Raw genomic sequence first — 112682 nt, forward strand, 5'->3', positions numbered from 1 at the left:
TCTATCCTTGTCAGCAGTTCTGCAGCTTCCATTGTTGGACCCCTCTGTTGGTCACTTAGTCGTTGGCCTCCTTACCTTCCCGGAGGCTCTTCGGTTCACGCGGCACGGGGGCCGTCGCAAGCGCCCAGCTCTAAAATTAGGCAATTGTTAAGGTTGCAGAAAAATCAGGCAGCGTAAACAGTTTGTTCGCTGGTGCGAAACAAAATTGTGTGTGGGTGAAGATCGCCGTTTTCGTGCAGTCGCGCTTCGAGGTCACGGAAATCGTGGGCCAACGACCGCTTTCGCGTCGCGCGGATGGAGGCGGCATGCTATCCCGCGATCGATGTCGTCCACTCCCGATCCTGTTGATCTCGATGAGCACGCGCCGAGTTTTCCGGAGCGGCGCAAGTGGTTCCTGATCGGCGCGTCAAAGGCGGTTTCGGTCCCGGGCATCATCCTGTGCACCGCGCATGTCGGTTTTGCCGGCCTCGCTCAGGAAGCCGGTATAAGCATGGGCTTGGCGGTGTTTATGGTCCTCGCCATATGGGCATTGCCCGGCATGGTGGTGCTGCTGGGTGCTGTCCTGTCAGGGGCTGGGCTGCTGGCCGCTGCCTTCGCCGTGGCGCTCTCGTCGGTCCGTCTGACACCGATGGTCGTCGCCTTGGTGCCCGAAATGCGCGGCCCGCGCACGCGCAGGCTGACCCTGTACCTTCTGGCTCACTTCGTGGCGGTCACATCATGGGTGATCGCGATGGAAACCTTGCGAAAGGTGCCGCGTGAACTCCGGACCAGCTACTATTTCGGCCTTGGGTCGATCTTGGTTCTCATCAACATGGTGGTGGTAGCGCTTGTCTATGCCGTCGCGCCTGCGCTGCCTCCGGCAGTAGTTGCCGGTCTTTTTCTGCTGACGCCGATGTATTTCCTGACGTCGCTCTGGGGTTCCGCCCGCGAGACAGCGACCTATGTAGCGATGCTGTTCGGCCTTGTGCTGGGGCCGCTGTTGCATTTCGTCGCTCCGGGTTTCGATCTGCTGGGAGCCGGTCTCCTGGGTGGCGGTATAGCCTATGCGGTGCATCTGATGCAGGCCCGCCGGGCATGACGATTGGGTCCATCGACGCGTGGTGGTGGCCTTACGCCTTTGTCCTGATCGCAGGCTGGGCGATGACCTATCCCTGGCGTGCCTTCGGAGTCTTTCTCGGCGGCAGGCTTCGAGACGACGCAGAAATCCTCGTGCTGGTGCGGTCGATCGCTACAGCTCTGGTGGCCGCGGTGGTAGGTAACCTGATCTGCTTTCCCGCAGGCCCGGCTGCCGACACGACGCTCGCGCTGCGGCTGGCTGCGGCACTGGCAGGTTTCGCGGCTTACTTCTTCATCGGGCGCAAGATTCTGATCGGGATCATCGTCGCCGAAGCCGTGTTCGGACTTGGCTTTTATCTGGGGTACTAAAAGCATGTCCCGGAAAGCGGGAATCGGTTTCGGAACAAAGGCGAGCGCAAAGAGATCAAAGCGCTGCGCGAATCTTTTCCGCATTGGCGGCCAGGATTTCAGGCTTTTCCATCCCGCCGGTGTGCGGCTTCAGCGCCACCCCCTCGACACGAGGAATGACATGGAAATGCAGATGGAAGACGCTCTGGCCCGCCGGCGCCTCGTTGAACTGCATGATGGTGACGCCGTCGGCCGCAAAGGCCTTTTTGGTTGCCAGCGCAACCTTCTGCACCACGCCGATGGCTTTGGAGAGGACCGCTGGGTCGGCATCGAGAATGTTGCGTGAGGCGGCTTTCGGCACAACCAGGGTGTGCCCGTTGGCCTGCGGCATCACATCCATGAAGGCGACGACGTCGGCATCTTCGTAAACGCGGTGCGAGGGAATCTCGCCGCGAAGGATTTTCGCGAAGATATTGTTGTCGTCGTAGGTCATGACGTGCTTTCCGTTTCCTGGCCGGCCACCATAATGGCTTGGCGAATCGTGTCGTTCAATGGCGGGTACCATGGTCCAGAATTACTTCTATCTCGTCATCGCGGTGATCTTCGAGGTGATCGCGACGACGGCGCTCAAGCAGACCGACGGATTTACGCGCCTCGCACCCTCTCTGGTATCCATCGGCGGTTATGCGCTGGCCTTCTATTTCCTGTCGCTTCCGCTGCGCACGATGCCGGTCGGCGTCGTCTACGCGTTGTGGTGCGGCGCCGGCATCATCCTGATCACGGCAATCGGCTGGATCTGGTTTAAACAGGCGCTCGACCTGCCTGCGTTGGTTGGCATGGGCCTCATCATGGCAGGCGTCATGGTCATCAATCTTTATTCGAAGACGGTTGTTCACTGACTTCGGGCGATTGCTGCAACACGCCTCTGCGGAAGGGGCCATGCTCGTCCAGATATTCGCCCATCCGCTCCACCTCGCGCCGTTCGCGCTTCAGGTAGTCTGCGACAGCGTTCCGTAACCCCGCATGGGCGATGAAGTGCGCCGATTGCGTCGTGACGGGACGATAGCCGCGCGCCAGCTTGTGTTCGCCCTGCGCCCCGGCTTCGACGACCTTCAGCTTTCGATCGATCGCGAAGTCGATCGCCTGGTGGTAGCAGACCTCGAAATGCAGGAAGGGGTGGTCTTCGATGCAGCCCCAGTTGCGGCCGTAAAGCGTGTCCGAGCCGATGAAATTGATGGCTCCGGCGACGTAGCGGCCGTTGCGCTTGGCCATGACGAGCAACACGTCATCCGCCATCCGCTCGCCCAGCAGGGAAAAGAACTTGCGATTGAGATAGGGGCTGCCCCACTTACGACCGCCCGTATCCATGTAGAAAGCGAAGAAGTCGTCCCACACGCTTTCGGTCAGGTCGCTGCCGGTCAGCCAGTCGATCGAGATGCCGCTTCCGAGCGCTTGGCGCCGCTCCTTCTTCAGTGCCTTTCGCTTGCGCGAGGCCAGCGTGGCGAGGAAGTCGTCATAGCCAAGGTAGCCTTCGTTGATGAAGTGGAATTGCTGGTCGGTGCGGCGCAGATATCCTGCGGCTTCCAGCGCTGCCATGTCGTCATCCTCGGCGAAGGTGACGTGCGCTGACGAAACGCCGATGTGGCGCGTCACCTGCTTAAGCCCTTCGGCCAGGGCAGCCTTGGCCGTCGCCGAACCGGCGTTCCGGCTCACCAGCAGGCGCGGGCCAGTAGCCGGGGTGAAAGGGACGCTCGCCTGAAGCTTCGGGTAGTAGTCGCCGCCGGCGCGTTCAAGGGCGTCGGCCCAGCCGTGGTCGAACACATATTCCCCCTGGCTGTGAGATTTCAGATAGCAGGGAACAGCGCCGACGAGCTTGCCCGAAGCATCTTCCAGCCGCAGGTGATGACCCTGCCAGCCGGTCTTGCGCCCTGCGCAGCCGGACTCCTCCAATATGTGGAGAAAGTCGAACGAAACGAATGGGTTGTAGGGAGTCCCGGATTCATCGCGAGAGGCTCCGGCAAAGCCATCCCACTCTTCTTTGGTGAACGCGCCGATGCTCGAAGCTACGCCGACGGAAAACCCGCCGTCTGTGGCGGGCTTGTTGGTGCTGTCCGGTTCGCTTGCCATTGCACGGTCAATGTATGTTGCCGTGCAGCATAAGCAAGCTGGTCAGCTACGCGAGCACCCTGTCCGGGTCGAACCCCTCGAACGTCATCTGGTCGGCGTACCGGAAAGTAAGGTCTATCGCCGGCTTGTCGCGGATCGTCCAGGTGATGACCGGCATCTTCAGCCTGTCTCGCACGAAGCTGACGAAAGGATTGGGAAGGTCTCCGGCAGCGTAGGAGGTGAAATCAAGATCGTGCGCCAGCATGGCGAAATGCGCCTCGACCAGCTTGGTCTCCTTGCCATAGGCGGTCAGACCGGCCGGTATTTCGGGCATGTATTTCCTGAAGTCACGGATCAGCCAGTGATCGAAGGACATGATCGCAACCTTGCCCTTGTAGTCCTTCAAATGGGCGGCGACGGCCTCGACCAGCCCATCGTCATGGCCGGGTGTGCCCTTGAGTTCAATCACCAGCGGAACCTTGCCGCGCACGAGCCCGAGGAGATCGGACAGCAGCGGCACGTGATCCTTGGTGCCGCCGACCTTGAGTTGTCGCAACTCGGCCGCCGTGCGCTGCCAGACAAAACCATCTTCGCCGGTAAGACGCTTCAGGTCATCGTCGTGGATGACGATGGGAACACGGTCGGAGGAAAGATGCACGTCGCATTCGATGGCGAAGTTTTTCGCGACCGCGCGGCTCGCGGCTGTGAGCGTGTTCTCCCAGACCTTCTTGTTCAGGTCGTGCAAGCCGCGATGCGCGATCGGGCGTTTGGTCAGCCAGGCGATCTTCTTCATGATTTACGCAACCTCGATGACCGCTTCCGCCTCGACGGCGGCGTTGAGGGGCAATGATGCCGTCCCCACCGCAGACCTCGCATGCTTTCCGCGTTCGCCGAGCACCTCGGCCAGGAAGTCGGATGCGCCGTTGGCGACCAGATGCTGTTCGGTGAAATCCGGCGTCGAGGCGACGAAGACGGTAATCTTGACGAGACGCACGATCTTCTCGATGTCGCCAAGCGCCGCCTTGGCCTGGGCCAATATGTTGATGGCGCAGAATTTCGCGGCTTCGCGCCCACCTGCAGTATCGACGTCCCGGCCAAGCAGGCCCGAGGCCTGGAGCTTGCCATCCTTGAGCGGCAGTTGCCCGGCGGTGAAGAGAAGGTTGCCGCTGCGCACGAACGGCACATAGTTGGCGGCAGGCGCGGCTGCGGCCGGCAAGGTCACGCCAAGATCGCTTAGCCGCTTTTCGATTGTATCGCCCATCGGGTTTGTCCTATCTCTTCTATAACCATGAGCCTGCGTGGCGGCCGAAACTGCTATTTTTGCCTCGCTTCCGCCACGAGTTTTTTTATGGTGGAACAACTTTAAGGCGGCATTGGCCGCTTTCGGCAGGAGTTATTCATGCGCGCATTGCGCTCCATCTTTGTTCCGTCTCTCACTTTGTCGTTTCTCGCGATCGGCGTTGGCATCGCCGGCGCTGTGCCGCTGATCCAGCACCGGGCTGTCTACGACCTCAATCTGACCGAGGCTTCGGAGCGTTCGGGCATAACCGGCATTTCCGGCCGCATGGTCTACGAACTGAGAGGTTCGGCCTGCGAAGGCTATACCGTGCGCTTCCGCTACGTGACGCAGTCGAGCACCACCGAGGCGTCGCAGATGACCGACCAGCAGACAACGACCTTCGAGGACGCCGACGGCAAGTCTTTCAGCTTCGTGACCAAATCCTACACCGACCAGAACCTCGACAAGGAACTGCGCGGCAACGCGACGCGGGTGGCCGCCGGCGTCAAGATCCAGATCGACAAGCCTGAAACCAAGAGCTTCGAGTTGAAGCCAACCCAGTTTCCGACCCAGCACCTCCTCGACCTGATCACGCGCGCCAAATCTGGCGAGACCTTCTACGAGACGAGCATATTCGATGGTTCCGAGGATGCCGACAAGGCGATGACCACCACCGTTGTCGTCGGCAAGCCGGCCGGCGCATCGGCAAGCGATCCCGAGTACAAGGCGCTGAACACGCTGAGTGCCGAGAAGTTCTGGCCTGTCGATATCGCTTATTTCGACGAGACCAGCGAAGGCGGCGAGGAAACGCCCGACTACCGCATCAGCTTCAAGCTCTATGAAAACGGCCTGACACGCGACCTCGACATGGACTACGGCGATTTCATCATCCATGGCCGTCTGGTCGACCTCGCGGTGTTCGAGCCCGACGACGCAACGACCTGCGACAAATAGGGATCGCCACCGCGTGGCGGTCTACGTCGACGATCCGATCTGGCGCTGGGCCGGGCACAAATGGTGCCACATGCTTGCCGACAGCGAGGACGAACTCCACCGCTTCGCAGCGATCATCGGCATTCACCGCCTCCTATATCAGGGACCGCCCAAGACATCAGCGCCGCACTATGATCTCACGGGTCTGGAACGGACGAGGGCGCTCCGGGCAGGGGCCATCGCCTGCAACCGCGAGGAGATCGTCGCGGTCTTCCGTCGGGTGAAGGTTGCGAACGGCAAGGTACATCGCCCAGGCGTACAGAAACTGCGCCTGGTCGAGCGCGTTTGAAATCTGGGCCTGGGCTTTCCGGCCTTCCGCGATTGGGTTGATCTACGGGTTAGATAATAACGCCGCCCTCGTCATCGCCGTTTTCATTACCATTGCCCGTCGAATCTGGTGGCGGCGAATAGATGGACTGTGCGGCAACCGCCTGAAGAACGACACGCTTGTTCAACTGTGGCTTTTCGTATCGCTTCATCAACGCATTTCTCTGACGGCGAACCAATGTCGAGCTATGACTACATAATTGGCAGGAAATGTTAAACAGATGCGCAATGCGCTCCTGACGGCCTGCACGGCTTGCATTGCCCGGCCTTAGCGGCTATATGCGCGCCCATTCCACACACGGACTTGGTTTCCGGCCGGGAGAAATCCGGCGGCGACCGCCGGTGATGTCGAGAGACATCTACGTCCGTGGAGGCCAACCGGAAAGGAACTTTTGAATGGCTCTGCCAGACTTCAGCATGCGCCAGCTTTTGGAAGCTGGTGTTCACTTCGGCCACCAGACCCACCGCTGGAACCCGAAGATGGGCCCATACATTTATGGCGCCCGCAACAACATCCACATCATCGACCTCTCGCAGACCGTGCCGCTGCTGCATCAGGCTCTGAAGCAGGTTTCCGACACCGTCGCCAAGGGCGGCCGCGTTCTCTTCGTCGGCACCAAGCGTCAGGCGTCCGACATTGTCGCCGATGCGGCTCAGCGTTCGGCCCAGTACTACGTCAACTCCCGCTGGCTCGGCGGCATGCTGACGAACTGGAAGACGATCTCCAACTCGATCGCCCGTCTGCGCAAGCTGGACGAGATCCTTTCCGGCGAAGGCGGCCAGGGCTTCACCAAGAAGGAGCGCCTGAACCTCGACCGCGAGCGCGAGAAGCTCGACAAGGCCCTCGGCGGCATCAAGGACATGGGCTCGACCCCCGACCTGATGTTCGTCGTCGACACCAACAAGGAAGCGATTGCGATCCTCGAGGCCAAGCGTCTCGGCATCCCGGTCGTCGCGATCATCGACTCCAACTGCGATCCGGACCTGATCGACTTCCCGATCCCCGGCAACGACGACGCGGCCCGCGCGATCCAGCTTTACTGCGATCTGATCGCCAAAGCTGCCATCGACGGCATCGCCCGTCAGCAGGGCTCGTTCGGCGTCGATGTCGGCGCTTCGGTCGAAGCTCCGGTCGAGCCGACGCTCGGTGAAGTCGAAGCCAAGCCGGAAGCCTGATTTCCGGCTGAAATCTGGAGGCCGTCGCTTGGCCTTCAAACGAATATTTTAGGAATTGCCGTTCCGGAGCGCCATTGAGAACCGATGGTGCTCCGGTCCGTTTCGAGAAAGAGGCAACGATGAGCATTACCGCAGCGATGGTGAAGGAACTCCGCGAGCTTACCGGCGCGGGCATGATGGACTGCAAGGCAGCCCTGACCGAGACCAACGGCAACATGGAAGAGGCGGTCGATTGGCTGCGCAAGAAGGGCATCTCGAAGGCCGACAAGAAGGCCGGCCGCACGGCCGCCGAGGGCTTGATCGGCGTCGATTCCGGTCTCCGCGAGGCGGTCGTGGTCGAGGTTAACTCCGAGACCGACTTCGTTGCCCGCAACGACCAGTTCCAGGATCTCGTGCGCAACATCGCCAAGGTCGCGCTCGCTTTCGGCGGCGACCAGGCAAAGGTCGAGCACGAGAAGTATCCGGGCAACGAGAAGACGGTTGCTGAAGTGGTCAAGGATGCCGTCGGCACCATTGGCGAGAACATTTCTTTCCGCCGTGCAGCCAAGCTGTCGGTCTCGCAGGGCGCCGTCGCGACCTACGTGCACAACGCGGTTGCCGATGGCCTCGGCAAGCTCGGCGTGCTCGTGGCCGTCGAGACATCCGGCAACGCCGAGGCTGCCAACGCCATCGCGCGTCAGGTCGCCATGCACGTCGCCGCGACCAACCCGATGTCGCTCGACGTCGATGCTCTGGACCCGGCAGCGGTAGAGCGTGAGAAGGCGATCTTCTCCGATCAGGCGCGTCAGTCGGGCAAGCCGGAGAACATCATCGAGAAGATGGTCGAGGGTCGTCTGCGCAAGTTCTACGAGGAAGTCGTGCTCCTGAAGCAGGCCTTCGTGCTCAATCCCGACATTACCGTCGAGAAGGCCCTGAAGGATGCCGAGAAGGAGATCGGCGCGCCGGCGAAACTCACTGGCTTCGTCCGTTTCGCGTTGGGCGAGGGCATCGAGAAGGAAGTCTCCGACTTCGCGGCGGAAGTCGCCGCCACGGTCAAAAAGTAACGCGGCATCAACCGCTTCTAGGCCGTTTCGGACTCTGAAACTGAAGGGCGCCGCGTGACATCGCGGCGCCCTTCGTGTATCGCAACCCGGCGCAGCGGCCCACCATCCACGAGGAACCCATGACGGCAAAGCCCCGATACCGACGTGTCCTCCTCAAGGCATCGGGCGAGGCCCTGATGGGAGAGCAGCATTTCGGCATCGATGTCTCGGTCGTCGATCGCATAGCAGCCGACATTGCCGAGGCCCGCGCCATGGGGATCGAAGTCGGCGTCGTCATCGGCGGCGGCAATATCTTCCGCGGCGTTGCCGTTGCCTCCAAGGGCGGCGACCGCGTTACCGGCGACCACATGGGCATGCTTGCCACGGTTATCAATTCGCTGGCGTTGCGCACCTCGTTGGTGAAACTCGGCGTCGACGCGGTCGTGCTGTCGGCGATCGCCATGCCGGAACTCTGCGAGAGCTTCTCGCAGCGCCAGGCGACGGCCTACATGGATCAAGGCAAGGTCGTTATCTTCGCAGGCGGCACCGGCAACCCGTTCTTCACAACCGATTCGGCAGCCGCGCTGCGTGCGGCGGAAATCGGCGCGGATGCTCTGTTCAAGGGTACGCAGGTGGACGGAGTCTATTCGGCCGACCCCAAGAAAGACCCGAAGGCGACCCGTTACGAGCAGATCACCCATGGGGAAGTGATCGCGAAGGGCCTGTCCATCATGGACACAGCGGCAATCGCGCTTGCGCGTGAAAACCACATTCCGATAATCGTCTACTCGATCCATGAGCAGGGCGGTTTCGGAGAAATCCTGCGTGGCGGCGGTCGTTGCACCGTCGTGGCGGATTAAGAACAAGAACCGAACGGCAAGAGTTCGAGGAGACGAACATGGCAAACGGAGATTTCGAGGATATCCATCGACGCATGGATGGGGCGATCAACGCCTTCAAGCATGACATCGCTTCGCTGCGCACGGGGCGCGCCTCCAGCAACCTTTTGGACGCGGTTGTGGTGAAGGCATACGGGTCGGATATGCCGCTGAACCAGGTGGCGAACGTTACCGTGCCGGAGCCGCGCATGATCTCGGTCAACGTGTGGGATAAGTCCCTCGTCAGCGCGGTCGATCGCTCGATTCGCGAGGCGAATCTGGGCTTCAACCCGATCGTCGACGGCGTGAATTTGCGCATTCCTCTGCCAGAACTGAACGAGCAGCGCCGCAAGGAACTGGTGAAGGTCGCTCACGGCTATGCCGAGAACGCACGAGTGGCCATCCGCCATGTCCGCCGTGACGGTATGGACTTCCTGAAAAAGGCCGAGAAGGATGGCGACATCGGCGAAGACGATCATCGGCGGGAATCGGACAGGGTCCAGAAGCTGACAGATGAGACGATTTCCTCGATTGACCGCTTGCTGGCCGACAAGGAAGCCGAGATCATGCAGGTTTGAGAAACCTGCTTTGTTGTCCCTGCGCGTGGCGGGGATGAAAGAGACGAGATGACGACGCCCGAGCATGTCGCGATCATCATGGATGGCAACGGCCGTTGGGCAAAGGCGCGCGGATTGCCCCGTGTTGCAGGCCATCGGGCAGGCGTCGAGGCGCTGCGAAAGGCCGTGCGCGCCGCCGGCGATGCCGGGGTGTCCTGGCTGACCGTCTACGCCTTCTCGTCCGAAAACTGGTCGCGCCCCAAGACCGAGGTCAGCGACCTCATGGGCCTGTTGAAGCTCTTCATCCGCCGCGATTTGGCTGAATTGCACCACAGCGGCGTCCGGGTGAGGATCATCGGTGAGCGGGAGGGCCTCGCTCCCGACATCGCGGCACTGCTCGAAGAGGCAGAGACGCTGACCGCTTCCAATCGTGCACTGAACCTTGTGATCGCCTTCAACTATGGGGGCAGGGATGAGATCGTGCGGGCTGCGCGAAGAATCGCAGAGGCAGCAGTCAAAGGCGAACTGGATCCGGCAAACCTGACGTCTGAAGGGTTCGCCGACTTCCTGGACACATCGGGCATACCCGACCCCGATCTCGTCATCCGCACCAGCGGCGAACAGCGCATCTCCAACTTCCTGCCCTGGCAGTCGGCCTACAGCGAATTCGTCTTCCTGTCCTGCTTCTGGCCCGATTTCACGCGGGAGCACTTTGCCGAGTCATTGCGACAGTATGCGGCGCGCGAGAGGCGCTTCGGAGCCACGGTTGCCGAAAGCGTTCCCGCAGGTGTCGCATCGTGACGGGTTCGGCTTCCTCCGGACGCATGAGCAACCTCCAGCTCAGGATCATTTCGGCCATCGTCCTTGCGGTGGTCGTCTTGGCTATCACCTTTGTGGGCGGTCTGCCGTTCCGGTTGCTAGCGGCGGCCATTGCAGGCGCGATGTTCTACGAATGGTGCGCCATGTCACGGACCGAGGGTAACGCCCGGCAGAAGTTCGTCGCTGCAGCCTTTCTCGCCGCCATCATGCTTGGAGCGATACTTGGCTATTCGTCGTTAAGCCTTCTGATCCTGCTCGCATTTTCGACAATGCTGAGCGCCGTGGAAGGTCGCCTTTCCGGCCAGAATTTATGGGTCCCCGCGGGTCTGCTTTACTGTGGCCTCTCGGGCATCTCGCTGGCTGCCCTGCGCGGCGTTGATACGGCAGGCCTGACCGCCATCCTGTTCCTGTTCGCCGTGGTCTGGGCGACGGACATTTGCGCGTATTTCGTCGGCCGCTCGGTGGGCGGCCCCAAACTCGCTCCTGCGATCTCTCCCGGCAAGACGCGAAGCGGCGCAATCGGCGGCATCGTCGGTGGAGTTCTGGCAGGGTTGGCGGTCGGGCTCTACGCCGGCCTCGCCAATCTGTTTCTGATCGCGCTGGTGGCATTTCTGCTGTCGGTCGTCTCGCAGGCCGGCGATCTGTTCGAATCATGGGTCAAACGACGCCATGGCGTGAAGGATTCGGGCAATCTCATACCCGGCCACGGCGGCGTCATGGACCGTGTTGACGGTCTTGTCGTTGCCGCCTTTGTCCTCTTTGCCGTGGGTGCGATTCTCGGCGGCGCAGACAACCCCGCGCAAGCTTTGTTTGCGAACTGAATGTCGGGCATGACTGCGCATGCCACGGATTCGCCCGTATTCGGGCCACACTGGCCGCTGCGCTACGACGTCTGAGGGAACGATTTGAGCGAGACCTTGTCCACATTTCTTGGTGCCGACAGCCTTTTGGTCGGCACCCTCATCCCGTTCCTTTTCGTGCTCACGGTGGTCGTCTTCGTTCACGAGATGGGCCACTATCTCGTTGGCCGCTGGTGCGGCATCGGCGTCCATGCGTTCTCGATCGGTTTCGGGCCGGAACTTGTCGGCTTCAACGACCGTCACGGCACGCGCTGGAAGCTCTCCGCGATTCCGCTTGGCGGCTACGTTAAGTTTGTGGGCGACATTAACGCCACCAGCACCCCCGACGCGGGTGAGATAGACAAGCTGACGGCCGAGGAAAAAAAGGTCGCGTTTCACACGCAAGCGGTCTGGAAGCGTGCGCTGACGGTATTCGCCGGACCCGCGTTCAATTTCCTGCTCACCATCGCGGTTTTCGCCGTGATGTTCTCGGTTTACGGCAAGGTCGTTTCCGATCCAGTCGTCGCGGAGGTTCGTGAGGGAAGCCCGGCCGCCGCCGCAGGCTTCATGCCAGGCGACCGCTTCGTCAGCGTGGACGGCACTCCCGTCGAATCATTCTCAGATGTCCAGCGCCTCGTGTCAGGTCGCGCCGGTGACCCGCTCGTTTTCGTCCTTGCCAGGGGCGAGGAAAAGATAACGGTCACCGCGACGCCCGAGATCATGGAGCAGACCGATGCGCTCGGAAACGTGATCAAGGTCGGCGTCATTGGTGTCGTCAGCACCCCCGAATCGGGCCAGCCGCGCGTCGTCACCTTCTCGCCAGGCGGTGCGCTGGTCGAAGCGGTGCGCGAGACCGGGCACATCGTCGTCCGCACCGGTCAATTCTTGAAACGCTTTGTCGTGGGGCGTGAGGACAAGTGCCAACTCGGCGGGCCGGTGAAGATCGCGGACATGGCCGGCAAGGCGGCAAAGCTCGGATTCGAGTGGCTGGTTCAATTGGTCGCGTTGCTTTCGGTGGGCATTGGCATCCTCAATCTGCTGCCCATTCCGCCTCTGGATGGAGGGCATCTCGTCTTCTACGGATTGGAGGCCATCAAGGGCCGTCCGGTCTCCGAGAGGGCCATGGAGGCCGTCTATCGTGTCGGCATGTTCCTTGTTCTGGGCTTCATGGCCTTCGTGTTCTGGAACGACCTCTTTGGATGTTGAAATCATGAACGAATTTGGCGTGCCTGCAGTAGGAATTGAGATCGCGTTTACCATGACGCGGGATATGCGTGACGCGAAAGCAACGCGGCTTGGTTAAGTAAACACAAATTAACCAGGAGCCTTGCTTGTGGGGGAAATCCGGTTATTACGGTGAGAGAAATGCACCGCGACGTCCGGTTTTCTCGCCGTGGGGACTTCGAGAAAAAGGGTTTATAAGCATACAATGAAGGCAGCATCCGGGTTCTTTAGCGCCGCTTCGGCGGTAGCATTGTCTGCGGCCTTGACTGTGCCTGGCGCATTGGTGGCGCAGTTTGCAGTGGTGTCCGTTGCGCAGGCAGCAGTCGTTTCCTCGATTGAGGTTCGCGGGAATCAGCGTGTCGATGCGCAGACGATCCGCGAATATCTGACCATCAAGCCCGGCCGCAATTTCTCGGCGGCCGACATCGACGAGTCGGTGAAGGCCCTTTTCAGCACCGGTCTGTTTTCTGACGTGAGCGTGAACCAGGTTGGGGGAACGCTGGTTGTCCAGGTCTCCGAATATCAGGTGGTCAATCAGGTCCTGTTCCAGGGCAACAAGAAGATCAAGGACGCTCAGCTCACGCTGACGGTCCAGTTGAAGCCGCGCGCGACTTTTTCGCCCGACCAGATGGAGGCCGACGCGGAGGCCATTCGGCAGGCCTATTCCGTTATCGGCCGCGACGACGCGACCGTGAACGCCCGGACCATCGATCTTGGAGACAACCGCGTCAACGTCGTGTTCGAGATCAACGAGGGTGGTCGCACCAAGATCAAGAACGTCAACTTTGTCGGCAATCAGGCCTTCAGCGCTCGCCGCCTTTCGGATGTCGTCTCAACAAAGAAGTCGACGGTCCTGTCTTTCGTCCTGCGCGACGACATCTATGCGGAAGATCGGTTGAAGGCCGACGAGGAGGCGCTACGTCGCTTCTACTTCAACCGCGGCTATGCCGACTTCCAGGTCGTGTCGGCGTTCGGCGAGCTTGATGAGGCGACCAACGAATACACGGTCACCTTCACCATCGATGAAGGCCAGCGCTACACCTTCAGCGACATCACTGTCGACAGCACTCTCCCCGATGTACCGGGCGAGACGCTGTTGCCGCTGGTCGAAACGAAGCCGGGCGACGTCTACAACGCCAAGAACATCGAAGACTCGATCATCAAGCTCACCGAGAATCTGGCCGGCATGGGTTACGCGTTCGCGCAGGTGACGCCGCGCGGTGATCGCAATTTCGAAAACCGCACGATTTCGGTTACCTATGCGATCGATCAGGGCGCCAAGGCCTATGTCGAGCGCATCGAGATTCGCGGCAACACGCGAACCCGCGACTACGTCATCCGTCGCGAGTTCGAGGTCAGCGAAGGCGATGCGTTCAATCAGGTTCTGATCCAGCGCGCCAAGCGCCGGCTGGAAGCTCTTGGCTTCTTCGAGACGGTCGAGGTTTCGACTGCGCCCGGCTCGGAAGCCGACCAGGTGGTTCTGGTCGTGGATCTCGTCGAGAAGTCGACCGGTGAGTTCTCCATCGGCGCTGGTTATACGACGGGCGGTGAATCGCCCGGTGCGCAGCTCGAAGGCTCGATCAGCGAAAAGAACTTCCTCGGCCGTGGCCAGTTCATCAAGCTGTCGGCCGGCGGCGGTGCCGACACACGCAACTACCAGCTTTCGTTCACCGAGCCCTACTTCCTCGGCCGGCGCATCGCCGCCGGTTTCGACGTCTACTACCGTACCCGCAACTACGATCAGTATGACAGCACGACCACCGGCGGCACGATCCGCTTCGGCCTGCCGATCACCGAGAACTTGACGACACAGCTCGCCTACAACCTGTCTCAAGAAGAATACAATCTTGACGACAGCTGTACCGACATCTCGGTCCCTGCATATTGCGGTGTATCATTGGCTATCGTTGATGCCGTGCAAAACAGCCCATGGCTAAAGTCGTCCGTCTCTGCTGGTCTGGTCTACAACACCATCGACAACATGCAGAGCCCGCATTCCGGGATCTACGCGGCTGCTATCCTTGAGGTCGCTGGCCTCGGCGGTGACGCTCAGTTCGTGAAGGGGACGGCACGCGCAACATACTACCAGACCCTGTCCGAGGAATTGGATGTCGTCGGACTGGTCAGCGGCGGTGCTGGACACGTTTATGCCTGGGATAATGACGGCCTGCGCGTGTTTGATCACTTCCAAAGCAACGATCGCATGATCCGCGGCTTCAAGTATGGTGGCATTGGCCCCTACGATGCTGACGGAGACAATGATCATCTCGGCGGCACGACCTACTTCAATGCCTCCGTGGAAACGCAGTTCCCGATGCCGATCGTTCCAGAAAGCCTCGGCCTGCGCGGCGCGCTTTTTGCCGATGCGGCAACGCTTTATGGCAACGACATCAGCATGGCAGGTGTGGATGTTCAGGGCGCGGGCATGGAATGGCGTGCTTCGGTTGGCGCCGGCCTTATCTGGGCCTCGCCGTTCGGCCCGATCCGCGTTGACTATGCAATCCCGGTCGTCAAGCAGGACCAGGACGAAGTGCAGGAATTCAACTTCGGCATGTCCACCCGCTTCTAGCGTCGTGGATGCCTTTGTCCCGGCTGCATGGCCGGGACGTGGCTAATCTGGATACCCAAATCGCATGACGGACCCGGTGTTTTTCGTGCCGACCCGCCGCTATACGGCGGCTGAGGTGGCGGATTTGACCGGTGCCTCCCTTTCCGATGCAGCTCACGCGAACATCGAGATTGCCGGCATTGCCTCCGCTTCCGAAGGCGGGGACGGCATGCTTGTCTTCGTCGAAGGCAGGAACAACGGCCATCTCGTCGAAGCTCTCGACGCAGCCGCCATCCTTTGCTCGGCGGACGTGGCGCAGAAGGTAAAATCCGGCATTGCCGTGCTGGTGACAAAGCGGCCGCAGGCCGCGTTCGCGCAGGTTGGGCGGCTTATGTTCCCGCCGGCGGCGTCCCCGGAAACCATGACCGGCGAGATCGGGATTTCGCGGCATGCGATCATCGATCCGACCGCGCGACTTGAGCCGGGCGTGATCGTCGAGGCCGGGGCGGTCATCGGTCCCGGCGTCGCAATCGGGGCGGGCACGATCATCGCACCGAACGCAATCATCGGCAGGCTGACCCAGATCGGCCGCGACTGCTACATAGGTCCTTCCGTCAGCGTGCAATACGCGCTGATCGGCAACCGCGTCATCCTCCATCCCGGCGCACGCATCGGGCAGGATGGTTTCGGTTTCACCGGCGGCGCGGCCGGGCCGGAACGCATCCCGCAGATCGGGCGGGTCGTCATTCAGGACAACGTCGAGATTGGTGCGAATTCCGCGGTCGACAGGGGCGCGCTTTCCGACACGGTCATTGGCGAGAACACCAAGATCGACAATCTCGTCCAGATCGCCCACAACGTCCGGATCGGACGCAATTGCCTGATCGCCGGCCGTACCGGCATTTCCGGTTCGGTGACGGTGGGAGACAACGTGCTCATGGGCGGCGGCGTTGGAATCGCCGACCATCTGACCATCGGCAGCGGGGCGCATCTTGCGGCGGGCAGCGGATTCATGAATAACGTCCCGCCCGGCGAGATTTGGGGCGGTTATCCCGCCGAGCCGGCTGCGATGGCGTGGCGCAACCTCGCTACCCTTCGCAAACTTTCCGCCGAACGGTCCAAGCGAGGTAAAGGCGATGGCTGAGAAAACGCTCGAAACGGTCGATATCCTCGGCCTGCTCAAGCTGCTGCCGCATCGCTATCCCATGTTGCTTGTTGATCGCATCATCGACATTGACGGCGACGAGTCGGCCACAGGCATCAAGTGCGTGACGTTCAACGAGCCGCATTTCCAGGGGCATTTTCCCGGTCAGCCGGTGATGCCCGGTGTCCTCATCATAGAGGCGATGGCGCAGACCGCCGGCGCGATCGCGATCCATGCGGCTGCAACGGACAGTCCGTCGCTGGTCTACTTCCTTACCATCGACGGAGCAAAGTTCCGCAAGCCTGTCGTGCCGGGTGACAGGCTGGAGATGAAGGTCAGGAAGGTGAAACGGAGAGGCAGCATCTTCCGCTACGCCTGCGAAGCCTTTGTAGATGGCGCGATGGTCGCCGAGGCGGAACTCGCGGCGATGCTGACGCCTCCGGGACAATCCTGATGGATGGCATCGCAAGCACCGAGACGGTTATACATCCCCTCGCGCTGGTCGAACCGGGCGCGCAGTTGGGGACGGGTGTCGTCATCGGTCCGTTTTGTCATGTCGAGTCCGGAGCGCGGCTCGGTGACCGGGTCGAACTCACCAGCCGAGTTACCGTTCACTCTGGCGTTACGCTGGGCGAAGGCTGCAAGGTCGCGCCGACGGCGGTGCTGGGTGGCCCGCCCCAGAACACCAAGCACAAGGGCGGCCCGACCACCCTCGTGGTCGGCAGGAATTGCACGATCCGCGAAGGCGTCACGATGAACCGCGGCACCGATACCAGCCGGGGCGAGACCACAGTCGGCGAAAACGGCAATTTCCTCGCTTTCTCCCATATCGCGCATGACTGCATCGTTGGCGACAATGTGACGATGGCGAATGTCGCGACCCTGGGCGGCCATGTCGAGGTTGGCAACAACGTCATCATCGGCGGACTGGCTGCGGTCCATCAGTTTGGGCGGATTGGCCATCATGCATTCGTTGGCGGTTGCGCCGCTGTCGCGGGCGACGTGATCCCCTTCGGCATCGTGGCGGGCAACCACGCAAACCTGCGCGGCCTGAACATCATCGGCATGAAGCGCTCCGGCGTATCGCGTGAGGACATCCATGCCTTGCGCCGGGCGTACAGGATGATTTTCGACCCCGCGAAGCCGCTGTCCGAAAGCCTGCCGGAAGCCGAGAAGCAGTTCGGCCAGACGCCGATCGTGCGCGACATCCTCGACTTCATCCACGCACGCGGAAAACGCCCGCTGACCGTTCCGCCGCTGCGCGAGGGTGCAGACAGCGACGATGACGACGACTGAGGCGCACGGTGGTCTGAAGCTCGGCGTCGGCGACAAGGTAGCCATCGTCGCCGGCAGCGGCCGGTTGCCCATCGATCTCGCCGAAAAACTCGCCGCCGGGGGATATCCGCCGTTCGTGGTAATGGTGAATGGCGAGGCCGACGAGAGTCTGGCTTCCTACGATCACCAGAAGGTCGAGCTTGAGAGTTTTGCAGATTTGGGGCCGTTGCTGAAGCGAAACGGCGCTTCGCATGCTGTCTTCGTCGGCGGAATCTCTCGCCGCCCGAAGCTCAGCAATCTCAGACCCAGCCTGGCGTTGTTTCGCCTGATGCCGCGCATCCTCGCAAACGTCACCAAGGGTGACGACGGCGTCCTGCGCACTCTCGTCGGAATGATGGAGTCGCGCGGCATCAAGGTTTTGGGCGCACATGAGATTGCCCCAGATTTGCTGGCGTCCCACGGTTCCATGACCGATGCGAGCCCGTTGGAAGCCGACTGGCGCGATCTGGACGCGGCTGCCGAAGCGGCCCGCGCGATCGGCATGCTCGACATTGGGCAAGGTGCCGTGGCGATCGGCGGCCGGGCAATAGCGCTGGAAGGTATTGAAGGCACCGACGGCCTGCTCGAGCGGGTGAAGGCCATGCGCGGACACGGCCGCATCGCGGGCAAGAAGCGTGGCGTCCTCGTCAAATGCGCCAAGCCTGGGCAGGAGCTGCGCATGGACCTTCCGGCGATCGGACCGGCGACGGTGATCGCGGCACATGAAGCCGGCCTCGCGGGCATCGGCGTGGAGGCGGATCGCTCGCTCGTGGTAGACGCCGCAAGCGTCTTCGCTGAGGCGAACAAGCGTGGACTTTTCGTGGTAGGCCTGCCTCCGGGAAAGCGACCGTGAGCAAAGTGCGTCCCCTCAAAATCGGTATCGTCGCCGGTGAGGAATCCGGCGACCTTCTCGGCTCGGATATCGTTGCCGCGCTCGTGGCCGCGACAGCGCGTGAGGTGGAACTCGTCGGCGTCGGCGGCCGTCACCTCGAGGCGCACGGTCTGAAGTCGCTGTTTCCTGCAGGCGAGATTGCGCTGATGGGCTTGAGCGCGGTGATCCGCGACCTTCCTCGTCTCGTCAAACGCATAGGCGCCACCGCGCGCGCGATCGCCGGGGCGAAGCCTGACTGCCTGATCACCATCGACAGCCCGGATTTCACGCTGCGTGTCGCCAGGAAGGTTCGCGCCCTCGCACCGGGCATTCCCATCGTCCATTACATCTGCCCGAGCGTCTGGGCGTGGCGGCCGGGCAGGGCGGTCGAGATGAAGCCCTATGTCGACCACGTCCTCTGCATCCTGCCGTTCGAGCCGGCCGAACTCGTTCGCCTTGGCGGGCCGGCTGGCACGTTCGTCGGGCACAGATTGACCAGCGATCCCGCTTTGATTGCGGCAGCCGCAGCACAAGCCGCTCCGCGCGATTGGTCGCCGGATCGTCAGAAAACGCTGCTTATCCTGCCGGGTTCGCGGCGCGGGGAGGTCAGCAAGCTGATTGGACCGTTCGGCGAAACAGTCTCTCTCCTGCGCGCGCGGGGCAACGCTCTGCGTCTGGTCTTGCCGACAGTGCCACATGTCGAGAGCATGGTGAGGCAGGCCGTTTCGGGATGGGAACAGAAGCCCGAGATCGTCATGGACGCCCAGGCCAAGTGGCAGGCTTTCGGGCAGGCCGACGCGGCGCTGGTCGCGTCGGGCACAGTCTCGCTTGAACTGGCGCTCGTCGGCGTGCCGATGTTCTCATGCTACAAGCTGGACGCCGTGGCGCGCATGGCGCACCGGTTCATCAAGGTCTGGTCGGCACTCCTGCCGAACCTGATTGCGGACCGGCCGGTTGCGCCCGAAGCCTATGACGAATTCGTCCGGCCGCAATATCTGGCGCGTGCGCTGGAGCAGCTTTTCGCCGACACGCCGATGCGCGCCTGGCAGACGGACGGTTTCGCTGAAGTCAGGCGCCGCATGGCCACGGATCGGCCTTCAGGCGTACTCGCGGCGGAAATCGTTTTGCGGGAGATCGAAAAGCGCGGGCGGTGAAGCCAGCCCGCGCTTGTACTTTACAGCCTACCGCTTGGCGATCGGCACGTAGTCGCGCTCGGGTGCGCCGGTGTAGAGTTGGCGCGGGCGCCCGATCTTCTGCTGCGGATCCTCGATCATTTCCTTCCACTGAGCGATCCAGCCGACAGTCCGCGCAACGGCAAAAAGCACCGTGAACATGGTGGTGGGGAAACCGAGCGCCTTCAGCGTGATGCCGGAGTAGAAGTCGATGTTCGGATAGAGCTTCTTCTCGATGAAGTACGGATCATGCAGGGCGATCTTTTCGAGTTCCAGCGCGACGTCCAATGTCGGGTCGTCCTTGATGCCAAGCTCGCCAAGCACTTCATGCGTGGTCTTCTGCATGATCTTGGCGCGCGGGTCGTAGTTTTTGTAGACGCGGTGACCGAAGCCCATCAGCCGGAACGGGTCGCTCTTGTCCTTGGCGCGCGCGATAAATTCGGGGATGCGGTCGACCGTGCCGATCTCCGACAGCATGTTCAGCGCGGCCTCATTCGCTCCGCCATGCGCCGGGCCCCAGAGGCAAGCAATGCCGGCCGCGATGCAGGCGAACGGGTTGGCGCCGGAGGAGCCTGCGAGACGCACGGTAGATGTCGATGCATTCTGCTCGTGGTCGGCATGCAGGATGAAGATCCGCTCCATGGCGCGTGCCAGCACTGGGTTCACCTTGTATTCTTCGCAAGGCACGGCGAAGCACATATGCAGGAAGTTGGCCGCGAAGCCGAGATCGTTCTTCGGATACACAAAGGGCTGGCCGATATGGTACTTGTAGGCCATGGCCGCGATCGTCGGCATCTTGGCGATCAGGCGCATCGACGCGACCATGCGCTGATAGGGATCGGAGATATCGGTCGAGTCGTGGTAGAAGGCTGAGAGCGCGCCGACGACGCCGCACATGACAGCCATCGGATGCGCGTCGCGACGGAAGCCGGTGAAGAAACGGCTCATCTGCTCGTGGACCATCGTGTGGCGGGTCACGCGATAGTCGAAGTCGTCCTTCTGGGCTTTCGTCGGCAGTTCGCCATAAAGCAGCAGGTAGCAAACCTCGAGGAAATCGCCGTGCTCGGCCAATTGGTCGATCGGGTATCCGCGATGCAGCAGGATGCCCTTGTCGCCGTCGATGAAGGTGATGCCCGATTCGCAGCTCGCGGTGGAGGTGAAGCCCGGATCGTAGGTGAATGCGCCCGTCGTTGAGTAGAGCGCGCCGATGTCGATGACCTCTGGGCCGATGCTTCCGGCTCGTACCTTCAGATCATGGGTTTTGCCGGCAAATTCCAGCTTTGCAGTTGTCATCGCAACCTCCTTCAGCCTACCCATTTTGTTGTTGTCGCGGCATGTTCGCCCGGACCTGAAACCGGCTGTAAGCCGGGCACTCCGAACGCGGTCCCACCCCTTATGGTTGGTGCCAATGTTGCATCGCAACAGGCGGGATACAATGCAAAAAATGACAGCGTCGTTGTCCTAATCGATTTGATCGGCGATACGGGCGAGACTTTCATCTCGACCGAGAACGGCCAGCACGTCGAACACGCCCGGAGATGTGGTCCTTCCGGTAAGCGCGGCACGCAACGGCTGCGCGACAGCGCCGAGCTTCGCGCCCTTTTCTTCGGCAAACACCCGGATGGCGCTTTCGGTTGCAGAAGCCGTCCAGTCGCCATCGAGTTCCTTCAAGGCTGCTGATGCGCCGCGCAGGATCTCTTTCTGCTGCTCACCCAGTTGCGCTTTCGCCTTCTCGTCGATTGCGAGCGGCCGCTCGGCAAACAGGAAAGCTGCGCCATCAGCCAGTTCCACCAGCGTCTTGGCGCGTTCCTTGAGGCCGGGCATGGCGGCCAGAAGCTGTGCGCGGGTCCGCTCGTCGAGCTTGTCTGCAATCGTCTTGCCGTTCTCCAGATAGGGCAGGGTGCGGATCAGGATGTCGAGCAACTCGGCATCGTCCGTCTGGCGCATGTGCACGCCGTTGAGCGCCTCGAGCTTGGCGAAGTCGAACCGTGCGGCACCCTTGTTGACATCCTCGATCTCGAACCAGCGGATCATGTCATCCAGGCTCATGACTTCGTCGTCGCCATGGCTCCAGCCGAGCCGCACGAGATAGTTGCGCAACGCCGAGGGAAGGTAGCCCATCGCCCTGTAGGCATCGACGCCGAGCGCGCCGTGCCGCTTCGACAGTTTTGCCCCATCCGCCCCGTGGATGAGCGGAATGTGCGCCATGACCGGAATGTCCCAGCCCATGGCGTCGTAGATGACCTGCTGGCGCGCCGCGTTGGTCAGATGATCGTCGCCGCGGATGATATGGGTCACGCCCATGTCGTGATCGTCCACCACCACGGCATGCATGTAAGTCGGTACGCCGTCCGAACGCAGGATGATGAAATCGTCCAGATCCTTGTTGGGGAACTTCACGTCCCCCTGCACGCGGTCGCGCACGATGGTCTCGCCTTCGCGCGGTGCCTTGATGCGCACGACCGGCTTCACGCCGGCCGGCGCTTCCGAAACGTCGGCGTCGCGCCAGCGCCCGTCATAGCGCGGCGGCCGGCCCTCGGCGCGTGCCTTCTCGCGCATCGCGTCGAGCTCGGCGGCGGTCTCGTAGGCGTAATAAGCCTTGCCGTTGCGCACCAGTTCCTCGGCCACCTCGCGATGGCGTTCCGCGCGCGCGAACTGGGATATGGGCTCGCCTTCCCAATGCAGACCCAGCCAGGAAAGCCCGTCCAGGATGGCCGTGGTGGCCGCCTCCGTGGAGCGCTCGCGATCCGTGTCCTCGATTCGCAGGAGCATCGTGCCCTTGGTGTGGCGCGCATAAAGCCAGTTGAAGAGGGCCGTCCGCGCCCCGCCGATATGAAGATAACCGGTAGGAGACGGGGCAAATCGGGTGACGACGGTTTTGGACATTCTTTTCTCGAACTGCGGTCCGGGGGGCTGCTCGCATAGCCCGGCGTGCGACCGGTGGATAAAAGTCGGGGTTCATGTAGCATAGGTCGCCCGTCGTGCAAGTATCGGGCGCAGTGGGGGCTGCATGGCAAAGGAGGGATCGCCCGAAAGTGTCGGCGAACGCGCCATGTTCGCTCCCGAAGTCGCGCCCTTTGAAAAGCCGGCGAATCTTCCGGAGGCAGGGCCTAGAACAGTCGTTTCCGCTGTGGCTGGCGTTGCCGTAACGCTCGGCGATGAAAAGGGTCCGCCGCGCACACCGGCTATGGGCCAGAGGCTGTCGGCGATCCAGCGAACCGTGTCGGCGCTGCCTTCGCGAAAAAGCATCGGTCGCGCGATATCGCGCGCCGTCTCCCTCGAACTCGACCGCGGCATAGCCTTCCTGTTCTCGCCGGTCTTTCTGGCGGCCGGTGCGCTGGCCTATTATTCGCTTGCGGACGAACCGGCTGTTCTGCCGCTCGCTGCGGCAGCCGCCGGTCTTGGGCTTTTGGCGTTCGCGTCACGCAGTCGGCCGGCGCTGCATATGGCGTTCATGGCGGCTCTGCTGTGCCTCGTCGGTGTTCTGCTTGCAAAAGCGGAAACATGGCGCGCCGGCACCAAGATGCTTGGCGGCGAGATCACGACCCAGCTTACCGGCCGCGTGGCCGCGATCGAGCGCATGGCCAATGGCCGTGTCCGCTTGACGATCGATGTCGTCGGCACGGCGCGACCCGTCCTGCGCTACGCGCCGGAGCGCGTGCGCGTCTCGGCGAGGCGCATCCCCGACGACGTGACGGTTGGCGAGACTGTCGTCGGCCTCGTCCGCCTCATGCCGCCATCCGGCCCTGTGCGGCCGGGAAGTTACGATTTCTCGCTGGAAAGCTATTTCGACGGCATAGGCGCCAGCGGATTTTTCCTGCGCGGGCCAGAGCGCGCATCTGCCGTCGGTCCAATGCCTGCGCTTGCAACGTTTGGTGCCTCAATCGAACGGCTGCGCCTCTCTATTGCCGAGCGAATCAGCGGCCATATCGGAGGCCCGGAGGGCGAGATCGCGGCCGCACTGGTGGTCGGCGTCCGCGCCGGCATACCGGAGGAGATAAACGAGGCTCTGCGGCGCAGCGGCATCTACCACGTCATCTCGATCTCGGGCCTGCACATGGCGCTTGTCGCCGGTACCATCATGGGCCTGATGCGCGCCGGGTTCGCCCTGTTTCCTTCCTTCTCCTCGCGCCATCCCGTGAAGAAATACGCCGCCACCGTCGCGCTTGTCGGGCTTTCCGGCTACCTGTTCATGTCCGGCGCGGAGGTCGCCGCTCAGCGAAGTTTCATCATGCTCGCGGTCATGCTCGTGGCGGTCCTCTTCGACCGCGCAGCGCTTACTTTGCGCAATCTCGTGATCTCAGCGATCATAGTGATCGTGGTCTCGCCGCATGAGGTGATCGGCCCGAGCTTCCAGATGTCGTTTGCCGCGACAGCAGCACTCGTCGGCGCCTATGCCGCATGGGCGGACTGGCGCAGCAACCGTCCGTCGGCGCACGTAGCTGAGCGTACGCTGCTGCGCAGGGCGGCTCGCTTTTCGCTGGCCGCGATCGCGGGGCTTGCGGTCACCTCCATAGTTGCGGGCGGCGCAACGGCGATCTACGCGGCGTGGCACTTTCAGCAGATGCCGTCGCTGGGGCTGTTCACCAATCTGACTGCGATGCCGGTGGTCTCGGTGATAGTCATGCCGTTCGCGGTGCTGGGCTCGCTCGCCATGCCCTTCGGCCTCGACGGCCCATTTTTCCAGATCATGGGTTTCGGACTGTCCGTCATGCTCGCGATAGCGCAGTGGTTCGCGGAACGATCGCCCCTCGATGTGGTCGGCATGATCAGGCCGGAGGCGGTGGCCGTGCTGACGGTAGCCTTGCTTGCCGCCACCGTCACGTCGACCTGGCTGCGCGTCGCCGCCATTCCGGTCGCACTCGCCAGCCTGTTCCTGCTGTTCGACCGGCAACCCGACCTGTTGGTCTCGGAAGACGCCCGGCTCGTCGGCCTCGACCTCGGCGCCGGCCAGATCGCCATCAACCGCCCACGCCCCAATCAGTTCACCATCGACAACTGGTCACGTGCCATGCAGGCACAGGAAATCGTTCGGCCTACGGAAGGCGAGGGAACTGTTGCAAGCGACGGGACCGTCACCGTCACCGCCGGCTTCTCATGCGCCGAGAGCGTCTGCCTTGCCCGGCATCCGTCCGGTGCTGTCGTGGCGCTTGTCCCCGATGCCGCGACAGCCGCCGATCACTGCAGCACCGCCACGTTCATCCTCATTGAGGATGCGTCGGCAAAGGATGTCTGCAACTGGAAGGAGCTGCTGGTTGTGACGTCCCGTGATCTTGCACGCTACGGAAGTGCCGCAGTTACCTTCTCAGGCTCGGGCAAGCCCACAATCCAGTATGCCATCGCAAAACCGTATCGGCCATGGCACACTCAGCGCGCCTTCTCGCGCGCCGCCCGTGGCCTGCCGCCATACCAGCCGGGCACAACACCCAAGACTGGTGATGATAACAAACCGGTCACCGACGATCGCACGCCGACAGCCACGCCCATTTCGCCTGAAGAAGCCGCGCCTCAATAGCGGCGGATAAGCCCGACCAGCTTGCCCTGCACCTTCACGCGGTCGGGGCCGAAAATCCGTGTTTCATAAGCGGGGTTGGCCGCTTCGAGAGCAATCGAAGCGCCCTTGCGGCGAAACCGCTTCAACGTGGCTTCCTCGTCATCGACCAGCGCCACCACGATCTCACCCGGATTGGCGCTCGAGGAATTCTTGATGATGACCGTGTCGCCGTCGAAGATACCGGCCTCAATCATCGAATCGCCTTTGACCTCCAGCGCATAGTGTTCGCCGCCCGACAGCATTTCCGGCGGCACGGCGATGGAGTGCGTCTTGTGCTGGATCGCGTCGATCGGAACGCCGGCCGCGATACGGCCCATCACAGGGATGGCAACGGACCCGGCATCGTCGTCATTGCTTGCAGACCGGTTTCGCGGCGCCGGCTCCGGCTGGCTGCGCCCGAGGCTGCCCTGGATGACGCTGGGCGAAAACTTCTTCGCCGCATTGAGGCCCGGCGCGATGGAATCGGGAAGCCTGATGACCTCCAGCGCCCGCGCCCGGTTCGGCAGGCGGCGGATGAAGCCCCGCTCTTCCAGCGCCGTGATCAGCCGGTGGATGCCGGACTTGGAGGCAAGGTCGAGCGCTTCCTTCATTTCGTCGAAGGAGGGTGGAATGCCTGACTCCTTCAGCCGCTCGTGAATGAAGAGCAGGAGCTCATGTTGCTTGCGGGTCAGCATCGACATTCCCCCGAGGAATCAAGGTCAAACAAAACCAGAACAAACACTATCTGTTCCAGTTGTGTTCCGCAACTGTTTAAATTTTAATGAATACGTTGACGTTTTGTTCAGCGTAACAGCAGAACGCGGCAAGGATCGCCCGCTTTCACTTCCGGAGCGAAAGGCTCGCGCACGATCAGCCCGCCGGCATCGGCCAGCAGTCGCAGCATCGACGAATCCTGTATCGCAAAGGGCGTCGCCACGATTCGTTCAGGCAGAAATTCCACGGTGGCCCGGACATAGTCCTGGCGCAGATCGTTCGCTGCCATCGTGCCGCCCAGCACAGCGTCGATGAAGGGCGCTTCGTAATGCCGCCCGCCGAGCCGAGCCAGCAACGGGCTCAAAAAAAGCTGAGAACAGACGAGGCTGGCGACAGGGTTTCCGGGTAGCCCGAGGCAGCGGGTGTGGCCAAGGCGCCCGAACATGAGAGGCTTGCCCGGCCGCATCGCGATCTTCCAGAAACCGAGCTCCATGCCGATCTGCTTCAGCGCGGTGTGCACCAGATCATGGTCGCCTACGGACGCGCCGCCGAGCGTGATGATGACATCCGCGTCAGCCTCGAGAGCCTTGCGCACCAAGTCCGAAATTGCCTCGATCCTGTCCGGCGCTATGCCGAGGTCGAGGACGCGTGCGCCGGCCTGCTGGGCGATTGCCGCGACGCCGTAGGCGTTGGAGGCAATGATCTGGTCGGGACCGGTGGCGCTGCCGGGGGGCAGAAGTTCGTCGCCGGTCGCTATAAGCGCGACGAGCGGCTTCCTGACGACCGGCAGGGCAGGATGGTTTGCCGATGCGGCGAGCGACAGCGCGGCTGGGTCGAGTGTCCGCCCCGCTTCCAGCAGCGTTTCCCCATCAGTGAAATCAAGCCCGCGCTTGCGGATATGGCGTCCCGCTGCGACGGTTTCGAGAACCTCGATCGTGTCGCCGTCGAGCGGCCTGACATTCTCCTGTATCGCGATCGTATCGGCCCCGTGGGGAACGGGCGCACCGGTGAAAATCCGCACTGCCTGCCCGGGGCCGACCTCGCCCGGAAAAAGCTTGCCCGCCGCAGCCGTGCCGACAAGCTGCAGGCAGGCAGGGATGTCAGCGACGTCGCTGGCGCGGACGGCATATCCATCCATGGCCGAGGCGTCGAACGGCGGCTGTGTCCGCAGCGCTTGGATAGGTCCTGCCAGAACACGACCGGCCGCCTCGGCGAGAGGGACGATTTCGGCTTCTCCCGGACCAGCGCCTGCAAGGATACGCGCCAGCGCTTGGTCGACGGGCAGCAGCCCGCTCATGCGTAAGCCCTGTAGTCGCCCGACTTGCCGCCTGTCTTTTCGACCAGCCTGATGCCGGAGATGACCATGCCGCGATCGATAGCCTTGGCCATGTCGTAGATGGTCAGGCAGGCGACCGTCGCCGCGGTCAGCGCTTCCATCTCGACTCCCGTCTTGCCGGTGACGCGGGCCATCGTCGTCACGCGCAGCCCCGGCAGCGTCTCGTCAGGCTCGATGTCGACCGTCACCTTGGTAAGCATCAGCGGGTGGCAGAGCGGGATCAGGTCCGATGTCTTCTTGGCCGCCATGATGCCGGCGATCCGCGCCGCTCCCAGCACGTCGCCCTTCTTTGCATTGCCTTCGAGGATCGTCTTCAGCGTTGCCGGCTGCATCGTCACCATGCCCTCGGCGATCGCCGTACGTACGGTTTCTTCCTTCGAGCCGACATCGACCATGTCGGCCTTGCCGTCCTCGCCGAGGTGGGTGAGGCGGCCCATGTTCAGGCCTGTAGTACGGCCGGCGCGCCGTTCAGCAGCGCTTTCGTTGCTGCCGTAACATCGACCTGCCGCATCAGGCTTTCGCCGACCAGAAACGTGCCGATGCCGGCGCGTTCGAGTCGGACGCAGTCGTCATGCGTGAAGATCCCGCTCTCGCCGACCAGAAGCCGGTCGGATGGAACCAGCTTCGCCAGTCGCTCGGAAGTCTCCAGCGACGTCTCGAAGGTGCGCAGGTTGCGGTTGTTGATGCCGATCAGCCGCGAAGAAAGCTTCAGCGCGCGCTCGGTCTCCTCTTCGTCGTGGACCTCGATCAGCGAGTCCATGCCGAGCTCGGTGGCAGTCTCTTCCAGCAGCCTGGCGTCCGTATCGTTGAGGCTCGCCATGATGATCAGGATCGCGTCCGCACCCCAGGCGCGCGCTTCGTAGACCTGATACGGCTCAAACATGAAGTCCTTGCGCAGCGCCGGCAGTTTCGTCGCTGCGCGGGCCGCCGTTAGGAACTCCGGCGCACCCTGAAAAGAAGGCGTGTCGGTCAGCACCGACAGACAGGCCGCGCCGCCGAGTTCATAAGCGCGGGCGAGCGTCGGCGGATCGAAATCGGCGCGGATCAGCCCCTTGGAGGGGCTCGCCTTCTTCACTTCCGCGATCAGCGCGAAATCGCCCTTGTTGCGCTTCGCTTCGAGCGCTGCAAGAAAACCGCGCGGCTTATCTGCGTTCAACGCGCGCGCCTTGACTTCGGCGAGCGACAGCCGCGCCTTGGCGGCCGCGATCTCGTCGCGCTTGTAGGCCTCGATCTTATTCAGGATATCGACCAAGTTCACCCCTTGGATACGTCGACCAGCCGATCGAGAACCTTTGCCGCCTTGCCTGAGTCTATCGCTTCGGCGGCGAGATTCACGCCGTTCCCGATGGAGCCAGCCTTGCCTGCCACGACAAGCCCTGCGCCGGCGTTCATCAGCACGGTGTCGCGATAGGCGCCGGGCGCGCCCTCAAGCAGCCCGCGCAGGGCGGCGGCGTTGAACGCCGCATCGCCGCCACGCAGTTCTTCCTTTCGGTAGCGCTTCAGTCCGACCGCCTCGGGCGTCAGCACGAATGTGGTGATCTGGCCGTCTGCGAGCTCCGCCACATGCGTCTCGCCCGTTGTGGTGATCTCGTCATAGCCGTCGCCATGCGCCACCCACGCGCGTTCGGCGCCCAGCGCCTTGAGCGTCTCGGCGACCGGCACGATCCATTCGGGTGCGAAGACGCCGACCATCTGCCGCTTTACGCCGGCGGGATTGGAGAGCGGCCCAAGCAGGTTGAAGATGGTGCGCGTTCCAAGCTCGGCGCGTGTAGGGCCGACATGGCGCATTGCCGGATGATGCGCGGGCGCAAACATGAAGCCGACGCCGGCCTCGGCGATGCAGCGGCCGACGGCCTCAGGCGGCAGGTCGATGTTGACGCCGAGCGCGGTCAGCACGTCCGCCGCTCCCGTCTGCGACGATAGCCCGCGATTTCCGTGCTTGGCCACCGGCACGCCGGCGGCCGCGATGACGAAGGCCGAGGCCGTCGAGATGTTCACGCTGTGCGAACCATCGCCGCCGGTACCGACGATGTCGATCGCGTCGACAGGCGCCTCGACGCGCAGCATCTTGTCGCGCATCGTCGCCACCGCACCCGAAATCTCGTCGACTGTCTCGCCGCGCACCCGCAGCGCCATCAGGAAGCCGCCGATCTGGCCGGGTGTCGCTTCGCCCGACATGATGATGCCGAACGCCTCGCGGGCTTCATCGAAGGAAAGCGGTTTGCCGCCGGCAACCTTCGCGATGTGTTCCTTAAGCGTCGCCATCCCCGCCCGCCTGATACCTAGAACGCCAGAGCCTGTTCGATCGCCGACCGGTTGACCGTCACGCCGTATTCGGCCTGCAGCTTGGCGACAAGCTGGTCGAGCAGGTCGTCGGCCATTCCGGATGCGAACGAATTCTGCGTCTCGGCTGGGAGCGTGCTTGCGTCCACGCCTGCCGGCTCGAACACCTCGGTCACCTTGAACACGATCTGCGTCCCGTCGGACGGACCTGGCACAACGCCGCTGCCGCCTTCCGTGACGGCAAAGGCTGCGCGTACGCCCGGCGTCCCGAAGTCCGCGTCGTCGGTTTCGCGCTTCAATCCGCGCTTGGTCTGCTTTTCGACGCCGAGTTCCGCCGCCAGCGTGTCGAACGACGTTCCGTCCTTCAACCGCTTCTCGATGTCGGCCGCCTTGGTGGCGAGTCGGCTGGCGGCTTCGGCGGCCTTCCAGTCGGCGACGACCTTGTCCTTCACCTCGTCGAGCGTCCGGTCGCGGGCGGGGATGACTTCCTCTATCTCGTAGAAGACATAGCCTGTGCTGCCGATGTTGATCGGTGGATTTTCCACGCCGCTTTCCGCCTCGAATGCGGCGGCAAGGACGTCTGCCGACTGCGGAATGTCATTGACGATCGAGCCGTCGGGGCGCAGGCCTGCGCGGTCGACGGCATCGACGGTCTTGACGGTCAGGCCGAGCTTCGACGCTGCCTCGCGCATGGAATCTCCGCCTGCGCGGCTGTCCTCGTAGGTATCGTGCACGTCGAGCAGAACGCGGCTGGCTTCCGCCAGCGCCAGGTCCTTTCGGATTTCCAGAGTGGCTTCCGCAAGCGACTTCACAACCTCGGGGGTGATCTGCGTCACGCGAACCAGCACCGGCCCGAACGCGCCGTCTACTACCTGGCTCACCGCGTTCGCCTGCAACGCAAAAGCGGCTTCGGCCACTGCCGCGTCAGGCACCCGGTCCTTGGCAAAGGTGCCGAGCAGCGTGTCGGCGGCGGTCTTGCCCTGCGCCGTCACCACCGAATCGAAGGTCGCCCCGGACATGATCGAATCGAGCGCCGCTTGCGCCGCGCTCTTGTCGGCAAACACGATCTGCTCGATGGTGCGCGTCTCGGGCGTGGTGAATTGGGCCAGGTTCTTCTCGTAGTCTTGCTTGATCTGCTCGTCGGTAACCGCGGCCTCGTCGATGATCGATTCCGGCACCAGGTCGATATAGGCGATCTTGCGATATTCGGGCGCGGCGTAGCGCTGTTTGTTCTGCTCGAAATATTCGGCAAGCGCTGCGTCGGAAGGGGCATCGATCGGCTCGACGAGGGACTTGCTCAGCACGACATATTCGGCCGTGCGGTCCTCGCCGCGATAGAGCGCCACTGCCTTCAGGAAGGTGTCGGGTGCTTTCATGCCGTCCGAGACAGCCTCGACGATCTGCTGGCGGATTGCGACCTGGCCGCGATTCTGCAGGTAGTCTTCCGGCCGCATGCCGATCTGGCGCAACACATATTCGAATTGCTGGCGGCTGAACCTTCCGTCGGCACCCTGGAACGCGGGGTCGGACATCGTAAGCTGCGCGAGCCTGTCCTGCGACAGGCCCAGGCCGAGCTGCGAGGCCTGCTCGTCCAGCACTGCGCCGGCGACGAGCTGACCGAGGACCGCATCCTCGATCCCCAATGCCCGAGCCTGATCGCGTGTCAGCCGCGTCCCGAATTGTTGTGACATCACGGCCAGTTGCCGGTCATAGGTGAGACGGTACTCGATCGGCGAAACTGTCGTTCCGCCAGCCGTGACAACGGAGTTGCCGCCGAATCCCGTCGCGATTTGTCCGGAAATTCCCCAGACCGCGAAACTCAGCACGAGAAGGACCAGGAGCAGTTTGGCTACCCACGTTCCCGCGGCATTTCTAAGTGCTGTAAGCATTTAAAACCCTAGTCTTGAGCGTCCGTTTGAACGCCTCGGCAACCGTCACGAAGCGCAATAGCGTCCTTCACGCACAGTGTCGATTGCTTTGTGGCCTGATTTTGGTAGGGAAAACCTCCGGCAGCCCCGAGGCCGGCCGGCTTTTTTTGAGGAGCATCACCGATGACGCCCGGAATTCGTCCCATGGTTGCCGGCAACTGGAAAATGAACGGCACCGGCGCGTCGCTCAACGAATTGCGCGCCATCGGCCATGGCTTCATGCATGGGCTCGATGCAGAGACGGAAGCGTTGATATGCCCGCCGGCGACGCTGATCACGCGGGCCGTCGAGGTGTTGAACACGACGCCGGTGAAGGTTGGCGGTCAGGATTGCGCCCCCCGGGAGAGCGGTGCGCATACCGGCGACATTTCGGCCGAAATGCTGAAGGACGCGGGCGCGTCGCATGTCATCGTCGGGCATTCGGAACGGCGCACGGACCATAAGGAGACTGACGAAGTTGTCCGCGCCAAGGCCGAAGCCGCTTGGCGGGCCGGCATCATCGCCATCATCTGCATCGGCGAGACAAGGGCGGAGCGGGAACTGGGCTCGACCCTCGACATCCTGTCGCGGCAGATCGCGGGTTCGGTCCCGGCCACCGCAACCGCCGCCAACACGATCATTGCCTACGAACCAGTCTGGGCGATCGGGACCGGCCTTACACCGACAGTGGACAATGTGGCCGAAGCGCACGCCCACATCCGCGCCGAACTCAAGCAGTTGCTGAGCGCCGAGGCGGCACGCACCCGCATCTTGTACGGCGGTTCGGTAAAGCCCTCGAATGCAGTGGAATTGCTTGCGGTGACCAACGTCGACGGCGCCCTGGTCGGCGGCGCGAGCTTGAAGTCTGCTGATTTCCTGGGCATCGCCGAGGCGTATCAATCTATCTGACAGATTGATCCCGTCACGCTCCGGAGGGGCAGCCATGACGATCACGATCTATCACAATCCCGAATGCGGAACCTCCCGCAACGCCTTGGCGATGATTCGCGCCAGCGGCGAGACGCCGGTCGTCATCGAATATCTGAAGAACCCGCCGACGCGCGAGAAACTCGAATTCCTCATCGATGCGATGGGCATGTCGGTTCGGGATTTGCTCCGCCAGAAAGGCACGCCCTATCACGAACTTTGCCTCGACCAGTTCAGTTGGGGCGACGAGGAACTCGTCGACTTCATGATGGCGCATCCCATCCTGATCAACCGGCCGATCGTCGAAACGCCGAAAGGGACAAAGCTTTGTCGGCCGTCGGAGCTGGTTCTCGACCTGCTCGACAATCCTGTTGCTTCCTTTACCAAGGAAGACGGCGAGGTCATCACCCACAGCAGGTAAACCCCGGACGTTACGCCACGACGGTCAGCCTTCGCCGCCTCTCGTCGAGCAGAACGATGGTCAGTCCGCTTGCCACCACCAGCGCTATGCCGCACAGCGCGAGAACGTTCGGCAATTCGCCGAAGACGATCAATCCCGAGATCACGGCCCAAAGTGTGAATGTGTAGTAGAAGGGTGCAACAGCCCCGGTCGGACCGATCCGGTAGGCCATGAAGATGAAGAAATGGCCGAAGATCAGGAAGAAGCCTGCGCCGAGCAGCAGCAGCAGGTGGTGTGGACCGGGCGCCACCCATTCCTCGGTGGAGACGTGCATGACGCCCGCGCCGGCCAGCACCACGACGACGGCCGACATCGCAACGATCATACCCGGGATATGTCCGGCGACGCGCCTTCCGGCAATGTCGCGGGCAGCACAGAACACCGCGTTTGCAAGCGCAAGCAGAGCGTAGGGCGAGATGCCCTGCATGGTCGGCTGCGCCACCATCAGTGCACCGGCGAATCCGAGGCAGATCAGCGCCATGCGAACGCCGCCGATCTTCTCTCCGAAGAGAATCGATACTCCCAGCAGCACCAGCAGCGGGGTGATCTGGCCCAGCGCGGAAGCATCGCCTATCGGCATGTTGGCCAGCGCCACGACGTAACAGAGGATGGCGACCAGCTCGAACAGGTTACGCGTCAGCACGCGCGGTTCGAACAGGAGATGCATCTGCGTGCGATAGCCCAGCATCAGGAGCATGGGCATCCCAAGCAGAAATGCCGCCACGCCACGCAGGAACAGAACCTCGTAAGGCGGCAGTCCTTCTGTCGCCAGCTTCATCATCGTGTCGTTGATCACGTAGGAGCAGGTCGCGGTCAGCATGAAGATCGGGCCGCGGGCCGTGGTCGGTAGGAAATGCATGGCGTGAAGGGAGTCGGGTTGAGGCCGTGGCCGGATGACGCAGATGAGTAGAAGATTGCTGCAAGTTCGCAAGCGGAAAGCGTTTTGCACTGCACGCGCATTGCATTGGCGGGTAGCGTTCCCATATTCCGACACGGGCTTGGAAATGCCGCGAAAGCATTGTATTGAGCCGCCTTCCCGCGAGGCCGCCTGGGCGTCCCCGTGCATTTTGTCCTACGCGACTCTCTGGTGAAGCCTTTATGCAAACCATCATCATCGTCGTCCATCTGATGATCGTACTCGCCCTTGTGGGCGTGGTGCTCCTTCAGCGTTCCGAAGGCGGCGGTCTGGGGATCGGAGGCGGATCCGGCTTCATGACGGCGCGCGGCGCGGCCAATACGCTGACCCGCGCAACGGCGATTCTTGCTGCGGCCTTCTTCGTCACCTCGCTCGGTCTGTCCATTCTGGCGCGCTATGGTGCGCAGCCGCTGGACATCCTGAACCAGCAGCCTCCGGCAGGCCAGGGCCAAGGGCAGGGCGTCCTCGATCAGCTTGGCGGTGGTTCGAACGTTCCCGCGCCCCCAGCCACGACCCCGCCGGCCACCACTGCGCCGGCAACCGAAGGTGCTGCGACACCGCCGGCAGATACCGCGGCGCCTCAGTCGACCGAGAGTGCTCCGGTAGCGCCGCCTGCGGCAGCCGCTCCCGAAGCGACGGATGTTCCGGCCGCTCCGGCGACCCCTGCCCAGCCAGCAGAGCCGCAGGTCCCGAACTAGTAGCCGGCTTGCTTGCCGCGCCAGTTCTGCTTCGGTAGGCAATAAGGCGATCTGTGTTCGTTTGAACACAGTCGCGGCAAATGCCGTCCGATCACGAAGATTCGACCCGAAGCCCCGCCGTACAAGGCTTGAGGGCTTCCTTGTTAATGCCATATAAAGTCGCCAACTGTACGCCTTGCGCTTGGTACTGGCGACAGTCCTAGCCCGCCTCGGGCCGGTTCGGGGAAATCATATCGGGATCGTGATGATGCAGTTTCGCAGCCTTTTGCTTCTGGGCTTTGGCGCAAGCCTTGCCATGAATGTTTCAGCTTTTGCCGCCCCGCCGGTGCCGGCTTCGCCGGCGCCCGAAGTGGCGCCGGTTCTTCAGGTCGCTACCAAGGCCGAGGAAGAGGCGAAGAAGAAAAAGAAGACGGCGACGAACACCAAGAACAAGAAGAACACCAAGACGGCTGCCAAGCCTTTGACCGAAGCCGAAAAGAAGGCTGCGGCCAAGGAAAAGGCCGAGAAGGAAAAGCTGGCCAAGGCCAAGGCGGAGAAGGAAAAGCTCGCAAAGGCTAAGGCCGAACGCCAGAAGAAGCTTGCTGCCGACAAGGCCGAGCGGGAAAAGAAGCTTGCTGCGGACAAGGCTGAGCGGGAAAAGAAGGCTGCGGCAGCCAAAGTCGAGCGCGACAAGAAGCTTGCTGCCGAGAAGATCGAACGAGAAAAGAAGGCGGCTGCCGCAAAGGTCGAGCGCGACAAGCTGGCCGCCGAGCGGGCCAAGGCCGCGGAGGAGCGCAAGATCAGGCTCGCCAAGGAAGCCGAGGAGCGCAAGATCGCGCGTGAGAAGGCCGCCGAGGAGCGGAAGTTGGCTCGCGAGAAGGCTGCCGAGGAACGCCGCCAGGTCGCTGAGGCGAAGGCAAAGGCGGCGGAAGAGAGGCGTCTCGCGCAGATTCGCGCGGAAGAAGCACGCCAGGCGCAGATTGCCGCTGCCGCGGAAGCTGCCCGTCAGGCCGAGATTTCGCGCCTCGTGTCGATGGAGGTCGTTCAGACGGGTAACAACAACGAGTTGCGCAGTGAGGCGGTTGTTCAAGCAGCCCCTCAGCAGACCGGGCTTTTCGCAAACCTCTTTGGCGGCCAGCAGGTTGCGCCTCAGGCGTCCTTGCTCCCTGAGACGCGAGCGCTTGACGCCGCAATGGAGCAGAAGGCTTCCAAGAAGCCGTTCAAGGTCAGGCCCGAGTACATGCCGACGGTGGTCGAATTCAGTGGCTATCCCCGCGGCACGATCGTGATCGACACGGCGTCCCACTATCTCTACCTCGTCGAGGGAACCAACAAGGCACGCCGCTATGCCATCGCGGTTGGCAAGGACGGACTTCAGTACAAGGGTGCGGTAAAGGTCGGCGACAAGCAGGAATGGCCACGCTGGATCCCAACCAAGGAGATGCAGGCGCGCGATCCCGCGAAATACGGCAAGTATGCCGACGGAATGCCCGGCGGCGGAGCAAATCCGCTCGGCGCTCGCGCTATCTACCTCTACGAGAACGGCCGCGACACGCACCTGCGCATTCACGGCACGATTGCTCCGGAGACCATCGGAACCGACTCATCCAACGGCTGTTTCCGCATGATCAACGAGCACGTCATCGATCTCTACAAGCGCGTACCGGTGGGTACTCAGGTCGTGGTGCTCTGAAACGCCCCAAATACTAAAACGAAAGGCCGGCTTTTCGCCGGCCTTTCGTTTTTGACCGACAGCCATGCCAAAATGATGGGGCATCGGCTGAGATTCTTCTGGCGGAATCAAAAGCCGCGGGATAAGCACCGACTCCCATGGCGCGATATGTTTTCATCACCGGCGGCGTGGTTTCCTCCCTTGGCAAAGGCATAGCTGCAGCGGCTCTCGGAGCCCTGCTGCAGGCGCGCGGCTATCGCGCGCGGATCAAGAAGCTCGACCCCTATCTTAACGTCGACCCGGGCACCATGAGCCCGTACCAGCACGGCGAGGTGTTCGTCACCGACGACGGCGCCGAAACGGATCTCGACCTCGGCCACTACGAGCGCTTCACCAACCGCTCGGCCAATCAGGCCGACAACATCACCACCGGCCGCATTTACCGGAACATCATCGAGCGCGAGCGCCGCGGCGACTACCTCGGCGCCACCGTGCAGGTGATCCCGCACGTAACCGACGAGATCAAGAACTTCGTCCTCGACGGCAACGACGACTACGACTTCGTCCTCTGCGAAATCGGCGGCACCGTCGGCGATATCGAGGCGATGCCGTTCCTCGAGGCGATCCGCCAGCTCGGCAACGACCTGCCGCGCAACAACGCCGTTTACGTCCACCTGACGCTGATGCCCTACATCCCGGCGGCGGGCGAACTGAAGACCAAGCCGACGCAGCATTCGGTGAAGGAGTTGCGGTCGATCGGCATCGCGCCCGATATCCTGCTGGTGCGCGCCGACCGTCATATTCCGAGGGAGGAGCGCCGCAAGCTCTCATTGTTCTGCAACGTGCGCGAATCCGCCGTCATTGAGGCGCTCGATGTCGCGCACATCTATGACGTCCCGCTCGCTTATCACAAGGAAGGCCTGGATTCCGAAGTCCTCGCCGCCTTCGGCATCGAACCCGCGCCGAAACCTCGTATGGAAGCATGGCAGAACGTTTCCTCGCTCATCCATAACCCGGAAGGCGAGGTGACGATTGCCATCGTCGGCAAGTACACGGGTCTCAAGGACGCCTACAAATCGCTGATCGAGGCGCTGTCGCACGGCGGCATGGCCAACCGCGTCAAGGTCAAGCTCGACTGGATCGAGAGCGAGATTTTCGAGAAGGAAGACCCGACGCCGTGGCTGGAGAAGGTGCACGGCATTCTGGTGCCGGGCGGCTTTGGCGAGCGCGGTTCGGAGGGCAAGATTCTCGCCGCCAAGTTCGCGCGCGAGCGCAAGGTTCCCTATTTCGGCATCTGCTTCGGCATGCAGATGGCCTGCATCGAGGCCGCCCGGTCGCTTGCCGGCATCGACCACGCGTCCTCCACCGAGTTTGGCAAGACCGACGAGCCCGTCGTCGGCCTCATGACCGAATGGCTGAAAGGCAACATGCTCGAGAAGCGTCGCGAGACCGGCGATCTCGGCGGCACCATGCGGCTCGGCGCCTATGACGCGCGGCTCGCACCGCAGTCCAAGATTGCCGAAATCTACGGCGACACCGAGATCTCCGAGCGCCATCGCCATCGCTATGAGGTCAACATCGACTACAAGGAGCGGCTGGAGGAATGCGGGCTGGTTTTCGCTGGTATGTCGCCCGACGGCGTTCTGCCCGAGACCGTCGAATATCCCGACCACCCATGGTTCATCGGCGTGCAATATCACCCAGAACTCAAGAGCCGGCCGCAGGAGCCGCATCCGCTCTTCGCATCCTTTATCGGCGCAGCCGTAGAGCAGAGCAGGCTGGTCTGACGCCGCTCAGGCGTGGAAGAAGGCCGGGACCTTTTCGTTCGCGTTGCGACGCTCGAGGAACGACCGGCTTGCCTTCAGCGCCTCGCCGATCGCGACATCCATATCGAGATAGCGGAATGTCCCCAGGCGGCCGACGAAACTCACGCCTTCGAGGTCCGTTGCGGCTTGGCGGTAACGGTCGAGCAGTGACGATCCGCTGGCGAGGTTCACCGGATAGTACGGCGTATCCTTGGCACCGCACTCAAAACTGTATTCGCGTGAGCAGATGCTGCGTTCGAAGTGTTCCCACGGCGCGAACTTCTTGTGCTCGGTGATGCGGGTGTAGGGAACGTCCAGGTCGGGATAATTTACCGTGGCGGTCTGCTGGAAGTCGCCGTCGACGCGAAAATTCTCGAAGCGCAATGAGCGGTAGGGCAGGCGACCGAACTGGTAGTCGAAATAGCCGTCCAGTGGGCCTGTATAGAACACGTGGCTGAACCCACCCACGTCCTGATCACTGCGATACGGGGTGCCCAGTTCCACCCTTATGCCGGGGTGGTCGAGCATGTGCCCGACCATTGCGGTATAGCCCTCGCGAGGCATGCCAACGCGGGCATGGTGGAAGTAGGTCCGGTCCTCGTTGAACCGCAGCTGAAGCCGCCTGAAAACGGCAGCAGGAATGTCGGCCGGCGCGCGCCCCCACTGCTTCTGGGTATATCCCTTGAAGAACGCTTCGTAGAGCTCCGGACCAATGGAAGACAGCGCCTGTTCCTCAAAATTGCGAGGAGCATGGTCGAGCTTTATTGCGCGTTCCCCGACGTACGCTTCTGCTTGCGCGGATGTAAAATCTTTCCCAAAGAAGGCGCGCAAAGTGTCGAGATTGATCGGCAGGTGAAAGAGTCGTCCGCCTACGTCTGCGTCGACAGCAAATTCAAAGGGCTCGAAAATGGCGAAGCGGGAGACGAAATGCCAGACGTGTTCGTCGTCCGAGTGAAAGATGTGCGGCCCGTGCACATGCCGCATGATGCCCGTTTCCGGATCGCGCTCGGTGTGACAATGCCCGCCCACATGCGTCGCGGAATCGACAACCAGCACCTCATGCCCGGCCTCTGCGAGAACGCGTGCAATGGTCGCGCCTGAGATGCCCGCGCCAACTACCAACACTGCCGGACCTTCCAGCGCCATAGAATTATCCCCTTCCTGACGCTGCGGCGTTGCTTGCATCCGCACCGTATCCAATTGACATGAAGAAAGCCGGTCCACTTTCCGCGAACCGTGTTTTCAGACGCCAGCGGAGGCAAGAGCTCTATTGTTCGTCCGAAAAAGCCAAGCTTGAAGTTTCCTTTCGTTATCCTTCAAGGACGCGGCACATACAGGTGACGAACCTGATCTCCGAGGCGATTGCCCTTCTTGGTACCGCCTCACTGCCACCCTTCTATGTGAACACCAACGATCTGCCGTATCGTGACGGGCATCCGATCACGGTTTTCGCGAATTGTTCCGTTGACGGTTATTCCGATGCGGCTGCCCCCGATTTCGTCTTCAATGGCTGGTTTGAGGCCAAGTTCGCGGACTTCGACGCAAAGGCCGAAGCGATCGCCAGCGCCTCTGCATCGGCGCCCCATGATGATCGGGCATTCTGGACAGGTGCCTGCGAAAACGCTGCCCGGGCCGATTTGGTCCGGATGTCAGCGAAACATCCCGGTCTTGTCCATGCCGTGGATGCAAGGTCGAACTATGATCGTGACACCGGCGTCTACAATGGGCGCTTCAAGCCGATGGAGGAGCAGGCCGCCGAATATCGCTACATGGTTGACGTCGAGGGCTTTGGATATAGCGGCAGGTTGAAGCTGCTTCTACACGCTGCACGCGTCCTGCTCATGGTGGAGCGGCCTTATCGCGAATATTTCTATGGGGATATGGAGCCGTTCAGGCACTATGTGCCGGTTGCGCGCGATTCGTCGGATCTCCTGGAGCGGATCGACTGGTTGCGCTCAAACCCGGTGCGTGAGACCGAGATCGTTCGCGAGGCCCAGCATTTCGCCCGCACCGCGTTAACGCGGAAGGCCGCGATCGAAAAATGGGCCGAACTGCTGGATGAGCATCGAAAGGCCGGCGGAAAGCTGAAGTCGGGCGTCGAGCACCTGCCGCGCACCGGAGGGAATTTCGTGTCCGCGCCGAGTTAGGGAGGGGAATCCAGATTGGGGGGTGAGATCAAAAAGACGGAATCCGTCACCGCCGGGCAGCAACCCGCCAGCGCAATGACCGGATGGGTCCGGCCGCTGCGCGTCCACCTGAGCGCCATCATCGTGCTCCTGCTCATCGCCATTTCGGTCCCGCTTATGTGGTTGACCTTCTACGAGGGCAGGCACGCGGCGCTCGATTCCGCGACGCAGCAGATGCGTCTCCTGTCCCGCGGCACAATCAACCTCTACGAAGGTCTGTTCCTCGACGGGTACAACATCATCTCTCTGGGCGCGGTCATTCCGGCGCTGTCCGTCGAGCCACCGGCATTGGAGGATTCCAAGCGGGAAATCCTTGTACGCGCACTGCAGGGGGCACCGAACCTCGAGTCGGCCTATGTTGGATATCCGAATGGCTCTTTCGTCCACGTCATGCGTGCGGCCGGTAGCGCTAAATGGCGCGAGGCCGTGTCGGCGCCCGAAGGCACTGTCTTCGGCATGCGCACGGTTATCCGTCCCGAAGGTGGGCGACCGCGCTCTACGTGGCATTTTCTTGACGCCGACGGCAAACTTATCGGTTCGGGACCGGAACGCGAGGTCGATTTCGATCCCCGCCGCCGTCCCTGGTATCGCGCGGCAGTTCGGGCCGGGGGGTTGGCATCTACGGGCCCCTATACATCCGCCTCCACCCAGTCTTTGACGCTGACGCTGGCGGGACCTAGCCAAAGCAACCCGGGTGTCATTATAGGCGCGGACGTGCTGCTCGAAACCATCAGCAAGATGCTGGTCGAGCACGCTATCTCGCCGAATTCCGTCGGCTATGTCTTCGACGCAAACGGCAGGTTGATCGTCCATTCCGACCCGCAGCGAATGGCGGAACTGATCGACAGCCTCGCAGGCCGATCGAAAGAAACGAATGCGCTTGCCATGAACGACGCGAACGAGACTGCCGCCGGGGCGCAGAGTTCGATCATCGCTCAGGTGCTGGCCCGCATCAGGGTATCCGACGCGCAGCCGGTGGCATCGGACGAGATATTGGCGGCGGTACAAAAGCTTTTGCCGGGAACTGACGGCACCGCAGAGGAACTCGTGCAGTTCAGCGTCGATTCAAGCCCATGGCTCGCGCGTGTCGCTTCGTTCGGCGATGCGCACCTCCTTTCCGGCTACCGGATCGTGATCGCCGCTCCGGTGCGGGACTTCACCGAAGCCAATGTCGAGTTGTTGCGCAAGACGCTCTTGATCGCCTCGTTTTTGGTGATTTGCGGGATAATCGTCGCACTTCTCATATCCCGCCGTATCAGCCGGGCGCTTGTCATGCTTGCAGAAGACGCGACCCAGATCGGAAACCTCGATTTCAACCACTGGAGGGTCAGCCGCTCCCGCATCAGCGAAATCAACATGCTGGGCGGCGCGCTGTCTTCGGCACGTGATGCCATCCGCTCCTTCGCGGTCTATGTCCCTCGTGAACTGGTTCGCCGCATCGTTGCCTCGGGACAGGCTACCGCCGGCGCCGCATCCAGGCGCGAGGTTACGGTCCTCTTCACCGACATCAAGGATTTCACCACGATCTCGGAGCAGCATTCCCCCGAAGAAGTGGTCGATATGCTGACGGCCTATTTCCAGACGATGAATGTCATCGTCCAGCGCCAGGGCGGCGTCATCGTGCAGTATCTGGGCGATTCCATCTATGCGATGTGGAACGCCCCAAACGAGGATGCCGATCATGTCGTCAAGGGTTGCCTTTGCGCGCTTGAACTCAAGTCGGCCATCGACCGGTTGAACGATGAAAACGCCGCCGCTGGTCGGCCCCGGCTTGTAACCCGATACGGGCTGCACACCGGCGTGGCGGTCGTGGGCAGCGTCGGCGCCGAGGACCGCAAGCAGTACACCGCCATGGGCGATACGGTGAACGTCGCATCCCGCCTGGAAGGCATGAACAAGCAATTCGGCACGTCGATTCTTGCCAGTCAGGCCGTCCGGGACCGTGCCGGTCCGCAAGTCGGGTTCCGGCCGTTGGGCGCAGCCAGCGCCAAGGGTCGCCATGAGCAGATCGAGGTTTTCGAACTGGTGACGACCGGGGCCTGAAACGCCTCTCCCGCCTACGTCATGCCGACATAGCGCCCAGGCCGGTGGTTGATCGCCAGCGTCACGTTGAGCACCACCGCGCCGAGAACGGAAAGTGCCGCATTCTGCAGCGGGATGAAGAACAGCGCCACGAACAGGATCGCGAGATCGACGGCGAGCTGGAACCAGCCAGCGCGGATGCCGTGATTGTCCTGCAGGTAGAGCCCCAGGATGGAAAAGCCGCCCAGTCCGGCGCGATGCCGGAAAAGGATCAGCAACCCGACCCCGATCAGCGCGCCGCCGGCCATTGCAGCGAAAAGCGGATCGATGCCGTCCAGCACAATGACCGCGGGGGCGTATCGAGTCATGAGCGCCAGCAACCGGACCGCAGCGAAGGTGCGGCTGGCGAAGGGCCAGCCCATGCGGCTGACCGCCAGCCAGAAGAACGGCACGTTGACCAGCACGAACCCTGCGCCGAAGGGCAGGCCGGTCGCATAGTTCAGCAGCAGGGCTATCCCGGCGGCGCTGCCGGTGACCAGCGAGGCCTCTGCGTAAAAGATGATTCCGATGGCGACAAAGAGCGTGCCGTTGAGCAGCGCCAGAATGTCCTCATAGAAACGATGCCTGTCAGTGGCCACGCTGGCAATCCGTTGTGCGCTGCACTATATCGGGGACAATCCTGTGTTCAAGCTCCTCAGGGAGCCGCTCTCGCCCATAGTTCCGCCGTTGCGAGGGGGCTTGTGGAATCCCGCGATGGGCTATATATGGTTCTCAGATACCTACGGCGCGCCAAGGGGGAAACCCTCTTTGCGTGCCCATATTGCTTGCACAAAGCTCCACTGATTCGCTGTTTTTGACGTGGTGCTTGCGGGTAATCGAAATAGAAAACTCTTCGGCTAAACCGAAGGCGGCAGGACAAGCGGCATGGCGTCAAAGACTTCCAACCCCTTTACCTTTTTGCAGCAGGTGAGGGCGGAAACCGCGAAGGTGACATGGCCATCGCGGCGCGAAACCCTGATTTCGTCGGCGATGGTTCTGGCCTTTGCCGCTCTCGCGATGATCTTCTTCTTCGTCGCTGACCAGATCATGGCCTACGCCATTGAACTGATCTTGGGCATTGGACGCTGACCGCAGAACGATTGGCACCGGACGTTTTTGGAGAATCTATCGGGATGACTGCGCGGTGGTACATCGTTCACGCCTATTCGAACTTCGAGAAGAAGGTCGCGGACGACATTGAGAAGAAGGCCAAGCAAAAGGGCCTTTCCGAGCGCATCGAGCAGATCGTCGTGCCGACCGAGAAGGTCGTCGAGGTTCGTCGCGGCAAGAAGGTGGACGCAGAGCGCAAGTTCTTCCCCGGCTATGTGCTGCTGAAGGCAGACCTCAACGACGCCGTCATCAGCCTGGTTAAGAACACCCAGCGCGTGACCGGCTTCCTCGGCGAAGACAAGGCGACGGCCAAACCGGTGCCGATCACCGAGAAGGAAGCTCAGCAGATTCTGCACCAGGTGCAGGAGGGTGTGGAGCGGCCGAAGCCATCGGTCACCTTCGAGATCGGCGAGCAGGTACGTGTTTCGGATGGTCCTTTCGCGTCGTTCAACGGCACGGTTCAGGATGTCGATGAGGAGCGCGCGCGGCTTAAGGTGGAGGTTTCGATCTTCGGGCGCGCTGTGCCCGTCGATCTGGAGTTCGGTCAGGTCGAAAAGGGCTGATCGATGCCCGTTGCCGGGGTTCCGGCAAGGGTGGGCCGTGAGGAGTGTCGCGGTCTGAACAGGTGGAAGGCGAGGGCGGCTTTATAGCCAGTCGCTCGAACCGCACCACCACACTGCAACCGCCGGGCGAAAGTCCGGCTAGAAACAGAGGCAGAGAGAATGGCTAAGAAAATTGCAGGCCAGCTCAAGCTCCAGGTTCCGGCAGGCTCGGCGACGCCGTCGCCCCCGATCGGCCCGGCGCTTGGTCAGCGCGGCATCAACATCATGGAATTCTGCAAGGCGTTCAACGCCCAGTCGCAGGAAATGGAGAAGGGTTCGCCCATCCCCGTTGTCATCACCTATTATCAGGACAAGTCGTTCACCTTCGTCATGAAGACGCCGCCGGTGAGCTACTTCCTCAAGAAGGCCGCCAACCTGAAGTCGGGCTCCAAGGAGCCGGGCAAGGTCAAGGCCGGCCAGATCAGCGCCGCCAAGGTGCGCGAGATCGCCGAGGCGAAGATGAAGGACCTGAACGCAAACGACGTCGATGCGGCCGTGAAGATGGTCGAGGGCTCCGCCCGCTCGATGGGTCTGGAAGTGGTGGGCTGAGACGATGGCAAAGATTGCAAAGCGTGTAGCCAAGTCCCGCGAGGGCATCGACCGCAACAAGGCCTATCCGCTCGGCGAGGCTCTGGCGCTGCTCAAGGAGCGCGCGACGGCCAAGTTCGACGAGACCGTTGAGGTCGCGATGAACCTCGGCGTTGATCCCCGTCATGCCGACCAGATGGTCCGCGGCGTGGTCAACCTGCCGAACGGCACCGGCCGCTCCGTGCGCGTCGCCGTGTTCGCCCGTGGCGCCAAGGCCGACGAGGCTCGCGAAGCCGGTGCGGATATCGTCGGCGCCGAGGATCTGGTCGAGATCGTCCAGAAGGGCACGATCGACTTCGATCGCTGCATCGCGACGCCGGACCTGATGCCGCTCGTCGGCCGTCTGGGCAAGGTGCTCGGCCCGCGCGGCATGATGCCGAACCCGAAGGTCGGCACGGTTACCACCGATGTCGCCGGAGCCGTCAAGGCCTCCAAGGGCGGCGCGGTCGAGTTCCGCGTCGAGAAGGCCGGCATCGTTCACGCCGGCATCGGCAAGGCGTCGTTCGACGTCAAGGCGCTGGAAGAGAATGTCCGTGCGTTCGCCGATGCCGTCAGCAAGGCCAAGCCTGCTGGCGCCAAGGGCAACTATATCAAGAAGGTGTCCGTCACCTCGACGATGGGCCCCGGCCTCAAGCTCGATATTGCGAGCCTGACCGCTTGATTCAAGATTTGCGGATCTGCCTGTAAGGCCCTGATCCGCCGAAAGAATTCCGGACCTCGAAAGAGGCCCGGATACCGGAAGCGAAAGTTTCCGGTCATCCTGTCCGAGATTGTGGGCGGCCTGAAGCGCTTCTGCGTGATGGCCTTAATCGAATGGCCTGCATGAGACGGGTAAGGACCCGACAAAGGAGCGAATGCTCCAATGAAAGGTTTGAACCGTGTTTGCCTTTTGTCTGCGCATCGACGGGCTGGTCCCGGCGGTGTGGCGAAAGGGGGCAGGATCCTCTGAACCGCCGTTCGGGTGATCCAGTTTTGGAAAGCCCGGCCGGCAGAAGGCAACCGGCCGCAACCCCGGGAATGGGGAAGCGGTCAACTGGAGATAGGCAGTGGACAGAGCGGAAAAGCGCGAACTCGTCACGGACCTGAACGACGCCCTCAAGGGCGCCGGCTCGGTGGTCGTGGCCCACTATGCCGGTATCACCGTTGCGCAGATGAACGATCTTCGTACGAAGATGCGTACTGCGGGCGGCACCGTCAAAGTCGCGAAGAACCGTCTCGCCAAAATCGCTCTTCAGGGTACGGGCTCCGAAAGCATCATCGACCTGTTCAAGGGACAGACGCTGATCGCCTATTCGGAAGATCCGGTTACGGCGCCGAAGATCGCCTCCGATTTCGCTAAGGGGAATGAGAAGCTTATCATTCTCGGTGGCGCGATGGGAGCGACTGCTCTCAATGCCGACGGTGTGAAGGCACTTGCCACACTGCCGTCGCTCGACGAGCTGCGCGCCAAGCTGGTTGGCATGATCGCCACGCCGGCAACCCGGATTGCCCAGGTCGTCAATGCGCCCGCGGCTTCGGTCGCGCGTGTCATCGGCGCTTATGCCCGGAAGGACGAGGCGGCATGAGGCTGTTCCTCGCTGCTGAAGAAACACGTTCAAACCTAGTGAAGGAATATAAAAATGGCTGATCTCGCGAAGATCGTAGACGACCTCTCCGCGCTGACCGTCCTTGAGGCGGCAGAGCTTTCGAAGCTTCTGGAAGAGAAGTGGGGCGTTTCGGCTGCTGCTCCTGTGGCGGTTGCCGCTGCTGGCGGCGGTGCCGCTGCTGCAGCTCCGGCTGAAGAGAAGACAGAGTTCGACGTCGTCCTGACGGACGCCGGCGCGCAGAAGATCAACGTCATCAAGGAAGTCCGTGCCATCACCGGCCTTGGCCTCAAGGAAGCCAAGGACCTGGTCGAGGGCGCTCCGAAGCCGGTCAAGGAAGCTGTTTCCAAGGCCGACGCCGAGAAGTTCAAGGCCCAGCTGGAAGCAGCCGGCGCCAAGGTCGACCTGAAGTAAGCGTTGCGTTTGGCGGGTGGCTTTGCCGCCCGCCATTCCCCCTTTCGGGGGCGCCCGCGTATTGGGGCATGTGGTGGGAGAACCTCTTTCCTGAGGGCCGAAAAATCGGCCTTCCGGAAACGGGTTTTTCACCGTTTTAGCGGGTCGCCGCAGCGATCCGGAGAATTGAAGGGCGTGTGCAGGCCGAGGCCGCGCCCAAGAAGAGCAAGGAGCGACGATGGCCCAGACCCTGTCATTCAATGGCCGCAGACGCGTAAGGAAATTCTTCGGGAATATCCCTGAAGTTGCTGAAATGCCGAACCTTATCGAGGTTCAAAAGGCTTCCTATGACCAATTCCTGATGGTCAAGGAGCCGGAAGGCGGTCGCGCCGACGAAGGCTTGCAAGCTGTCTTCAAGTCGGTGTTCCCGATCTCCGACTTCTCCGGTTCGTCGATGCTCGAATTCGTCAAGTACGAGTTCGAGGCACCGAAGTTCGACGTCGACGAGTGCCGTCAGCGCGACCTGACATACGCTGCGCCGCTGAAGGTGACGCTGCGCCTGATCGTGTTCGACATCGACGAGGATACCGGCGCGAAGTCGATCAAGGACATCAAGGAGCAGGACGTCTACATGGGCGACATGCCGCTCATGACCCTGAACGGCACGTTCATCGTCAACGGCACCGAGCGTGTCATTGTCTCCCAGATGCACCGCTCGCCGGGCGTCTTCTTCGACCACGACAAGGGCAAGTCGCACTCGTCGGGGAAGCTGCTGTTTGCCGCGCGCGTCATTCCCTATCGCGGCTCCTGGCTCGACATCGAGTTCGACTCGAAGGACGTCGTCCACGCCCGCATCGATCGTCGTCGCAAAATCCCCGTCACCAGCCTGCTGATGGCGCTCGGGATGGACAGCGAGGAGATCCTGTCGACCTTCTACAACAAGATCACCTACAAGCGTTCCAAGGACCACTGGCGCATCCCGTATTCCGTGGATCGCTTCAAGGGCCTCAAGGCTGTTAACGACCTGGTCGATGCCGACAGCGGCGAGGTCGTGGTCGAGGCTGGTCGCAAGATCACTGCGCGCCAGGCCAAGCAGCTTGCCGAGAAGGGCCTGAAGGCCATCAAGGCGACGAATGAGGACCTGCTCGGCAGCTACCTCGCCGAGGACATCGTCGACTACAAGACCGGCGAAATCTTCCTCGAGGCCGGCGACGAGATCGACGACAAGACGCTCAAGGTCCTGCTCGAGGCCGGCGACAAGGAAGTCCAGATTCTCGACATCGACCACATCAACGTGGGCGGTTACATCCGCAACACGCTGGCGATCGACAAGAACGAGAGCCGCCAGGATGCCTTGTTCGACATCTACCGCGTCATGCGTCCCGGCGAGCCGCCGACGCTCGAAACCGCCGAAGCGATGTTCCATTCGCTGTTCTTCGATGCCGACCGCTACGACCTCTCGGCCGTCGGTCGCGTCAAGATGAACATGCGTCTCGAACTCGACGCCGAGGACACCGTGCGTGTGCTGCGCAAGGACGACATCCTTGCCGTGGTGAAGACGCTGGTCGAACTGCGTGACGGCAAGGGCGAGATCGACGACATCGACAATCTCGGCAACCGCCGCGTGCGTTCGGTCGGCGAGCTCATGGAGAACCAGTACCGCGTAGGCCTGCTGCGCATGGAGCGCGCGATCAAGGAGCGTATGTCCTCGATCGAGATCGACACGGTAATGCCGCAGGACCTGATCAATGCCAAGCCGGCGGCCGCCGCCGTGCGCGAGTTCTTCGGTTCCTCGCAGCTCTCGCAGTTCATGGACCAGACCAACCCGCTCTCCGAGATCACGCACAAGCGTCGTCTCTCGGCGCTCGGGCCGGGCGGTCTCACCCGCGAGCGCGCCGGCTTCGAAGTCCGCGACGTGCACCCGACCCACTATGGCCGTATCTGCCCGATCGAGACGCCGGAAGGTCCGAACATCGGCCTGATCAACTCGCTCGCCACCTTCGCGCGCGTCAACAAGTACGGCTTCATCGAGACCCCGTACCGCAAGATCGTGAACGGCAAGGTGACGCAGGACGTCGTCTACCTGTCGGCGATGGAAGAGGCCAAGCACTACGTCGCGCAGGCCAACGCCGAGCTCGACAAGAAGGGCGGCTTCGTCGACGAGTTCGTCATCTGCCGCCATGCCGGCGAAGTGATGATGGCTCCGCGCGAGAACGTCGATCTCATGGACGTGTCGCCGAAGCAGCTCGTTTCGGTCGCCGCGGCGCTGATCCCGTTCCTCGAGAACGACGACGCCAACCGCGCTCTGATGGGCTCGAACATGCAGCGTCAGGCCGTGCCGCTGGTGCGCGCCGAAGCGCCGTTCGTCGGCACCGGCATGGAGCCGATCGTGGCCCGTGACTCCGGCGCGGCCATTGGCGCACGCCGTGGCGGCATCGTCGACCAGGTGGACGCGACGCGTATCGTCATCCGCGCAACGGAAGACCTCGATCCGGGCAAGTCCGGCGTCGATATCTACCGGCTGATGAAGTTCCAGCGTTCGAACCAGAACACCTGCATCAACCAGCGTCCGCTGGTTCGCATGGGCGACAAGGTCAACAAGGGCGACATCATCGCGGACGGTCCGTCGACCGACCTCGGCGATCTGGCTCTCGGCCGCAACGTGCTCGTCGCGTTCATGCCGTGGAACGGCTACAATTACGAGGACTCGATCCTGCTCTCCGAGCGCATCGTGGCCGACGACGTCTTCACCTCGATCCACATCGAGGAGTTCGAGGTCATGGCTCGCGATACCAAACTCGGGCCGGAGGAAATCACGCGCGACATTCCGAACGTTTCGGAAGAAGCGCTGAAGAACCTCGACGAGGCCGGCATCGTCTACATCGGCGCGGAGGTGCAGCCGGGCGACATCCTGGTTGGCAAGATCACGCCGAAGGGCGAAAGCCCGATGACGCCGGAGGAAAAGCTCCTGCGCGCCATCTTCGGCGAGAAGGCCTCCGACGTGCGTGACACCTCGATGCGCATGCCTCCGGGCACCTTCGGCACCGTCGTCGAGGTTCGCGTCTTCAACCGCCACGGCGTGGAGAAGGACGAACGCGCAATGGCGATCGAGCGCGAGGAGATCGAGCGTCTGGCCAAGGACCGTGACGACGAGCAGGCGATCCTCGACCGCAACGTCTACAGCCGTCTGTCCGACATGCTGAAGAACAAGGAAGCGATTGCCGGTCCGAAGGGCTTCAAGAAGGGCACCAAGCTCAACAAGGAAGTTCTGGACGACTATCCGCGTTCGCAGTGGTGGCAGTTCGCGGTCGACAGCGAGAAGCTCCAGAGTGAACTGGAAGCTCTTCGCGGCCAGTACGACGAGTCCAAGAAGGCGCTCGAGCAGCGCTTCATGGACAAGGTCGAGAAGGTCCAGCGCGGCGACGAAATGCCTCCGGGCGTGATGAAGATGGTCAAGGTCTTCGTCGCGGTGAAGCGCAAGATGCAGCCGGGCGACAAGATGGCCGGCCGTCACGGCAACAAGGGCGTTGTCTCGCGCATTGTTCCGGTCGAGGACATGCCGTTCCTCGAGGACGGCACGCATGCCGACATCGTGCTCAACCCGCTGGGTGTGCCGTCGCGCATGAACGTCGGCCAGATCCTGGAGACGCATCTGGGCTGGGCCTGCGCAGGCATGGGCCGCAAGATCGGCGAGCTGATCGACGCCTATAAGTCGGGTGGCAAGGAGGGCGGCGACATCAAGCCGCTTCGCAAGACGCTGGAGGGACTCATCCCCGCCAACGACCGCAACGAGCCGGTGCGTGAGTATGACGACGAGTCCATCATTCGCCTCGGCGAACAGATGCGTCGCGGTGTGTCAATCGCAACGCCGGTGTTCGACGGTGCGCATGAGGTCAACATCAACCAGATGCTGGAAGATGCGGGCCTGCACACGTCGGGTCAGTCGCAGCTCTACGACGGACGCACGGGCGAGCCGTTCGACCGCAAGGTGACGATGGGCTACATCTACATGCTCAAGCTTCACCACCTCGTGGACGACAAGATCCACGCGCGTTCGATCGGCCCGTACTCGCTCGTCACCCAGCAGCCGCTGGGCGGCAAGGCGCAGTTCGGCGGCCAGCGCTTCGGCGAAATGGAGGTCTGGGCGCTCGAAGCCTACGGCGCCGCCTACACGCTGCAGGAGATGCTGACCGTGAAGTCGGACGACGTGGCCGGCCGTACCAAGGTCTACGAAGCGATCGTGCGTGGCGACGACACGTTCGAGGCAGGCATTCCGGAGAGCTTCAACGTTCTCGTCAAGGAAATGCGTTCGCTGGGCCTCAACGTCGAGCTGGAGAACACCAAGGTCGACGACGCGCCGTCACGACTGCCCGACGCGGCAGAGTAACAATCAGATGCGTTGCGGCTTGAGCCTCAGCGCATCTGACGAATTTCCCGGCCCGGCCGGAACGATGGGCGATACCGCCCGACAAAGAACTGGAAAATGGGGTTCCCCGACCCCGAAAAGGAGAACGGCATGAACCAAGAGGTCATGAATCTCTTCAACCCGCAGGCGCCCGCGCAGGTGTTCGATTCCATCCGGATATCGCTGGCGAGCCCGGAAAAGATTCTGTCCTGGTCTTTCGGCGAGATCAAGAAGCCGGAGACCATCAACTACCGCACGTTCAAGCCCGAGCGTGACGGCTTGTTCTGCGCGCGCATTTTTGGCCCGATCAAGGACTACGAGTGCCTGTGCGGCAAGTACAAGCGCATGAAGTACAAGGGCGTAATCTGCGAGAAGTGCGGCGTGGAAGTGACACTGTCGCGCGTCCGTCGCGAGCGCATGGGTCATATCGAGCTGGCAGCGCCCGTCGCGCACATCTGGTTCCTGAAGTCGCTGCCGTCGCGTATCGGCACGCTGCTGGACATGACGCTCAAGGATATCGAGCGCGTCCTGTACTTCGAGAACTATATCGTCACCGAGCCGGGCCTGACCGCCCTGAAGGAGCACCAGCTCCTCTCGGAAGAGGAGTACATGATCGCCGTCGACGAGTACGGCGAGGACTCCTTCACCGCCATGATCGGCGCCGAGGCGATCCACGATCTTCTGGCCGGCATGGACCTGGAGAAGATTGCTGGCGATCTTCGTTCGGAGCTCGCTTCGACGACCTCCGAGCTGAAGCAGAAGAAGTATCTCAAGCGCCTCAAGGTGGTTGAGAACTTCATGGAGTCCGGCAACCGTCCGGAGTGGATGATCCTGAAAGTCGTCCCGGTCATCCCGCCGGACCTGCGTCCGCTGGTTCCGCTCGACGGCGGCCGTTTCGCGACGTCCGACCTGAACGACCTCTATCGTCGCGTCATCAACCGCAATAACCGCCTGAAGCGCCTGATCGAGCTTCGCGCGCCTGGCATCATCATCCGCAATGAGAAGCGCATGCTTCAGGAGGCGGTCGATGCGCTGTTCGACAACGGTCGTCGCGGCCGCGTCATCACCGGCGCCAACAAGCGTCCGCTGAAGTCGCTCTCCGACATGCTCAAGGGCAAGCAGGGCCGGTTCCGCCAGAACCTGCTCGGCAAGCGCGTCGACTATTCCGGCCGCTCGGTCATCGTGACCGGTCCGGAACTCAAGCTGCACCAGTGCGGCCTGCCGAAGAAGATGGCGCTGGAACTGTTTAAGCCGTTCATCTACGCCCGTCTCGACGCCAAGGGTTATTCCTCGACCGTCAAGCAGGCCAAGAAGCTGGTCGAGAAGGAAAAGCCTGAAGTCTGGGATATCCTCGACGAGGTCATCCGCGAGCATCCGGTGCTGCTCAACCGCGCGCCGACGCTGCACCGCCTTGGCATCCAGGCGTTCGAGCCGACCCTGATCGAAGGCAAGGCGATCCAGCTTCACCCGCTGGTCTGCACGGCCTTCAACGCCGACTTCGACGGCGACCAGATGGCTGTCCACGTTCCGCTGTCGCTCGAGGCCCAGCTCGAGGCCCGCGTGCTGATGATGTCGACCAACAACATCCTGCACCCCGCGTCCGGCGCGCCGATCATCGTGCCGTCGCAGGACATGGTTCTCGGCCTATACTACCTCTCGATCGTCAACGAGAACGAGCCCGGCCAGGGCATGATGTTCGCCGACATGGGCGAGCTTCAGCATGCGCTGGAGACCAAGGCCGTCACGCTGCACGCCAAGATCAAGGGCCGTTTCAAGACGGTCGACGCGGAAGGCAAGGTTGTGTCGAAGATCTACGACACCACACCTGGCCGCATGATCCTCGGCGAACTGCTGCCGAAGAACGTCAACGTGCCGTTCGAGACCGCCAACCAGGAAATGACCAAGAAGAACATCTCCAAGATGATCGACACGGTCTATCGCCACTGCGGCCAGAAGGAGACTGTGATCTTCTGCGACCGCATCATGGCGCTCGGATTCAGCCATGCCTGCCGCGCCGGCATTTCGTTCGGTAAGGACGACATGCTGATCCCGTCGGCCAAGGAGAAGCTGGTTGCCGACACCGAGGCTCTGACGAAGGAATACGAGCAGCAGTACAATGACGGCCTGATCACTCAGGGCGAAAAGTACAACAAGGTCGTCGATGCCTGGGCCAAGTGCTCGGAGAAGGTCGCCGACGAGATGATGAGCCGCATCAAGGCGGTCGAGTTCGACGACAACGGTCGTCAGAAGCCTATGAACTCGATCTACATGATGTCGCATTCGGGTGCGCGTGGTTCGCCCACCCAGATGCGTCAGCTCGCCGGTATGCGCGGCCTTATGGCTAAGCCGTCGGGCGAAATCATCGAGACGCCGATCATCTCCAACTTCAAGGAAGGTCTGACCGTTCTTGAGTACTTCAACTCCACGCACGGCGCCCGCAAGGGTCTCGCCGATACGGCTCTGAAGACGGCCAACTCCGGCTATCTGACGCGCCGCCTCGTCGACGTCGCACAGGATTGCATCGTCAACTCGCTCGACTGCGGCACCGAAAAGGGCCTCACCATGCAGCCGATCGTCGATGCGGGCCAGGTGGTGGCTTCGCTCGGCCAGCGTATCCTGGGCCGTACTGCGCTCGACGACATCAACCATCCGATCACGGGCGATGTGCTCGTGAAGGGTGGCACTTTGATGGACGAGCGTGACATCGAGGTGATCGAGAAGGCTGGCGTTCAGTCCGTCCGCATCCGTTCGGCGCTGACCTGCGAAGTCAGGGTCGGTGTCTGCGCGGTCTGCTACGGACGCGACCTGGCGCGCGGTACCCCCGTCAACCAGGGCGAGGCTGTCGGCGTCATTGCCGCGCAGTCGATCGGCGAGCCGGGCACCCAGCTCACCATGCGTACCTTCCACATGGGCGGCACGGCGCAGGTCGTCGACTCGTCCTTCCTGGAAGCCTCGTATGAAGGCACGGTGCAGATCCGCAACCGCAATGTCGTGCGCAATTCCGATGGCAATCTCGTGGTGATGGGCCGCAACATGGCGATCCTGATCCTCGACGAGGCCGGCAAGGAGCGTGCGACGCACCGCGTCACCTACGGCGCCCGCATCTATGTGGACGACGGCGACAAGGTGAAGCGCGGCCAGCGTGTCGCCGAGTGGGATCCCTACACCCGCCCGGTGCTCACCGAAGTCGCCGGCAAGGTGGCGTTCGAGGATCTGGTCGACGGTATCTCCGTGCAGGAGACGACCGACGAATCGACCGGCATCACCAAGCGCGAGGTCATCGACTGGCGGTCCACCCCGCGCGGCTCGGATCTCAAGCCTGCGATCACCATCCTTGATTCCAAGGGCAAGGTCGGCAAGCTGGCGAAGGGCGGCGACGCCCGCTTCCAGCTGTCGGTCGAGGCCATCCTGTCGGTGGAACCCGGTGCGACCGTGAAGCCCGGCGACGTGATTGCGCGTATCCCGATGGAAAGCGCCAAGACCAAGGACATCACCGGTGGTCTGCCGCGTGTTGCCGAACTGTTCGAGGCCCGTCGTCCGAAGGACCATGCCATCATCGCCGAGATCGATGGCACGATCCGCTTCGGCCGCGACTACAAGAACAAGCGCCGCATCATCATCGAGCCGCATGACTCGACGCTGGAGCCGGTCGAGTATCTCATCCCGAAGGGCAAGCCGTTCCATCTTCAGGACGGCGACGCCATCGAGAAGGGCGACTACATCCTCGACGGCAATCCGGCGCCGCACGACATCCTGGCGATCAAGGGCGTCGAGGCTCTGGCCTCGTACCTCGTCAACGAGATCCAGGAAGTCTACCGGTTGCAGGGCGTGTTGATCAACGACAAGCACATCGAGGTTATCGTTCGCCAGATGCTGCAGAAGGTCGAGATCACGGTGCAGGGCGACTCGACTTACATCCCGGGCGACCATGTCGACGTGATCGAGCTCGAGGAAATCAACGATCGTCTGATTGAGGAGGGCAAGCAGCCCGCCGAAGGCCAGCCGGTTCTGCTCGGCATCACCAAGGCCTCGCTGCAGACGCCGTCCTTCATCTCGGCCGCCTCCTTCCAGGAGACGACCCGCGTGCTGACGGAAGCTGCGGTTGCCGGCAAGACCGACATGCTGCAGGGCCTGAAGGAAAACGTCATCGTCGGCCGTCTCATCCCGGCCGGCACCGGCGGACAGATGAGCCAGATCCGGCGCATCGCCACGTCGCGCGACGAGCTCATCCTCGACGAGCGCCGCAAGGCGTCGGGTGCCGAAACAGCCGGCCCGATGCTCGCCGACATGACGAACGCCGCGGAGTAATCGGCGACGTTCGGAGCGCATGATGAAAGGGGCCCTGTCGGGCCCCTTTTGCTGTCTGGGGGGAGCAAGGAGGTAAGATGGGAGAAACAATCTGGGAGGCCGTTGACGGCCTGATCGGCGAGAAGCTCGTATCGCCTGAGGCAGTCCTTGAAGCGGTGCTGACCGCTAACAATGATGCTGGGTTGCCGGCGATCGACGTGTCGCCCGCGCAGGGCAAGCTACTCCATTTGCTGGCGCGGATGATCGGCGCAAAGCGCGTTCTCGAGATCGGCACACTTGGCGGTTACTCCACCATCTGGCTTGCGCGCGCCCTGCCGGCCGACGGCCTTGTGGTGACGCTGGAGCTTGACCCTCGCCACGCCCAGGTAGCGCGCTCCAATTTCGAAGCCGCCGGACTTGCCGATCGCATCGAACTTCGCGAGGGGCCAGCCCTAAAGTCACTGGAAGCGCTTGGCTCGGAAGCCGCCGAACCTTTTGATCTCGTTTTCATCGACGCCGACAAACCCAACAATCCCAACTACCTGCGCTGGGCGATGCGCCTGTCGCGACCCGGCACGGTCATCATCTGCGATAACGTCATTCGTGACGGAGCCGTGCTCGATGCCAGCGGACGCGACCCGAACGTGGAAGGGGCGAGGGCGGCGCTGTCCTTCATGGCCGACGAGTCAAGGCTAGATGCAACCGCTATCCAGACCGTAGGCGTGAAGGGCTACGACGGTTTCGCCATCGCCCTCGTCACACAATAGAGGCGTCCCAGGCAAGGACGCCCGATCTCAGTCGAAGAACGCCTCGACCACGTTGCGACGCCCCAGCATGAAGGCGTCGGCAACATGCTGCAACGGGGCGAGGTCAGCGTCGCTCTTGCCTGCCCGGACGATCTCGGCAAAGCGCCTGTAGAGCGCAGGATATTCCGTGTCCGGCGCCTCGTGGACGACCTTGCCGTCGATCGCAAGTGTCGCGCCACCGGACGACAGCAGCATCGCGCCCGCCTCGGTGTCGGCGGTGATGTTCCACGTCTGCGGGCCGGTCTGGCGCCAGTCGAACACCGCATTCACTGTTTGGCCGCTCGACGCGCGGAACGCGATCTCGGCTGCAATTGGTGCATCGCGATTCTCCGGGAAGTCCAGCCGCGCGGAGGTCACGAACATGGGCGGCAGGATGTGCGTGGCGATAGACAATGCGTTGATGCCTGGATCGAAGACGCCGAAACCGCCGGCCTGCCAGATCCAGTCCTGGTTCGGATGCCAGCGCCGGACGTCTTCCTTCCAGTCGATCGCGGCCGAGCGGATCGTCGTGCCGGCAAGAAAGCTGCGCGCAGCCTCGACCGAGGCGGCATAGCGGGAGTGCCAGCTTGCGAACAGCGACACGCCCTGCCGGGAGGCGATTACCTTCAAATCCTCGACCTCACTGACGGTTGCTCCCGGTGGCTTCTCGAGAAACACGTGCTTTCCGGCCAGCAATGCCGTACGCGCCGCCGTATGTCGGACCTGCGGTGGCTGGCACAGCGAAACCGCATCGATCTGGACGTCAGACGCGAGCATGTCCTCGATGGTTGCGAAGTTGGCGATGCCGTCGACGGTTGCATTCCTGCTTGCCGCCGCGACGAGCGTATAGTCTTGGTCCTTGGCGAGGGCAGGCAGATGCTGGTCGCGAACGATCTTGCCGACCCCCACGATGCCGAGCCGGATTGGTGCGCTGCTGGACATGATCTGCTCCCTGTGTCGTGTCGTGATTAGCAGAACGAAAGATGGGCGCAAGCGAAGGGATCGGCTCGCTGTTCGGAAGTTGCGCGCTGGCGGATTGGTGCCACAGTCGGTACGGTCTGCATCGGATTGGCTCACCGCATGCCTGATGAAAATTGATCTGGATGAAGATCGTGACGCCACTCATGAAATCTGACGGTTCAGGTCAGGAAGGCGACGCCAGGCCTGGCGGGCAGGGCGCCCCACGCCGGCACGACTTGGACTGGCTGAGGATATGCGCCTTCGGCGTGTTGATCCTCTATCACATTGGCCTGTCATACGTGACCTGGGACAATGCCTACGTCAGCAGCCGTTACAGTTCCACCTTCATCGAACCGGCTATGGGACTGGTCAGTTCGCTGGCGGCCCTCTTTTTCATCTCGGGCGTGGCGGTTCGATTTGCGGTCGACAAGGTACCTTTGCGCGATTTTGTGCAGGAGCGATTCACGCGGCTCTTCGTACCTCTGGTGTTTGGAAGTTTGGTGCTCTGTGTCCCGCTGAGCTACATAACGCTACGTTTCCGAGACGAGATACCTGCCGGCTATCTCGTCTACTATCGTGACTATCTTGGTTTCGGTCAGTATGCGTTCAGCGTGCCGGATGCGCATCACCTGTGGTACGTCGCGGCTATCCTCACCTACATGATGATCATCGCGGCCTTCCTGCCCGTCTGGAGAACTGCAACAAAGCATTTGGCCGAGCCGTTCTTTGCCTGGCTCGCCGGAGGTGGCTTCTGGCGTGTGCTGTTGGTTCCGGCTATCCCCTTCATCCTCTATGTCGCCGCACTTGATATCTACCTGTCGCAATTTGACGTAGGAAGCTGGGCGGGGCCTGCGCGCACCTTCAGCTATTTCCTGCTTGGCTTCATGGCCGCGAAGAACGAGGACTTCTGGCGCGCCATCGACAAAGCCTTTCCGGCTGCAATCGGCTTGTCGCTGTTGCTCGGTGGCTTGTTGTTGGCGGCATGGATCAACCAGTTCGAGTTGGACCGCGATGCCCGACTGCTTTATGCGGCGCTGCTCCTCAAACCTTTCTATTCGTGGTCGATTCTTGTGCTTGTCCTCGGGCTGGCTCGGCGGTTCGCCAGCCGGCGCACACGTCTGTTGGCGTACCTCACCACGGGAATATTTCCATACTACATCCTACACATGCCGATCATCGTGATGGTCAGCTATTGGTTCACGATGCACGAAGCGCCGATGTGGGTGGAACTTGCAACGATTCTGGGCGTGACGCTGTTCGGGTGCGTGCTGGGCTACGAGATCATCCGAAGAATCCCTGTGCTTCGACCGCTTTTCGGGCTACCCATACGCCCCGGAAAAAGCACCGCGCCGCCAAAAACCGAAAACAGGTCGCCCGCAGTTGCAGACCTGAATCGATAGCGTATCGGGCTGGATTCACCGTCCTCCTTTCACCACCACGATCGCAACCTCCCCCTCGAGTGCGCCCTGATAGGCTGAAATGTGCGGTTCCTCGTCCGGCTCGCCTTCCATGTCGCCGATCTGGTCGAGCTCGGCCTCGGCGTAGCCTTCGCGAGTCAGCGCGGTCAGCGTCATCCGCACGGCAGAATCGTCGTCTGGCGCGGTAAGCAGCACATGGACATCCTCCCACGGGCCCGTTTTGTCGCGGCGCACCCGTCCAATGATGATGGTGACGGATCGCTCGTCGTTGTCGTTCATGGCGGTGATTCCCTTGTTTGGCGTGTCTGCCGCGCCGGAGATTCGTTTGTCGGGATATCTGTCGCACGCCGCGACCCTCGCGGACAGAAATAGCTGGTCACTTTCTGCATTCTGGCCCCGTGAACACGCAAGAAAATGTCGCGGGCTTGCGGCATGACAGGCATGCGCCTATTTGACGAGAGAAATCGTGGCTGCGGGGTTGACGCTTTCGGGTGTTGCGAGTAGAAGCCGCGCAATCTGAGCCGATGTGAGGTTTTGCTTTCCAGGGCGTCTCGCCCAGGAGTTTGCCTCAAACAGGGTTCGTCTTACGAGCGACTGAACATTTCCAGCATGCACGAAGCGGCTTCCGCTTCCTCTGCTTTTGTTCGGGCAGGACCGCTGCAAGCGGTGTTTTGCCCGAATTTGCGTATGGAAATGACAGTCCCGCTCGAAGCAGGACGGGTCCGGAACGGGCTCAAGATACGGAATTGAGAGACAAGAGGATTTAATGCCTACCGTCAACCAGCTGATCCGCAAGCCGCGCCAGGTGCCGGCTACGCGAAACAAGGTCCCGGCGATGCAGCAGAACCCGCAGAAGCGCGGTGTCTGTACGCGCGTCTACACCACGACGCCGAAGAAGCCGAACTCCGCTCTGCGCAAGGTTGCGAAGATCCGCCTGACCAACGGCTTCGAGGTGATCGGCTATATCCCGGGCGAGGGCCATAACCTTCAGGAGCACTCCGTGGTCATGATCCGCGGCGGTCGCGTGAAGGACCTTCCGGGTGTGCGCTACCACATCATCCGTGGCGTGCTCGACACCCAGGGTGTGAAGAACCGCAAGCAGCGCCGCTCGAAATACGGCGCCAAGCGTCCGAAGTAAGGGTCCCCCGGCTTCGGCGCTTTTTGTTTGTGCGCCGGGCCTGAGACAAGAGAGACAAAAGCATGTCCCGTCGCCACAGTGCAGAGAAGCGTGAGATCAACCCGGACCCGAAGTTCGGCGATCTCGTCGTCACCAAGTTCATGAACGCCGTCATGTATGACGGTAAGAAGTCAGTCGCCGAGACGATCGTCTATGGCGCGCTCGACCAGGTGCAGGCCAAGACGAAGCAGGAGCCGGTCACGGTCTTCCATCAGGCGCTCGACAATGTCGCGCCGCACGTCGAGGTCCGTTCCCGCCGCGTCGGTGGCGCGACCTATCAGGTTCCGGTCGACGTTCGCCCCGAGCGTCGCCAGGCGCTTGCAATCCGCTGGCTGATCGCCGCGGCGCGCAACCGTAACGAGACCACCATGGTCGATCGCCTCTCCGGTGAATTGATGGACGCGGCCAACAACCGCGGCACCGCCGTGAAGAAGCGTGAAGACACCCACAAGATGGCGGAAGCCAACCGCGCCTTCGCGCACTACCGCTGGTAAGGCGCAGACGAGAGACTGAGAGGCACCATCATGGCCCGCGAATATAAAATCGAAGACTACCGTAACTTCGGCATCATGGCGCATATCGACGCCGGCAAGACGACGACGACCGAGCGCGTCCTCTACTACACCGGCAAGTCGCACAAGATCGGCGAAGTCCACGATGGCGCGGCCACGATGGACTGGATGGAGCAGGAGCAGGAGCGCGGCATCACCATCACGTCCGCCGCCACCACGACCTTCTGGAAGGGCCGTGACGGCAAGCTGCGCCGCTTCAACATCATCGACACCCCCGGCCACGTCGACTTCACCATCGAAGTCGAGCGTTCGCTGCGCGTTCTCGACGGCGCCATCGCGCTGCTCGACGCCAACGCCGGTGTCGAGCCGCAGACCGAGACCGTGTGGCGCCAGGCTGACAAGTACCACGTGCCGCGCATGATCTTCTGCAACAAGATGGACAAGATCGGCGCGGACTTCTACCGCTCCTACGAGATGATCGGCTCGCGCCTTGGTGCACAGGCCGTCGCCATGCAGCTTCCGATCGGCGCCGAGACTGAATTCAAGGGCGTTGTCGATCTTATCGAGATGAACGCGCTGGTATGGCGCGACGAGTCGCTCGGCGCTGCCTGGGACGTGGTCGAGATTCCGGCCGACCTCAAGGCGAAGGCCGAAGAATTCCGCGAGAAGATGATCGAAGCCGCCGTCGAAATGGACGACGAGGCGATGAACAACTACCTCGAAGGCAAGATGCCTTCGAACGACGAGATCCGCGCGCTGATCCGCAAGGGCACGATCGCCGTCAAGTTCTTCCCGATGTTCTGTGGCTCGGCCTTCAAGAACAAGGGCGTGCAGCCGCTCCTCGACGCCGTCGTCGAGTTCCTGCCGTCGCCGGTTGACGTTCCGGCGATCAAGGGCATCGACGCCAAGACCGAGAAAGAAATCGAGCGTCACGCCGACGACAACGAGCCGCTGTCGATGCTCGCGTTCAAGATCATGAACGACCCCTTCGTCGGCTCGCTGACCTTCGCGCGCATCTATTCGGGCAAGCTCACTAAGGGCACCTCGCTTGACAATACCGTCAAAGGCAAGAAGGAGCGCATCGGCCGTATGCTGCAGATGCACTCCAACTCGCGTGAGGACATCGAAGAGGCTTTCGCCGGCGACATCGTCGCTCTGGCCGGCCTCAAGGACACGACCACCGGCGACACGCTGTGCGACCCGCTGAACCCGGTCATCCTGGAGCGCATGGAATTCCCCGATCCGGTCATCCAGATCGCGATCGAGCCGAAGACCAAGGGCGACCAGGAAAAGATGGGCCTCGCGCTGCATCGCCTCGCCGCCGAGGATCCGTCCTTCCGCGTCAAGACCGACGAGGAAAGCGGCCAGACCATCATCGCCGGCATGGGCGAGCTTCACCTCGACATCATCGTCGACCGCATGCGTCGCGAGTTCAAGGTCGAGGCCAATGTCGGTGCGCCACAGGTGGCTTACCGCGAGACGATCTCGCGTGCCCACGAACAGGACTACACGCACAAGAAGCAGACCGGTGGTACCGGCCAGTTCGCCCGCGTGAAGATCCAGTTCGAGCCCAACACCGAGAGCGAGGATTTCGTTTTCGAATCCAAGATCGTCGGTGGTGCGGTTCCGAAGGAATACATTCCGGGCGTCGAGAAGGGCATCAACAGCGTCATGGGTTCCGGCCCGTTCGCCGGCTTCCCGATGATCGGCGTCAAGGCGACGCTGGTCGACGGTGCCTTCCACGACGTCGACTCCTCGGTGCTCGCGTTCGAAATCGCGTCGCGCGCCTGCTTCAAGGAAGCCGCCCCGAAGCTCGGTGTGCAGCTCCTCGAGCCGATCATGAAGGTCGAGGTCGTGACGCCGGAAGACTATGTCGGCAACGTCATCGGCGATCTGAACAGCCGTCGTGGCCAGATCCAGGGCCAGGAGACGCGCGGCGTTGCCGTCGTCGTCAACGCGATGGTGCCGTTGGCCAACATGTTCAAGTACGTGGACAACCTGCGTTCGATGTCGCAGGGCCGCGCCCAGTACACGATGCAGTTCGACCACTACGAGCCTGTGCCGACCGCGGTCGCTCAGGAAGTCCAGAAGAAATACGCCTAATTCCAAAGGCTTGACGCGGTAACTTAATTTTCGCCCACAGTTGGGCAGCAGGAACGGAGACCTCAAATGGCAAAAGGTAAATTTGAGCGCACCAAGCCTCATGTGAATGTTGGCACGATTGGTCACGTTGACCATGGCAAGACGTCGCTGACGGCGGCGATCACGAAGTATTTTGGCGAGTTCAAGGCGTATGACCAGATTGACGCTGCGCCTGAGGAGAAGGCTCGCGGCATCACGATCTCGACGGCGCATGTCGAGTACGAGACGGAGAACCGTCACTATGCGCACGTCGACTGCCCCGGCCACGCCGACTATGTGAAGAACATGATCACGGGTGCTGCGCAGATGGACGGCGCGATCCTGGTCGTTTCGGCCGCCGACGGCCCGATGCCGCAGACGCGCGAGCACATCCTGCTCGCCCGCCAGGTTGGCGTTCCGGCGATCGTGGTGTTCCTGAACAAGGTCGACCTGGTCGATGACGCCGAGCTGCTCGAGCTGGTCGAGCTCGAGGTTCGCGAGCTTCTGTCGAAGTACGAATTCCCCGGCGACGACATTCCGATCGTCAAGGGTTCGGCTGTTGTTGCGCTGAACGACGGCGACAAGGAGATCGGCGAGAACGCGATCCGCAAGCTGATGGCCGAGGTCGACGCCTACATCCCGACGCCTGAGCGTCCGATCGACAAGCCGTTCCTGCTGCCGATCGAGGACGTGTTCTCGATCTCGGGCCGCGGCACGGTGGTGACGGGTCGCGTCGAGCGCGGCATCGTCAAGGTCGGCGAGGAGCTTGAGATCGTCGGCATCCGCCCGACGACGAAGACGACCTGCACGGGCGTCGAGATGTTCCGCAAGCTGCTCGACCAGGGCCAGGCCGGCGACAACATCGGCGCGCTTCTGCGCGGCGTTGATCGTGAGGGCGTGGAGCGCGGCCAGGTTCTGGCCAAGCCGGGTTCGGTGACGCCGCACACGAAGTTCAAGGCGGAAGCCTACATCCTGACGAAGGAAGAGGGTGGCCGTCATACGCCGTTCTTCACGAACTACCGTCCGCAGTTCTACTTCCGCACGACGGACGTGACGGGCATCGTGACGCTGCCAGCCGGCACCGAGATGGTGATGCCCGGCGACAACGTGACGGTCGACGTGCAGCTGATCGTGCCGATCGCGATGGAAGAGCGCCTGCGCTTCGCCATCCGCGAAGGCGGCCGCACCGTCGGCGCCGGCATCGTCGCTTCCATCATCGAGTAAGAACAAGAAAACCAGATCTGTCGCGGGCGGGGTATCGCCCGCGCCGCGCCAGAACAAGGAACGACAAGATGAACGGGCAAAATATCCGCATCCGACTTAAAGCGTTCGATCATCGCGTGCTCGATGCATCGACGCGCGAGATCGTCTCGACGGCGAAGCGCACCGGCGCCAATGTTCGTGGCCCCATTCCGCTGCCGACCCGTATCGAGAAGTTCACGGTCAACCGCTCGCCTCACATCGACAAGAAGAGCCGCGAACAGTTCGAGATGCGTACCCACAAGCGCCTGCTCGATATCGTCGACCCGACCCCGCAGACCGTGGACGCGCTGATGAAGCTCGACCTCGCTGCCGGCGTGGACGTCGAGATCAAGCTCTAAGGCAAAGCGGCGAGAAGGGGCATAGCCCCGACAGGGAAACCTGGAAAGGACATGAGCCCTAGGTTCGCCGAAGGCTCCTCTGAAGGAAGAACGAAAAAATGCGTTCAGGTGTAATTGCACAGAAGGTCGGCATGACCCGCGTCTACAACGACGCCGGCGAGCATGTTCCGGTCACTGTTCTCCGCGTGGAGAACCTGCAGGTCGTGGCGCAGCGCACGCAGGAGAAGAACGGCTACACGGCCGTCCAGCTCGGCGTTGGGCTCGCGAAGGTGAAGAACACGTCGAAGGCCATGCGGGGTCACTTCGCGACGGCTTCCGTCGAGCCGAAGGCCAAGCTCGCCGAGTTCCGCGTGAGCCCCGAGAACCTCATCGACGTCGGCTCCGAGATCACTGCCGAGCACTTCGTCGTCGGCCAGAAGGTCGACGTCACCGGCACCACCACCGGCAAGGGCTTCCAGGGCGTCATCAAGCGGCACCACATGGGCGGTGGCCGTGCGACCCACGGTAACTCCGTGTCGCACCGTACGCATGGTTCGACCGGCCAGCGCCAGGACCCCGGCAAGGTGTTCAAGGGCAAGAAGATGGCCGGCCACATGGGCGCGACCCGCGTGACCACGCAGAACGTAGAGGTCGTCTCGACCGACGCTGACCGCGGCCTGATCCTGATCCGTGGCGCCGTTCCCGGCACCAAGGGCGCATGGATTTTTGTGCGCGACGCGGCCAAGGCCGAACTGCCGAAGGATGCGCCGAAGCCGGCCGCGATCCGTGCCAAGGCTGACGCCAAGGCCGAAACCGTCGCCGAGGGAGCATGACAATGGATCTCAAGATCACAACCCTCGCCGGCAAAGACGCCGGTAAGCTGAAGCTGAACGAAGAGATCTTCGGTCTCGATCCGCGCGAGGACATCCTGCAGCGCGTCGTTCGCTGGCAGTTGGCCAAGAAGCAGCAGGGCACGCACAAGGCCAAGGGCCGTGCGGAAATCGCCCGCACCGGCGCCAAGATGTACAAGCAGAAGGGTACGGGCCGCGCCCGTCACCATTCGGCGCGCGCTCCGCAGTTCCGTGGCGGCGGCAAGGCTCACGGCCCGGTCGTTCGCAGCCACGAGCACGATCTTCCCAAGAAGGTCCGCGCGCTCGGCCTGAAGCATGCGCTGTCGGCCAAGGCGAAGTCCGAGAGCATCATCATCGTTGATGATCTGGCTCTTGCCGAGGCCAAGACGAAGGCGCTGGTCGCCAGCTTCGAGAAGCTTGGTCTGTCCAACGCTCTGGTCATCGGCGGCGCCGAGCTCGACCAGAACTTCAAGCGGGCCGCGACCAACATCCCGAACATCGACGTGCTGCCGATCCAGGGCATCAACGTCTACGACATTCTGCGCCGCGGCACGCTGGTCCTTTCCAAGGCCGCCGTCGAGGCTCTCGAGGAGCGCTTTAAATGACTGACCTTCGCCACTACGACGTGATCGTCAGCCCGGCGATCACCGAAAAGTCGACCATGGCTTCCGAGCAGAACCAGGTCGTGTTCAACGTCGCCAAAAATGCGACCAAGCCTGAGATCAAGGCTGCAGTCGAGGCGCTGTTCAGCGTCAAGGTCACAGGCGTCAACACGCTCGTCCGCAAGGGCAAGGTGAAGCGCTTCCGCGGTACGGTTGGCCGTCAGAGCGATGTCAAGAAGGCGGTGGTCACCCTGGCCGACGGTCATTCGATCGACGTCGCCACGGGCCTCTGAATAAAGGGGCGAGGATAAGAAGATGGCATTGAAAACCTACAACCCCGTAACGCCGAGCACGCGCCAGCTGGTGCTGGTCGACCGTTCGGCCCTCTACAAGGGCAAGCCGGTCAAGGGCCTGACGGAAGGCCTGACCAAGTCGGGCGGCCGCAACAACTACGGCCGCATCACGGCTCGCTTCATTGGCGGCGGTCACAAGCGCTCGTACCGCATCATCGACTTCAAGCGTCGCAAGTTCGACGTGGCCGCGACTGTCGAGCGCATCGAGTACGACCCGAACCGCACCGCGTTCATCGCGCTGATCAAGTATGACGACGGCGAGTTGAACTACATCATCGCGCCGCAGCGTCTGGCTCCTGGCGACAAGATCATTGCCGGTGAATCGGTCGACGTGAAGCCCGGCAATGCGATGCCTCTGGCAGCGATGCCGGTCGGCACGATCATACACAATGTCGAGATGAAGCCGGGCAAGGGCGGCCAGATCGCTCGTTCGGCGGGCTCCTACGCCCAGCTGGTCGGTCGCGACCAGGGCATGGCGATCCTGCGTCTCAACTCGGGCGAGCAGCGCATCGTCTCCGGCCAGTGCATCGCCACGGTGGGTGCGGTGTCGAACCCCGACCACGGCAACATCAATCTCGGCAAGGCCGGCCGCAAGGTTTGGATGGGCAAGCGCCCGCACAATCGCGGCGTTGTCATGAACCCGGTTGACCATCCGCACGGCGGTGGTGAAGGCCGCACCTCGGGTGGCCGTCATCCGGTTACCCCGTGGGGCAAGCCGACCAAGGGCAAGAAGACGCGTTCGAACAAGTCGACTGACAAGTTCATCATCCGCTCGCGCCATCAGCGCAAGAAGTAAGAAGAGGTAGTCAGAAGTGACACGTTCAGTCTGGAAAGGCCCGTTCGTCGACGGCTATCTGCTCAAGAAGGCGGATAAGGTCCGTGAGGGCGGCCGCTCGGAAGTGATCAAGATGTGGAGCCGTCGCTCCACCATCCTGCCGCAGTTCGTCGGGCTCACCTTCGGCGTTTACAACGGTCAGAAGCATGTCCCGGTCTCGGTGAACGAGGACATGGTCGGCCACAAGTTCGGTGAGTTCGCTCCGACCCGGACCTATTACGGTCACGGCGCGGATAAGAAGGCGAAGAGGAAATAAAGATGGGCAAGGCCAAAGCTCCGCGCAGGCTTGCTGACAACGAGGCGCGTGCCGTTCTGCGCACGATCCGTATCAGCCCGCAGAAGCTCAACCTCGTTGCGCAGTTGATCCGCGGCAAGAAGGTCGCGGCTGCTCTCAACGATCTCGAGTTCTCGCGCAAGCGTATCTCCGGGACCGTGAAGAAGACGCTGGAATCGGCGATCGCCAACGCGGAAAACAACCACGACCTCGATGTCGATGCGCTGATCGTGGCCGAGGCCTACGTCGGCAAGTCGATCGTCATGAAGCGCTTCCACGCCCGTGGCCGTGGCCGCGCCAGCCGCATCGAGAAGCCGTTTTCGCACCTCACGATCGTCGTTCGTGAGGTCGAGGCCAAAGAGGAGGCCGCATAATGGGTCAGAAAATCAATCCGATCGGCTTCCGCCTCGGCATCAACCGCACCTGGGACTCTCGCTGGTACGCAAACACCGGCGAGTATTCCAAGCTCCTGCATGAGGACATCAAGATCCGCGAGTATCTTGAGAAGGAACTGAAGCAGGCCGCGATCTCCAAGGTCGTGATCGAGCGTCCCCACAAGAAGTGCCGCGTCACGATCCACGCCGCCCGCCCGGGCCTGATCATCGGCAAGAAGGGCGCCGACATCGAGAAGCTTCGTAAGAAGCTGACCGAGATGACGAAGTCCGAGACGCACCTCAACATCGTTGAGGTTCGCAAGCCGGAGATCGATGCCACGCTGATCGCACAGTCGATCGCACAGCAGCTCGAGCGCCGTATCGCGTTCCGCCGCGCCATGAAGCGCGCCGTGCAGTCGGCGATGCGTCTGGGTGCGGAAGGCATCCGTATAAACTGCTCGGGCCGTCTTGGCGGTGCCGAAATCGCCCGCATGGAATGGTATCGCGAAGGTCGCGTGCCGCTGCACACCCTGCGCGCCGATGTCGACTACGGCACGGCCGAGGCCCAGACCGCCTATGGCATCTGCGGCGTCAAGGTTTGGGTGTTCAAGGGCGAGATCCTGGAACACGACCCGATGGCGTCCGAGCGCCGCGCGACCGAGGGCGACCAGCAGCCGTCCGCGCGCCGCCGCGAACGCGAAAACGCCTGATCGGCGAAGGGAATTGGAGTAACGAAAGATGCTGCAGCCAAAGCGCACGAAATTCCGCAAGCAGTTCAAGGGCCGTATCCACGGCGTCGCCAAGGGCGGCACCAATCTGGATTTCGGCGGCTTCGGGCTGAAGGCGCTGGAGCCCAACCGCGTCACCGCGCGTGAGATCGAGGCGGCCCGCCGCGCGATCACCCGCGAGATGAAGCGCGCCGGCCGCGTTTGGATCCGCGTGTTCCCGGACGTTCCGGTGACCTCGAAGCCGACCGAAGTCCGCATGGGTAAGGGCAAGGGCGGCGTCGATTACTGGGCCTGCCGCGTCAAGCCCGGCCGCGTTATGTTCGAGATCGACGGCGTCTCGGAAGAGGTCGCCCGTGAGGCCCTGCGCCTTGGCGCTGCCAAGCTGTCGGTCAAGACGCGCTTCGTTCAGCGCATCGCAGAATAGGAAGGGACGCCATCATGAAGGCCTCCGAAGTCAGGACCAAGACCGCCGACCAGCTCAACGACGAGCTGGCAAGCCTCAAGAAGGAGCAGTTCAACCTGCGCTTCCAGAAGGCAACCGGCCAGCTCGAGAAGACCGCTCGCGTCAAGCAGGTCCGCAAGGACATCGCGCGCATCAAGACCATCGCCGCCGAAAAAGCCTCGGCCAAGAAGGCATAAGGAAAAGACCATGCCAAAGCGCATTCTGCAGGGCACCGTCGTCAGCGACAAGAACGAGAAGACGGTTGTCGTCAAGGTCGAGCGTCGCTTCACGCACCCGGTGATGAAGAAGACCGTGCGTTCGACCAAGAAGTATAAGGCGCATGACGAGAACAACGCCTGCAAGGTAGGCGACCAGGTGTTCATCCAGGAATCGAAGCCGATCTCCAAGGACAAGCGCTGGGTCGTTGTCACCGACGCACAGGCCTGAAGAACAATAATTGGATTTGACGGGGAGGGCGCGAGCCGGTTCCCGGTGAAAGAAGAAGGCGGCCAGTCATGATTCAGATGCAAACAAACCTCGACGTCGCGGACAACTCCGGCGCCCGTCGTGTCATGTGCATCAAGGTGCTGGGCGGTTCGAAGCGGAAGTATGCCTCGGTCGGCGACATCATCGTCGTTTCGATCAAGGAAGCCATTCCGCGCGGCCGCGTGAAGAAGGGTGATGTGATGAAGGCGGTCGTGGTTCGCACGGCCAAGGACATCCGCCGCCCGGACGGCAGCGTGATCCGTTTCGACAAGAACGCGGCTGTTCTGGTCGACAACAAGAAAGAGCCAGTCGGCACCCGTATCTTCGGGCCGGTTCCGCGCGAACTCCGCGCCAAGAACCACATGAAGATCATCTCGCTGGCGCCTGAAGTTTTGTAAGGACCGGAAAAATGCAGAAGATCAGAAAAGGCGACAAGGTCGTCGTCCTGGCCGGCAAGGACAAGGGCCGCACCGGCGAGGTGCTGTCGGTCCTGCCGAAGGAAGACAAGGCCGTCGTGCGTGGCGTGAACCAGGTTCGCCGCCACCAGAAGCAGAGCCAGTCTCAAGAAGGCGGAATCATCACCAAGGAAGCGCCGATCCACCTGTCGAATCTCGCGATCGCCGACCCCAAGGACGGCAAGCCGACCCGCGTCGGTTTCCGCGTTGACGGCGACAAGAAGGTGCGTATCGCCAAGCGCTCGGGAGAAGTCATCAATGGCTAAGGCAGCAGCAAAGGCCGGATCGCAGGCACAGGCGAAGGCCGCCAACCAGCCGCGCCTCAAGAAGGTCTATGAGGAGAAGATCCGTCAGGCCCTTCAGGAGCAGTTCAACTACGGCAACGAGATGGAAGTTCCGCGTCTCGACAAGATCGTGCTGAACATGGGCGTTGGCGAAGCCACGGCCGATTCCAAGAAGCCTTCGGTCGCGGCCGAGGATCTTGCGCTGATCGCCGGCCAGAAGCCGGTCGTTACCCGTGCCCGCAAGTCGATCGCCGGCTTCAAGGTTCGCGAGAACATGCCGATCGGCACCAAGGTTACGCTCCGCAAGGAGCGTATGTACGAATTCCTGGACCGTCTGGTCACGATCGCGCTGCCGCGCGTTCGCGACTTCCGCGGCCTGAACCCGAAGAGCTTCGACGGCCGTGGCAACTACGCCATGGGCATCAAGGAGCACATCGTGTTCCCGGAGATCAACTACGACAAGGTCGATCAGATCTGGGGCATGGACATCATCGTTTGTACGACAGCCAAGACGGACGACGAAGCCAGGGCATTGCTCAAGGGCTTCAACTTCCCCTTCCGGCAGTAACGGCAGCGAGCAAAGGAAAATCTGAATGGCAAAGACCAGCTCAGTCGAGAAGAACAATCGCCGCCGCAAGCTGACCGCGCGCGACGCCGCCAAGCGCAAGGCGCTGAAGGCGATCGTGATGGATCAGTCGAAGCCGCTTGAAGAGCGTTTCCGCGCCCAGCTCAAGCTGTCGGCAATGCCGCGCAATGGCGCGAAGATCCGCATCCGTAACCGTTGCGAAGTGACCGGCCGTCCGCGTGCGTATTATCGCAAGCTCGGCATGTCGCGCGTCGCGCTCCGTCAACTCGGCAACTCGGGCGTCATCCCGGGCCTCGTCAAGTCCAGCTGGTAAGGAGGACTGACACATGTCTTTGAGTGATCCTCTCGGCGATATGCTGACCCGTATCCGCAACGCTTATGGCCGCAAGAAGTCGACCGTTTCGACCCCTGCGTCGAAGCTGCGCGCCCGCGTACTCGACGTGCTGAAGTCGGAAGGCTACATCCGCGACTACAGCCAGACCGATTTCGACAATGGCAAGTCCGAACTCGAGATCGAGCTGAAGTATTTCGACGGCGCTCCGGTGATCCGCGAGATCGCCCGCGTGTCGAAGCCTGGCCGCCGTGTCTACGTATCGGCCAAGTCGATTCCGTCGGTCGCCAATGGCCTCGGCATCGCCATCCTTTCGACTCCGAAGGGTGTCATGGCCGACCACGAAGCGCGCGAGCAGAACGTCGGCGGCGAAATCCTCTGCCAGATCTTCTGATCGGCTGAACGAAAAAGAAAACGAGGAGACGACAATGTCTCGTATTGGCAAGAAACCCGTATCCGTCCCCGCCGGCGTGACCGCGACGGTCAACGGCCAGACGGTTACGGCAAAAGGCCCCAAGGGTGAGCTGAAGTTCGTCGTCAACGACGAGGTTCTGGTAAAGCTGGAAGACGGCCACATCTCCGTCGATCCGCGCGACCAGTCCAAGGCTTCGCGTTCCAAGTGGGGCATGTCCCGCACCCAGATCGTCAACATCCTGACGGGCGTGAAGGACGGCTTCGAGAAGAAGCTCGAGATCAACGGCGTCGGCTATCGCGCCGCGATGCAGGGCAAGAACCTGCAGCTTGCGCTTGGCTTCAGCCACGACGTGGTCTACGAGACCCCGCAGGGCATCACGATCGCGGTCGGCAAGCCCACCGAGATCACGGTGTCGGGCATCGACAAGCAGCAGGTCGGCCAGGTCGCCGCCGAGATCCGCAAGTATCGCGGTCCCGAGCCCTACAAGGGCAAGGGCGTGAAGTATGCCAACGAGCGCATCGTGCGCAAGGAAGGCAAGAAGAAGTAATTTGGCGCATGGCGGTTGCCGCCATTCACCGAAATCAACGCCACGGGGGCTCAGCCGCGGGAGGTTCGAAACCTTCCGCACAAGGCGGCCCCCGGTTAAATGAAGGCAAGGACAACAGACAATGGCTTCCAAGGAAACCACCCAGCGCCGCGCGCAGCGCATCCGCCGTCAGATCAAGGCCGTGGCCAATGGCCGCCTGCGCCTCTCGGTGTACCGTTCCTCCAAGAACATCCATGCGCAGATCATAGACGACGCCAAGGGCCACACGGTCGCTTCCGCCTCGACGCTTGAGAAGGACCTGAAGGGTTCGCTCAAGACCGGCGCCGACACCGCTGCCGCTGCCGCTGTCGGCAAGCTGGTTGCAGAGCGCGCCGCCAAGGCTGGCGTGACGGAAGTCGTGTTCGATCGTGGCCCGTACATCTATCACGGCCGCGTCAAGGCGCTTGCCGACGCCGCCCGCGAGGCCGGCCTCAGCTTCTGATTTCGCCGCCGGCCTTCATGAAGGGCCGGCAATTTCAACCCGTGCTTCCGGAAAAGAACAAGGACAGGATATGGCACAGGAACGTAGAGAAGGCGGCCGCGATCGCGGTCGGGACCGCGAGGAGCGCGACAGCGAGTTCGTCGACAAGCTGGTCCACATCAACCGCGTCGCCAAGGTCGTCAAGGGTGGTCGCCGCTTCGGCTTCGCTGCTCTCGTCGTCGTCGGCGACCAGAAGGGCCGCGTCGGCTTTGGTCATGGCAAGGCGCGCGAAGTGCCGGAAGCCATCCGCAAGGCCACCGAGGCTGCCAAGCGCGATCTGATCTTCGTGCCGCTGCGTTCGGGTCGCACCCTCCATCACGACGTCGAAGGCCGTCACGGAGCAGGCAAGGTTCTGCTGCGCGCCGCCAAGCCCGGTACTGGCATCATCGCCGGTGGCCCGATGCGCGCCGTCTTCGAGACGCTCGGCATGCATGACGTGGTCGCCAAGTCGATGGGTTCCTCGAACCCGTACAACATGGTCCGCGCCACGTTCGACGCCCTGAAGAGCCAGTTGCATCCGAAGGATGTGGCTGCGCAGCGCGGCATTAAGTATTCGACCCTCCAGGCTCGCCGCGGCAGCGCGGTTGCGGCTGAAGAGTAGGCCGGAGCCAGAGGACAAGCACCATGGCTAAGAACACGAAAACCGTTACCATCGAGCAGATCGGTTCGCCGATCCGCCGGCCGAAGGAGCAGCGCGCGACGCTGGTCGGTCTCGGCCTCAACAAGATGCACCGCCGCCGCACGCTGGAGGATACCCCTTCGGTTCGCGGCATGATCGCAGCCGTTTCCCATCTCGTTCGCGTCGTCGAAGAGAAATAGGGCAGGGTGCGAGGAGAAAGACGATGAAACTCAACGAACTGCGTGACAACGAGGGCGCGACACATTCGCGCAAGCGCCTCGGGCGCGGCATCGGTTCCGGCTCGGGCAAGACGGCCGGTCGCGGTGTGAAGGGCCAGAAGGCACGCTCCGGCGTTGCCATCAACGGCTTCGAAGGCGGCCAGATGCCGCTCTATCGCCGCCTGCCGAAGCGTGGCTTCAAGAACCCGAACGCCAAGGACTTCGTCACTGTGTCGGTTGGCCGCGTCCAGACGGCCGTCGATGCGAAGAAGCTTGATGCGAAAGAGACCGTGAACGCGGAAGCGCTCATCAAGGCTGGCATCATCCGCCGCGCCAAGGACGGTGTCCGCCTGCTCGCCGACGGCGATATCAAGTCGAAGCTCACCTTCGACGTCGCTGGCGCCTCCAAGGCGGCCATCGAAAAGGTTGAGAAGGCCGGGGGTTCGGTCAAGCTTCCCGCCAAGGCGGAAGCTGCCGAGTAACGGGCACTTCTGACAAGCGGCGGCAAGGGGATGCCGCCGCTTGCAACTTCGTCGCCCGGAGCCTATCTCGAAGCCTCGGCGATGCGCATGCCCGGGAACGATTCCGAGAGACGCAGCCCGGCGCGATCAAGCGGAGAATTTCATGGCATCGGCTGCAGAACAACTTGCATCCAATTTGAATTTTGCAGCCTTTGCCAAGGCAGAGGATCTCAAGAAGCGCATCTGGTTTACCCTCGGCGCTCTCCTCGTTTACCGTCTCGGTACCTACATTCCGCTTCCGGGCATTAATCCCGACGCATTCGCCCAGGCTTTCAGCCAGCAGTCCGCTGGCGTGCTCGGCATGTTCAATATGTTCGCGGGCGGCGCGGTCGAGCGTATGGCGATCTTCGCGCTCGGCATCATGCCTTACATTTCCGCCTCCATCATCATGCAGCTCATGACGTCGGTCGTCCCGTCGCTCGAGGCGCTGAAGAAGGAAGGCGAACAGGGCCGCAAGGTCATCAACCAGTACACTCGCTACGGCACCGTGCTGCTCGCGATCGTGCAGGCCTACGGTATTTCGATCGGGCTTGAGAGTGGCAATGGCATCGTTAGCGATCCCGGCCTCTTCTTCCGGATCACCGCCGTCATCACGCTGGTCGGCGGCACCATGTTCCTGATGTGGCTCGGCGAGCAGATCACCGCGCGCGGCATCGGCAACGGTATCTCGCTCATCATCTTCGCTGGTATCGTGGCCGGCCTGCCGGGAGCGATTTCCGGTACGCTCGAACTTGGCCGCACCGGCGCGCTGTCGACGGGCCTCATCCTGGGCATCATCGTTCTGGCGGTCGTGGTCATCGGCCTGATCGTGTTCTTCGAGCGCGCCCAGCGCCGCCTGCTGATCCAGTATCCGAAGCGCCAGGTTGGCAACCGCATGTTCCAGGGCGATACCTCGCACCTGCCGCTGAAGCTGAACACCGCTGGCGTTATCCCGCCGATCTTCGCGTCTTCGCTGCTTCTGCTGCCGGCGACCGTCGCAGGCTTCTCCGCCACGACGGAAATGCCGGGATGGGCATCCACCATGCTCGCGGCGCTCGGCCACGGACAGCCGCTCTACATGTTCCTGTACGCCGCGATGATCGCGTTCTTCGCGTTCTTCTACACGGCAATCGTCTTCAACCCGAAGGACACGGCCGACCAGCTGAAGAAGCATTCGGGCTTCATACCGGGCTACCGTCCGGGCGAGCGCACTGCCGAATACATCGATTACGTCCTGACCCGCATCACGGTGGTCGGCGCAATCTATCTCGTGCTGGTCTGCTTGCTGCCAGAATTCCTCATTTCGGCGACTGGCGTACCTTTCTACCTTGGTGGTACTTCGCTTCTGATCGTGGTCAGTGTAACGCTCGACACGGTGGCGCAGGTCCAGGGACACCTGATTGCGCACCAGTATGAAGGGCTGATCAAGAAGTCGAAGCTGCGTGGGGGGAAGAGGGGACGATGAGGCTCATACTGCTTGGGCCGCCAGGGGCGGGCAAGGGGACGCAAGCACAGCGACTGGTCGAAAAGCACGGAACACCTCAGCTCTCCACCGGAGACATGCTGCGTGCGGCCGTTGCGGCGCAGACCCCCGTCGGTCTGAAGGCCAAGGCCGTCATGGACGCCGGCGAGCTGGTGTCCGACGACATCGTCAACGCAATCGTCGCCGAACGCATCGACCAGCCCGATTGCGCCAGGGGTTTCATCCTCGACGGCTATCCACGGACCCTGGTACAGGCTGATTCCGTCCAGAAGATGCTGTCGGATCGCGGCCTCAACCTCGACGTGGTGATCGAACTCGTTGTTGACGACAAGGCCCTCGTCGGCCGCATCGCCAAGCGCGCCGAGGAAACCAAGGCCGCTGGCAAGCCGGTCCGCAAGGACGACGACCCGGCCGTGTTCCCGGAGCGCCTGCGCGAATACTACAAGAAGACCGCGCCGCTGATCGGCTACTACTACGCCAAGGGACTGCTCAAGCAGGTCGACGGGATGGCCGACATCGACGACGTGACCGCCCAGATTGAGAAGATTCTCGGCGCACACAAGCGCTGATCCTCAATCCCCTTTAGCCCTCGCGAGCGAGAGGGGCGTCGACATGGCTCCAAGGGACATCGTTTCCTACGTGTTCCTGGCGGTCGCCTGGGGCGCTTCTTTTGTTATTCTCGTGCGCGTTGTGGACGCCTTCGGCTGGGCGGCGGCCGTTTCGTTCCGCGGCATACTCGCCGGCGGCCTGCTGTGGCTGATCGCCCGGCGTCGCAGGCGCATCCATTTCGACTCCGGCGGGAAACACTATTTCGCGGTCGGCGCGACGACGGTTGCAGGCCAGCTGATCTGCCTTTCCTACGCCACGCCGCGCATCGGCACCGCGATGGCCGCGATCATGGTAGCCGCGATTCCGCTCTTTTCCATGCTCATCGCCCAGGCTTGGGGTATCGAGAAGATCACGCGCCAGCGGGTCGCCGGCCTGCTGCTGGGCACCGTTGGCATCGTTCTGCTCGTCGGCTTCCCGGCCGTACCGTTGACGTGGCGGTTCGTTTTCGACTGCCTCGTATCGCTTGCAGGATCGCTCTTTGCCGCCCTCGGCAGCAACTACGTGAGCCGGAATCTCGCCGAGACCGACCCTTGGGAGGTGACGTCAGCAGCATTCCTGACGGGTGGCGTGATGGCGCTGCCGTTTATCCTCGTGGTGCCTATCCCTGCGCTGCCCGGGCCGAGTGACTTCTTGCACCTCCTTGTGCTCGCCGGAATCGCGAGTGCGTTGACCTACGTCATCTATTTCCGGCTGGTTTCGAGGATTGGCCCCACTCGCGCCATCAGCGTCGAGTTCGCTGTGACTGTGGTCGCTGTGCTTATCGGGGGGCTGATTCTCGACGAGCCGTTGACGCTGATCCAGCTCTTTGGCGGCGTCGTCATCATCTCCGGCTGTATTCTGGTTCTGGGTCTGGTGCCTTGGCGTCACCGTGAGCCCAATCTGGACACCACATTGCCGGGGCACGGCTAGCTTTCCCACGTGCCGGTTGACAGAACCCTGCCACTCGACTATGTGCCCGACATCTTCCTGACAAGTGGACTGGCCGCTCCTTCGGAGTGTGGCCGTTTTTTTGATTGGAAGATACCCGCAAGGGCCGGCCTCCACCGGACGCGGGTCAATGATAACCCGCCGGCCAGCGAAGCTAGACCCGGCCTACATGGAGATGAAGATGGCCCGTATAGCTGGCGTCAACATACCGACCAACAAGCGCGTCGTGATCGCGCTTCAGTACATTCACGGCATCGGCAAGAAGTTCGCTCAGGAGATCGTCGACAAGGTCGGCATCCCGGCTGACCGTCGCGTCAACCAGTTGACCGACGCCGAAGTGCTCCAGATCCGCGAGACGATCGACCGCGACTACCAGGTCGAAGGCGATTTGCGCCGCGAGACCTCGATGAACATCAAGCGTCTGATGGACCTCGGCTCCTATCGTGGCCTTCGTCATCGTCGCAACCTGCCCGTGCGCGGTCAGCGTACGCACACCAACGCCCGCACCCGCAAGGGTCCGGCGAAGGCGATCGCAGGCAAGAAGAAGTAACAATTTTAGGAATCTGGTCGGCGGCCGGCTTCGGCCGATTACCGTCGACCATGGTGTAGCCGCTGGCATTACGGCGGCGTTGATATCGAACGAAAGGACTACCATATGGCCAAGGAAGCCGGACGCGTCCGCCGTCGCGAACGCAAGAACATCTCGTCGGGCACCGCCCACGTGAACTCTACCTTCAACAACACGATGATCACCATCACCGACGCGCAGGGCAATACGATTGCCTGGTCGTCGGCCGGTGCTCAGGGCTTCAAGGGTTCGCGCAAGTCGACACCGTTCGCGGCCCAGATGGCTGCCGAGGACGTTGCCAAGAAGGCGCAGGAACACGGCATGCGCATGCTCGAAGTCGAGGTTTGCGGACCCGGTTCCGGCCGTGAGTCGGCGCTTCGCGCTCTGCAGGCCGGCGGCTTCACGATCACCTCGATCCGCGACGTGACGCCGATCCCGCACAATGGCTGCCGCCCGCGCAAGAAGCGTCGCGTCTAAGTTCTAGAACCGCCGCGCGAGCTCCAGCTAAAGCCCAAGGGCAAAGGCTGGCGCTCCTCCACGGCTTCCATGGCGACCGGCACGATTGGATAGTGACGGCACAACGGAAGGAAATACCATGATCCAGAAAAACTGGCAGGAACTCATCAAGCCGAACAAGATCGACTTCTCGTCGAAGGGCAAGACGCTGACGACACTCGTCGCCGAACCCCTGGAGCGCGGATTCGGCCTCACGCTCGGTAACGCCATTCGCCGTGTTCTGCTCTCGTCGCTGCGGGGCGCTGCCGTCACCGCCGTTCAGATCGACGGCGTGCTGCACGAATTCTCCTCGATCTCGGGCGTCCGCGAGGACGTGACCGACATCGTCCTGAACATCAAGGAAATCGCCATCAAGATGGAAGGCGACGGCCCCAAGCGCATGGTTGTGCGCAAGCAGGGTCCGGGCGCCGTCACCGCCGGTGACATCCAGACCGTCGGCGATGTCGAAATCCTCAACCCAGACCATGTGATCTGCACCCTCGACGAGGGCGCCGAGATCCGCATGGAGTTCACGGTCGACACCGGCAAGGGATACGTTCCCGCCGACCGCAACCGCGCCGAAGATGCGCCGATCGGCCTCATCCCCGTCGATAGCCTCTACTCGCCGGTCAAGAAGGTCTCCTACAAGGTCGAGAACACCCGCGAGGGGCAGGTTCTCGACTACGACAAGCTGACCATGACCATCGAGACCAACGGTTCGGTGACCGGCGAGGACGCCGTGGCGTTCGCCGCGCGCATCCTGCAGGATCAGCTTGGCCTGTTCGTCAACTTCGACGAGCCGCAGAAGGAAGTCGCGACCGAGGCGGTCACCGAGCTCGCCTTCAACCCGGCGCTGCTCAAGAAGGTCGACGAGCTCGAGCTTTCTGTCCGTTCGGCCAACTGCCTGAAGAACGACAACATCGTCTACATCGGCGACCTGATCCAGAAGACCGAAGCCGAGATGCTGCGCACCCCGAACTTCGGCCGCAAGTCGCTGAACGAGATCAAGGAAGTGCTGGCGGCCATGGGTCTCCACCTCGGCATGGAAGTGCCGGATTGGCCGCCGGAGAACATCGAAGACCTCGCAAAGCGTTACGAAGACCAGTACTGAGCCTGAATAAAGCCTGAGTAGAGCATGGTGCCGAGGACCGGCTGGTCCGGTCCGACGGCCATGCGGAAAACCATCAGAGGCCGTGGCCTCTTGAACAACTGAAAGAAGGAAGACAGCCATGCGCCACGGTTTTAGAGGCCGTCGTTTTGCCCGCAGCGTAAGCCACCGCAAGTCCATGTTCGCCAACCTCTCGGTGTCGCTGATCGAGCACGAGCAGATCACCACCACGCTCGAAAAGGCGAAGGACCTGCGTCCGATCGTCGAGAAGCTGGTGACGCTCGGCAAGCGCGGCGACCTGCATGCTCGCCGTCAGGTCATTGCCCAGATCGGCAACGACGACGTCGTGAAGCGTCTGTTCGACGTCATCGCCCCGCGCTACGCCACCCGCAACGGCGGCTACCTGCGCATCATGAAGGCCGGTTTCCGTCAGGGCGACAACGCCGCCATGGCCGTGATCGAGTTCGTCGATCGCGACACGTCGGCGAAGGGCGCCGGCGACCGCGCCCGTGCTGAAGCAGAAGACGCAGCAGAGTCCGAAGCCGCCTGATCCCGGTTTTCGGATCGAGAGTTTAAAGGGGCCTTCGGGCCCCTTTTGTTTTGGAGCCTCAGCAGCCGATGATGTAGCGGCTGCATTTGCCAAGCAGCCGTTTTCCGAGCTCGATTGTCATCAGGCTGATCGCAAGCACGGCGCTGAAGTAGAGCAGGAAATCGGTGATCGGCTCGCCGACATGCGGGGATAGCGCCATGGGCATCCGCATCAGCACCGCGATGACGATCGCGTGCACGAAATAGAGCCCGAAGCTGTTGTGCGCGAGATAACGGAGCGGCTTGGCCGCGTATCCGCCCCATAAGGCGAAGAAGCCGCAGAACAGGAAGAAGCCGACATATTTCTGGATCAGCATCAGGTCGAAACCGAGCGGCATCCATCCGTCGCCAGGCGCGCGTTCGATATTGCTCGTATCGTTGAAGACGAGAGCCTGTGCGAAGGCGATCGCGAGGATTAGGCAGGCAAGCAGCGCCACCGGCAGAGGACGGGCCACATAGGCCATGATCCTGTGCCGGTGCTCGCAGAACAGCATGCCGAACATGTAGATGTTCGCGAAGTAGAGGAAGCTGTGGAACGGGTTGAGGTTTCCGATCGGCCGATGGACCCACATGGCGACCACGAAGGCGGCCGCCACGATGCCGAAGCGCAGGTGCGCCGGCAGGCGGATGAAGCGATCGAAAAGCGGCGAGGCCAGGAATACGAGGAAGATGAAGGGGATGTACCAGTAGGCATTCACCATCCGGCCGGTCGCCATCAGCACGACCAGGTCGACGAAGCTGTTCTGCGGATAAGCAACGCCGTCCTTCATCATCGTGATGGAGAAGGTTCCGGATGCGATTTCTGCAAGAGCCACTGGAAGGCCCATGCAGAGATAGGGCAGGCCGATATAGAGCGCCTTCCGCCGCATGAACTCAGCGAACGGCATGCGATCGAAGAATACCTGTCCGTACAGGAAGCCGGAGATGAAGACGAAATAGGCCGTGCCGCTGTTGATCAGCGAAGGAACGACATTGAGAAACGACAGTCCGGCAGTTGTCGGGTCTTCGTCCGCGAAATGGCTCCATGCGAGCACGAAGGTATGACCGCTGATGATCATCAGGATCGCCATTGCGCGGAAATATTCGATGTAGGCGATGTGTTCTCGGGGCTTTGACCTCGGTTGAATCGTCGCCAGATCGGTCGCCGTGCGGCGGTCGTTTACCGAAGCGATGTGGCTCATGCGCGGGGACTCGGGAATGCCGGAATTTCAACCGAGATTTAGCATGTGCGCTGCACAAATCAGCGGAAATTCGTAGCGGCGGTTAATGCCCCAGCGCTAGGCCGGCGCGAGTGTGCTGTTTGGGGCGGTGCAGAAGCGCGCAAGCCCTGCGTTTAGCACATCCACCTGCATGATCGGGGGAGATTGGAGAGCGCCCCGTCTAGATCAGACGCAACGGTATTCATCCAAGCCATTTATTTTGCACATTCCTCGGGAAAATGGCATCCGTTCTGCCGAATGGCTTGAGGGATTCGAATGCGCGCGACGCGAATTGTTTTTTTGCTACTTGGTCTGTGTGTTGCCGGCGCGGCGGCCGTAGCGAACAGTGCGTTCGCGCAGGAAGGCGAGGGGCTCAGCGACGTCCTGACCGACCTGCTGCGCGGCTCAGACGGGGCCGAGGGTCCGGAAAGGCGAGTGCCCTTCGGTCGTGAAGAGATGCAGCTTTCCTTTGCCCCCCTGGTCAAGGAAACCGCGCCTGCGGTCGTCAACGTCTATGCGTCGAAGAAGCCACGCGAGGCCCGCTCGCCGTTCGAGGGCGATCCCTTCTTCGAACAGTTCTTCGGCCGGCAGATGCGCCCTCGCGAACAGAATTCGCTGGGCTCGGGCGTCATCGTGGACGCCAGCGGGCTTGTCGTCACCAACCACCATGTCATCCGTGGCGCGGACGAGGTGAAGGTGGCGATGTCCGACGGTCGCGAGTTCACGAGCAAGGTGCTGTTGCAGGACGAGTCGCTCGATCTGGCAGTGCTGAAGATCGACTCGCCCGAGCCTTTCCCCGTTGTCCCGATCGGCGATTCCGATGCGCTCCAGGTCGGCGACCTCGTACTCGCAGTGGGCAACCCCTTCGGGGTTGGCCAGACGACGACCAGCGGCATCGTGTCGGCCCTTGCGCGCAGCCATGTCGGCGTGTCGGATTTCGGCTTCTTCATCCAGACTGACGCGGCGATCAATCCCGGCAACTCCGGCGGCGCGCTGATCAACATGGGCGGCCAGCTGGTCGGCATCAACACGGCGATCTTCAGCCGCAGCGGCGGCTCCATCGGCATCGGTTTCGCTATTCCGTCCAACATGGTGCGCGCGGTTACGCAGGCGGCCGCGAACGGCAGCGATTTCTTTGAACGCCCCTACATCGGTGCGGATTTCGAAGAGGTGTCGGCGCAGATCGCAGAAGCGCTCGCCATGCCGCGTCCGGTCGGCGCGCTTGTGTCGTCCGTCGAGCCGGACGGCCCCGCCGCAAAGGGCGGTTTGCGCGCGGGCGATGTAGTGCTTTCCATGAACGGCGGCGCCATCGAGCATTCGGATGCGCTTGCCTATCGTCTTGCTACCCAGAGCATCGACACCACGGTAGAACTGACCGTCCTCAGCCAGGGCGAGGAAAAAACCCTCACCGTGCAATTGATCCGCGCCCCTGAAGGCGCAGCCGCCGAGCCGGTCACCATCCGCGGCCGCACGCCCTTTGCCGGTGCCAAAGTCGCGGAACTGTCGCCGCGCCTCGCCCAGCGCCTCGGTCTCGACGCGGACATCAAGGGCGTCGCCGTGGTCGACATCGACGGCGGTTCCCCCGCCGCGCGGTTCGGCTTCCTGCCACGCGACATTGTGCGTGAGATAAACGGCGAGGAAATCGACACCGCGGCCAAACTCCGGGAGATCGCAGAGTCCCAGTCGCGTTGGTGGCGCTTCACGGTCGAGCGCGACGGCAAGCTGCTGCGCCAGACGCTGCGGTTCTGATGGCGAGGCGCAATGGCCGATCTCTTCGGCGCTGACGACCAAAAGCCGGCCAAGGCAACCGGAGCGCCGCTTGCCGAGCGGTTACGTCCGAAGACGCTCGGCGAGGTGGTGGGTCAGGAACACCTGACCGGAGAGGACGGCGCGCTCACGCGGCTCATCCAGTCCGGCTCCCTCGGATCGATGATTTTCTGGGGGCCACCCGGCACCGGCAAGACGACCGTAGCGCGCCTGCTGGCGGGCGAAACCAATCTGGCGTTCGAGCAGATTTCCGCGATCTTCTCAGGCGTCGCCGACCTGAAGAAGGTGTTCGAGGCCGCGCGCCTGCGCCGCCAGAACGGTCGCCAGACGTTGTTGTTCGTTGACGAAATCCATCGCTTCAATCGCGCCCAGCAGGACAGTTTCCTGCCCGTGATGGAGGATGGCACCGTCGTGCTCGTCGGCGCGACCACGGAAAACCCGTCCTTCGAGCTGAACGCCGCGCTGCTGTCGCGCGCCCGCGTGCTGGTCTTCCACACGCTCGGCGAGGACAGCCTGCACAAGTTGCTCGCCCATGCCGAGGAAGTAGAGGGGAGGCCGCTTCCGCTCGATGAAGAGGCGAGGGCGGTCCTGATCAGGATGGCCGACGGCGACGGCCGCGCCTCGCTGACGCTTGCCGAGGAAGTGTGGCGCGCCGCGAGGCCGGGAGAGGTTTTCGACGCCGATGCGCTTCAGCGCGTCGTCCAGCGACGTGCGCCGGTTTACGACAAGGGCCAGGACGGCCACTACAATCTGATCTCGGCGCTGCACAAGTCGGTGCGCGGCTCCGATCCGGATGCGGCGCTCTATTATCTCGCGCGCATGCTGGATGCCGGGGAGAACCCGCTCTATCTCGGCCGCCGGCTGGTGCGGATGGCAGCCGAGGACATCGGCCTCGCCGACCCGCAGGCGCTGGTCGTTGCGCTCGCGGCCAAGGACGCCTACGACTATCTAGGGTCGCCCGAAGGTGAACTGGCGCTTGCCGAAGCGGCCGTCTATCTCGCGACCGCACCGAAATCCAACGCCGTCTACACCGCCTACAAGGCTGCAACACGCGCCGCCAAGGAGTTCGGTTCCCTGCTGCCGCCAAAGCACATCCTCAACGCGCCGACCAAGCTGATGAAGGAAGAAGACTACGGCGCAGGCTACCAGTACGACCACGACCAGCCGGAAGCCTTTTCCGGCCAGGACTATTTCCCGGAAAAGATGGGCCGGCAGACCTTCTACGACCCGCCCGAGCGCGGCTTCGAGCGAGAAATCCGCAAACGTCTCGACTACTGGTCGAAGATCAGGCGCGAACGGGAAAGATAGAAGTACCAATGTTATCGGACTGAAATAAATTAAAGCAATTTTTGTCGCTCTGATTTTCCTCGACTTAAATCTGCATATGCTTACTGAATATTGAGAGCGATCTTGGCTTGGTATGCCAGTGTGGAGCGCAGGCTATGGCTGAAAGCTGGTGGACAGATGGCTGTCGGGGCTGGTGCGCCTATTGTGGCCGGAAGATGAGGACTCGCAAGGGCCCCTCAAATGCAAAGACATGTTCTACAAAAGATCATCTCATCCCCAAGGCGGAGGGAGGTGTCGTCACGATTCCCTGCTGCCGGGAATGCAACTTAGCCAAGGGCAGGCTTTCGATCGCCGAATTTATTGAATCCAGTTATTTTTCAGCAGTCCGCGTTGTCACCAGGCCACAACAATGGTCCATGACCAAACTGTTTAACGCGCTGGAACTGGCTGTCGTTAAAAGGCGACATCCCAAAACAACTAGCAGAGTGAACCGTCCAGCAGATATTCCGGTGTTAAGACTGGCCGAAAAGCCGCTTCCTTCCCCGCCCCGCTTCAGAAGAGACCTATTTGACACCTAGTTGATGCGTTGACGAATAGGTGCAGCAAGGCGATACAAGTTCGATGCTCCATCTCATCCTCGTCGCTGTCGGCGGCGCCATCGGCGCAGCACTTCGTCACCTGGTGAATCTGGCGAGCCTGCGGCTGTTGGGCTCGAATTTTCCTTGGGGCACGATGGCGATCAACATAGCGGGATCGTTCGCGATGGGCTTGTTCATCGAACTGCTTGCCCGGCGCTTCAATGCCTCCAGCGAACTGCGCCTGTTCGTGGCGACGGGCATCCTGGGCGGGTTCACGACCTTCTCGGCCTTCTCGCTCGATTTCGCGACCCTGTGGGAGCGCGGAGAAGCGTTGCCTGCCGTTGGTTATGCGGTCGCCAGCGTCGTCGGGGCGATCGCTGCGATCTTCGTTGGAATGTGGCTCGCAAGAGCGGTCGGCTGATGCTATTGCCCGCGCTTGAAGGTTTGAGCGATGGCAGGCGTAGAGCAGATCAAGGTCGATGACGGCGAGGCGGGCATGCGCCTCGACCGCTGGTTCAAGGTCCATTATCCCGGATTGGGTTTCGGCCATCTCCAGAAACTTTTGCGTTCCGGCCAGATCCGCATCGATGGCGGCCGTGCAAAGGCGGATTCGCGCGTCGAGCCCGGCCAGACGGTGCGCGTCCCGCCGCTCCCCGTTGACAAGGCAGGTGAGGGCCCGCTGACCGCCAGGACGATCCGGGGGCAGGACGATGGCGACGTGCTTCGCAAGATGCTCCTGCACGAAGATCCCAAGGTGTTGGTTTTCAACAAGCCCTCAGGCCTTGCGGTACAGGGCGGTTCCGGCGTCACGCGCAGCGTGGATTCCATGCTGGAAGCTTGGCGTAACAGGAGGGGCGAGAAGCCACGACTGGTCCACCGTCTCGACCGCGACACCTCGGGCGTTCTGGTCGTGGCGCGCACGCGGCTCGCCGCCATGAAGCTGGCTGAAGCCTTCCGTGAGCGCGAGACGAAAAAGACATATTGGGCGCTTGTGAAAGGCGTGCCGCCGAAGCGCGAGGACAAGATTTCGACCTGGCTCATCAAGGAGCCGACGGACGATGGCGACCGCATGCGCGTCGCCAGGCATGGCGAGAAGGGTGCCGATCACGCCGTTACCTACTATCGCGTCCTTGAGCAGGCCGGACAGACGCTGTCATGGCTGGAAATGGAGCCCTATACGGGTCGCACCCACCAGCTTCGCGTCCACGCCGCCTATATCGGCTGCCCGATCATCGGTGATCCCAAATATTTCGAGGCCGACACCAACTGGGATTTCCCGGGCGGCATCCAGAACAGGCTTCATCTTCATGCCCGTCGCATCATCGTCCCGCATCCCGACCAGGGCGTGATCGACGTCACCGCGCCGATGCCGCCGCACATGCGTCAGAGCTGGAACCTGCTTGGATTCGACGAGGCGAACGGAGAGCCGGAGTGACCTCAGTGTCGGCGGCTGGCCGGCGCGAGTCGATCGATGCTCTCGCAGCGACGCTTATGGTCTTCCTGACTTTTTCCTGGGGTCTCAACGGCGTCGCCGCCAAGCTGACCTATACCGGCTACAGCCCGATCTTCCTGGCGCTTGTAAGGTCCCTGATCGGTGGATTTCTTGTCTTCCTGTGGTGCCGATGGCGCCGCATCAGTCTGTTCGAGCGCGACGGAACGCTCTGGGCTGGTATCTTTGCCGGTACGCTGTTTGCCGTCGAGTTCATGCTGATCTTTGTCGGCCTGGAATATACGTCGGTCGCGCGCAGCGTGCTCCTCATCAACACCATGCCATTCTGGACGCTGATCGCCGGTCACTTCTTTTTCGGCGAACGCATATCCCTGCGCAAGCTTGTCGGCCTCCTGCTCGCCTTCGGTGGCCTCGTGCTGATCTTTTCCGACAAGCTGAGCGTGCCCGGTCCTGACGCGCTGATCGGCGACCTGATGAATCTCGCAGCCGGCATAGCCTGGGCCGCGACCATCGTTGTCATCCGCAAGTCCAGTCTCGTGCGCGCTTCCGCCGAAAAGCTGCTGCTCTACCAACTGGCCGTCGCGGTCGCGCTTGCGGCAGTTGCCCTGCCGTTTTTCGGTCCGCCGATCCGCGACGCCAATATGGTCGCCACCGGCGCGCTGCTGTTTCAGTCGATCTACATCGTCGCCTTCACCTACGCGCTCTGGTTCTGGCTGGTGCAGCGCTACCCGTCCGCGGGGCTGGCGAGTTTCACGTTCCTTACGCCTGTCTTCGGCGTGCTGCTTGGCGGGATCATCCTTGGCGAACCGCTGGGATTCACTATCTTCCTGGCATTGATGCTGATCGTGGGAGGCCTGATGCTGGTCAACCGCGCTCCGAAGAAGCCTGTTTCCATAGGACAATGATGCGCGAAATCCTGAACGACCTCGAAGCTGGAGACTATCTGTCCGACCCCGATCCTGTAAGGCGGGCTCAATCGCAGATGCGCACGCCGATGCCGAAGCGTTTCTACAAGGACGTTGCGGTGGAGGCAGGAGAGGGCGGTTACGTCGTCAAGCTAGACGGCCGGTCTGTGAAGACCCCGGGAAAGGCTGTGCTTGCGCTTCCGACCGAAGCCGCGGCGATACTCGTCGCCGATGAATTCGCCGCGCAGGGGGAAAACCTGGATCTCGCCACCATGCCTGTCTATCGCCTGGTCAACACCGCCATCGACGGCGTCGCCGCCGACCCCCAGGCCGTTCTGGAAGACATATTGCGCTTCTCGTCTTCCGACCTGCTTTGTTATCGGGCCGACGGCCCCGACACGCTGGTCCGCCGCCAGAATGATGCCTGGGACCCGGTCATCGACTGGGCGAGGTCCGCGCTCGGCGCGCGGTTCAACCTTGCGGAAGGTGTCATCCATGTGGTTCAGCCCCGCGAGAGCATCGCCGTTCTGGGTGCTCATCTGAACCAGCGCGCCGATCCGCTGCGACTGGCGGCACTTCACGTGATGACCACGTTGACCGGCTCGGCGTTGCTCGCGCTCGCCGTGGACTTCGGCGAACTCGATGCCGAAGAGGCGTGGAAGGCTGCGCATGTCGACGAGGATTTCCAGGCCGAGCAGTGGGGCCAGGATTCCGAGGCCGTCGCGCGCCGGACCAACCGCAGGCGCGACATGATGGCGGCCGCCCGACTTTTGCCGGCGATCGCGCCGGAACGCGCTTGACCTTCCCCTTGCTGGAACCTCTACGCGGTTGATCTGACCCGCTTGGCGCGGGTTCATCCCGCATGAGGAGCAAACAATGAAAAACACAAAATTCGCAATTCCGGCGACGGCGCTGCTGGTTGCAGGCATGTCCGTGGCCTTCGCCGCATCGGACCTTTCGCCGGGCTCCAAGGCGCTTGAGGAGGCCAATGCCAACATGCACATGGCCATGTCGGTCGAGATGACTGGCGATGTCGATGTGGACTTCGTCCGATCCATGATCCCGCGTCATCAGGGCGCGGTCGAAATGGCGAAGATCGTACTGGAATACGGCAAGGACCCAGAAATCCGAAAGCTTGCCGAGGATATCGTCAAAGCTCAGGAAGCGGAAATCGCTTTCATGGAAGGCTGGTTGGAGAAGAATGGCGCGCCAGCTGCCGATTCCGGAAGCATGGATCACGGCAATCACTAGAAATGAAAAAGCCCCGCCATCGCGGGGCTTTTCACAGCTTTAACGACGTTATGTCGTCAGTTCTTGCGCGTGCCCACGCTCTCGATCGCATCCTGATGGTACCAACCGGTTTCCGGGGCAATCTTCAGCTTGCGAATTGCGCGAACCTCTGCCGCGAATTTAGCCTGAGCGCTTAAAATTGATGCAGCTTTCCGGCCGCCGGCCGGAAAGGCAAGAATTGTGGCCGACGGGCGATCGGTGTTCGCTTCCATGTCGGGACTCCTCATGTCCTGTTCTCTTACGTTAAGAGATAGACCGAATCGCTTCGGATGCAAGAGTCTTAGGCAAAATGCCTAAGAAAAAATCATATTATGCATAAATTATTAGCATTCTTGCCTGCTGCCGGGCGACTTGGCAAAGCTGGCTGAAATCACCGATTGTGCAGTGCGATATCCCGCCGCACCCCGTCCAGTTGCAGCGAGGTGGCACGCCCCTTGCTTAACGTTGTGTGACTGCGGCCGTTCCAAGGCCGGAGGCGCCCGCAAGGGCACTGGTTGCACTCATTACTAACGTGAGGACAGAATGACGAAATATAAACTCGAGTACATTTGGCTCGACGGCTACACGCCGGTGCCGAACCTGCGCGGCAAGACGCAGATCAAGGAATTCGACACTTTCCCGTCGCTGGCAGAATTGCCGCTTTGGGGCTTCGACGGTTCGTCGACCATGCAGGCCGAAGGCCATTCGTCTGACTGCGTGCTGAAGCCGGTTGCCGTTTACCCCGATCCAGCCCGCAAGAACGGCGCGCTCGTCATGTGCGAAGTCATGATGCCCGATGGCGTCACGCCGCACTCGACCAACTCGCGTGCCACTATCCTGGACGATCCGGGCGCTTGGTTCGGCTTCGAACAGGAGTACTTCTTCTACAAGGATGGCCGTCCGCTCGGCTTCCCGGAGCATGGCTATCCGGCGCCCCAGGGCCCGTATTACACCGGCGTCGGCTTCAAGAACGTCGGCGACGTCGCTCGCCAGATCGTCGAGGAGCATCTCGAGCTGTGCCTCGAGGCCGGCATCAACCACGAGGGCATCAATGCGGAAGTCGCGAAGGGCCAGTGGGAATTCCAGATTTTCGGCAAGGGCTCCAAGCGGGCTGCCGACGAAGTCTGGATCGCGCGCTACCTGCTGCTCCGCCTGACGGAAAAGTACGGCGTCGACATCGAGTTCCACTGCAAGCCGCTGGGCGACACCGACTGGAACGGCTCGGGCATGCATTGCAACTTCTCGACCGAATACATGCGCACCATCGGCGGCAAGGAGTATTTCGAAGCCCTGATGGCCGCTTTCGACAAGAACCTGATGGACCACATCGCAGTCTACGGCCCGGACAACGACAAGCGTCTGACCGGCAAGCACGAGACGGCTCCGTGGCACAAGTTCAGCTACGGCATCGCAGACCGTGGCGCGTCGATCCGCGTTCCGCACTCGTTCGTCAAGAACGACTACAAGGGTTATCTTGAGGATCGCCGTCCGAACTCGCAGGGCGACCCCTACGCGATCGCTTCTCAGGTGCTGAAGACCATCGCGGAAGTCCCGACCGGCGCTTCCAAGAAGGCTGCGGCCTGATTACTGCACCTGGTTGGAAAAAGCCGCGCCCATGGGCGCGGCTTTTTTGTCGGCGTATCGCGCTTCCGAGGGACGATTTCAGTCGACGCCGAGTGCCTTGAGCACGTTGGGAACGGCTGGCATGGCCAGAAGTGCTGCACCCGCCAGCCATATCGTTGAGGCGACGGTATCGCTCGGTGCGGAAGACAGCCTCTTGTAGAGCGCGGCGGGCACGCCGGACACCATCATCGTCAAAGTTGAAAGGATCAGTGCGCTGGCCATGTAGACAAACTGCGTGGTCGCCGGCGCCCATGATGGGTACCAAACGGGGTAGAGTACGAACAGGACGAGCACCCAAGGAGAAAAAATGCCGTTGACGATTGCCACGGCCATGACTGGAACAAGACCTGTACGATCGCCCATGTCAGCCGCCCGCCGAGGCTGCAGGCGTCAGGCCCGCATTGAACAGGAACAGGAAAAAGCCGAGCCTCATCGCCATCAGCCATAGCGCGGCGAAAACCAGCACGACAGGTTGGGCGAGAATGTCGGGGGTGACGAAGCGAACAACCCGCACCACAGGATCGGTAACCCACCGAAACCCGCGCCATATGAAGTTGTCCCAGTTCTCCGGGACGAAGAACCCGAGCACAAGTCGGCCGAGCATTGTGTACATGATCGCAGCCAGAACGAAGTTCGGCAGATGGAAGTACCAGTAGCTCCAGAATGCGTTCATGTGTGTCCCGTAGCAAGCATCCCTGGCCCTACCACACGTCCGTCGGAGGTCAAGGATGGCCACGCCGAGAGGACGGCCAACCTGCCAGAGACTTCAGTCGTCGAAAAGAAGGCGGGGCCCGGACAGTCGGACCCCGCCTTACCTACATGATTGATCGTGTCAGGTCGTCTTCTCTTCCATCAAGGTCTTTCCACGCGGGATACGCAGTTCCTCGATGAAGTCCTGCAGTTCGCTCGACGGCTCCTTGGTGAGGCGCGAAACCACGTACATGACCAGGAAGCCCACTGGCAGGCCGAACGCGGCGGCGGAAAGGTTCTTCACCCCCCACCAGTTGGCGATCGTCTGCGCATGCTTGTCGAGGGCTGCCCAGGCGGCCGCCTGGGCGTCCGGTGCGGCCGCAGCATAGGCCGCCTTGAGTTCCTCGAACTTGGCAATTGCTTCCGGCGTGGCCGTCGAAAGTCCGCTCCACATCTCGTAGAAGCCAACGGCTCCGTAGCGTGTGCCGAGGAGATAGTAGAGACAGATGGCGAAGCCGGCGATCATGCCTGCGATCGCGCCTGGCGAGTTGGCTCGTTTCCACCATACCCCCAGCACCAGCGCCGGGAACAGGCCGGCGGCGGCGAGGGAGAATGCCCAGGACACCATTGCCAGGATGTCCGCCGGCTTCGTGGACGCCACGTAGGCGGCGGCAATCGCAACCAGAACAAGCAGAACACGCGACACGATCAGCCGTCGGGCGGTCGGCGCGTTCTGGTCGATCATCTTGTAGTAGATGTCGTGGCTGAGAGCGTTTGCGATGGCCAGCAGGAGCCCGTCCGCAGTCGACAGCGCGGCGGCGAGACCACCCGCTGCCACGAGGCCCGATATGACGTAAGGCATGCCAGCCATTTCGGGTGTGGCAAGTACGATCATGTCCGCGTTCAGGTTGATGTTGGCGAAGGCGATGTTCGTCACTCCGGCTTCCGCGCAGGCTGCTGCGACCGCAGCGGCGTCGACTGCCGCCTTGCCGCAAATCTGCACCAGCGAGTTATCCGCCGCCGCCCATCTGAACATCCACGATGCCTTGTCCGCGATATTCTCGGGCGTCAGGCCGGACGCCACAAGGTCAAGCATCGTCCACTTCGCGAACGCCGCATAAGCCGGTGCCGTGAAATAGAGGATGAAGATGAAAAGCAGTGACCACGCCACCGACACGCGAGCTTCGCGAACCGAAGGCGTCGTGAAGTAGCGCATGAGGACGTGAGGCAGGGATGCCGTGCCGACCATAAGGCAGAGGATCAGCAGGAAGTAGTTCAGCGCGTTGTAGCCGCCGTGGGCAAACGGTGTGGCATGGCCTACGGCTATTCCCTGAGCAGCTTCGAGCGCCGCGATGCCTTGCAGCGCCTGCCCCTGCATCAACTGCGGGATCGGAATGCCGGTCTTGATGGTCGACATCCAGATGGCAGGAATGAGGTAGGCGATGATGAGCACAATGTACTGTGCGACCTGCGTCCAGGTCACCGCACGCATGCCGCCGAGCATCGAGCAAACCAGGATGCCGGCAAGGCCTACGTAAACTGCGACGTTGAAGTCGAGACCGAGGAAACGGGCAGATATGATGCCGGTCGCATAGATCTGCGCAACCACATAGGTGAATGAGCAGGAGAAAAGGACAATCACGCCTATAAGGCGTGCCAAGTTACCGCCGTAGCGCGCCGACAGGAAGTCCGGAACCGTATAGGCGCCAAACTTTCGAAGATACGGGGCCACGAGGATGGCCACCAGGACGTAACCGCCAGTCCAGCCAAGCACGAATGCCAGTCCGTCATAACCGAGCAGGTAGAGCGTGCCGGCCATGCCGACGAAGGAAGCGCCGGACATCCAGTCAGCGCCGGTCGCCATGCCGTTGTAGATCGCCGGAACGCGTCGTCCGGCGACGTAATATTCGCCGACCTGCATGGTGCGGCTGAGAATGCCGATCACCGCGTAGATCAGGATGGTGAAGCCGACGAACATGTAGCCGATGATGCGGTTCGGCACGCCCAGCGCGCTGAGGATCGCCATCAGGATGATGAAGGCGATGAAGCCTCCCGTATAGATCGTATAGATGCGTCCGAGGTTGGAGACGAAGTCCCCTTTGCCCGTCGCGATTGTTTCAGTTGCCATTGTTCCCCCCGATCATTCTTCAGCCACGCCGAATTCCTCGTCGATGGCGTTCTGCTTGCGGGCAAACCAGAACAGCATGACGACGAAGGCGATGAGGGACCCCTGAGCGGCCATGTAGAAGCCGAGCGGGAACCCTAGGATGACGATCTCATTGAGGCTCGTCACGAACATGTGGACGATGAAGCCGAAGAATACCCAAAGTGCCAGCATGGTGAACATGAGGCTTCTGGTCTTGTTCCAGTAGCCGATGCGGTCATTGACAGCCATCGTGCCTATCCCTCCCTTTGACGCCAAACCCGTCGTCGGGACGGTCTTGGCGATTGCTCTTTTGTACCCACCGGAAAAGGCCCGGCGTCCCAAAAAATTGCCGATGCACCCAGGAATCGAAGGGCGCAATGGTGAGCTTTCGTAGCACTTGTCGTCAGCCGCTGTTCATACGACTTTAGAATCGTTGGCTTGTCTTGAAGCTGTCGAGTATCTGGTCGCGAAGCGCCGGGAGGACCACATGGGCTTGTTTGACGGGATTGGCCGCGCCTTTGGCCTTGCCCGCGACCACATCGAAACCGGCGCGGAACTCGCAGCATTCATGGACTCGCGGGCAGCGTTCCTTGCCCAGAAATGCGTTGTCGAGTTTTGTCGCGTCAGGGCAGGAGTGTACTGGCAGAAGCTCTTTTCTGAGAACGACTTCCAGCGCGAACTCTCACGCTCGCGATGGCGCAGCTACCCGGCGGCTTATGGCATGATCGCCGAGATGGTCGAAGGGGCGTTGCGCGTGCACGCAGGCGTGCAGCGGCTCGAGGTTCCGGACAGGCTGGCGGCTCTGGCGGCCGGCACATTTGCACAATATCCGGTTCCAGAAGGAGAGAGTGACGCCTTCTGGCATGATGCCGAAGCTCTCGTGCGCGAAACGCTGGCGAAGGCAAGGGGCGCACCGGCCCGACCCGTGCGCGAGATACCAAAACCTCTTGCGAGGAAGGTTTTCGATGCGTTGCCTCTTCACAAGGACATCGTCACCAATGACTACGACTACATATTTAACAATCTGCGCATGAACCTTCTGCGGGCTCACGAAGAGCTCGTGGCATCCGCCGCCCCCGAGCCGCTACTGGCCGATTTGCTTGGCGATCGCGGATAGTCTGCGGCGGTAACGCTGCAAGTAAAAAGCCCCGGCCTTTGGCCGGGGCTCGCATAAAGGTACGGTGCGGCGACGATCACACCGAGTAGTACATGTCGAACTCGACCGGGTGAGGCGTCATTTCGAAGCGCATCACTTCGGCCATCTTGAGCTCGATATAAGCGTCGATCTGGTCGTCGTCGAAGACGCCGCCGGCTTTCAGGAACCCGCGATCCTTGTCGAGGTTCTGCAGAGCTTCGCGCAGCGAGCCGGACACGGTCGGGATCTTCTTCAGTTCCTTCGGCGGCAGGTCATAGAGATCCTTGTCCATCGGCTGGCCGGGGTGGATCTTGTTCTTGATACCGTCGAGCCCAGCCATCAGCAGGGCCGCGAAGCCGAGATAAGGGTTCGCGCCCGGATCGGGGAAGCGGACCTCGACGCGCTTCGACTTCGGCGATGAGCCGAAAGGAATGCGGCAGGAGGCCGAGCGGTTGCGTGCCGAGTAGGCCAGCAGCACCGGCGCTTCGTAGCCTGGCACCAGTCGCTTGTAGGAGTTGGTCAGCGGGTTGGTGAAGGCGTTGATGGCCTTGGCGTGCTTGATGACGCCGCCGATGAAGTACAGGCAGTTTTCCGACAGGCCGGCATACTCGTTGCCGGCGAAGGTCGGCTTGCCGCCCTTCCAGATCGACATATGGACGTGCATGCCCGAGCCGTTGTCGCCAAAGATTGGCTTCGGCATGAAGGTCGCGGTCTTGCCATAGGCGTTCGCTACCTGGTGCACGACGTACTTGTAGATCAGCATCTTGTCGGCGTTGCGGACGAGGGTGTCGAACTTGATGCCGAGCTCGTGCTGGGCGGCCGCCACCTCGTGGTGGTGCTTCTCGACGCGCACGCCCATCTCGGACAGCACCGTCAGCATCTCGGAGCGCATGTCCTGCGCCGAATCGATCGGCGGAACGGGGAAGTATCCGCCCTTGACGCGCGGGCGGTGACCGAGGTTGCCCGTCTCGTAGTCGGTATCGTCGTTGGACGGCAGTTCGGTGGAGTCGAGCATGAAGCCGGTATTGTACGGGTCGGCCTTGTATTTCACGTCGTCGAAGACGAAGAATTCAGCCTCGGGACCGACATAGATCGTGTCGCCGACGCCTTCCGACTTCATGTAGGCCTCGGCCTTCTTCGCTGTGCCGCGAGGGTCGCGATTGTACGCTTCGCCAGAGACCGGATCGAGAATGTCGCACAGGATGACCATGGTCGACTGGGCGAAGAACGGGTCCATGTGAACCGTGTCGGTATCCGGCATCAGCACCATGTCGGACTCGTTGATGGCCTTCCATCCGGCAATCGAAGAACCGTCGAACATCACACCGTCGGCGAACATGTCCTCCTCGACTTCGGCGACGTCCATCGTCACATGCTGGAGCTTGCCCTTGGGGTCGGTGAACCGCAGATCAACGAACTTAACGTCGTTGTCCTTGATCTGCTTCATGATGTCCTTGGCTGTGGTCATATCCCTATCCCTAGATGTTTTTGTGGATTCGAGCGTTTGAATATCGCTTCGTTCAGACGGCGTCTATGCCGGTTTCGCCGGTGCGGATGCGGATGACCTCTTCGATGTTGGACACGAATATCTTGCCGTCGCCGATGCGGCCCGTCTGCGCCGCCTTACGGATCGCCTCGATAGCCCCTTCGACAGCGTCGTCGCCAAGCACCACCTCGATCTTCACTTTGGGCAGGAAGTCGACGACATATTCAGCGCCGCGGTAGAGTTCGGTATGTCCCTTTTGGCGGCCGAAACCTTTTGCTTCGGTCACCGTGATGCCTTGAAGACCGGCTTCCTGGAGGGCTTCCTTCACCTCATCGAGCTTGAACGGCTTTATGATTGCTTCGATTTTCTTCATCTCTATTTCAGCCTCCAAATGAGTATTTTCAGTCGCAATGACCGCTTGCGCAACGTCTAGCACGAAGTGTGCCAATCCGCTTGCGCTGCATCAAAGTTGCCTCGAAAGCGCCGGCTTCATCGATGTTTGTTCCCGGACGACAAATTCCTGATGAAAAGCGCCAGTTCGTTACGCAAGAATACAAATTGCCACCTATTGAGGCAGCATATTTATTGATCATGTTGATTGTTTTGTATGCACATATGTCCATGCGTGCCCGGACTTGCGGTGCTTCGTTCCTAGGTCGCTCCGTGGTACGAGCAGGTGAAACAGGCGGCGCTTGATGGCGGACGAACTTCTTACACCTGCTGAGATGGCCGAAGCCGACAGATTGAGCATCAAGGCTGGGCCGCTTGACGGCATGGGTCTCATGCGCCGGGCAGGTGGGGCCGTGGCTGCGCTTGTGGTCGAGCGATATGCTGACGCGCCATCCGTCGATGTTCTGTGCGGCCCGGGAAACAATGGCGGAGACGGTTATGTCGTGGCCAGGCTCCTCGCCGAGGCTGGCGCCACGGTGCGCGTCTGGGCGCTTGGGCACCCCAAGCCGGGGACGGATGCCGCGATTGCGGCAAAGGAATGTCCTGTGGAAGCGAAGCCGCTTTCGGGTTTCGCCCCCGTGAAGGGCGCGGTGGTTATCGATGCTCTGTTCGGTGCAGGGCTGTCCAAGGCAATCGATGGCGAGGCGGCAATCGCCATCGAGAAGTGTACCGACGTATCGGTGCCGGTCGTCGCTGTCGATCTGCCGTCCGGAGTTTCCGGTGACAGCGGCAAGATCCTCGGATCGGCGTTCCGGGCAGACCTGACCGTGACCTTTTTTCGCAAGAAGCCGGGCCATCTGCTTTATCCCGGTCGTGAACTCTGTGGCCGAACGATTGTGGCCGACATCGGGATCAGGTCCGATGCATTGGATAAGATAAAGCCGACCTGCTGGGAAAACACACCCGACCTCTGGCTCGGGATATTTCCGCATCTCCCGGCCAACACCCATAAGTATGCGCGGGGCCATGTTGGTGTCTTTTCAGGCGGCCTTGCCTCGACCGGGGCCGCGCGGCTCTCCGCAAGAGCGGCCGCGCGGGCTGGGGCAGGGGCCGTCACGCTACTGTCGCCGGGCAACGCGCTACAGGTGAACGCAGCGCACCTGACATCCATCATCCTGCGCAAGACGGATGGCATTGAAGACGTCAAAGAGTGGCTGGACGAGCGCAAGCCTGCTGCTCTGGTCTTTGGGCCGGCCGCTGGCTTGCAGGACAGCGTCGGCGACTTCGCGCTGTCATTGATCGAAGCTGCCACCAATAAGGTTCGCCACCTCGTCCTGGACGCCGACGCGCTGACCCATATCTCCCGCAGGCGTGGAGAATTCCTGGCCTTGTTCAGGCAAGCCGGAGCGCCGCACGTCGTGCTAACGCCCCACGAGGGCGAGTTCGCGCGCGTTTTTCCGGAACTTGCCCATGACGAAGGTTTGTCGAAGCTGGATCGTGCCCGCAGAGCCGCCTCGCTCTCCGGCGCAACGGTGATCCTCAAAGGACCCGACACCGTGATCGCATCACCCGACGGCCAAACGGCGATCAACACGAACGCACCGCCTTGGCTTGCGACGGCGGGCTCGGGCGACGTGCTGGCCGGCATTACGGCCGGACTTCTGTCGCAGGGCATGACGGCTTTTGAGGCGGCCTGCGCCGCGGTCTGGCTGCACGGCGCGGCCGGATCGCTTTTTGGACCGGGACTGATTGCGGAGGATTTGCCCGACTTGCTGCCCCAAGTCTTGCGCGACCTGCTTGCAACGCACCCTGCCAAGGAGGCCAGTCGATGACCCGCCTCATCGCAGCCGTCATAGCTTGCCTCAGCATGGCCGGCGTAAGCCGTGCAGCGGAGCCCGTGCTGTATGTCGAAGACCCTGTCCTGCTGGGCCAACTGGAGAAGATGGGCTACGCCTTCACGGACATCTTCGGCAACGACGGCGATGGCAATCTGCAGGCGCTCTACGCGGAAGCGCCTGCTTATCGCGCGCTGGCCGATACGATCACAGGCGATGTTGGCGAACTGCGTCGCGAGATAGAGGCGGGTGGTCGGCCGTTGCGCGAGTTTACCGCCGCCGAGACCGGCCGCGTCATGGACATGCGCTGGCTGAAAACCAATGTCGCGCGGTTCCGCCTGGTCGGCGTGGTGAACAGGCTCGACCGCCGGGACTTCCATGATCTGCTTGGCGAAGGCGGGTGCGGCGAGGTGCGGCTGGTCTACCGACTGGCCTATGCGTTCAGGAAGGGCGGAAAGGGCAAACTGCTCTCGTCCCGCATGCCGTTCAATTTCAATGCGGTCTTTGATGTGAAGCCGGACGCAGATGGCGGCTGCGTGGGCGTCGCGGGACGCTGGTCGCCGGCCATCGACGAGAACGTCGACGCCGGCTGGCTGGCCGGAGGGCCGCTCGACCCCGAAGCGCTGTCGTTCCGGCAGCTTGAGTTGAACGCGCAGGTGGTGCGGTTTCCATCCGGACAGGAGCCGGAGTTCGGCGGGCAGGCTGTCTACCTGATGCGCATCTTCGGCATCGACGGGGAGACGGTCACCGAACGTACGCTGGAGAACACGCCGGACAGCGCGCGCATCGCAGCCGACGCTGAACTGAAGGCGAGGCTTGCGGCTTACGTTGCTGAAAATGCCGCGGCGATCGACATGGGCGTCTATCAGGTGCCTCAGGAGTTCCTGGCTAAGAAGGTCGTCTCGTGGTCGACCTTCGGCAACGCGCGGGCGGCCAATCATCCGTTCGGCGCGATCTTCGACCCGGAGGACTTTGCCGGTGTCGATCTGGCTGGCGGCAAGCTGGTGCGCTCGCCGAAGGCATTGCTCGAGCGGCTGGACAACGGCACTTGCCAGGGCTGCCACCAGGCGGGCGGGACGGCGGGCTTCCATGTTATCGGACTGGACGACGAATACACCTCGCCGCTGAACCGCGTGCAGGTCGGCATCTCCCCGCACCTCCACGCGGAGCTGCCGCGCCGCGCGGCATGGGTGAACGCGGTGCGCGAGGAACGCGAGCCGAACCGTTTTCGCCCGCTCTCTTTTGCGCCGAAGGCTGAATGGCTTGAGGATGGTACGTTCTCCTATGAACCGGCCGATGCCGCCGCTGCCTGCATTACGGGCGAGGATGCTCCGTCCTTCGGCGAGGCCTGGTCCTGCGGGCAAGGCACTCAGTGTACGACACTCGCGGCGGGTGGGGAGAAAACCATCGCGGTCGCGCAGTGCTTGCTGCCGGCGGAAGCGCCCGACATGTTCTCCGGCCACCCGTGCCTTGCCGGAGACGTGACGACCGCGACCACGCTGCCGTTCAAGGATCGGTTCAGCCTGACCCAGTTCACGGCGTTCGCCGAGAAGGCTTCGCCCTCTACATACACCTGCCGGCCGCCGCGCATCGGCGTGCCGGGCGGCATGGCGTATCGCCAGTGCAACGTCAAGGACAGGGCGTTCGCGGGCTTCAAACCGGGCGCGGCCATGCCCCGCGAGATCTGCGGGCTGACGGGCGGCAAGGCGTTCGACCTCTGCGTCTCGACCGGCGACTTCGACAAGTGCCTCGCCGGCGCGGTCATGCGGGGCAACCGGGCGGCGTGCTCGGCCGATCACTTCTGCCGCGACGACTATATCTGCCAGGCGTTTCCGGGCGACACGCCGAACGTCAAGAAGGTGAAAGGCGTCGGCTTTTGCTCGCCGACCTATTTCGTCTTCCAGATGCGGATCGACAATCACGCGACGCCCTGGGCCAAGGGGCCGGCCATCGCCGGTGCAAGCCGGATGGGCGGCGGGGAGGAGCCGACCTACCGCTCGATCGAGGTCGACGGCGATCCGGATGATCTGTGGTGATGCTTCCTCCTACTGCTTGCCAACCTTCTCCATGAAGGCCATGGCGCCGTGCGGGGCGCGCACCTTGCCCGAAGTGATGAAGTAGACGAACACGTCGCGCGGCATGACGGCGGCTTCGCTGGCCGGATCGGAGCGCGGCAGGTCGTCGGGAGCCTTGCCCTCGGCCCAGAGCTTTGCGCGCTTGACCCAGGCGTTCAAATCCTTCGGCGCGTAGCAGGTCGGCTCGTCGTCCGACCCTGTCTGCAGCCGCGCATAGACGAAGTCGCCGGTGACGTCGGCGATCGCCGGGTATTTTTCGTGGTCGGCATAGACGATCGCGACGTTGGCCTTGCGGCAGAGCGATACGAACTCCGGCACGATGAAACTGTCGGTGCGCACCTCGACTGCGTGGCGCAGTTTTACCCCGTCCTGTTTTTCCGGCAGCAGCTTCAGGAAGGCGCCGAAATCGTCGGCGTCGAATTTTTTCGTCGGGGCGAACTGCCAGAGGATCGGCCCGAGCTTTTCGCCGAGTTCCGACACGCCGGAACCGAGAAAGCGCTGTACGGACTCGCCGGCCTCGGCCAGCACGCGGCGGTTGGTGGCAAACCGTATGGCCTTCAGCGAGAAGACAAAACCGTCTGGCGCGTCGGCTGCCCATTTGGCGAAGGTCGGCGGCTTGAAGGTGGAATAGTAGGTGCCGTTGACCTCGATGGTCGGCACCTGCCGGCTGGCGAAATTGAGCTGCTTCGCCTTGGAGAGCTTCTCCGGATAGAAGGACGTGTCCCACGGCTCGAACGTCCAGCCGCCCATGCCGGCGCGGATCTGGCCGGCGCTCCTTCCTGACGGCATCGCTGCCTCCCTCTCATGCGTTGCCGGGAAGATGCGTTTGCACTTTCCGTTTGTCTACCTGCGCGCGCGCTGCTCCTGACATGGCAAGGGAGTGGGACGGCGGGGACCAAGGGAACGGAAGGCCGCGCGAAAGCGCTCGCGGCAAGGCGATGCCACGGCACGCTTTTCGGGCAGTGAAGCGCGTCTGCATCATGACGTGTCGGGATATTGCAGCGCATGGAGCGCCAGCGCATGGGCGTGGGCGAGGACCTCGTCGATGTCGCGGATGTTGCGGCGACGGAAGGCGGTGGGGTTGAAACGCGAGAGCCGACCGCCCGGCGGACGGCCCGGCCTGAGCGGCAAACGACCCGCGGCGACCCGGCTGCGCCGGGCCTGCCAGCGGGCAAAGCGCCGGGCCTGCGCCGGCAGGCCGTCCAGCGCGGCTGCGAGGGCTGCGAGGCGCAGGCCAAGACGCGTGCAGTCGACCGGATCGTCGCGCGACGGCGGAGGCGGCAGCCTGTAGGGCTCGGCGAGGCCCGGAGACAGGATGCGCGGCGCAGCGTGAGCGGGAACGGTGCGGCCGTTCGGGCGACGCAACCGGCGGGGCGGATCAAACAATGGGAGGAGGGTCCTTCGAGGCAAGCCTTTTGCTTGCGCCTCAGGATGAGGGGCGTTGGCGGGCATCCGCGCAATTTCGGAGGGCGGCAGGACGACGGCGATGCCGAAGCGACGGAGCATCGGCACGGGGTCGACGGGCTTTGGCGCGGAGTTGCGCAGCGGCGGCAATGCCACGACCAGACCGCGCGCCGCCGCGATGACCAGCCGCCGCGCGGCGGATTCGGCCGGACGCAAGATGCGCAGGATGGCGAGGCGCAGATGACGGGGGAGCGTGCAACGGCCAGACCCCTCACCAGGTTCGGCTGGCGGCTCGGCTTTGCCTCGCGGGGCCGAACCATCCTCTCCCGCAAGGGGCGAGGAACCGAGCCCGGCCATGGCGAACAGGCCAACCAGAATGCGCTTCAGCGCTTGCACATTGTCGGATATCGCCGCGCGTCCGTCCATTACCGCCTCCTTTCAGGCGGCGGCATTATGGGGCAGGTGGGAAGGACGTGGATAAAACGCTCGCGGATTGTACGCGTCCATCTAGGAGATGAGGCGCATGAGCGGCTTAGTCGCTGAAGTCAACGAGTAGACCGGATGATCGCTTGAACGATGAGTTACTCGTCACTCGTACTGTCATTTTCGGTCGCGGCTTTTTTGCCGGCGACGCCAAATTTGTGCTTCCTTAGCTCAATTTCTTCATCAGCCCTTCGACGCTCGTCACTAGAGGCCTTTGTCAGAGATGCGATTGCCTCTTTGGCGAAGCGCTTTACTTTGTCGGAGGAGTCATCCAACCAAGCCGACAAATTCTTGGCTTTCGCATCGTAAGCGTCGGCAATGCCGTACTCGCCCGAGGTCATTCCCGTAGTGTAGATCACTGCATAAACCTCCGAGAGAGAAGGGTGATCGGCCGGGAGCGCGTCCACGACGGCGCGGCACACGTCATGCAGGAAGTCCTCGCCATCATAACTCCGCAGAACGGCAAGCACGAACTCTATATCTTTGATAGAGCCCGTACGTGTCATCGCAATGAGTTTTCTAGCGAAGTAGTCTGGAAAACCCGGGAAAATGTTACTGAGTAGCTTGGCCTCTCTGTACTGGAACAGGGGTCTGTCTAGGTCAAACCACGAGCGTGCCACCCCGATTGCGATTCCAGAGGATTTTTCGAGAACCTTCTGGAGTTGGTGAAAACTGTAAGGGACGGCCTGGTAGTCTCGACCTCCTAAGCCTGCATTCTCTCGCTCAATACGATGCCCGAAGAACCGGATGATGCGTTCAGGGTCGTCTTCTGCAATTGGAACCAGTATCGCTTCTTCATGGAAATCTATATTTGGCGCGTTTAGAAGGCACTCGACGAACCGCTCTCGCTCTTTCCCGCTAAGACCCTTCACAACCGCGCCAAGCTCGGGACGAAACCAAAGTTCGTGTACCCAGCTAGCGTTGTTCTGGGCGCTCATCGCCTCAATTGCTGGCAACATGACAGACGACGCTAGGTCGGGATGCGACTCATGGTTCGACACAGCCACTGACACGAACTGAACTAGTCCGTACATGTCGTTGGCCGCCAACTGCTTCGCCAACACCTTGTGAAGAATGTCGTGGTCGATGTCGTCACTCTTGATGAATAGCTTGGTGATCGGCGTCAGCAACTGGTCCCTCTCGATCCAGTCGAAAACTTGGGACCGCAACTCGGCCCTCTTTGAAGTGCCCCAAATTCCCCTTAGTAGTGGGATCACAAAATCGCGGACGTCATTCAGGTTCTCCCGAAGCAAGATCAACGCGAGGTCTGGACGCTGCTTCGCAAACCGCTCCAGGAATTCGTAGAATTTCGGAAATGTCGCGAGGTCGTCCGACTTGGTGCGTGAGAACTCGATGATGCGGGATCGCCATTGTGTCCATGAACCGTCGTCAACGCTGTCCGCATACTCTAGCGCGCGCGCCGAGCGATAGCGCTCAATAGCGGCGTAGTCTGTTTGGCTCTCACGGTCACCTTCCCAAGGGTGGAAGATGCTCTGGAATCCAATGAGGTCTCGATAAATCGCGTACTCGGGAAAACTCTCCAATAACGACCTAATTCTTAAGGCCGCCTGGCTAACCGCCTCTGTCGGTGCATGATAGAAACGCCAGTAAGCATCATGCTCGATCTGCTGCATGACCGGAAGCGGTTGCGACGGGAGAATCTCAGCAAGGAAACTCAACACGTGAACGGTGTTGTCCGAGACCATTTGGGCGACGTCATCGCCGAACTTTCCGCGGTTCGGCATGCGCGTCGCTTCCATCATCGCGCTAATGACAGATAGCTTACGAGACACGTCTGGAGCGAAGTCATAGAACGATTCGAGCAATCCTAAAGTACGCAGCCGAAGTTCAACGACGCCGGTCGTGGGCGTAAGTGCCCCGCTTTGCCACGTGACACTCCGATAGTCCCAAGACGTTCCGGTGACGTTGGGCGATAGCAAATCTCCGGCGAGTTTGACGAGCGCGTCGAAGTTGCGCAAGCGATCGTCAGTGCTAAGTGATTCAAGATACGCAAGTATCTCCTTCTGTGGGGATATCCCAAGGCCACCTCGGCCTTTGCCTGCAAAGACCACGTCGATGTTGTATTCCGCCAATGCGTGGAGTGCTTCGGAAGCCTTCTTTCTCACATCTTCATGGCCTGACATCGTTTGAGACAAAAGTGTCTCAAGCACCTCACTAACTTTGAAGTACCTAATCCGAGATATCACTTCTAAAGTTTCGGATATCAGCCTCGCATTGGTTTCGTACTCTTCAGACCAATAGCCATCTAGCCCGTGCGTGAGTTCGAGCGTTTCAAGACGCTTAAGGAAATGTCGACAGGCGGATAGAGCGGTGTCCGGCACTCGGAAAGCAAACGTATCCAACAGCGTCAACTGTTCATTTAGGGTATCGAAGTCGGTCTCCTGCTCCAGGGCAGCAGCGATCTTTCCCGCCTCTCTCTCCAACGCTGTTCGCGACTTCTCGCCTTCGGTGCGAGCCAGTTGTTTGAGCACTTTCAGCCGACCTGAACCATACAGCGAACTCATGCCTCTAGTTCCTCCAGGAACTCGTCAACTAGGGTTTCAGCGGCCTGCTGACCGACTTCCTCAACGATCGAAAGATAGTGATTGTCTGTTATCTTAATAAGCCCAGCTTGCTGGAGGCGCTCGGCATTAATCAGGATAACTTCCTCGCTATAGCCGCGCGCTGCAATTCGACCAATCACCTCATCCTTTGTGGCCGGATCGAACCATTGGCTGTAACCGAGGAGACGGCGGCGGACCTCTTTATCCTCCTCCCCGAGGTCCTCCACTGCTTCGTTAAAGGCATTGATGTTTGTATTGTCAGCAGGGCCGAGCTCAACAACAGGAATGGGCGGTCGGCTCTGGTCAAATCGTCGTTCAAGAAATTCGTACAAATCCGGCGAAAAATCTTGCCCGGCAGAAAACCCTGGAAATAAGTTCGCAAGGCCGGCGTCGGCCAGCGCGAGTATTTCTCTAGCCAGGTGGCCGGAAGTCCAGATACTTATGTTGATATCAGGGTATTTTTCCCGCAGTTTGTGCACAAGAGCGTTCGCGTTCGCCGGTGTTTCTTTTTGATTGTGGACAAATATCCATACCTTCATCCGCTCGCCGAAAGCGGCTCGGGCTCCCTCAAAATCCTTCTCTATTTTCCCTTCGACGTCGCGAGCGACAAATTGCTCAGGCGCGTTGCATTGAAAGACGGTCTGGTTTGAACGTCGATAACCATCACATTTGTAATCGCCGTACTTGCCCTGGGGCTTCCACGGCTCAAAATCATCGCCCCATAGTTCGATTGCGGCGGCTGTGAAAAACTGCTCAAACGCTGCGCCCTTTTTGTCGAGCAGCGCGACTTTAATCATCAATGAAAGCAGCAGTCTGTCCGTTCCAGACATGTAAGCTTAGGTAAACTCCCTCATGTCGTCGTTTGATAACACGACCACTTGCCGAGTTCATTTCCTTATTCAGTGTCAGAATCCAAAATAGTTATAGCTGATTCAAATGTTTGCTTGCAGCATGCGCGTAGAGCGCCCCCTCATTCCGCCGCCTGCGCCTTCTTCCCCGGCCGTCTTCCCAGCAGTTCCTTGAGGAACTCCCCCGTATAACTCCGCTTCTCGGCCGCGATGTCTTCCGGGGTGCCTGACGCCACGAGTTCGCCGTCGCCGCCACGACGACCGCGATGCCGAAGCGACGGAGCATCGGCGCCGGGTCGACGGGCTTCGGCGCTGTGTTGCGCAGCGGTGGCGATGCCACGACCAGACCGCGCGCGGCCGTGATGATCAGCCGCCGTGCGAGGCATAAAGTGAAGTCAGTCGTTGTTCTGGATGTAAAATTGCATCGCAGGGAGACATAGCAGTTCGGGCACATGGGGTAAGTCCGCTAGCAACTGTAGCTGACTTTCAATTGCGTCCGTTGTCTGGTTCCCTTGCCTGGCACAGGTTCGCTGCGAAGCTTTCTTCATCGGCGGGGAACCCGAACAGGTAGCCCTGGCCGATAGGACATCCCATGCCGGCCAGTAGCGCGCGCTGGGTCTCGGTCTCAATTCCCTCCGCGACAACCGCAATACCCAACGCGCGTCCAAGATCTATGATGGCGCGGACGATGACCATCTTGGAAGTACTCGCGGCCAGCTCGCCAACGAAGCTCCTGTCGATCTTGATTTCGGTCACCGGAAACGTCTCGAGCAGGCGGAGGCTCGAATAGCCGGTCCCGAAATCGTCGACCGACAGGCCGATGCCGAGATCGCGCAGCCGCCGTAACGCCTCCAGCACGGCGGGTGTGTTCTTGAGGAGCATGCTCTCGGTGATCTCCAGCGTCAGCCAGGACGCTTCCGCAGAGGTCTGCGCCAGCACCCGGGCCACTATTTCCGCCATGTCGCGGTGCAGGAATTCCGTGGCCGATACGTTCACCGAAAACCGCAGCGGCCGCTCCCGGTGCTCGTTGACGCGGCGTGCGAAGTCCGCGACGGTCCTGAGGCCGCGTTCGCCTAGGTCCAGAAGCAACCCGGTCCGCTCGGCCGCCTCTATGAAACGGCCAGGCGACTGCCTGCCGAACAACGGATGGTTCCACCGTATCAGCGCTTCCGCGCCAACCCATTCACCGGTTGCCAGGTCGATCTGGGGTTGGAAGTGATAGTCGAACTCGTCGTTTGCGATAGCGGCTCTCAGCTCGCGGGTCAGTCGGACCCTGCTGCGAGCGTTCTCCTGGTCGGCGCGCTGAAACCGGCGGGGGCCGCCGAGCTGGTCGGACTTCGCCGCCTGCAGCGCGGTTCCCGCATTGCGAACCAGCGCGAGGGGGCTGCCGCCTGGTTCGCCGATGGCATAACCTATGGCAAAGCGCAGCGACACGCTCGCCCCCGGAACGACGAAGTCCTCGTCAAGCGCAGCGGAAATGCCTGTGACAATGCGTTGCGCGCTGGCTTCATCCGGCAGTTCGAAGGCCAATGCGAACTCGTTTGCTCCCATACGGGCGACCGTGGCTGCCCCGGTCTTCTGCAACCGACGGCCAGTCTCGAGCAGCATGGCGTCGCCGACTTCGAAGCCCAATCCGGCATTGATGTCGTGGAAGTCGATAATGTCGAGCTTCACAATGAGAGCGGGGCCGGAATGCATTGCAAGGCGCCTTTGCGCCCCGACCATGAACGACTGCCGGTTGAGGCATCCCGTAGCGGTGTCGAAGTGGGCTGCGCTATCCAGGTCGATCTGCGTTTGCCGTATCGCCGACACGTCCCGGAGAATGCCAAGGTAGAGCGGTTCTCCAACGACCGCGAGCGGCCTCAAACTGAGGTGGTTCCAGAATGCCGAGCCGTCCTTGCGATAGTTGCGCAGCGTAACATCCACAGGTACCCCGGTCTCGATTGCAGCGCGGATGCGGGCAACTTCCGGCTGATCGCGATTGTTCCCCTGCAGGTAGCGGCAGTCCTTGCCGAGCACCTCGCTTCGCTCGTATCCCGTCACGCGTTCGAATGCCCTGTTCACGTAAAGAAGGGGCGCATTTCCCGCGGAAACACGCGCGATTGCGACGCCGTCGGTCAGTTCCTCAACCAGTTTCCGGACAACCAGCCGAAGCACTGCGTCGGATATGTGTCCGCCTTGCTTGCCGACCGCCTGCTTGAGGTTTGCGAAATCCGACTGCGTGAGTTGCCTGAAGTCGTTCATGGCCCGAGCAATGGCGCGGTCCATGCAGGGGGGCAATGCGCGGGCAGGGCCGTTTCAGGACAATTGTCAGCCCTTCTCGGACAAACTTGACCTCGATCCATCCCCTGAAGTCCGGAAGCGTTCGCGGTAGTCGGTAGGGATGGATCCGATATGCGCGAGAAATGCGCGGCGCATCGCTCGCGCGGACGAAAAACCGCTCTTCGCGGCAATCGCATCGATGGTCAGCTGGCCAGCTTCAAGCAAATAGCGTGCGACGTCGATCCGCGTCAGGTCGACATAGTCAGACGGTGAGATTCCAACCTCCTGCGTGAAGACCCGCGTGAAGTTGCGTGGACTCATGGCGGCGATCTTCGCCAGGGCATCGACGGAAAGATCGGCGTTCGGATGAGTCAGGATATATTCCTGGACTTTCTGGAGTCGGCTGCGCTCCACTGTTTGCGCCGCGAGATGAACGCTGAATTGAGACTGGTCGCCGGGTCTCTTCAGAAAAGCGACCAGACGCCGCGCGACGTACAAGGCCACGGCGCGCCCCAGGTCCTCTTCAACGAGCGAAAGACCGAGATCGATTGCCGCGCTCGATCCGGCGGACGTGACAAGTGCGCCGTCCCGAATGAATACCCGGTCTCCATCCACCATCGCTTCGGGAAAGCGTTCCGCGAGAAGGGCCGCATACTGCCAATGTGTCGCTACGCGGCGGCCTGCGAGCAGCCCGGCAGAGCCCAGAAGGAAGGCTCCCGTGCAAACCGAACCGTACCGCCGTGTCTGCGGGGCCATCCGGCCGAGCCAGTCGATGACTTCCAGGCCGGGAGCATTCGGAACGCCCACACTGCCGGCAACAAGCAGCGTATCGGGAACATCCTCGATCATACGGTAGACCGCGTCCGGCATGACCCTTAGCCCCGAACTGCAGACGAGTGGGCGGTCCTCCTCTGCGACAATCGTGACGTCGTAAAAGGCTTTGCCAGCCCGGGCGTTCGCCTCGGAGAACACGTCCATGAGGCCGGCTAGTTCCAGTGAGTGGACATTCGACGGTGCGAAGATAACGATCCGCATGGGGATTCTCCAACGCAAACGGCTGCTACCGCTATCGACTGTACCACAGAGAGGGAGTGTCGGCTTATGCAGTCGCTTTCAACTTGAGAAACTGACCGGTGTTGCTGGCTTCTCCGCGGCGCGGGTGACTGGATCGCACGCTCCGTCGCCGCGCCGGGCATGCGCAAAGTCAGGCGCAAACGTCAGCGACTGGTCAGGAATGCTTGCCATGCGTCATGCTCCCGTGCCCGACGGTTTTTCTGCAGCATAGCGCGCGCCGAAGCGAGACGGTATGGCCGGGCGGAACCTTATGCGGGCAAAGGCGTTGCGGGTCCGTGCACGCTTCGGAGGGGGAATGCGCGTCGGAAAAATCCTGTTTTTCATTGCCGCAGCGGCTGTGGGCGCGATCGCCACGCTTCTTGTCGTCAACCTGACGCCCGAGACGGCGGTCGTGCGCAAGATCGTACCGCACACATTCCCGGTCACGGACGAGCAGTTCCAGCGCACGATGGCGGGCTATTCCAACGGCGCGATCCCGGGCGGCAACGCGGTGCAGACGCTGGTCAACGGCGACGAGATATTCCCCTCGATGCTGGCCGAGATCAAAGCCGCGCGCTCCACCATCACCTTCGAAACCTACATCTACTGGTCGGGCGAGGTCGGCTACGAATTTGCGGGCGCGCTTGCCGCGAAGGCGCGCGAGGGCGTCGACGTGCGTGTGCTGATCGACTGGGTCGGCAGCCTGCCGTTCGACGAGGATCTGATCCGCATCATGACGGATGCCGGCGTCCAGTTCGTGCGCTTCCGGCCGGTCCACTGGTACACGCTCGACCGCGTCAACAACCGCACGCACCGCAAATTGCTGGTGGTCGACGGGCGCGTGGCGTTCACGGGCGGCGTCGGCATCGCCGACAAGTGGAAGGGCGACGCGCGCAACCCTGACGAATGGCGCGACACGCACTACCATGTCACCGGTCCGGTGGTGGCGGCGTTCCAGGCGGGCTTTGCGGAGAACTGGCTGGAGGCGACGGGCGACACGCTGCTGGGCGACGGCTTCTACCCGCCGCTGGAGCCGACCGGCGCCCTCGCAGCGCAATTCGTGCTTTCGTCGCAGCCCAACGGCTCACAGGACATGGAGCTCATGTTCCTGACCGCCATGGCCTCGGCGCAGAAAAACATCCGCATCGGCATGGCGTATTTTGTGCCCGACGAGACGTCTATGGCGCAGATCCTCGACGCGCGCCGGCGCGGCGTGGCGGTGGAGGTGATCGTGCCCAACCACCTGACCGACGTGCCCCTGGTGCGCAAGGCGTCGCGCCACTTCTGGGGCGAGCTGCTTGAGGCCGGCGTACGCATCCACGAATACCAGCCGACCATGTACCATCCCAAGGTGCTGATCGTGGATGACGTCTGGACGAGCTTCGGCTCGACCAATTTCGACGAGCGCTCGCTCCGGCTGAACGACGAGGCCAGCCTGAACGTCTACGGCGCCGACTTCACCGCCACCCAGATCGATGTCTTCGAGGAAGACCTCCGCCGCTCGCGCGAAATCACCCTGGAGGAATGGCAGGCGCGACCGCTGAGCGAGAAGGTGACGGACTGGCTGGCGAGCACGCTGCGGTCGCAATTGTGATGGGCGAGAGCTGTCCCGGTCGTCGCTGGATAGGTGCCAATCAAGACTGCCGGCGACTGGCGAGAGCTTTGACCGACCGGCAAGCCCTTGTCCGGTCAGTCTATACTTCGACAACGGCCAGTCGCCCCTAGTTGACGAGTTCGATTTCGGTCGGCCGCCAGGTCTTGTCGAAGAATGAAGGCAGCGGGCTGTAGAGGCGCAGGATCGTGAACCATCCTTTCTTCGGGTCGGTCTGGATCCAGTTGCCGCGCGCGACGCCCTCGGGCTGCGTCGGGCCGAAATAGAGCGTCGTGGTGCCGTCGGCAGCGGCTTCGGCGGCGGGCGAGGGATAGCTCTGGCTACCAGCGCGCGGATATTTCTGCGGCGTCTGCAGCATCGAGCGTGTCTGGTTGTCGTAGAGCGTGAAGGACCAGAACGCCGCGGCCGGAACGTCCTTGGGCAGCGTCACCTTGTAGGTCTTTGCGCCGTCGAACGGATTTCCGTCTGCGTCGAGGAAGCCCATCAGGTACTGCGAACCGACTTCCGGTATGCGCATGATCATGCCGGGCGAATCGAGCGTGTAGCCGTAGTAGAAGGCGGTGCGCGAATCGAGCGTGCGCGCGCCGGTGGGCGGCAGCGGCTTGAACACGCCTTGCTCGAAGAGCGGCGGCGGCGTCTCGAAGAACGCGCCGCCCTCCCAGAGCATGCTGCCCCACTGCGAGCCTTCGTAATACGCCCAATCGGGATGCTTCATCGCGTAGCGCCAGTTGAGCGCGCGGCCGCTTGCCTGGCCGAACGCCGCCGCGTCGGTCAGGATCTTCTTCATCCGCTCGTCGGGAGCGAACGGCTTGCCGTGCGCGATGCCGATGGCGGCAAGCTGTCCGGCCAGTTCCACGTCATAGCTCGTGGCAGGCTCGCTCTGCACATTCTCGTTGATCATCTCGAAGAAGCCGTAGTCGCTCGGCGGAATCGTGTTGAACGATTTCCCGCTGACTTCCAGGAACTTCGTCTCGGGAATCTTCGGCTCGCCGGCGATGCGCACCTTGCCATCGAGCGCCTCCGCGATGCTCGTTCCGAAGGAGCCCGGCTGATACGGATACACCTTCATATGCTGCTTGATGTTTTCCACCGCCGGCTTGGGGTCGTTGTCGACCAGGTAGGCGCGCGCGGCATAGAGGGCGAGGTTGGTCTTGGAATGGGCGACGAAGTAGCCGCCCTCGGGCAGCGGGCCGTCATAGTCCGGTCCCACGATCAGATATTTGCCACCGAGCCCGCGATCCGGGCCGGGGCCGCCGATGTCGATGATCCACGAGAACCACATGTCGTTGATCGTGCCGACGGCATTCGAAGGCTGCTCGATCACGACAGGGCCTTTGCTCAGGTCCAGCGCGGTCAGGTAGTAGATCGTGTCGGCGTTTGCCGTCAGGAACAGCGAGTTCGCGTCCATCAGCTCGGAGAAGATCGCGACATCGCCGGGCATGGCGCCGATGCCCTGGAAGCCCTTGACGATGGCCAGCGCGGACGCGCCTCGGAAACTGTTGTTGTAGGCGCTGAGCGCATTGCTGAAATCGAGCGCGTCGTAGACCTTCTGCGCCGTCTCCACTGATGGCACGCCGTCCCTGAACTCCAGGGTCCCGGCGCCCGTCTCGATCTTGTCGGGCGCGCCGAGCGACTGGACAGTGTCCGGCGACACCTGTGCTACGGCTGCCGAACAGGGCAGGGCAACGGCGGCAACCACGGCGCCTGCCATTTTCAGATAGTATCTCATAGGCTTCCTCCGCCAATCGTGACGGAGGCACTATTGGCTGAAGACGACGTTGCGTCACCACTCATTTTACGCCAAGGCTGAGAAAATGCTTCGAGAGTTGAGAATGTGGCGACGACCCCGGTTATCTCGAACCTGACATTGCACGGCCTGCCGCAACTGATCAGGCGCGAGTTGGGCGAGCCGGCGCTTCACCGGGCGGTCCGGGCCGCTGGCGTCGACCTGGAAGTGATCGAAGGCGAGAGCTGCTTCATTCCCCACGCCGCGGCCTTGAGGCTGATAGAGACGGCGGCTCGAGCAGCCGGCGAGGACAATTTTGGCCTGCTCATGGCGCCTCAGATGGATGTCGCCAACTACGGGACATATGGCAAGTACATCTACGCCGCGGACACGCTGGGCGATGCGATCGGCCGGGCAATCGAAGCGCTGGCCTACCATTCCACCGGCGACACGATGCGCCTCGCTACCGTCGGGGACGAGGCGCGGTACAGCTACGGTTTCGCGCTTGCCGGCGATGCCGGCTACGCCCATGTGGCGAACGTCGCAGCGGGCGCGCTGACAAGCGTATGCCGGCACTTCCTGTCCGACAGCTGGCGGCCGCTGCGGATCGAACTCGACATCGCCAGGCCACGCAGGACCGCGCCATTCGAGGACATGTTCCAATGCCCTGTCATCTTCGACGCCCCGACGATGACCATTGTGTTCAGCCGCGACAGGCTTGCCGCGCGCGGACCGGTTCGATCGGCGGCGCCCACCGTCACCATCGCCGACGTGGCGCGGGACCGGCGCGGCGTCGCGCCTCTCGATACGCTTGGCGTCATCCTGGAACATATCCGCCTCCAGGTCCGGAGCGGCTCAATCTCGATCGACAACACAGCGCGCGCGATGGACACTAGCATCCGCACGCTGCAGCGCGAGTTGAACCGCGAGGGTACGGAATTCCGGACACTTGTGAACATGGCCCGTGCGAAACGTGCCGATGAACTGCTCCGGCACTCCGACGTATCCATCACCAGCATCGCAGCCGAACTCGGCTATTCCAGTCCGGCGAATTTCAGCCGCGCGTTCCGCAACGCCACAGGCGTGAATCCAAGTGCGCTGAGGGGGGCGGGTTGAGAGGCAAGGCATTAGAAAAAGGGGGCAATCTCAATCGGGAACCTCCGTGAGGCGGGTGTATTGTTCGCGGCCGATCTGCCTTTCGACTAGCCGTCCGCCCGAGGCGCGGTCCATTTTACTCCGCCGCCTGCGCCTTCTTGCCCGGCCGCCGGCCCAGCAGCTCCTTCAAAAACTGCCCGGTATAGCTGCGCTTTTCCGCAGCGATGTCTTCGGGCGTGCCTGACGCCACGAGTTCGCCGCCGCCATCGCCGCCTTCGGGGCCGAGGTCGAGGACCCAGTCGGCGGTTTTGATCACTTCGAGGTTGTGCTCGATGACGATGACCGTGTTGCCCTGGTCGACCAGCTCGTGCAGCACTTCGAGCAGCTTGGCCACGTCGTGGAAATGCAGGCCGGTGGTCGGCTCGTCGAGGATGTAGAGCGTCTTGCCGGTGGCCTTGCGCGACAGCTCCTTGGCGAGCTTGATGCGCTGGGCCTCGCCGCCCGACAGCGTGTTGGCCTGCTGGCCTATGTGGATGTAGCCGAGGCCGACATCCTTCAGCGCCGTCAGCTTGTCGCGCACAGCCGGCACAGCCGAGAAGAAGTCGACGCCTTCCTCGACCGTCATGTCGAGCACGTCGGCGATCGACTTGCCCTTGAACAGCACGTCGAGCGTCTCGCGGTTGTAGCGCTTGCCGTGGCAGACGTCGCACGTGACGTAGACGTCGGGCAGGAAGTGCATCTCGATCTTGATGACGCCGTCGCCCTGGCAGGCCTCGCAGCGGCCGCCCTTGACGTTGAAGGAGAAGCGGCCCGGCTGGTAGCCGCGCGCCTTGGCCTCCGGCAGATTGGCGAACCAGTCGCGGATCGGCGTGAAGGCGCCGGTGTAGGTCGCGGGGTTGGAGCGCGGCGTGCGGCCGATCGGGCTCTGGTC

117 protein-coding genes (2 of these 117 only partly in view) are annotated in these 112682 nt (G+C 62.0%); 81 read left to right on the top strand and 36 right to left on the bottom strand.

Going from position 1 to position 112682, the window contains the following annotated elements:
- Nucleotides 1-32, bottom strand: partial view of an ammonium transporter gene (locus tag ABMA32_RS17935; protein WP_349015168.1) — the 5' end (the start) only. Its footprint begins 1297 nt before the window's first position; the window shows 32 of its 1329 coding nt (coding positions 1-32); its start codon is at nt 30-32; its stop codon lies off the left edge, out of view.
- Between the two features lie 290 nt (nt 33-322).
- On the opposite strand from ABMA32_RS17935, the gene ABMA32_RS17940 reads away from it, so the two are divergent.
- Both ABMA32_RS17940 and ABMA32_RS17945 read left to right on the top strand, forming a co-directional pair.
- Nucleotides 323-1078 carry an AzlC family ABC transporter permease gene (locus tag ABMA32_RS17940; protein ID WP_349015169.1) on the top strand — a complete coding sequence of 252 codons (756 nt, stop codon included), beginning with the start codon at nt 323-325 and terminating at the stop codon, nt 1076-1078.
- On the top strand, nt 1075-1425 hold the full coding sequence (locus tag ABMA32_RS17945) for an AzlD domain-containing protein (RefSeq protein ID WP_349015170.1): 351 nt from the start codon (nt 1075-1077) through the stop codon (nt 1423-1425). The genes ABMA32_RS17940 and ABMA32_RS17945 overlap by 4 nt, the downstream gene beginning before the upstream one ends.
- A gap of 55 nt (nt 1426-1480) precedes the next feature.
- Here ABMA32_RS17945 and ABMA32_RS17950 read toward each other — a convergent pair whose 3' ends face one another.
- The gene (locus ABMA32_RS17950; protein ID WP_349015171.1) at nt 1481-1897 is read right to left on the bottom strand and encodes an HIT family protein; all 417 of its coding nucleotides are present in this window, start codon (nt 1895-1897) and stop codon (nt 1481-1483) included.
- Between the two features lie 70 nt (nt 1898-1967).
- Here ABMA32_RS17950 and ABMA32_RS17955 point away from each other — a divergent pair, with 70 nt between their 5' ends.
- On the top strand, nt 1968-2303 hold the full coding sequence (locus ABMA32_RS17955; protein WP_349015172.1) for a DMT family transporter: 336 nt from the start codon (nt 1968-1970) through the stop codon (nt 2301-2303).
- Here ABMA32_RS17955 and ABMA32_RS17960 read toward each other — a convergent pair.
- Genes ABMA32_RS17960 through ABMA32_RS17970 form a run of 3 tightly spaced genes read right to left on the bottom strand, consistent with a single transcriptional unit; the run spans nt 2272 to nt 4771 of the window.
- Nucleotides 2272-3531 carry a GNAT family N-acetyltransferase gene (locus ABMA32_RS17960; RefSeq protein ID WP_349015173.1) on the bottom strand — a complete coding sequence of 420 codons (1260 nt, stop codon included), beginning with the start codon at nt 3529-3531 and terminating at the stop codon, nt 2272-2274. The genes ABMA32_RS17955 and ABMA32_RS17960 overlap by 32 nt on opposite strands.
- A 46-nt stretch (nt 3532-3577) precedes the next feature.
- Entirely contained in the window at nt 3578-4303 is a 726-nt protein-coding gene (locus tag ABMA32_RS17965) for a glycerophosphodiester phosphodiesterase (RefSeq protein ID WP_349015174.1), read from the bottom strand.
- Nucleotides 4304-4306: 3 nt separating this feature from the next.
- Entirely contained in the window at nt 4307-4771 is a 465-nt protein-coding gene (locus ABMA32_RS17970) for a RidA family protein (protein WP_349015175.1), read from the bottom strand.
- A gap of 138 nt (nt 4772-4909) precedes the next feature.
- Here ABMA32_RS17970 and ABMA32_RS17975 point away from each other — a divergent pair, with 138 nt between their 5' ends.
- Both ABMA32_RS17975 and ABMA32_RS17980 read left to right on the top strand, forming a co-directional pair.
- Nucleotides 4910-5743: a cell envelope integrity EipB family protein gene (locus ABMA32_RS17975; protein ID WP_349015176.1), complete on the top strand. Its 834-nt coding sequence runs from the start codon at nt 4910-4912 to the stop codon at nt 5741-5743.
- A gap of 13 nt (nt 5744-5756) precedes the next feature.
- On the top strand, nt 5757-6071 hold the full coding sequence (locus tag ABMA32_RS17980) for a DUF4031 domain-containing protein (RefSeq protein ID WP_349015177.1): 315 nt from the start codon (nt 5757-5759) through the stop codon (nt 6069-6071).
- Between the two features lie 49 nt (nt 6072-6120).
- On the opposite strand, the gene ABMA32_RS17985 is transcribed toward ABMA32_RS17980, so the two are convergent.
- Nucleotides 6121-6261, bottom strand: coding sequence for a hypothetical protein (locus ABMA32_RS17985; protein ID WP_349015178.1), 141 nt, complete (start codon nt 6259-6261; stop codon nt 6121-6123).
- 244 nt (nt 6262-6505) lie between these two features.
- Between ABMA32_RS17985 and rpsB the strand changes: the two genes are divergently transcribed.
- The 13 genes from rpsB to lpxB all read left to right on the top strand — a co-directional run bounded on the left by rpsB (nt 6506) and on the right by lpxB (nt 19655).
- A complete protein-coding gene (gene rpsB, locus ABMA32_RS17990; protein ID WP_349015179.1) occupies nt 6506-7285 on the top strand; it encodes a 30S ribosomal protein S2 in 780 nt (259 codons plus the stop codon).
- A gap of 119 nt (nt 7286-7404) precedes the next feature.
- Entirely contained in the window at nt 7405-8328 is a 924-nt protein-coding gene (gene tsf, locus ABMA32_RS17995) for a translation elongation factor Ts (RefSeq protein WP_349015180.1), read from the top strand.
- A gap of 119 nt (nt 8329-8447) precedes the next feature.
- Nucleotides 8448-9167 carry a UMP kinase gene (pyrH, locus tag ABMA32_RS18000; RefSeq protein WP_349015181.1) on the top strand — a complete coding sequence of 240 codons (720 nt, stop codon included), beginning with the start codon at nt 8448-8450 and terminating at the stop codon, nt 9165-9167.
- A 38-nt stretch (nt 9168-9205) separates the two neighbouring features.
- Complete coding sequence (gene frr, locus ABMA32_RS18005; RefSeq protein WP_349015182.1) at nt 9206-9763, top strand: ribosome recycling factor; 558 nt, start codon at nt 9206-9208, stop codon at nt 9761-9763.
- A 48-nt stretch (nt 9764-9811) separates the two neighbouring features.
- Complete coding sequence (locus tag ABMA32_RS18010; RefSeq protein WP_425475557.1) at nt 9812-10543, top strand: isoprenyl transferase; 732 nt, start codon at nt 9812-9814, stop codon at nt 10541-10543.
- A 23-nt stretch (nt 10544-10566) separates the two neighbouring features.
- On the top strand, nt 10567-11382 hold the full coding sequence (locus ABMA32_RS18015) for a phosphatidate cytidylyltransferase (protein WP_349015183.1): 816 nt from the start codon (nt 10567-10569) through the stop codon (nt 11380-11382).
- An 84-nt stretch (nt 11383-11466) separates the two neighbouring features.
- Nucleotides 11467-12606 (top strand): RIP metalloprotease RseP, encoded by a 1140-nt coding sequence (rseP, locus tag ABMA32_RS18020; RefSeq protein ID WP_349015184.1) that lies wholly within the window; start codon nt 11467-11469, stop codon nt 12604-12606.
- 223 nt (nt 12607-12829) lie between these two features.
- Nucleotides 12830-15193, top strand: coding sequence for an outer membrane protein assembly factor BamA (gene bamA / locus ABMA32_RS18025; RefSeq protein ID WP_349015185.1), 2364 nt, complete (start codon nt 12830-12832; stop codon nt 15191-15193).
- Between the two features lie 64 nt (nt 15194-15257).
- Nucleotides 15258-16316 (top strand): UDP-3-O-(3-hydroxymyristoyl)glucosamine N-acyltransferase, encoded by a 1059-nt coding sequence (gene lpxD, locus ABMA32_RS18030; protein WP_349015186.1) that lies wholly within the window; start codon nt 15258-15260, stop codon nt 16314-16316.
- Nucleotides 16309-16770: a 3-hydroxyacyl-ACP dehydratase FabZ gene (gene fabZ, locus ABMA32_RS18035; RefSeq protein WP_349015187.1), complete on the top strand. Its 462-nt coding sequence runs from the start codon at nt 16309-16311 to the stop codon at nt 16768-16770. The genes lpxD and fabZ overlap by 8 nt, the downstream gene beginning before the upstream one ends.
- Nucleotides 16770-17612, top strand: coding sequence for an acyl-ACP--UDP-N-acetylglucosamine O-acyltransferase (gene lpxA / locus ABMA32_RS18040; protein WP_349015188.1), 843 nt, complete (start codon nt 16770-16772; stop codon nt 17610-17612). The genes fabZ and lpxA overlap by 1 nt, the downstream gene beginning before the upstream one ends.
- A complete protein-coding gene (locus ABMA32_RS18045; protein ID WP_349015189.1) occupies nt 17599-18483 on the top strand; it encodes an LpxI family protein in 885 nt (294 codons plus the stop codon). Before lpxA ends, ABMA32_RS18045 begins: the two co-directional genes overlap by 14 nt.
- Complete coding sequence (gene lpxB / locus ABMA32_RS18050) at nt 18480-19655, top strand: lipid-A-disaccharide synthase (protein WP_349015190.1); 1176 nt, start codon at nt 18480-18482, stop codon at nt 19653-19655. Before ABMA32_RS18045 ends, lpxB begins: the two co-directional genes overlap by 4 nt.
- Nucleotides 19656-19682: 27 nt before the next feature.
- Here lpxB and gltA read toward each other — a convergent pair whose 3' ends face one another.
- Nucleotides 19683-20966 carry a citrate synthase gene (gltA, locus tag ABMA32_RS18055; RefSeq protein WP_349015191.1) on the bottom strand — a complete coding sequence of 428 codons (1284 nt, stop codon included), beginning with the start codon at nt 20964-20966 and terminating at the stop codon, nt 19683-19685.
- Nucleotides 20967-21134: 168 nt separating this feature from the next.
- The gene (gltX, locus tag ABMA32_RS18060; RefSeq protein ID WP_349015192.1) at nt 21135-22559 is read right to left on the bottom strand and encodes a glutamate--tRNA ligase; all 1425 of its coding nucleotides are present in this window, start codon (nt 22557-22559) and stop codon (nt 21135-21137) included.
- A 124-nt stretch (nt 22560-22683) separates the two neighbouring features.
- On the opposite strand from gltX, the gene ABMA32_RS18065 reads away from it, so the two are divergent.
- The gene (locus ABMA32_RS18065; protein WP_349015193.1) at nt 22684-25188 is read left to right on the top strand and encodes a ComEC/Rec2 family competence protein; all 2505 of its coding nucleotides are present in this window, start codon (nt 22684-22686) and stop codon (nt 25186-25188) included.
- On the opposite strand, the gene lexA is transcribed toward ABMA32_RS18065, so the two are convergent.
- From lexA to ABMA32_RS18095, 6 genes are all read right to left on the bottom strand, one after another.
- Nucleotides 25182-25901 (bottom strand): transcriptional repressor LexA, encoded by a 720-nt coding sequence (lexA, locus tag ABMA32_RS18070; RefSeq protein ID WP_349015194.1) that lies wholly within the window; start codon nt 25899-25901, stop codon nt 25182-25184. The two genes, ABMA32_RS18065 and lexA, sit on opposite strands and share 7 nt — an antisense overlap.
- Before the next feature lie 107 nt (nt 25902-26008).
- Nucleotides 26009-27217 (bottom strand): molybdopterin molybdotransferase MoeA, encoded by a 1209-nt coding sequence (locus tag ABMA32_RS18075; RefSeq protein WP_349015195.1) that lies wholly within the window; start codon nt 27215-27217, stop codon nt 26009-26011.
- A complete protein-coding gene (gene moaC / locus ABMA32_RS18080; protein ID WP_349015196.1) occupies nt 27214-27693 on the bottom strand; it encodes a cyclic pyranopterin monophosphate synthase MoaC in 480 nt (159 codons plus the stop codon). The genes ABMA32_RS18075 and moaC overlap by 4 nt, the downstream gene beginning before the upstream one ends.
- A gap of 2 nt (nt 27694-27695) precedes the next feature.
- Nucleotides 27696-28508, bottom strand: a complete 813-nt coding sequence (gene trpC / locus ABMA32_RS18085) for an indole-3-glycerol phosphate synthase TrpC (RefSeq protein ID WP_349015197.1) — start codon at nt 28506-28508, stop codon at nt 27696-27698.
- Nucleotides 28509-28510: 2 nt separating this feature from the next.
- The gene (gene trpD / locus ABMA32_RS18090; RefSeq protein ID WP_349015198.1) at nt 28511-29521 is read right to left on the bottom strand and encodes an anthranilate phosphoribosyltransferase; all 1011 of its coding nucleotides are present in this window, start codon (nt 29519-29521) and stop codon (nt 28511-28513) included.
- Nucleotides 29522-29538: 17 nt separating this feature from the next.
- Nucleotides 29539-31428, bottom strand: a complete 1890-nt coding sequence (locus ABMA32_RS18095; protein ID WP_349015199.1) for a SurA N-terminal domain-containing protein — start codon at nt 31426-31428, stop codon at nt 29539-29541.
- A 162-nt stretch (nt 31429-31590) separates the two neighbouring features.
- Here ABMA32_RS18095 and tpiA point away from each other — a divergent pair, with 162 nt between their 5' ends.
- Nucleotides 31591-32355, top strand: a complete 765-nt coding sequence (tpiA, locus tag ABMA32_RS18100; RefSeq protein ID WP_349015200.1) for a triose-phosphate isomerase — start codon at nt 31591-31593, stop codon at nt 32353-32355.
- 34 nt (nt 32356-32389) lie between these two features.
- Nucleotides 32390-32794 (top strand): arsenate reductase (glutaredoxin), encoded by a 405-nt coding sequence (gene arsC / locus ABMA32_RS18105; protein WP_349015201.1) that lies wholly within the window; start codon nt 32390-32392, stop codon nt 32792-32794.
- A gap of 10 nt (nt 32795-32804) precedes the next feature.
- On the opposite strand, the gene ABMA32_RS18110 is transcribed toward arsC, so the two are convergent.
- Complete coding sequence (locus tag ABMA32_RS18110; RefSeq protein WP_349015202.1) at nt 32805-33692, bottom strand: DMT family transporter; 888 nt, start codon at nt 33690-33692, stop codon at nt 32805-32807.
- A gap of 239 nt (nt 33693-33931) precedes the next feature.
- On the opposite strand from ABMA32_RS18110, the gene secG reads away from it, so the two are divergent.
- From secG to pyrG, 3 genes are all read left to right on the top strand, one after another.
- Nucleotides 33932-34447 carry a preprotein translocase subunit SecG gene (secG, locus tag ABMA32_RS18115; protein WP_349015203.1) on the top strand — a complete coding sequence of 172 codons (516 nt, stop codon included), beginning with the start codon at nt 33932-33934 and terminating at the stop codon, nt 34445-34447.
- Nucleotides 34448-34742: 295 nt separating this feature from the next.
- The gene (locus tag ABMA32_RS18120) at nt 34743-36119 is read left to right on the top strand and encodes a L,D-transpeptidase (protein ID WP_349015204.1); all 1377 of its coding nucleotides are present in this window, start codon (nt 34743-34745) and stop codon (nt 36117-36119) included.
- 137 nt (nt 36120-36256) lie between these two features.
- On the top strand, nt 36257-37885 hold the full coding sequence (pyrG, locus tag ABMA32_RS18125; protein ID WP_349015205.1) for a CTP synthase: 1629 nt from the start codon (nt 36257-36259) through the stop codon (nt 37883-37885).
- 6 nt (nt 37886-37891) lie between these two features.
- On the opposite strand, the gene ABMA32_RS18130 is transcribed toward pyrG, so the two are convergent.
- Entirely contained in the window at nt 37892-39049 is a 1158-nt protein-coding gene (locus tag ABMA32_RS18130) for a UDP-galactopyranose/dTDP-fucopyranose mutase family protein (RefSeq protein ID WP_349015206.1), read from the bottom strand.
- A gap of 191 nt (nt 39050-39240) precedes the next feature.
- On the opposite strand from ABMA32_RS18130, the gene ABMA32_RS18135 reads away from it, so the two are divergent.
- Complete coding sequence (locus tag ABMA32_RS18135; RefSeq protein ID WP_349015207.1) at nt 39241-40050, top strand: glycosyl transferase family 90; 810 nt, start codon at nt 39241-39243, stop codon at nt 40048-40050.
- Nucleotides 40051-40065: 15 nt separating this feature from the next.
- Nucleotides 40066-42132: an adenylate/guanylate cyclase domain-containing protein gene (locus ABMA32_RS18140; protein WP_349015208.1), complete on the top strand. Its 2067-nt coding sequence runs from the start codon at nt 40066-40068 to the stop codon at nt 42130-42132.
- A gap of 14 nt (nt 42133-42146) precedes the next feature.
- Here ABMA32_RS18140 and ABMA32_RS18145 read toward each other — a convergent pair whose 3' ends face one another.
- Nucleotides 42147-42749, bottom strand: coding sequence for a YitT family protein (locus ABMA32_RS18145; RefSeq protein WP_349015209.1), 603 nt, complete (start codon nt 42747-42749; stop codon nt 42147-42149).
- A 286-nt stretch (nt 42750-43035) separates the two neighbouring features.
- Between ABMA32_RS18145 and secE the strand changes: the two genes are divergently transcribed.
- The 9 genes from secE to ABMA32_RS18190 all read left to right on the top strand — a co-directional run bounded on the left by secE (nt 43036) and on the right by ABMA32_RS18190 (nt 55885).
- The gene (gene secE, locus ABMA32_RS18150; RefSeq protein WP_349015210.1) at nt 43036-43239 is read left to right on the top strand and encodes a preprotein translocase subunit SecE; all 204 of its coding nucleotides are present in this window, start codon (nt 43036-43038) and stop codon (nt 43237-43239) included.
- Between the two features lie 44 nt (nt 43240-43283).
- Complete coding sequence (gene nusG, locus ABMA32_RS18155; protein ID WP_292773251.1) at nt 43284-43823, top strand: transcription termination/antitermination protein NusG; 540 nt, start codon at nt 43284-43286, stop codon at nt 43821-43823.
- 159 nt (nt 43824-43982) lie between these two features.
- The gene (gene rplK / locus ABMA32_RS18160; RefSeq protein WP_349015211.1) at nt 43983-44411 is read left to right on the top strand and encodes a 50S ribosomal protein L11; all 429 of its coding nucleotides are present in this window, start codon (nt 43983-43985) and stop codon (nt 44409-44411) included.
- Nucleotides 44412-44415: 4 nt separating this feature from the next.
- Nucleotides 44416-45111, top strand: a complete 696-nt coding sequence (gene rplA, locus ABMA32_RS18165) for a 50S ribosomal protein L1 (protein WP_292773255.1) — start codon at nt 44416-44418, stop codon at nt 45109-45111.
- A gap of 385 nt (nt 45112-45496) precedes the next feature.
- Nucleotides 45497-46015 carry a 50S ribosomal protein L10 gene (gene rplJ / locus ABMA32_RS18170; protein WP_349015212.1) on the top strand — a complete coding sequence of 173 codons (519 nt, stop codon included), beginning with the start codon at nt 45497-45499 and terminating at the stop codon, nt 46013-46015.
- A 54-nt stretch (nt 46016-46069) separates the two neighbouring features.
- A complete protein-coding gene (gene rplL / locus ABMA32_RS18175) occupies nt 46070-46447 on the top strand; it encodes a 50S ribosomal protein L7/L12 (protein ID WP_349015213.1) in 378 nt (125 codons plus the stop codon).
- 217 nt (nt 46448-46664) lie between these two features.
- Nucleotides 46665-50813, top strand: coding sequence for a DNA-directed RNA polymerase subunit beta (rpoB, locus tag ABMA32_RS18180; protein WP_349015214.1), 4149 nt, complete (start codon nt 46665-46667; stop codon nt 50811-50813).
- Between the two features lie 129 nt (nt 50814-50942).
- The gene (rpoC, locus tag ABMA32_RS18185; protein ID WP_349015215.1) at nt 50943-55139 is read left to right on the top strand and encodes a DNA-directed RNA polymerase subunit beta'; all 4197 of its coding nucleotides are present in this window, start codon (nt 50943-50945) and stop codon (nt 55137-55139) included.
- A gap of 77 nt (nt 55140-55216) precedes the next feature.
- Nucleotides 55217-55885: an O-methyltransferase gene (locus ABMA32_RS18190; RefSeq protein WP_349015216.1), complete on the top strand. Its 669-nt coding sequence runs from the start codon at nt 55217-55219 to the stop codon at nt 55883-55885.
- A 27-nt stretch (nt 55886-55912) separates the two neighbouring features.
- Here the strand turns inward: ABMA32_RS18190 and ABMA32_RS18195 are convergent, their stop codons facing one another.
- Nucleotides 55913-56845, bottom strand: coding sequence for a Gfo/Idh/MocA family protein (locus ABMA32_RS18195; protein ID WP_349015217.1), 933 nt, complete (start codon nt 56843-56845; stop codon nt 55913-55915).
- 161 nt (nt 56846-57006) lie between these two features.
- Here ABMA32_RS18195 and ABMA32_RS18200 point away from each other — a divergent pair, with 161 nt between their 5' ends.
- Nucleotides 57007-58263: an acyltransferase family protein gene (locus ABMA32_RS18200; protein WP_349015218.1), complete on the top strand. Its 1257-nt coding sequence runs from the start codon at nt 57007-57009 to the stop codon at nt 58261-58263.
- Nucleotides 58264-58278: 15 nt separating this feature from the next.
- Here the strand turns inward: ABMA32_RS18200 and ABMA32_RS18205 are convergent, their stop codons facing one another.
- Nucleotides 58279-58560, bottom strand: coding sequence for a transcriptional regulator (locus tag ABMA32_RS18205; RefSeq protein WP_349015219.1), 282 nt, complete (start codon nt 58558-58560; stop codon nt 58279-58281).
- A gap of 487 nt (nt 58561-59047) precedes the next feature.
- On the opposite strand from ABMA32_RS18205, the gene rpsL reads away from it, so the two are divergent.
- From rpsL to rplQ, 32 genes are all read left to right on the top strand, one after another.
- Nucleotides 59048-59419, top strand: a complete 372-nt coding sequence (rpsL, locus tag ABMA32_RS18210; RefSeq protein WP_292773271.1) for a 30S ribosomal protein S12 — start codon at nt 59048-59050, stop codon at nt 59417-59419.
- A 62-nt stretch (nt 59420-59481) separates the two neighbouring features.
- Nucleotides 59482-59952, top strand: coding sequence for a 30S ribosomal protein S7 (gene rpsG / locus ABMA32_RS18215; protein ID WP_127229703.1), 471 nt, complete (start codon nt 59482-59484; stop codon nt 59950-59952).
- A 30-nt stretch (nt 59953-59982) separates the two neighbouring features.
- Entirely contained in the window at nt 59983-62073 is a 2091-nt protein-coding gene (fusA, locus tag ABMA32_RS18220; protein ID WP_349015220.1) for an elongation factor G, read from the top strand.
- Between the two features lie 66 nt (nt 62074-62139).
- Nucleotides 62140-63315, top strand: coding sequence for an elongation factor Tu (gene tuf, locus ABMA32_RS18225; RefSeq protein ID WP_349015221.1), 1176 nt, complete (start codon nt 62140-62142; stop codon nt 63313-63315).
- 68 nt (nt 63316-63383) lie between these two features.
- Nucleotides 63384-63692, top strand: coding sequence for a 30S ribosomal protein S10 (rpsJ, locus tag ABMA32_RS18230; protein WP_007066362.1), 309 nt, complete (start codon nt 63384-63386; stop codon nt 63690-63692).
- 98 nt (nt 63693-63790) lie between these two features.
- Nucleotides 63791-64504 carry a 50S ribosomal protein L3 gene (rplC, locus tag ABMA32_RS18235; RefSeq protein WP_292771717.1) on the top strand — a complete coding sequence of 238 codons (714 nt, stop codon included), beginning with the start codon at nt 63791-63793 and terminating at the stop codon, nt 64502-64504.
- A gap of 2 nt (nt 64505-64506) precedes the next feature.
- The gene (gene rplD / locus ABMA32_RS18240; protein ID WP_292771719.1) at nt 64507-65127 is read left to right on the top strand and encodes a 50S ribosomal protein L4; all 621 of its coding nucleotides are present in this window, start codon (nt 64507-64509) and stop codon (nt 65125-65127) included.
- A complete protein-coding gene (locus ABMA32_RS18245) occupies nt 65124-65417 on the top strand; it encodes a 50S ribosomal protein L23 (protein WP_349015222.1) in 294 nt (97 codons plus the stop codon). The genes rplD and ABMA32_RS18245 overlap by 4 nt, the downstream gene beginning before the upstream one ends.
- 22 nt (nt 65418-65439) lie before the next feature.
- Nucleotides 65440-66273, top strand: a complete 834-nt coding sequence (gene rplB / locus ABMA32_RS18250) for a 50S ribosomal protein L2 (RefSeq protein ID WP_292771722.1) — start codon at nt 65440-65442, stop codon at nt 66271-66273.
- Nucleotides 66274-66289: 16 nt separating this feature from the next.
- Complete coding sequence (gene rpsS, locus ABMA32_RS18255) at nt 66290-66568, top strand: 30S ribosomal protein S19 (protein ID WP_239370770.1); 279 nt, start codon at nt 66290-66292, stop codon at nt 66566-66568.
- 2 nt (nt 66569-66570) lie between these two features.
- Nucleotides 66571-66960, top strand: a complete 390-nt coding sequence (gene rplV / locus ABMA32_RS18260; RefSeq protein ID WP_292771727.1) for a 50S ribosomal protein L22 — start codon at nt 66571-66573, stop codon at nt 66958-66960.
- On the top strand, nt 66960-67670 hold the full coding sequence (gene rpsC, locus ABMA32_RS18265) for a 30S ribosomal protein S3 (RefSeq protein ID WP_292771729.1): 711 nt from the start codon (nt 66960-66962) through the stop codon (nt 67668-67670). The genes rplV and rpsC overlap by 1 nt, the downstream gene beginning before the upstream one ends.
- A 28-nt stretch (nt 67671-67698) precedes the next feature.
- Nucleotides 67699-68112: a 50S ribosomal protein L16 gene (rplP, locus tag ABMA32_RS18270; protein ID WP_292771731.1), complete on the top strand. Its 414-nt coding sequence runs from the start codon at nt 67699-67701 to the stop codon at nt 68110-68112.
- A 14-nt stretch (nt 68113-68126) separates the two neighbouring features.
- The gene (rpmC, locus tag ABMA32_RS18275) at nt 68127-68327 is read left to right on the top strand and encodes a 50S ribosomal protein L29 (RefSeq protein WP_292771733.1); all 201 of its coding nucleotides are present in this window, start codon (nt 68127-68129) and stop codon (nt 68325-68327) included.
- A gap of 10 nt (nt 68328-68337) precedes the next feature.
- Nucleotides 68338-68577, top strand: coding sequence for a 30S ribosomal protein S17 (gene rpsQ, locus ABMA32_RS18280; protein WP_349015223.1), 240 nt, complete (start codon nt 68338-68340; stop codon nt 68575-68577).
- Nucleotides 68578-68645: 68 nt separating this feature from the next.
- Complete coding sequence (gene rplN / locus ABMA32_RS18285) at nt 68646-69014, top strand: 50S ribosomal protein L14 (protein ID WP_024924768.1); 369 nt, start codon at nt 68646-68648, stop codon at nt 69012-69014.
- Nucleotides 69015-69025: 11 nt separating this feature from the next.
- Nucleotides 69026-69337 (top strand): 50S ribosomal protein L24, encoded by a 312-nt coding sequence (gene rplX, locus ABMA32_RS18290; protein ID WP_292771739.1) that lies wholly within the window; start codon nt 69026-69028, stop codon nt 69335-69337.
- Nucleotides 69330-69923, top strand: a complete 594-nt coding sequence (rplE, locus tag ABMA32_RS18295; RefSeq protein WP_349015224.1) for a 50S ribosomal protein L5 — start codon at nt 69330-69332, stop codon at nt 69921-69923. The genes rplX and rplE overlap by 8 nt, the downstream gene beginning before the upstream one ends.
- Nucleotides 69924-69948: 25 nt before the next feature.
- Nucleotides 69949-70254, top strand: a complete 306-nt coding sequence (gene rpsN / locus ABMA32_RS18300; protein ID WP_292771743.1) for a 30S ribosomal protein S14 — start codon at nt 69949-69951, stop codon at nt 70252-70254.
- A 13-nt stretch (nt 70255-70267) separates the two neighbouring features.
- On the top strand, nt 70268-70666 hold the full coding sequence (gene rpsH / locus ABMA32_RS18305) for a 30S ribosomal protein S8 (protein ID WP_292771745.1): 399 nt from the start codon (nt 70268-70270) through the stop codon (nt 70664-70666).
- A gap of 34 nt (nt 70667-70700) precedes the next feature.
- A complete protein-coding gene (gene rplF, locus ABMA32_RS18310; protein WP_292771747.1) occupies nt 70701-71234 on the top strand; it encodes a 50S ribosomal protein L6 in 534 nt (177 codons plus the stop codon).
- A gap of 121 nt (nt 71235-71355) precedes the next feature.
- Nucleotides 71356-71715 carry a 50S ribosomal protein L18 gene (gene rplR / locus ABMA32_RS18315; protein ID WP_349015225.1) on the top strand — a complete coding sequence of 120 codons (360 nt, stop codon included), beginning with the start codon at nt 71356-71358 and terminating at the stop codon, nt 71713-71715.
- A 70-nt stretch (nt 71716-71785) separates the two neighbouring features.
- Nucleotides 71786-72355: a 30S ribosomal protein S5 gene (rpsE, locus tag ABMA32_RS18320; RefSeq protein WP_349015226.1), complete on the top strand. Its 570-nt coding sequence runs from the start codon at nt 71786-71788 to the stop codon at nt 72353-72355.
- A 23-nt stretch (nt 72356-72378) separates the two neighbouring features.
- Nucleotides 72379-72573 carry a 50S ribosomal protein L30 gene (gene rpmD, locus ABMA32_RS18325; RefSeq protein WP_292771753.1) on the top strand — a complete coding sequence of 65 codons (195 nt, stop codon included), beginning with the start codon at nt 72379-72381 and terminating at the stop codon, nt 72571-72573.
- A 23-nt stretch (nt 72574-72596) separates the two neighbouring features.
- The gene (gene rplO / locus ABMA32_RS18330; RefSeq protein ID WP_349015227.1) at nt 72597-73073 is read left to right on the top strand and encodes a 50S ribosomal protein L15; all 477 of its coding nucleotides are present in this window, start codon (nt 72597-72599) and stop codon (nt 73071-73073) included.
- Nucleotides 73074-73215: 142 nt separating this feature from the next.
- Nucleotides 73216-74556, top strand: coding sequence for a preprotein translocase subunit SecY (gene secY, locus ABMA32_RS18335; RefSeq protein WP_349015228.1), 1341 nt, complete (start codon nt 73216-73218; stop codon nt 74554-74556).
- The gene (locus ABMA32_RS18340; protein ID WP_349015229.1) at nt 74553-75143 is read left to right on the top strand and encodes an adenylate kinase; all 591 of its coding nucleotides are present in this window, start codon (nt 74553-74555) and stop codon (nt 75141-75143) included. Before secY ends, ABMA32_RS18340 begins: the two co-directional genes overlap by 4 nt.
- Before the next feature lie 43 nt (nt 75144-75186).
- The gene (locus ABMA32_RS18345) at nt 75187-76092 is read left to right on the top strand and encodes a DMT family transporter (RefSeq protein ID WP_349015230.1); all 906 of its coding nucleotides are present in this window, start codon (nt 75187-75189) and stop codon (nt 76090-76092) included.
- Nucleotides 76093-76291: 199 nt separating this feature from the next.
- Nucleotides 76292-76660: a 30S ribosomal protein S13 gene (gene rpsM, locus ABMA32_RS18350; protein ID WP_349015231.1), complete on the top strand. Its 369-nt coding sequence runs from the start codon at nt 76292-76294 to the stop codon at nt 76658-76660.
- Nucleotides 76661-76765: 105 nt separating this feature from the next.
- The gene (rpsK, locus tag ABMA32_RS18355) at nt 76766-77155 is read left to right on the top strand and encodes a 30S ribosomal protein S11 (protein WP_121581801.1); all 390 of its coding nucleotides are present in this window, start codon (nt 76766-76768) and stop codon (nt 77153-77155) included.
- 118 nt (nt 77156-77273) lie between these two features.
- On the top strand, nt 77274-78284 hold the full coding sequence (locus ABMA32_RS18360) for a DNA-directed RNA polymerase subunit alpha (protein ID WP_349015232.1): 1011 nt from the start codon (nt 77274-77276) through the stop codon (nt 78282-78284).
- Nucleotides 78285-78402: 118 nt separating this feature from the next.
- The gene (gene rplQ / locus ABMA32_RS18365) at nt 78403-78831 is read left to right on the top strand and encodes a 50S ribosomal protein L17 (RefSeq protein ID WP_349015233.1); all 429 of its coding nucleotides are present in this window, start codon (nt 78403-78405) and stop codon (nt 78829-78831) included.
- Between the two features lie 58 nt (nt 78832-78889).
- Here the strand turns inward: rplQ and ABMA32_RS18370 are convergent, their stop codons facing one another.
- On the bottom strand, nt 78890-80050 hold the full coding sequence (locus tag ABMA32_RS18370; protein ID WP_349015234.1) for an acyltransferase family protein: 1161 nt from the start codon (nt 80048-80050) through the stop codon (nt 78890-78892).
- 294 nt (nt 80051-80344) lie between these two features.
- Between ABMA32_RS18370 and ABMA32_RS18375 the strand changes: the two genes are divergently transcribed.
- The 7 genes from ABMA32_RS18375 (at nt 80345) to copM (ending at nt 87306) form a co-directional block, all read left to right on the top strand.
- Entirely contained in the window at nt 80345-81817 is a 1473-nt protein-coding gene (locus ABMA32_RS18375) for a DegQ family serine endoprotease (RefSeq protein WP_349015235.1), read from the top strand.
- Between the two features lie 12 nt (nt 81818-81829).
- Nucleotides 81830-83143 (top strand): replication-associated recombination protein A, encoded by a 1314-nt coding sequence (locus ABMA32_RS18380; RefSeq protein WP_349015236.1) that lies wholly within the window; start codon nt 81830-81832, stop codon nt 83141-83143.
- 600 nt (nt 83144-83743) lie between these two features.
- Entirely contained in the window at nt 83744-84121 is a 378-nt protein-coding gene (gene crcB / locus ABMA32_RS18385) for a fluoride efflux transporter CrcB (protein WP_349015237.1), read from the top strand.
- 30 nt (nt 84122-84151) lie between these two features.
- Nucleotides 84152-85135, top strand: a complete 984-nt coding sequence (locus ABMA32_RS18390; RefSeq protein WP_349015238.1) for an RluA family pseudouridine synthase — start codon at nt 84152-84154, stop codon at nt 85133-85135.
- Nucleotides 85132-86055 (top strand): DMT family transporter, encoded by a 924-nt coding sequence (locus ABMA32_RS18395; RefSeq protein WP_349015239.1) that lies wholly within the window; start codon nt 85132-85134, stop codon nt 86053-86055. The genes ABMA32_RS18390 and ABMA32_RS18395 overlap by 4 nt, the downstream gene beginning before the upstream one ends.
- Nucleotides 86055-86855: an ATP12 family chaperone protein gene (locus ABMA32_RS18400; protein WP_349015476.1), complete on the top strand. Its 801-nt coding sequence runs from the start codon at nt 86055-86057 to the stop codon at nt 86853-86855. Before ABMA32_RS18395 ends, ABMA32_RS18400 begins: the two co-directional genes overlap by 1 nt.
- A 76-nt stretch (nt 86856-86931) precedes the next feature.
- Nucleotides 86932-87306: a CopM family metallochaperone gene (gene copM / locus ABMA32_RS18405; protein ID WP_425475558.1), complete on the top strand. Its 375-nt coding sequence runs from the start codon at nt 86932-86934 to the stop codon at nt 87304-87306.
- Nucleotides 87307-87362: 56 nt separating this feature from the next.
- Here the strand turns inward: copM and ABMA32_RS18410 are convergent, their stop codons facing one another.
- The gene (locus tag ABMA32_RS18410; RefSeq protein ID WP_349015240.1) at nt 87363-87557 is read right to left on the bottom strand and encodes a DUF2735 domain-containing protein; all 195 of its coding nucleotides are present in this window, start codon (nt 87555-87557) and stop codon (nt 87363-87365) included.
- A 310-nt stretch (nt 87558-87867) separates the two neighbouring features.
- On the opposite strand from ABMA32_RS18410, the gene ABMA32_RS18415 reads away from it, so the two are divergent.
- Complete coding sequence (locus ABMA32_RS18415; protein WP_349015241.1) at nt 87868-88908, top strand: glutamine synthetase beta-grasp domain-containing protein; 1041 nt, start codon at nt 87868-87870, stop codon at nt 88906-88908.
- Between the two features lie 78 nt (nt 88909-88986).
- Here the strand turns inward: ABMA32_RS18415 and ABMA32_RS18420 are convergent, their stop codons facing one another.
- The 4 genes from ABMA32_RS18420 to ABMA32_RS18435 all read right to left on the bottom strand — a co-directional run bounded on the left by ABMA32_RS18420 (nt 88987) and on the right by ABMA32_RS18435 (nt 92032).
- Nucleotides 88987-89310, bottom strand: a complete 324-nt coding sequence (locus tag ABMA32_RS18420) for a hypothetical protein (protein WP_349015242.1) — start codon at nt 89308-89310, stop codon at nt 88987-88989.
- 1 nt (nt 89311) lies between these two features.
- Entirely contained in the window at nt 89312-89620 is a 309-nt protein-coding gene (locus ABMA32_RS18425) for a hypothetical protein (protein ID WP_349015243.1), read from the bottom strand.
- Between the two features lie 159 nt (nt 89621-89779).
- Nucleotides 89780-91765, bottom strand: coding sequence for a sodium:solute symporter family protein (locus ABMA32_RS18430; protein ID WP_349015244.1), 1986 nt, complete (start codon nt 91763-91765; stop codon nt 89780-89782).
- Between the two features lie 12 nt (nt 91766-91777).
- The gene (locus ABMA32_RS18435; protein WP_349015245.1) at nt 91778-92032 is read right to left on the bottom strand and encodes a DUF4212 domain-containing protein; all 255 of its coding nucleotides are present in this window, start codon (nt 92030-92032) and stop codon (nt 91778-91780) included.
- A 238-nt stretch (nt 92033-92270) separates the two neighbouring features.
- Here ABMA32_RS18435 and ABMA32_RS18440 point away from each other — a divergent pair, with 238 nt between their 5' ends.
- Complete coding sequence (locus tag ABMA32_RS18440) at nt 92271-92900, top strand: hypothetical protein (protein ID WP_349015246.1); 630 nt, start codon at nt 92271-92273, stop codon at nt 92898-92900.
- A 76-nt stretch (nt 92901-92976) separates the two neighbouring features.
- Here ABMA32_RS18440 and glnA read toward each other — a convergent pair whose 3' ends face one another.
- Together glnA and ABMA32_RS18450 are read right to left on the bottom strand one after the other, a co-directional pair.
- Entirely contained in the window at nt 92977-94386 is a 1410-nt protein-coding gene (gene glnA / locus ABMA32_RS18445; protein WP_349015247.1) for a type I glutamate--ammonia ligase, read from the bottom strand.
- Nucleotides 94387-94438: 52 nt separating this feature from the next.
- Nucleotides 94439-94777, bottom strand: a complete 339-nt coding sequence (locus ABMA32_RS18450) for a P-II family nitrogen regulator (protein ID WP_121583473.1) — start codon at nt 94775-94777, stop codon at nt 94439-94441.
- Nucleotides 94778-95099: 322 nt separating this feature from the next.
- Between ABMA32_RS18450 and ABMA32_RS18455 the strand changes: the two genes are divergently transcribed.
- Together ABMA32_RS18455 and ABMA32_RS18460 are read left to right on the top strand one after the other, a co-directional pair.
- Nucleotides 95100-96626: an NAD(P)H-hydrate dehydratase gene (locus tag ABMA32_RS18455; RefSeq protein WP_349015248.1), complete on the top strand. Its 1527-nt coding sequence runs from the start codon at nt 95100-95102 to the stop codon at nt 96624-96626.
- The gene (locus ABMA32_RS18460; protein WP_349015249.1) at nt 96623-98665 is read left to right on the top strand and encodes a hypothetical protein; all 2043 of its coding nucleotides are present in this window, start codon (nt 96623-96625) and stop codon (nt 98663-98665) included. Before ABMA32_RS18455 ends, ABMA32_RS18460 begins: the two co-directional genes overlap by 4 nt.
- Nucleotides 98666-98674: 9 nt before the next feature.
- On the opposite strand, the gene ABMA32_RS18465 is transcribed toward ABMA32_RS18460, so the two are convergent.
- From ABMA32_RS18465 to ABMA32_RS18495, 7 genes are all read right to left on the bottom strand, one after another.
- On the bottom strand, nt 98675-99493 hold the full coding sequence (locus ABMA32_RS18465; RefSeq protein WP_349015250.1) for a DUF72 domain-containing protein: 819 nt from the start codon (nt 99491-99493) through the stop codon (nt 98675-98677).
- A gap of 189 nt (nt 99494-99682) precedes the next feature.
- Nucleotides 99683-100534: a hypothetical protein gene (locus ABMA32_RS18470; RefSeq protein WP_349015251.1), complete on the bottom strand. Its 852-nt coding sequence runs from the start codon at nt 100532-100534 to the stop codon at nt 99683-99685.
- A 155-nt stretch (nt 100535-100689) separates the two neighbouring features.
- A complete protein-coding gene (locus ABMA32_RS18475; protein WP_349015252.1) occupies nt 100690-103116 on the bottom strand; it encodes a hypothetical protein in 2427 nt (808 codons plus the stop codon).
- Entirely contained in the window at nt 103113-103985 is an 873-nt protein-coding gene (locus ABMA32_RS18480; RefSeq protein WP_349015253.1) for a hypothetical protein, read from the bottom strand. The genes ABMA32_RS18475 and ABMA32_RS18480 overlap by 4 nt, the downstream gene beginning before the upstream one ends.
- A gap of 140 nt (nt 103986-104125) precedes the next feature.
- A complete protein-coding gene (locus ABMA32_RS18485) occupies nt 104126-104389 on the bottom strand; it encodes a hypothetical protein (protein ID WP_349015254.1) in 264 nt (87 codons plus the stop codon).
- Between the two features lie 100 nt (nt 104390-104489).
- Nucleotides 104490-106247, bottom strand: coding sequence for a putative bifunctional diguanylate cyclase/phosphodiesterase (locus ABMA32_RS18490; RefSeq protein ID WP_349015255.1), 1758 nt, complete (start codon nt 106245-106247; stop codon nt 104490-104492).
- A 66-nt stretch (nt 106248-106313) separates the two neighbouring features.
- Nucleotides 106314-107300: a GlxA family transcriptional regulator gene (locus ABMA32_RS18495; RefSeq protein ID WP_349015256.1), complete on the bottom strand. Its 987-nt coding sequence runs from the start codon at nt 107298-107300 to the stop codon at nt 106314-106316.
- Nucleotides 107301-107634: 334 nt separating this feature from the next.
- On the opposite strand from ABMA32_RS18495, the gene ABMA32_RS18500 reads away from it, so the two are divergent.
- Entirely contained in the window at nt 107635-108912 is a 1278-nt protein-coding gene (locus ABMA32_RS18500) for a phospholipase D-like domain-containing protein (RefSeq protein WP_349015257.1), read from the top strand.
- Between the two features lie 127 nt (nt 108913-109039).
- Here the strand turns inward: ABMA32_RS18500 and ABMA32_RS18505 are convergent, their stop codons facing one another.
- Nucleotides 109040-110659 carry a DUF1254 domain-containing protein gene (locus tag ABMA32_RS18505; RefSeq protein ID WP_349015258.1) on the bottom strand — a complete coding sequence of 540 codons (1620 nt, stop codon included), beginning with the start codon at nt 110657-110659 and terminating at the stop codon, nt 109040-109042.
- A 105-nt stretch (nt 110660-110764) separates the two neighbouring features.
- On the opposite strand from ABMA32_RS18505, the gene ABMA32_RS18510 reads away from it, so the two are divergent.
- Nucleotides 110765-111772, top strand: a complete 1008-nt coding sequence (locus tag ABMA32_RS18510) for an AraC family transcriptional regulator (RefSeq protein WP_349015259.1) — start codon at nt 110765-110767, stop codon at nt 111770-111772.
- A gap of 115 nt (nt 111773-111887) precedes the next feature.
- Here the strand turns inward: ABMA32_RS18510 and uvrA are convergent, their stop codons facing one another.
- Nucleotides 111888-112682, bottom strand: the 3' portion of a protein-coding gene (uvrA, locus tag ABMA32_RS18515; RefSeq protein WP_349015260.1) for an excinuclease ABC subunit UvrA. Its footprint extends 2127 nt past the window's final position; 795 of the gene's 2922 nt are visible here — the last part of the coding sequence; its start codon lies off the right edge, out of view — the gene reads right to left on this strand; the stop codon is at nt 111888-111890.

It is taken from the genome of Mesorhizobium quangtriensis (assembly GCF_040081925.1).
Lineage (GTDB): Bacteria > Pseudomonadota > Alphaproteobacteria > Rhizobiales > Rhizobiaceae > Mesorhizobium_K > Mesorhizobium_K quangtriensis.

Coding starts and splice junctions, on each gene's coding strand:
- secY (WP_349015228.1), top strand. CDS start 73,216: ATGGCATCGGCTGCAGAACAACTTGCATCCAATTTGAATTTTGCAGCC.
- rpmD (WP_292771753.1), top strand. CDS start 72,379: ATGGCTAAGAACACGAAAACCGTTACCATCGAGCAGATCGGTTCGCCG.
- gltA (WP_349015191.1), bottom strand. CDS start 20,966: ATGACAACTGCAAAGCTGGAATTTGCCGGCAAAACCCATGATCTGAAG.
- rplE (WP_349015224.1), top strand. CDS start 69,330: ATGGCTAAGGCAGCAGCAAAGGCCGGATCGCAGGCACAGGCGAAGGCC.
- secG (WP_349015203.1), top strand. CDS start 33,932: ATGCAAACCATCATCATCGTCGTCCATCTGATGATCGTACTCGCCCTT.
- trpD (WP_349015198.1), bottom strand. CDS start 29,521: ATGGCGACGCTTAAGGAACACATCGCGAAGGTTGCCGGCGGCAAACCG.
- ABMA32_RS18410 (WP_349015240.1), bottom strand. CDS start 87,557: ATGGAAGCGAACACCGATCGCCCGTCGGCCACAATTCTTGCCTTTCCG.
- ABMA32_RS18490 (WP_349015255.1), bottom strand. CDS start 106,247: ATGAACGACTTCAGGCAACTCACGCAGTCGGATTTCGCAAACCTCAAG.
- ABMA32_RS18485 (WP_349015254.1), bottom strand. CDS start 104,389: ATGCCTCGCACGGCGGCTGATCATCACGGCCGCGCGCGGTCTGGTCGT.
- ABMA32_RS17960 (WP_349015173.1), bottom strand. CDS start 3,531: ATGGCAAGCGAACCGGACAGCACCAACAAGCCCGCCACAGACGGCGGG.
- crcB (WP_349015237.1), top strand. CDS start 83,744: ATGCTCCATCTCATCCTCGTCGCTGTCGGCGGCGCCATCGGCGCAGCA.
- ABMA32_RS18435 (WP_349015245.1), bottom strand. CDS start 92,032: ATGGCTGTCAATGACCGCATCGGCTACTGGAACAAGACCAGAAGCCTC.
- ABMA32_RS18360 (WP_349015232.1), top strand. CDS start 77,274: ATGATCCAGAAAAACTGGCAGGAACTCATCAAGCCGAACAAGATCGAC.
- rpsQ (WP_349015223.1), top strand. CDS start 68,338: ATGCCAAAGCGCATTCTGCAGGGCACCGTCGTCAGCGACAAGAACGAG.
- rplB (WP_292771722.1), top strand. CDS start 65,440: ATGGCATTGAAAACCTACAACCCCGTAACGCCGAGCACGCGCCAGCTG.
- rpsC (WP_292771729.1), top strand. CDS start 66,960: ATGGGTCAGAAAATCAATCCGATCGGCTTCCGCCTCGGCATCAACCGC.
- rpsE (WP_349015226.1), top strand. CDS start 71,786: ATGGCACAGGAACGTAGAGAAGGCGGCCGCGATCGCGGTCGGGACCGC.
- pyrH (WP_349015181.1), top strand. CDS start 8,448: ATGACGGCAAAGCCCCGATACCGACGTGTCCTCCTCAAGGCATCGGGC.
- ABMA32_RS18345 (WP_349015230.1), top strand. CDS start 75,187: ATGGCTCCAAGGGACATCGTTTCCTACGTGTTCCTGGCGGTCGCCTGG.
- ABMA32_RS18015 (WP_349015183.1), top strand. CDS start 10,567: ATGAGCAACCTCCAGCTCAGGATCATTTCGGCCATCGTCCTTGCGGTG.
- ABMA32_RS18480 (WP_349015253.1), bottom strand. CDS start 103,985: ATGTCTGGAACGGACAGACTGCTGCTTTCATTGATGATTAAAGTCGCG.
- lpxA (WP_349015188.1), top strand. CDS start 16,770: ATGGATGGCATCGCAAGCACCGAGACGGTTATACATCCCCTCGCGCTG.
- ABMA32_RS18460 (WP_349015249.1), top strand. CDS start 96,623: ATGACCCGCCTCATCGCAGCCGTCATAGCTTGCCTCAGCATGGCCGGC.
- rpoC (WP_349015215.1), top strand. CDS start 50,943: ATGAACCAAGAGGTCATGAATCTCTTCAACCCGCAGGCGCCCGCGCAG.
- rpsG (WP_127229703.1), top strand. CDS start 59,482: ATGTCCCGTCGCCACAGTGCAGAGAAGCGTGAGATCAACCCGGACCCG.
- ABMA32_RS17975 (WP_349015176.1), top strand. CDS start 4,910: ATGCGCGCATTGCGCTCCATCTTTGTTCCGTCTCTCACTTTGTCGTTT.
- ABMA32_RS18095 (WP_349015199.1), bottom strand. CDS start 31,428: ATGCTTACAGCACTTAGAAATGCCGCGGGAACGTGGGTAGCCAAACTG.
- lexA (WP_349015194.1), bottom strand. CDS start 25,901: ATGCTGACCCGCAAGCAACATGAGCTCCTGCTCTTCATTCACGAGCGG.
- rpsK (WP_121581801.1), top strand. CDS start 76,766: ATGGCCAAGGAAGCCGGACGCGTCCGCCGTCGCGAACGCAAGAACATC.
- rpmC (WP_292771733.1), top strand. CDS start 68,127: ATGAAGGCCTCCGAAGTCAGGACCAAGACCGCCGACCAGCTCAACGAC.
- ABMA32_RS18375 (WP_349015235.1), top strand. CDS start 80,345: ATGCGCGCGACGCGAATTGTTTTTTTGCTACTTGGTCTGTGTGTTGCC.
- ABMA32_RS18010 (WP_425475557.1), top strand. CDS start 9,812: ATGACGACGCCCGAGCATGTCGCGATCATCATGGATGGCAACGGCCGT.
- rplQ (WP_349015233.1), top strand. CDS start 78,403: ATGCGCCACGGTTTTAGAGGCCGTCGTTTTGCCCGCAGCGTAAGCCAC.
- ABMA32_RS18430 (WP_349015244.1), bottom strand. CDS start 91,765: ATGGCAACTGAAACAATCGCGACGGGCAAAGGGGACTTCGTCTCCAAC.
- rplK (WP_349015211.1), top strand. CDS start 43,983: ATGGCTAAGAAAATTGCAGGCCAGCTCAAGCTCCAGGTTCCGGCAGGC.
- rpoB (WP_349015214.1), top strand. CDS start 46,665: ATGGCCCAGACCCTGTCATTCAATGGCCGCAGACGCGTAAGGAAATTC.
- ABMA32_RS18505 (WP_349015258.1), bottom strand. CDS start 110,659: ATGAGATACTATCTGAAAATGGCAGGCGCCGTGGTTGCCGCCGTTGCC.
- ABMA32_RS18065 (WP_349015193.1), top strand. CDS start 22,684: ATGGCAAAGGAGGGATCGCCCGAAAGTGTCGGCGAACGCGCCATGTTC.
- ABMA32_RS18200 (WP_349015218.1), top strand. CDS start 57,007: ATGAAGATCGTGACGCCACTCATGAAATCTGACGGTTCAGGTCAGGAA.
- ABMA32_RS18245 (WP_349015222.1), top strand. CDS start 65,124: ATGACTGACCTTCGCCACTACGACGTGATCGTCAGCCCGGCGATCACC.
- secE (WP_349015210.1), top strand. CDS start 43,036: ATGGCGTCAAAGACTTCCAACCCCTTTACCTTTTTGCAGCAGGTGAGG.
- rplX (WP_292771739.1), top strand. CDS start 69,026: ATGCAGAAGATCAGAAAAGGCGACAAGGTCGTCGTCCTGGCCGGCAAG.
- ABMA32_RS17955 (WP_349015172.1), top strand. CDS start 1,968: ATGGTCCAGAATTACTTCTATCTCGTCATCGCGGTGATCTTCGAGGTG.
- ABMA32_RS18440 (WP_349015246.1), top strand. CDS start 92,271: ATGGGCTTGTTTGACGGGATTGGCCGCGCCTTTGGCCTTGCCCGCGAC.
- ABMA32_RS18370 (WP_349015234.1), bottom strand. CDS start 80,050: ATGAGCCACATCGCTTCGGTAAACGACCGCCGCACGGCGACCGATCTG.
- rpsL (WP_292773271.1), top strand. CDS start 59,048: ATGCCTACCGTCAACCAGCTGATCCGCAAGCCGCGCCAGGTGCCGGCT.
- rpsB (WP_349015179.1), top strand. CDS start 6,506: ATGGCTCTGCCAGACTTCAGCATGCGCCAGCTTTTGGAAGCTGGTGTT.
- tpiA (WP_349015200.1), top strand. CDS start 31,591: ATGACGCCCGGAATTCGTCCCATGGTTGCCGGCAACTGGAAAATGAAC.
- ABMA32_RS18195 (WP_349015217.1), bottom strand. CDS start 56,845: ATGTCCAGCAGCGCACCAATCCGGCTCGGCATCGTGGGGGTCGGCAAG.
- frr (WP_349015182.1), top strand. CDS start 9,206: ATGGCAAACGGAGATTTCGAGGATATCCATCGACGCATGGATGGGGCG.
- ABMA32_RS18455 (WP_349015248.1), top strand. CDS start 95,100: ATGGCGGACGAACTTCTTACACCTGCTGAGATGGCCGAAGCCGACAGA.
- ABMA32_RS17970 (WP_349015175.1), bottom strand. CDS start 4,771: ATGGGCGATACAATCGAAAAGCGGCTAAGCGATCTTGGCGTGACCTTG.
- ABMA32_RS18120 (WP_349015204.1), top strand. CDS start 34,743: ATGAATGTTTCAGCTTTTGCCGCCCCGCCGGTGCCGGCTTCGCCGGCG.
- ABMA32_RS18190 (WP_349015216.1), top strand. CDS start 55,217: ATGGGAGAAACAATCTGGGAGGCCGTTGACGGCCTGATCGGCGAGAAG.
- ABMA32_RS18380 (WP_349015236.1), top strand. CDS start 81,830: ATGGCCGATCTCTTCGGCGCTGACGACCAAAAGCCGGCCAAGGCAACC.
- rpsN (WP_292771743.1), top strand. CDS start 69,949: ATGGCAAAGACCAGCTCAGTCGAGAAGAACAATCGCCGCCGCAAGCTG.
- fusA (WP_349015220.1), top strand. CDS start 59,983: ATGGCCCGCGAATATAAAATCGAAGACTACCGTAACTTCGGCATCATG.
- rplA (WP_292773255.1), top strand. CDS start 44,416: ATGGCAAAGATTGCAAAGCGTGTAGCCAAGTCCCGCGAGGGCATCGAC.
- rplD (WP_292771719.1), top strand. CDS start 64,507: ATGGATCTCAAGATCACAACCCTCGCCGGCAAAGACGCCGGTAAGCTG.
- ABMA32_RS18110 (WP_349015202.1), bottom strand. CDS start 33,692: ATGCATTTCCTACCGACCACGGCCCGCGGCCCGATCTTCATGCTGACC.
- ABMA32_RS18500 (WP_349015257.1), top strand. CDS start 107,635: ATGCGCGTCGGAAAAATCCTGTTTTTCATTGCCGCAGCGGCTGTGGGC.
- rplN (WP_024924768.1), top strand. CDS start 68,646: ATGATTCAGATGCAAACAAACCTCGACGTCGCGGACAACTCCGGCGCC.
- ABMA32_RS18420 (WP_349015242.1), bottom strand. CDS start 89,310: ATGGGCGATCGTACAGGTCTTGTTCCAGTCATGGCCGTGGCAATCGTC.
- rpsM (WP_349015231.1), top strand. CDS start 76,292: ATGGCCCGTATAGCTGGCGTCAACATACCGACCAACAAGCGCGTCGTG.
- moaC (WP_349015196.1), bottom strand. CDS start 27,693: ATGGGCCGCCTCACCCACCTCGGCGAGGACGGCAAGGCCGACATGGTC.
- rplL (WP_349015213.1), top strand. CDS start 46,070: ATGGCTGATCTCGCGAAGATCGTAGACGACCTCTCCGCGCTGACCGTC.
- rplO (WP_349015227.1), top strand. CDS start 72,597: ATGAAACTCAACGAACTGCGTGACAACGAGGGCGCGACACATTCGCGC.
- ABMA32_RS17985 (WP_349015178.1), bottom strand. CDS start 6,261: ATGAAGCGATACGAAAAGCCACAGTTGAACAAGCGTGTCGTTCTTCAG.
- arsC (WP_349015201.1), top strand. CDS start 32,390: ATGACGATCACGATCTATCACAATCCCGAATGCGGAACCTCCCGCAAC.
- ABMA32_RS18475 (WP_349015252.1), bottom strand. CDS start 103,116: ATGAGTTCGCTGTATGGTTCAGGTCGGCTGAAAGTGCTCAAACAACTG.
- ABMA32_RS18400 (WP_349015476.1), top strand. CDS start 86,055: ATGCGCGAAATCCTGAACGACCTCGAAGCTGGAGACTATCTGTCCGAC.
- ABMA32_RS18130 (WP_349015206.1), bottom strand. CDS start 39,049: ATGGCGCTGGAAGGTCCGGCAGTGTTGGTAGTTGGCGCGGGCATCTCA.
- pyrG (WP_349015205.1), top strand. CDS start 36,257: ATGGCGCGATATGTTTTCATCACCGGCGGCGTGGTTTCCTCCCTTGGC.
- ABMA32_RS17950 (WP_349015171.1), bottom strand. CDS start 1,897: ATGACCTACGACGACAACAATATCTTCGCGAAAATCCTTCGCGGCGAG.
- fabZ (WP_349015187.1), top strand. CDS start 16,309: ATGGCTGAGAAAACGCTCGAAACGGTCGATATCCTCGGCCTGCTCAAG.
- rplC (WP_292771717.1), top strand. CDS start 63,791: ATGCGTTCAGGTGTAATTGCACAGAAGGTCGGCATGACCCGCGTCTAC.
- ABMA32_RS18450 (WP_121583473.1), bottom strand. CDS start 94,777: ATGAAGAAAATCGAAGCAATCATAAAGCCGTTCAAGCTCGATGAGGTG.
- ABMA32_RS18465 (WP_349015250.1), bottom strand. CDS start 99,493: ATGCCGTCAGGAAGGAGCGCCGGCCAGATCCGCGCCGGCATGGGCGGC.
- rplF (WP_292771747.1), top strand. CDS start 70,701: ATGTCTCGTATTGGCAAGAAACCCGTATCCGTCCCCGCCGGCGTGACC.
- ABMA32_RS17965 (WP_349015174.1), bottom strand. CDS start 4,303: ATGAAGAAGATCGCCTGGCTGACCAAACGCCCGATCGCGCATCGCGGC.
- rpsJ (WP_007066362.1), top strand. CDS start 63,384: ATGAACGGGCAAAATATCCGCATCCGACTTAAAGCGTTCGATCATCGC.
- lpxD (WP_349015186.1), top strand. CDS start 15,258: ATGACGGACCCGGTGTTTTTCGTGCCGACCCGCCGCTATACGGCGGCT.
- rplP (WP_292771731.1), top strand. CDS start 67,699: ATGCTGCAGCCAAAGCGCACGAAATTCCGCAAGCAGTTCAAGGGCCGT.
- glnA (WP_349015247.1), bottom strand. CDS start 94,386: ATGACCACAGCCAAGGACATCATGAAGCAGATCAAGGACAACGACGTT.
- ABMA32_RS18340 (WP_349015229.1), top strand. CDS start 74,553: ATGAGGCTCATACTGCTTGGGCCGCCAGGGGCGGGCAAGGGGACGCAA.
- rplR (WP_349015225.1), top strand. CDS start 71,356: ATGGCTTCCAAGGAAACCACCCAGCGCCGCGCGCAGCGCATCCGCCGT.
- rplV (WP_292771727.1), top strand. CDS start 66,571: ATGGGCAAGGCCAAAGCTCCGCGCAGGCTTGCTGACAACGAGGCGCGT.
- rpsH (WP_292771745.1), top strand. CDS start 70,268: ATGTCTTTGAGTGATCCTCTCGGCGATATGCTGACCCGTATCCGCAAC.
- ABMA32_RS18470 (WP_349015251.1), bottom strand. CDS start 100,534: ATGGACGGACGCGCGGCGATATCCGACAATGTGCAAGCGCTGAAGCGC.
- ABMA32_RS18075 (WP_349015195.1), bottom strand. CDS start 27,217: ATGAGCGGGCTGCTGCCCGTCGACCAAGCGCTGGCGCGTATCCTTGCA.
- tsf (WP_349015180.1), top strand. CDS start 7,405: ATGAGCATTACCGCAGCGATGGTGAAGGAACTCCGCGAGCTTACCGGC.
- copM (WP_425475558.1), top strand. CDS start 86,932: ATGAAAAACACAAAATTCGCAATTCCGGCGACGGCGCTGCTGGTTGCA.
- ABMA32_RS17945 (WP_349015170.1), top strand. CDS start 1,075: ATGACGATTGGGTCCATCGACGCGTGGTGGTGGCCTTACGCCTTTGTC.
- ABMA32_RS17940 (WP_349015169.1), top strand. CDS start 323: ATGTCGTCCACTCCCGATCCTGTTGATCTCGATGAGCACGCGCCGAGT.
- ABMA32_RS18495 (WP_349015256.1), bottom strand. CDS start 107,300: ATGCGGATCGTTATCTTCGCACCGTCGAATGTCCACTCACTGGAACTA.
- tuf (WP_349015221.1), top strand. CDS start 62,140: ATGGCAAAAGGTAAATTTGAGCGCACCAAGCCTCATGTGAATGTTGGC.
- ABMA32_RS18205 (WP_349015219.1), bottom strand. CDS start 58,560: ATGAACGACAACGACGAGCGATCCGTCACCATCATCATTGGACGGGTG.
- ABMA32_RS18415 (WP_349015241.1), top strand. CDS start 87,868: ATGACGAAATATAAACTCGAGTACATTTGGCTCGACGGCTACACGCCG.
- bamA (WP_349015185.1), top strand. CDS start 12,830: ATGAAGGCAGCATCCGGGTTCTTTAGCGCCGCTTCGGCGGTAGCATTG.
- ABMA32_RS18390 (WP_349015238.1), top strand. CDS start 84,152: ATGGCAGGCGTAGAGCAGATCAAGGTCGATGACGGCGAGGCGGGCATG.
- gltX (WP_349015192.1), bottom strand. CDS start 22,559: ATGTCCAAAACCGTCGTCACCCGATTTGCCCCGTCTCCTACCGGTTAT.
- ABMA32_RS18045 (WP_349015189.1), top strand. CDS start 17,599: ATGACGACGACTGAGGCGCACGGTGGTCTGAAGCTCGGCGTCGGCGAC.
- nusG (WP_292773251.1), top strand. CDS start 43,284: ATGACTGCGCGGTGGTACATCGTTCACGCCTATTCGAACTTCGAGAAG.
- ABMA32_RS18425 (WP_349015243.1), bottom strand. CDS start 89,620: ATGAACGCATTCTGGAGCTACTGGTACTTCCATCTGCCGAACTTCGTT.